The sequence below is a fragment of the Mammaliicoccus sp. P-M58 genome (assembly GCF_022386165.1).
Classification (GTDB): Bacteria; Bacillota; Bacilli; order Staphylococcales; family Staphylococcaceae; genus Mammaliicoccus; species Mammaliicoccus sciuri.
Genome location: NZ_JAJNJI010000002.1, coordinates 57,672 through 173,014, shown reverse-complemented (window position 1 = coordinate 173,014; position 115,343 = coordinate 57,672). Strand labels below are relative to the sequence as shown.

Sequence of the window (115,343 nt, the reverse complement as noted above, 5' to 3'; positions counted from 1 at the left end):
GGTGTATTACATGTATACATCAAAAACATTATAGGAGGTCATAACCATGACACTAGAAAAACAACTCAAAGAGTATATAACTAACTTATTCAATCTGCCAAAGGACGAAAAATGGGAATGTGAATCTATCGAGGAAGTGGCAGATAATATCCTTCCTGATCAATATATCAGACTTGGTCCGCTTACCAACAAAATCCTTCATACGTATACTTACTACTCTGACACACTTCATGAAAGGCATATATACCCCTTTATCCTCTACTATCAAAAACAACTTATTGCGATTGGTTATATTGATGAAACAAACGATATGGACTTCTTATATCTTCATAACACAGTTATGCCACTACTAGATCAAAGACACTTACTTGAAAAGGAGAATTATAATAATGAATAAATGGATACACATAGCTCAGATAAGCGTCACAGTCATTACAGAAGTTATTACAATAATGAAAGATATAGAAAAGGAGAAATGAGCATGAAACGTTATATTACACGTAGTATTGCCAATTACTTGCCAGCAATGTTGCAGCAACAGTTATGGAAACTTGTAGCGCAACGCGAAAACGAACAATTCAAGGAACTAGAAGAGATTGATTACTTTCATATATTCCAGTTCAATATGCATAATAGTCAATTATATATCAAACATAAGCAAGAACGTCCAGAGTACGTAAAAATTCATAAGGCAAATTATTCAAAAGCTATCAATATTAATAAGGTCTACATTATCCGAGAAGATGATGTAGACCTTTCTTATTACGTCATGTTGTTACCTGAAGAATATTAAATAAAGGAGTTAGATAAAATGAAATCAATCAAAAGTGTATTAGAAACTGAAGCGATATTTAGTCAGGATAAAATGCATCGTTATCTTCTCAAGAAAACTTGGGATATTGATAAAGAAGTACTTACAATTATAACGATGTATCCTCATTATGATGGTGTTATCAACGTTGACCTTACAACACAACTTATTGTCAATAAAGTAGCTGAAAAAGATGAATATGGTGGCGTTAATTTTATAAATCTTTTTTCAAATATTGATACCCCCATTAATTTAAAACATATCGAAAACAGCCATGACAAGCACACGGATATTCACATTATGAAAGCTGTCAAAGAAGCCGATAGTGTTTTATTGGCTTGGGGTTCCTACGGAAAAAAACCTCTTGTGGAAAATCGAGTGAATGAAGTATTAGACATGTTAAAACCTCACAGTAAGAAAATCAGTATATTAACAAATCCTCAAACAAATGAAATCATGCATCCATTAAATCCATACGCTAGAAAGGCATGGACAATTAAACCATTAAAGGAGACTAAATAGAATGAATCAAACATGGAAAGAAGTATACCAATATTTAATGCATCAACCACACATCGATGTTATTAAAGGCATTATCGCCTTTTCATCAAACAAAAAAAATAATTCAGAATTAGATGAGCTATATTCCATTTATATGAATGATGATTCTATCACATCCATTGTTCACCCTGACTTAATAGAAAGTATAGAGCTTATCCATAATGAGTAGAAAAAGAATAGATGTTGTCAAAGTCCAAATGGTTAAAGAAGATACACTTTGGTATTTAAAAAGACGTATTGAAGAACCAAAAGACGCTGCTGATATTATGCGTGACTTCATAGGAAATGCTGACCGAGAACACTTCATTTTAATTTGCTTGAATAGCAAAAATGAACCTACACATATTGAAACCGTCTCTATAGGAACCATTAATTTTGCGGTTATACATCCTCGAGAAATATTTAAAACAGCCATATTAAGTAACGCAACGGGTATGATTATTGGCCATAACCACCCAAGTGGAGACATATTAACCATAGTATAATAAATAATAGTAGTTAAAGTAGTTCAGGAGGAGATGTTAAAGGGAGATTTTACTTTAAATAAAAATTAACAAGGTTTATAATTTGTAGTACTTAAAGTGTTTAAAGAGGGGGGCGCGTGTGAGGGTTCAAAGGATAGAAGTGGAGAATAAGCCGTATCCATTGTATTTATTACTAGATAAAGAATACCAGCTAAATGAATGCTTCTAGTAAAAGGAAAATTATCAGTCAGAGTGAGATCAGCAAAAAAATAGCTGTAATGAATGAAGAAATGCAAGGGTTTTGGGCTAATAATAGTTGGGATATAAGAAAATGTCCACATCCTTCTGCCATAGAATTAAGTAAGAATCCTGCTTTAAGAAATCGTTGGGTTCGTTTTGAACGTGTTAAAAATCTGTGGTTAAGAACAGAATTGAAATATTTTTATTTTTACCATTTAAACAATGGAATATGGAATGCAAAAACTGTCTGGATTAGAAAAGGAACAGTAATTAATAAAATGTTGGATTTTTTAGATTTAAAGTATCCCAGCATTACTTCAATTACTGAAGTTCCTATTGATAAAGCAATGACGGAGTATAGAACATATTTGACAAAACAGGGTGTTAGAATTACCACCACTAATTATAAGATTACTGCTAATCAAGAAAAAACACCTGTAAAAGCTAATTCTTACTATGTTACTAATCTTAAACAATTTATTGAGTTTTATGAGGATTTTTATTTTGATGGAGAGGAGTGGGATAAAGACGTTTGGGATAGACGAAACTTACCTTTGCCAGATGATAAGGTTAACCCAACACAATATGAATATACAATTAACTTTAAAGGGTTTCGGAATACATATTTTAAACAGCTTGTAAAAAGATATTGTAAGTTAAGATTGAACATGGATAGCTTTTCCTATGTAAGTGATATTGCCCAAAAACTTAAAGAGTTCTTTAATTTTCTGGACATAAAGTTTAAACACGTTCAGAGAGTACACCAATTAACGAGAGTGGAAATTGAAGCATATTTAAGTGAACTAAACATGATGGGGATAAAACCTAGTACAATAACTGGGAGGATCTCTATATTGGAAGGACTATTTAGTACCCTTCATAGGCTAGAATGGGATGATGTTCCTTCCAAATTATTAATTTATCCCGAGGACTATCCGAAAATACCAAGAGCAAAACCTCGCTTTATAGACGAATTCGTTCTAGAGCAATTGAACAGTCATCTTGATAAATTACCCGAATATATAGCTACGATGACTATGATTGTTCAAGAATGTGGAATGAGGATAAGTGAATTGTGCACCTTGAAAAAAGGCTGTTTATTAGAGGACAAAGATGGAGATTACTTTTTAAAGTATTATCAATGGAAAATGAAAAAGGAGCATATAGTTCCAATATCTAAAGAGGTAGTTTTACTTATTAAAGTTCGGGAAGATAAAGTTTCAGAGGAATTTCCAGATAGTGAATACCTCTTTCCAAGAAAAGATGGATCGCCATTAAAACAAGAAACATTTAGAGGCGAATTAAATAAATTAGCTTATGAGCAAAATATAGTGGATAAATTAGGCGAGATTTATAGATTCCATGCCCATGCCTTTCGCCATTCAGTAGGAACAAGAATGATTAACAACGGGGTGCCCCAGCATATTGTTCAGAAATTTTTGGGACATGAAAGCCCAGAAATGACAAGCAGATACGCTCATATCTTTGATGAAACTCTAAAAAATGAATTTACTAAATTTCAAGAAAAACTGGTTACCAATAATGGAGATGTGCTCAATCTAGATGATGATAGTGAAGTCGATGATGTAGAGCTTCAATGGTTCAAGAAAAATATAAATGCACAAGTGCTTCCAAATGGTTATTGTAGATTGCCAGTAATAGCAGGTGGTTGTCCACATGCGAATGCATGCTTAGATTGCACTCACTTCTGTACCAGTAAGCAATTCTTACCACAGCACGAAGAACAGTTAGAGCGTACAGAAGAGTTATTAACCATAGCAAAGGATAAACAATGGCAAAGACAAATAGAGACTAATAGCCGTATTAAAGAGCGTTTAGAACAAATCATTGGAAGTTTAACGGGGTAATTATCAATGAATAAACAAGTTAGAAATACAACAGAAATTGTACGTTTGGCGAAGCAGAAATCACAAAAGACAAGAGAAAAAGTAGACAAAGCGATTTCTAAATTTTCGATTGAAGGTAAAGCTATTAATTTTAATTCAATAGCAAAGGAAGCTAATGTTTCTAAATCATGGCTTTATAAGGAACACGATATTAGGCAAAGAATCGAATCCCTTCGTGAGCGTCAAATAACATCAAATGTAGTCTCAAAACCCAAGAAAAGTTCTCGTTCGGAGGAAATCCTTATAAAAACCTTAAAAAGAAGAGTTATGGAATTAGAAAAAGAAAATAAAAAATTACAGAACCAAATTCAAAAATTATATGGAGATCTGTATAATAAAGAGTAGTTTTTATTATTAATCTGTAGACAGATTGTGAAAGGATGCACTTAAACTAACGGGGCAGTTATGTTTAAGATACTTTAAAATTTGGTTAAAATCTCCGAAAGGATTGGTTTCTAACATTAGAAACCAATCCTTTTTAATATTAATTATATATCATTCAAACAATCATTTGACTATTTGTTTATAGTGGGATATATTATAATCATCAAACAAACAGTCATTTGAATAAGGAGGGTAATTATGACAAAAGATATGTGTGAAGTTACCTATATTCATGAAGATAAGGTAAACAGGGCTAAAAAAGACCTTGCTAAACAGAATCCTATGGATGTAGCGAAAGTTTTTAAGGCTCTATCAGATGATACAAGAGTTAAAATTGCTTATGTTTTGTCTTTAGAGGGAGAGTTATGTGTTTGTGATGTAGCTAATATCATTGAATCTTCAACGGCTACGGCATCCCATCATTTAAGATTATTGAAAAATTTAGGTATAGCAAAATACCGTAAAGAAGGAAAATTAGTCTATTATTCACTAGATGATGAGCATGTTAAACAGCTTGTAGAAAAAGCTTTCTTGCATCAAAGGGAGGTTGCTAGTATTGGATAGTTCAACAAAAACATTAACAGAAGATAAACAGGTTTACCGTGTGGAGGGTTTCTCGTGTGCGAATTGTGCTGGGAAGTTTGAAAAAAATGTAAAAGAACTATCAGGGGTGCATGATGCTAAAGTCAATTTCGGAGCTTCCAAAATTGATGTCTTTGGCAGTGCAACCGTTGAAGATCTGGAAAAGGCTGGTGCTTTCGAGAATCTTAAAGTGGCACCAGAGAAGGCTAGAAGAAGGGTCGAACCAGTGGTAACAGAAGATAAAAATGTTTACCGTGTGGAGGGATTTTCTTGCGCAAACTGTGCTGGGAAGTTTGAAAAAAATGTAAAACAACTAGCTGGAGTTCAGGATGCAAAAGTGAACTTTGGCGCTTCTAAAATTGATGTATATGGAAACGCATCGGTTGAAGAGCTTGAAAAAGCAGGTGCTTTCGAGAATCTTAAGGTAATTCCTGAAAAACTGGCGAATCCATCGATACAAGCGGTCAAAGAAGACACTAAGGCTCCTAAAGAAGAGAAAATACCGTTTTATAAAAAACACAGCACATTGCTGTTTGCCACATTACTGATTGCTTTTGGTTACCTTTCTCACTTTGTAAATGGAGAAGATAACCTTGTAACGTCCATGTTATTTGTAAGTTCGATTGTAATTGGCGGATATTCACTATTTAAAGTTGGTTTTCAAAATTTGATACGCTTTGATTTCGACATGAAAACCCTGATGACCGTTGCAGTTATTGGAGCTGCCATCATTGGTGAATGGGCAGAGGCATCCATTGTTGTCATTCTCTTTGCAATCAGTGAAGCACTTGAACGTTTTTCTATGGATAGAGCAAGACAGTCCATTCGTTCATTGATGGATATTGCCCCAAAAGAAGCACTTGTTAGGCGGAATGGTCAGGAAATAATGATCCATGTGGACGATATTGCCGTGGGTGATATTATGATCGTCAAACCAGGGGAGAAAATTGCCATGGATGGGATCATTATAAATGGTGTGTCGGCTGTCAACCAGGCTGCTATAACAGGAGAATCTGTCCCTGTTGCCAAAACGGTAGATGATGAAGTATTTGCAGGCACGCTTAACGAAGAGGGACTACTTGAAGTAAAAATCACCAAATACGTAGAGGATACAACTATCTCCAAGATTATTCATCTGGTTGAGGAAGCACAAGGGGAGCGCGCTCCAGCGCAAGCATTCGTAGATAAATTTGCGAAATATTATACGCCGATCATTATGGTTATTGCGGCGCTCGTTGCAGTCGTTCCACCTTTATTCTTTGGTGGAAGTTGGGATACTTGGGTTTATCAAGGATTAGCGGTACTTGTAGTTGGATGTCCGTGTGCATTAGTTATTACTACTCCAATCTCGATTGTCTCGGCAATTGGAAATGCAGCTAAAAAAGGTGTGTTGATTAAAGGCGGTGTCTATCTAGAGGAATTAGGAGCCATTAAGGCAATCGCATTTGATAAAACAGGAACACTGACAAAAGGTGTACCAGTGGTAACAGATTTTAAAGTGTTAAATGATCAAGTGGAAGAAAAAGAGCTGTTTTCCATTATTACAGCTTTAGAATATCGATCACAACATCCACTTGCTTCAGCAATAATGAAGAAAGCAGAGCAAGATAATATTACTTATTCCGATGTTAGAGTGAAGGACTTCACTTCTATTACAGGTCGGGGCATTCAAGGGAATATAGATGGAACAACCTATTACATTGGCAGTCCAAGGCTTTTTAAAGAATTAAATGTTTCCGATTTTAGCCTTGAGTTTGAAAATAAAGTGAAAGTTTTACAAAACCAAGGGAAAACGGCCATGATTATTGGAACGGACCAAACAATCCTCGGCGTGATTGCTGTAGCAGATGAGGTCCGCGAAACAAGTAAAAATGTGATTCTAAAACTTCATCAGTTAGGAATCAAGCAAACAATTATGCTGACAGGTGATAATCAAGGTACCGCAGAAGCAATCGGTGCTCATGTAGGCGTTTCTGATATTCAGTCCGAATTGTTGCCACAGGATAAGTTGGACTATATTAAAAAAATGAAAGCCGAGCATGGTAATGTAGCTATGATTGGCGATGGCGTCAATGATGCTCCTGCACTTGCTGCATCCACTGTTGGCATTGCAATGGGCGGTGCTGGAACAGATACTGCCATCGAGACAGCTGATATTGCATTAATGGGAGATGATTTAAGTAAGCTTCCATTTGCAGTAAGACTTAGCAGGAAAACGCTAAATATCATCAAAGCGAACATCACGTTTGCCATCGGAATTAAGATAATTGCCTTACTATTGGTTATTCCAGGCTGGCTAACCCTTTGGATTGCGATTCTTTCCGATATGGGAGCCACTATTTTGGTAGCATTAAATAGTTTGCGACTGATGAGAGTGAAGGATAAATAGGTACTATATGTGTGCAATTTACGGAAGGACTTTTCATTTTGAAGAAAAGTCCTATCCCTAAAATATTTGGAGATGATAAAATGATCGCGACGATACTGACGGCTACTGCGGTATATGTAGCAACAGGAATTGATTATCTCGTCATATTAATTCTTTTGTTTTCGCAAGTAAAAAAAGGTCAGGTAAAACATATTTGGATAGGACAATATATAGGGACTGCAATTGTGATAGGAGCAAGTCTTTTAGTTGCACAGGGGGTTGTAAATTTAATTCCTCAGCAATGGGTTATCGGACTACTTGGACTTTTACCACTTTACCTAGGCGTGAAAATATGGATTAAAGGAGAAGAGGATGAAGATGAAAGTAGCATTTTATCTTTATTCTCCTCTGGAAAATTTAATCAGTTATTTTTGACGATGATTTTCATCGTATTGGCTTCCAGTGCGGATGACTTTTCCATTTATATACCGTACTTCACGACCTTAAGTATGTCTGAAATCTTTATTGTCACTATTGTCTTTCTAATTATGGTTGGAGTTTTGTGCTATGTCAGTTACCGTCTAGCTTCCTTCGATTTTATATCGGAAACAATTGAGAAATATGAACGTTGGATTGTACCAATTGTATTCATTGGGCTAGGTATTTATATATTGTTTGAAAATGGAACATTCAATGCTCTGATTTCATTTCTTCTTTGAAGTGGCGAATCCAAACCATAAAGTAAAGTATAAAGAGGTTATCCTATTGATTGGGATAACCTTTTTATATTTAACTAATTATCATTTACGTTAAACACATGTACTTAAAGTAAGAACATTGATTTAAACCATTTTTTTCATAATTTACTCTTGATAAGATCCGACACCTTCTCCAGGAGATATCAAAATAACTCAGAGAATAAAAGAGATTAGTGAAATGATGGGCATTATATTATATGACCACATAATATTTTCAGAAAATGATCATCATTCAATTATCAAAAAAATTGCACTTTCTACTGGTATATATCCTTGCATTAATTTTATAAAAAATGCCCCTACTGAAGATATAAAAGCAATTGCTATGCTATTGTTCACTACCGTATTCATTGGTAATTTAAATAATGCTAATAATACAGGAATGATGATAAATGCTCCACCTGCACCCACAATTCCCGAAATTACACCAATTCCAAATCCAACTATAATAAATAGCAAAGGTTTAGATTTCGTCTCTTGTGTAGTAGGTTTAACTTTAATAAACATCAATATTAAAGCAAGTATGGCGATTATTACATATACCGTATTTACAAAAGTAGCATTAAACAAACTAGCTAAAATTGCCCCTAACATGCTTCCAATCAACATACCCCCTCCCATATATATAACAAGTTTAGGAGAGAAAGCTGGTTGTTTTCTTGCATTTAATGATCCACTAAGTGTACTGAAAAATACTTGACTAGAGGTAAGTCCCGAAGCAATATATGCACTATACGCAGGTATACCTATTAATGGTGGCAATATAAGAATAGCTGGGTAAATAATAATTGCGCCCCCAATACCTATTAATCCAGATATAAATCCACCCAGTACGCCAATTAGCAACATAATAGTCATATTTGCTATATCCATTATTTACTTTTAACTAATAAATTAACTGCTTCATTAATTAATTCTTGAGAACTTTCATTATTTTCTTCTGCTGTTTTAACGCATTCTATTAAATTTTCACTAATTATAATCCCCATTAAACGTTGTATAGAACCTTTAGATGCACTAAGTTGCGTAATTATATCTTTGCAATCTTTTTCTTCTTCCATCATTTTTACGACACCATTTAATTGACCTTGTATTCTATTTATACGATTAATCATTTTTTTATCATAAGTCATATTCATTTCCTCCACATAAATTGATTAAGTTAATAATAATAAATTAAAACAAAATTGTCAAATACCCCTATAGGTATTTGGCAAATGATTCTATCCGTTTTATTATACCCTCATAGGTATTTATAGGAGGTAAGTATGGAACAATACAAAGAAGTACACATTAATTCATTAAACAAAGAAGAATTAGAAAAATTGGCAAAAATGGGTCAATTGATTGATGTTAGAACAAAAGAAGAATATGAATTAGGACACATTAACGGTTCAACTTTACACCCAGTAGAAGAGATTAAATCATTCAATAAGAATAGCAACAAAACGTATTATATACATTGTAAAAGCGGTAACCGAAGCACTAAAGCTTGCGATTATTTAGCCAAACAAGGTTATGATGTCGTGAATTTAAAGGGTGGATATAAAGATTATGAAGCAAAGAACTTCAATAGTGCTCCTTTAATAGAAAAAGATATTGAAATCAAAGAGAATCGTAAACAATTTGATTTTAGAGGTCTTCAGTGCCCTGGACCTATTGTTAATATCAGTAAAGAAATTAACAATATTTCAACGGGTGAGCAAATCGAGGTAACAGTTACAGATCCTGGTTTCAATAGTGATATTAAAAGTTGGGCGAAACAAACAGGGAATACCCTTGTAAATCTTACTGAAGAAGCAAATGTAATTAATGCAATTATTCAAAAAGAAAAGCCAAAAGAATTTGAAATCAATGACACTGCTACAGGTACAACAATTGTTTTATTTAGCGGTGAGTTAGATAAGGCAGTAGCAGCAATGATCATCGCAAATGGCGCTAAAGCAGCAGGTAAAGATGTAACTATTTTCTTTACTTTTTGGGGCCTCAACGCATTAAAAAAAGCGCAATCAACTCGCGTTAAAAAGAAAGGTATTTCCAAAATGTTTGACCTTATGTTACCTAAGGATCCAATACATATGCCATTATCAAAAATGAATATGTTTGGACTAGGTAATATTATGATGCGTTATGTAATGAACAAGAAAAATGTTGATTCTTTATACTCACTTATCGATCAAGCAATCGATCAAGATATAAAGTTAATTGCTTGTACCATGAGTATGGATGTTATGGGAATTTCAAAAGAAGAATTAAGAGATGAAGTCGATTATGGTGGCGTAGGTACTTATATTGGACATACTGAGCAAGCAAATCATAACTTATTTATCTAATCAATAAAATCTATTTTAAAAAGGAGTTTTTTTTTGTTTTTCAAACAATTTTATGAAGACAATTTTTCACAAGCATCTTATTTAATTGGATGTCAACGTACAGGAGAAGCAATGATTATTGACCCTATACGAGATTTAACAAAATATTTAAAAGTTGCAGATAAAGAAGGATTCACAATTACTAAAGCTGCAGAAACACATATTCATGCTGATTTTGCTTCAGGTATTAGAGATGTGGCAAATAAATTGAATGCAAGTATATACGTATCTGATGAAGGTAAAGATGAATTTAATTATAAAAATATGCCTAAACAAACACATTTCGTTAAGCATCAAGATATTATCTATTTAGGAAAGATTAAATTAGAAGTCTTACACACTCCAGGCCATACCCCTGAGAGTATTAGTTTTTTACTTACTGACGAAGGTGGGGGTTCCAGTATACCAATGGGATTATTTAGCGGTGACTTCATCTTTGTTGGTGATGTAGGTAGACCAGATCTATTAGAAAAAGCTGTAAATGTTGAAGGTTCTACAAAAATCGGAGCAAAACAAATGTATCAGTCCATACAATTTGCTGCAACATTACCAGACTATATTCAAATTTGGCCAGGTCATGGTGCAGGGAGTCCTTGTGGTAAAGCGCTAGGTTCATTACCTACAACTACTTTGGGTTATGAGAAAATAAACAACTGGGCTTTTAATGTTAAAGATGAAACTTCATTTATCGAAACTTTAACACTCAATCAGCCAGCTCCACCACACCATTTTTCACAAATGAAAAAAATAAATCAATTTGGTATGCAAATGTACCAACCATATAATGTTTACCCTAGTTCAAGCAATACACAAACTGCTTTTGATCTTCGAAGTAAAGAAGCATTCCATGGTGGTCATATGCATGGAACTATCAATATTCCTTTTAATAAAACTTTTATAAATCAAATTGGTTGGTATTTAGATTATGACTAAGATATTGAATTAATTGGCGATAAATCTACCGTTCAACAAGCTATTCATGCTTTACAATTAATTGGTTTTGAAAATGTAAAAAGTTACCGTTTGCCACAAACAAATATCGTCACATCATCTATTCATAGTTCTGAAATGACTGGTGAAGAACATAATGTATTAGATGTTCGTAATGATGATGAATGGCGTAAAGGTCATTTAAAACAAGCAATTCATATTCCTCACGGTAAACTTTTAAATGAAGATATACCTTTCGATAAAAATGACCTAATTTATGTACATTGTCAATCAGGTGTTAGAAGTTCAATAGCGGTAGGAATATTAGAATATAAAGGATTTACGAATATTGTTAACGTTAGAGGTGGCTATCAACATTTACCAGCATTTTTAAAATAGTTTTCTTCTGCAATAGAACTATAAAAATCCCTCAATCCGAAAATTCAATTCGGATTGAGGGATTTTTTTATAAAGACAATTACGAACTTTGATTATTCATTTGAATTAGTTTTTTATGCTTTTATATCTAAGTAAATATCATTAATCTGTAGTACTTTTTGGATAATTGCTAATGTACCACCTAGCAAAGTTGCAAATTTGACATTAGATGTTAACTTTATTTGAATTTCGTTACGTGAATATTGTTTGAACTGGTTCTTAATTGCTTCTAATATTTCAGGCATTTCATTGAACAATGGACAGTTAATGTAAATTGCATTCGGATTAAACTGGGTGTTTAAATTATGTATTAAAACAGCAATTTTATTTATAAATTGTTCCATTTCTTCAACTACGACTGGATTTTTTTCATTATAAAATTGAATTAATTTGCTAAGCGTCATCTTCTCATTTAGTTGATTACTTAAATTATGCAGTAAAGCTTCTTGTGAAAAAATATCTTCAATCTTATGAAAGATCTCCACATTATCGCTAACTTTTGAGACAAGTGTTTTTCCAATTTCACCCGCTTCCCCATTTGCACCACGATACAATTGATTATTAATAATAAGCCCAGCACCAATACCTTTATGTATACTTAAAGCAATAAGATTATTGTAGGATAAATTATGATTAAAATTACGTTCATATAACGCTGAAAGATTCGCTTCATTTTCAACTACGACTGGAACATTAGTAATTTCTTTTATTTTCTTAGCAATTGAAATTCCTTCAGTTTCATGGAATGGTAAATATGTCACATGCTGCTCATTATCCACAACTCCATGTATAGAAACAGACACACCTAATAGTCCGTTATAAGTATCAAGTTTCTCCTGAATATCAATATGTTTTTTTATTATGCTTAATATACTACTAACCTTTTCATCAGGTAAATCATAAGATTCATGCTTAATGACATTACCATCAAAATAATTGTACATCACTTCAACAGAACTATAAGTTAAATCCAAAGAAATAAAATAACCATAAAGATGATTAACCTTCAGAAGAATAGGTTTTCTACCACCACTCTTCGTGCTATCACCCTCACCAACCTCATTAACAAGAGATTTATACTTTAACTTATTCAAAATACTAGAAATCGTTGCCTTATTAATCTCAAGATTTTTAGATATTTGAGTACGCGAAATATTATGATGGTTATAAATTTCCCTTAGCACTCTTTTTTCATTATCATTTATATTTAAAATATTTTCCATAATTGCCTACCCCATAAGTTATTTTGAATTTAGTTTATAGTTTATCATGTATTTTTATACCAACTATTTTAACATAAATTAAATTAAACCTTAGAACAACTTAAAACCTCACTTAGGTTATCATCTTCGTTCTTTTATTTTTTTTATTATTTCAATAAATTACGTATTTCCAATATGACGATTTTTTATGCAAAGTCGTTGTATGTTTTTCAAATTTTTGACATTTATGCAATCTAAATAGCCAATTAGGGAATTTTTAACATTTTTTATTTGTTTGATATTATACTTAATGTATCTTAAATAGAAAGAGGGTATGCATATGGATTTCACTGGTGTTATTACAAGCATTATTGATTTAATCAAGACTTGCATTCAGGCTTTCGGTTAATTTTTTCAACTAAAAAACAGAGGAAATATTCAACGACTTGATTGTTTCCTCTGTTTTCTATGTATTGTTGTAAACACAACAATTTTATTTTTTATTCAATATATTTCTCAATTCTTCTATTTCATCTTGTGATAGATCTTCTTTTTCTACAAAGTTTAAGACAAGTGAATTGAAACCGCCTTTGTATACTTTATTGATAAAGTTTTTAGATGTTTTATATTTTATATCACTTTCTTCTACAAGAGAGTAATATTGAAAAATTTTATTGTCTTTTTTACGATCTATAAATCCCTTTTTATACAATCTCGTTATAAGTGTACGAATGGTTTTTGGACTCCAGTCCTTTTGCATTTGTATTTCTTCTATTATATTATTCGCACTTGCATATTTTTTCATCCAAATGATATTCATAACTTCCCATTCTGCAGATGATATTTCATACGTTTTATTATCCATTATATTAACTCCATTTCTTTTAAAATACGCTCAGAAATTTGTTGTGCTTTTTCGCCATTCGCATTGTCTTCGCCTTTTAAATGTGTAGCAAAATAATACGTATTATCTTTCGTTTCAACATAACCTACGAACCATCCATTTGCTTCTTTGTGATTCACGATTCCTGTTCCAGTTTTACCTACATATTTATAAGTATCTTTTTGTTTCAAAGTCATACTATTTTCAACTTTTTCAATAGCCTTATTATCAAAATGCATGTTATGTTGTTTCATATTTTTCAACAAATTAACCTGTTCTATTGCAGAAATTTTTAATGAAGATTCATTCCAATAATTTTCATTCCCTGATATTTCTTCATTACCATATTCAATTAGATCTAAATAAGATTTAACCTCATCTTGTCTTAAATGTTTGTTTAAATTTTCGTAATACCAATTTACTGAATATTTCATTGAAGAATTTAAATTTTGATCTTGGTTCCATTCTTTAAATGGATATTGATGTTTATCCCATTGTTGTTCAGTATGATTTAATGAGAGTAAATTTTGGTCGAATGCCATTAACGCTAAATAAATTTTGTAAGTAGAATTAGGTGAATATCGTTGTTTACTTTCTGGTTCATTATAAATAGAATAAGCTTGCTCCCGTTCATTATAAAGCACAAAACTTCCATCAAATCCTTTGAAATACGGAGCTAGTTGATTTAATTTTTTATATGATACATTTGTTTCATATTTGTCTTGTTGAACATGTGCAGATAGTAACGGTGCTTGTATTAAAAGCGATATACTACATACAATATACGCAACAATACGCTTGTTTCGATTAGGTTTAGGCATTGAATCATAAAGTGCAATATACTTAACACGTTCTTTAATATTTGAATTAAAACCTAGTAAATATTGTGCTGCCACATTATTTATGTGCTGAGATTTTAAAATAGAGCATTTTAATATCGATTCACCATAACGTATATGTTCATGGCGATTCAAAATTTTTAAAACGTTTCTATCACATACTTTTTCACAGTCATTGTCCATCATTGTTTTACTTATATATAGTGCAGGATTAAACCAGAATATCATTTTAAAAACAACATAAAGCTGGTTGAATATTAAGTCATGACTTTTCACATGTGATAGTTCATGTAGAATAATATATTCAATTTCTTTGTCATTCATGGTTTCGACTACGACAGTTGGTAGTACAATTTGGGATTTCACTAAACCAAATACCATCGGATTATCAATGTTTGAACTATAACTAATTGTTATATGCTTTTTGTAGAACTGCATCTTACTTTGACATACTTTAAGTCGTTCATTAAGATATGACGATTCCAATGACGAACTTTTAATAACATCAATTTGTCGGAATGCCTTAATCATATAAAATAAGCACAACAAACTACCAAATACCCATATCAAAAGAATCATATACGTTATATTTGAGGTCTCAAACTGATTAACATTAATTGCTAAGTCTTTCGTAACAGATGATTGTTGACCATCTAACATATGACTAACCGAAGAAGTCGTGTCAGATACATTTCGATTCATCATATCTTTTGAAAATGTAAAATTCGATATTTTGTAAAATGGTATTAATGGAATTAACGTGGAGACGAGCACTAATAACCAAATCTTATGTGACATAATATTTTGAGTATATTTTATATAGAGCATTCTCACTAAAAAAATTACACATATCGTGAGCAATGAACTGATTATACTTAACATTAAAAAAGATGATAACACCTTCTACACCTCCATATCACAAAAATTATAACATTATTTTGACATAAATACTACATTTGTAATATACTACAAATGTAGTCTTATATAAGGAGGATATTGATGAAAAAGATAAAAATTGTTCCACTTATTTTAATAGTTGTAGTTGTCGGGTTTGGTATATATTTTTATGCTTCAAAAGATAAAGAAATTAATAATACTATTGATGCAATTGAAGATAAAAATTTCAAACAAGTTTATAAAGATAGCAGTTATATTTCTAAAAGCGATAATGGTGAAGTAGAAATGACTGAACGTCCGATAAAAATATATAATAGTTTAGGCGTTAAAGATATAAACATTCAGGATCGTAAAATAAAAAAAGTATCTAAAAATAAAAAACGAGTAGATGCTCAATATAAAATTAAAACAAACTACGGTAACATTGATCGCAACGTTCAATTTAATTTTGTTAAAGAAGATGGTATGTGGAAGTTAGATTGGGATCATAGCGTCATTATTCCAGGAATGCAGAAAGACCAAAGCATACATATTGAAAATTTAAAATCAGAACGTGGTAAAATTTTAGACCGAAACAATGTGGAATTGGCCAATACAGGAACAGCATATGAGATAGGCATCGTTCCAAAGAATGTATCTAAAAAAGATTATAAAGCAATCGCTAAAGAACTAAGTATTTCTGAAGACTATATCAAACAACAAATGGATCAAAATTGGGTACAAGATGATACCTTCGTTCCACTTAAAACCGTTAAAAAAATGGATGAATATTTAAGTGATTTCGCAAAAAAATTTCATCTTACAACTAATGAAACAGAAAGTCGTAACTATCCTCTAGAAAAAGCGACTTCACATCTATTAGGTTATGTTGGTCCCATTAACTCTGAAGAATTAAAACAAAAAGAATATAAAGGCTATAAAGATGATGCAGTTATTGGTAAAAAGGGACTCGAAAAACTTTACGATAAAAAGCTCCAACATGAAGATGGCTATCGTGTCACAATCGTTGACGATAATAGCAATACAATCGCACATACATTAATAGAGAAAAAGAAAAAAGATGGCAAAGATATTCAACTAACTATTGATGCTAAAGTTCAAAAGAGTATTTATAACAACATGAAAAATGATTATGGCTCAGGTACTGCTATCCACCCTCAAACAGGTGAATTATTAGCACTTGTAAGCACACCTTCATATGACGTCTATCCATTTATGTATGGCATGAGTAACGAAGAATATAATAAATTAACCGAAGATAAAAAAGAACCTCTGCTCAACAAGTTCCAGATTACAACTTCACCAGGTTCAACTCAAAAAATATTAACAGCAATGATTGGGTTAAATAACAAAACATTAGACGATAAAACAAGTTATAAAATCGATGGTAAAGGTTGGCAAAAAGATAAATCTTGGGGTGGTTACAACGTTACAAGATATGAAGTGGTAAATGGTAATATCGACTTAAAACAAGCAATAGAATCATCAGATAACATTTTCTTTGCTAGAGTAGCACTCGAATTAGGCAGTAAGAAATTTGAAAAAGGCATGAAAAAACTAGGTGTTGGTGAAGATATACCAAGTGATTATCCATTTTATAATGCTCAAATTTCAAACAAAAATTTAGATAATGAAATATTATTAGCTGATTCAGGTTACGGACAAGGTGAAATACTGATTAACCCAGTACAGATCCTTTCAATCTATAGCGCATTAGAAAATAATGGCAATATTAACGCACCTCACTTATTAAAAGACACGAAAAACAAAGTTTGGAAGAAAAATATTATTTCCAAAGAAAATATCAATCTATTAACTGATGGTATGCAACAAGTCGTAAATAAAACACATAAAGAAGATATTTATAGATCTTATGCAAACTTAATTGGCAAATCCGGTACTGCAGAACTCAAAATGAAACAAGGAGAAACAGGCAGACAAATTGGGTGGTTTATATCATATGATAAAGATAATCCAAACATGATGATGGCTATTAATGTTAAAGATGTACAAGATAAAGGAATGGCTAGCTACAATGCCAAAATCTCAGGTAAAGTGTATGATGAGCTATATGAGAACGGTAATAAAAAATACGATATAGATGAATAACAAAACAGTGAAGCAATCCGTAACGATGGTTGCTTCACTGTTTTATTATGAATTATTAATAAGTGCTGTTACTTCTCCCTTAAATACAATTTCTTCATTTTCATTGTATGTTGAAAGTGACACTGTAACGAGTCCATTTTCTTTTTTTATGGATTTCTTATTTGTAATTTCAGCGATAACGTACAATGTATTACCTGGGTATACAGGTTTAATAAATTTAACGTTATTCATTTGTGTTCCTGCTACAACTTCTTCTCCGTATTTACCTTCTTCTACCCATAATTTAAATGATATTGAAAGTGTATGCATGCCAGATGCAATGATACCTTTAAATCTACTTTGTTCTGCTTTTTCTTTATCTATATGCATATATTGAGGATCAAAAGTTGTTGCAAATTGGATAATTTCTTCTTCTGTAATATGAAGGCTTTTTGTTTTGAATGTTTCTCCTACTATAAAATCATCGTATTTCATATATGTCTCTCTTTCTTATTCAAATTAATTTTTTAGTATGTAACATGTTAAAGGTAAGTCTACCGTCACTGAAACGTAAGACTCACCTCTAACTTTCTATTGAGACAAATGCACCATTTTATCTGCATTGTCTGTAAAGATACCATCAACTCCCCAATTAGCAAGTTGGTTTGCACGTGCTGGTTTGTTTACAGTCCATACGTTCAATTCATAACCCGCTTCTTTTACCATTTTTACTTTTGCTTTAGTAAGTTTGGCATCTTCAGTGTTTACTATTTTAGCATTACAGTAATCTAAAAGTGTTCTCCAGTCTTCACGAAACGAAGTTGTATGGAATATAACTGCTCTGTTATATTGTGGCATGATTTCTTCTGCAAGTTTAACAAGCACAACATTAAAGCTTGAAATGAGCACTTCTTGATTCTGATTTAAGTTTGTTAATTGTTCTTCCACTTGCTTAACCATACTTTTAGAAAGTGCTAGTCCATTCGGTCCAGTAATACCTTTTAATTCTACATTTAAATTCATATTATATTCATTTGCTATTTTTACTACATCATCGAAAGTTGGCAAATGTTCATCTTTGAATTTTTCACCAAACCAAGATCCTGCAGAAGCATCTTTAATTTCATCATAATTCAATTCAGTTATTTCCCCGGACATATTTGTAGTCCGTTCTAAATAATCATCATGAATGATAATCAGTTGTTCATCTTTTGTAATTGCAACATCTAACTCCAACCAGTTTATACCTTCTACTTCTGAAGCAGCTTTAAATGATGCAATTGTATTTTCCGGAGCTTTACTAGGTAATCCTCTATGTCCATATACAGTTAGCATATTACCTCTCCTTGCATTTTTATTTTTTTAATTAACGTAACTGTATTATCACATTAATCGCACTTTTATTTCCATTAAAAAGAGATGAATATCATAAATAAAGAAGTCGATAGATTCGTATTGATTATGGAGTTAATCTACGTCTCATCTCATTTTTAAAAAATCATTTATGTCCCAAGCTCCATTTTGTAATCAAGTCTAGTTTTTCTGTACCCCTTATCTGCAATTTTACTTAGGATTGCTTTTAACTTACCTCTTATCTGCAATTTTACTTAGGATTGCTTTTAACTTACCCCTTATCAGCAATTTTACTGAGAACTGCTTTTAACGCACCTCTTATCTGCAATTTTGCCTAGAACTGCTTTTAACGTACCTCTTATCTGCAATTTTACTGAGAACTGCTTTTAACTTACCCCTTATCAGCAATTTTGCATGGAATTGCTTTTAACGTACCTCTTATCTGCAATTTTACTTAGAACTGCTTTTAACAAACCTCTTATCTGCAATTTTACTTAGAACTGCTTTTAACGTACCTCTTATCTGTAATTTTACTGAGAACTGCTTTTAACAAACCTCTTATCTGCAATTTTACTTAGAACTGCTTTTAACAAACCTCTTATCTGCAATTTTACTTAGAATTGCTTTTACTATTCCTCTTATTAGTATAATCTCAGTAAGAATGCGTATAAAAATGAAAATTACAACCGATTTTGTAAGTGCTGACGCCTGAGGGAATAGTATGTGCGAGAGACTAATGGCTCGAGCCATACCCCTAGGCAAGCATGCACGTACAAAATCGTAAGATAAAAAAATAAGCATATCACTGTAAACTTTAAAAAATCAGTTTAGTGATATGCTTATTTATTTCGAGTTAGGATTTATGTCCCAAGCTCATCAAGCACAATCGGCCACTAGTTTATTTCTCTATCTTATATGTTCTGATATGGTCTTCTATACTGTATAAGTATACTTTTGAATATGGATCTTGTGTCAATTCACGTTCGAAATCAAATTCTTGATTATCAAATCTGTTAAAGAATGTTTCGTATTCTTCGACTGATAATTGCTCTCTAGATTCTAGCATATTTAAGTGTTTCTCTTTATCTAATGCTTTGTCATATCCTTTAACGATTGAACCACTAAAGATTTCTCCTACTGCTCCTGAACCATAACTAAATAGACATACTTTCTCTTCTGGTTGGAATGTGTGGTTCTGTAATAACGAAATTAAACTTAAGTATAATGATCCTGTATAAATGTTACCAACATCTCTATTCCATAATACGGTTCTGTTGCAAAGTTGAATTTATAGTATAATTTTAACAAAAAGGAGTCTTCTGTATGAACTATTTCAGATATAAACAATTTAACAAGGATGTTATCACTGTAGCCGTTGGCTACTATCTAAGATATACATTGAGTTATCGTGATATATCTGAAATATTAAGGGAACGTGGTGTAAACGTTCATCATTCAACGGTCTACCGTTGGGTTCAAGAATATGCCCCAATTTTGTATCAAATTTGGAAGAAAAAGCATAAAAAAGCTTATTACAAATGGCGTATTGATGAGACGTACATCAAAATAAAAGGAAAATGGAGCTATTTATATCGTGCCATTGATGCAGAGGGACATACATTAGATATTTGGTTGCGTAAGCAACGAGATAATCATTCAGCATATGCGTTTATCAAACGTCTCATTAAACAATTTGGTAAACCTCAAAAGGTAATTACAGATCAGGCACCTTCAACGAAGGTAGCAATGGCTAAAGTAATTAAAGCTTTTAAACTTAAACCTGACTGTCATTGTACATCGAAATATCTGAATAACCTCATTGAGCAAGATCACCGTCATATTAAAGTAAGAAAGACAAGGTATCAAAGTATCAATACAGCAAAGAATACTTTAAAAGGTATTGAATGTATTTACGCTCTATATAAAAAGAACCGCAGGTCTCTTCAGATCTACGGATTTTCGCCATGCCACGAAATTAGCATCATGCTAGCAAGTTAAGCGAACACTGACATGATAAATTAGTGGTTAGCTATATTTTTTTACTTTGCAACAGAACCGAAAATAATCTCTTCAATTTATTTTTATATGAATCCTGTGACTCAATGATTGTAATATCTAAAGATTTCAGTTCATCATAGACAATGTTCTTTTCAACATTTTTTATAGCAAATTGATTAAATAAATTCTCTAATTTCTCCCGTTTGATTTCACTACCATAGATTATATTATCATTGATATAGTCAATGAATAATGACAAATTATCACTCATAACAGTCCCAACCCCTTTATTTTGATAGACTAATTATCTTCATCATTGTAAAACAAATTACACCCTTTAAATTTAACTCAACTTAAATATCGACAAATTAAAAAACAATAAAATTACTTGAATATTATTCATAATATATTAACAACTTTATTATACTGCTCTTTATATATAAAATCATTAATAATTAAACAAGCCTTAAAATATTTAACTTTTTTGTGATTATTACACATTATCTTATCTGCTCTTTATCACCATAAAAATAGAAAAAACAAGATTCCTAAAGAATATAGGAATCTTGTTTCAGACTGTGGACAAACTGATTTTTTATCAGTTAGCTTATTTAGAAAGTTTTATTTAAATTACAGTTTCTATTTTTATTAGATCACAATTTTATTTTAGCTCTTGTTCAAGTAATCATTTTTCGCCAAAAACTTTATACTGAATAGCTTCTACATTAAATACTTTGTCAATGAGATCATCTACATCTTTAAATTCAGAATAATTTGCATATGGATCTATAAAATAAAATTGTGGTTCTTTACCAGAAACATTAAATATTCTTAATATTAAATATTTCTGCTTATATTCTTTCATAGCAAACATTTCATTTAGCGACATAAAAAATGGTTCCTCAATACTAGAAGATGTAGATGTTTTAATTTCAATAAATTTTTCTACAGCTTTATCTGTATTTGTTGGATCAAAAGCTACTAAATCATAGCCATGACCGTGTTGAGAGCCTGGATTATCATTTAAAATATTCCTAAACTGTTCTTTCTTATCTTCGTCTATTTTATTATCAATTAGCTCATTAAAGTAATTTAGCGCTAATTTTTCTCCAACTTTACCGGTTAATTTATTCTCTTTATTTGATTTTTCAATTTCTGAATCATTTTTAGTAGTCTTTGATACACCTTTTTTATATTTTGGAATTATTCCTTTAGGTGCTTCCACTTCCTTGAGTGTCTTATCTTTTTGTGCTGTTCTAATTTCTTCAATTTCGCTGTCTTCCTGTATTTCGTCTATGCTATTGACCAAGCTATCATAGGATGTTTTTGTAACTTTTGAAGCTAATTCATTAAATAGTTCTAAAAATTTCTTTAAATCCTCTAGCATATCTTCTTCTGTGAATCCTTCATTCAAATCATAATATTTGAATCTTATTGATCCATGAGAATATCCTGATGGATAATCATTTTTTAAATCATAAGATGAATCTTTATTTTCTGCGTAATAAAATCTTCCAGTATTAAATTCATTTGATGTAATATATTTATTGAGTTCGGAAGATAAAGTTAATGCTCTTTGTTTTGCAGCATTTTTATCCCGCGGAAACATATCACTTATCTTTGACCATCCTTGATTCAAAGATAAGTATATGCCTTCTCCTTCCGGATGAAAAAGATATACCAAATAATATCCATCCTTTGTTTCTTTTGTTATATTCTCATCATATATTGAAATCCAAGGAACTTTACTATAGTTCCCAGTAGCAACCTTCCCTACAACTGAATATTTATCTTCTTTTATATGCACTTTTAACTGCTTGGGTAACTTATCATGGACTAAAGTTTTATATAGATCACCTTTATCCCAATCAGATTTTTTAACTACATTATTGGTACGTTTCTCTTTAATTAATTTAAGGACCTGCATAAAGTTGTCTATCATTTGAAATTCCCTCCTATTATAAAATATATTATGTCTCATTTTCTTCAATATGTACTTATTTATATTTTACCGTAATTTACTATATTTAGTTGCAGAAAGAATTTTCTCAAAGCTAGAACTTTGCTTCACTATAAGTATTCAGTATAAAGAATATTTCGCTATTATTTACTTGAAATGAAAGACTGCGGAGGCTAACTATGTCAAAAATCATGAACCTCATTACTTATGATAAGCTTCCCCACGCATGATCTTAAACGCGCGATACACTTGTTCCATCAGGATGACTTTCATCATTTGGTGTGGGAAGGTCATTTTGCTGAATGATAGGGCGTAGTTGCTGCGTTGTAATACTTTTTGATGCAGTCCGTTTGATCCGCCGATGATAAATGTGATGTGTGAATTGCCTCTTGTCATGAGGTTATCGATTTCTTTACTGAGTCCTTCGCTTGTTAACATTTTTCCTTGTATTTCCAGGGTAATAACGTAACTGTCTTGTTTGATTTTAGACATGATTCTATCCGCTTCTTTTTCTTTCACAATCTCTATATCTTTATCGCTCATATTATCGGGTGCTTTTTCATCTGCTACTTCGATGAGTTCTGTCTTTGTATATGCACCTAAGCGCTTATTATATTCATCTACGGCTTGTTTCCAGTATTTCTCTTTTAGTTTACCTACCGTTATGATTGTTATCTTCATTTTTATCCACCTTTATTCATCTTGTTAAAAGTTATCCACATGTTATTAACTTATGCACAGTTTTCTTTATTATTATATCAACAATTTTACTTTTTTGTACGTTTTCTAAATATTAAGTCGTTTATTTTTATACATTTTATTATGATTTATCCACGGATTTATATACATTGTGGATAAATCCGTGGATAACTACCTATATTATTCACAGTTTGTGGACATTTGTGTGTAACTGTGGGTATATATGTGCACAAACTAAAAAGATATCCCCAACTCAATAATTGGGGATATCTTTTTTAAATGTAGTATATTGGTGTTGCTTTTTCTTTATCTGTATCACATAAAATGACTTCTTTATTTGTATCAATATCATGTTCGTTTAATACTTGTCCAACGCTCATTCTTGCTAAATCTTTCATGTTGTTGTCTTGGCTTAAGTGTGACAGATAGATACGCTTCGTACTTCCTGTTATAACATCACACATTGCATGTGCTGCATCTTCGTTAGATACGTGACCCATGTCGCTTAATATACGTTGTTTCGTCTTCCATGGATATTTGCCCATTCTTAACATATCCACATCATGATTACTTTCGAATACAAAGGCATCACTTCCGTGTATCATACCTTTCATGCGGTCTGACACGTAGCCTGTATCTGTAATCATCGTTAACTTTTTATAGTCGTGATTAAAGATATAGAACTGTGGGTCTATTGCGTCATGTGACACGCTAAATGATTCGATATCCATACCTGCTAAAGTCTTAGTTTCATATGGTTCAAAATGGAACTTTTGATCTAGTGGTATGTTTTTATCTTTAGCTTCTATCATTTGCCATGTCTTTTTGTTCGCATAGATAGGAAGTTTATACTTTCTTGCGAGTACACCTAACCCTTTTATGTGATCGATATGTTCGTGGGTTACTAAGATACCTTCTAAGTCGCTGATGTTACGGTCAATTTGTTGAAAGAGACCTTCAATTTTCTTTCCTGTTAAGCCAGCATCGACAAGTAGGCTTCCTTTATCTGATTCTATATAAGTGGCATTTCCTGTACTGCCACTTGCGAGTACGCTCATTGCGATCACAAGTGTTCATCTCCTTTAATTACTGCTTCTCTTACGATTCTTCTAAGACGGTAGATTCTGGTTTAATGGCATCGATATACAATGTCTTCGTATCTGTTTTACCGTCTTTTTCGGATTTAATTTTAACTTCCCATGACGGTACAAGTACTTGTCCGCCTATTTCTTTAACGACACTGTAGTAGCCTAACCTTACAGACTCTACTTTATCGCCTTTTTTAAGGTACGTGTTGTAATACAATGTCTCTAAAGCTGTCTTCGCATCTGCTATTTTACGTTTATTGTTGTTGTCGCCATTACCCGGTTTAAGTTTGTCTAAATACGTTTGTGTAAATGACTTAGCTCTACCATTATCCATATCTATGACGATTTGTCCTTTGTTGTTGTTAAGTATTGGTAAATCTTCATAGTTTTGTTCATAGACGACTTTGTTTTTATCTGTGTTGTTCTTTTTATATTCGTAATCTTTACCTTTAAAGGCATCTTTATTAATAAAGCTCTTAAATGACGACTGTTTACTATCTTTATCTAAATCTGCATTGACGTCTTTATTGATTTTCGTGTCTTTTTCACTTAATGAATAAACACCTTCAAGTTCATCTGAATCGAACGATTTACTACTACCTGTTATGGCTTGCATCTTCTTATCTCGATATTCTGGTAACTGCGGGATGTCTATGCCTTCTTTAGCAAAATTGACATCTGATTGTGCATTTGATTCTTGAACGATAGAATTATTTACTTTATTAAAGTATACAACGACCAATCCTATATTAATGAGAATAAACACAATGATGAAGAGTGACTTAGCATGTTTCCAATCCATTAAGAAAGCCCTCCATTCTCGTACCGTTTCCATTCACCGTCATATTTGACATACCATTTCGGTGTAAATTCAATCGTGTCTTGTAAGTTATTAATTTCGTCTTTTGGCAATGATAAATCATAGCCAATTGCTAAATTCGTAACTTTATTAAAATCAATCGAACCATTTGAAGCTAGGTTAAATCTAACTTCTTCAGATGAAGGTAATTCATCCGCTTCTTTTTTAGACGGTACGGCTACACCTGTTGTAATAAGACCACGATTGTATTCATTAATCGTATCTCTACCCCACACCGCTTCAATAGATGATAACTTATCATCATTAAACACTGGGTAATTATTTAAGAACATTTGATAGTCTATTTTACCAGACTTTCGATCTGTGCCAAATAGACGGAATTCATCTGTATAACCTGCATGTTCATTAATAAATTTAAATGAATTTGTAATCGATTTTGACATATCTTTTTGACGATTTTCATCTTCTGATAAATTCGTATAACGATATGTTTGTTTCGCTTCATTCACGGTAGAAATCCCCGTATTGTTGTTATATGTCGAAACGTTATGTTCATTACTACGCGCAATCACTGAATCACCAAGAATAACATCATTTAATTCAGATACGGATATTTTGTTAGAAACGTAACGGTAAATATTCATATTATCTGCATTCTCTGGTGCATAAATTTGATAGATTTCATTCGTAGTCGTCTCATTTGTAATCATGCCTGTATAAGGTTTCAAATCTGGTGCTGCTTCTTTATTCACCTTATCAAATTGCGTGCTTTTAATATTTGTCTGTAGTTTAACAGCCTTTTGCTTATTCTCACTTAAAAGATACACAACAGCTTCTTTCGTTGATTTCGTATCTACAAGTATTCGGTCAAAATTAATATTAGGATAATAGTCCATATTCATGCCTAATACTTGGTTTAAGTACATTTCACTCGGGATGCTATCAGGGAAGTCTAAAATCGTATATCTTTCAGATAAATCTTCAAGTTGAACAACTGACTCACTGCTTAGAATATCGACTTTCTTCACTTCTTTACTTAACAATTGGTCAGTAATCTTCTTGATATCTTTCACGTTAGAAGTCCCTTTTACGTCCGTGCCATTTCGATTAATCATTCTAAACGGCATAATCACACTATCAATAGGCTTACTAATTTTAGGTCCAATAGAAGGTGTTTCTGTATTCACATCTGTTTCTAAATCTGTCAGTTCAGGTGTAAATGTCCATACACGGTATGTCATAAACACACTGATAAGCACAAGGATTATGAGGATAGCAGATTTAATCAGTTCTCTATTACGCATCCCAATCACCAAACTCATCTTCCATGACTTCACATGGCAATGTTATATAAATGGATGTACCTTGACCTTCTTTACTGCTCGCCCATATTCTACCTTTATGTGCTTCTACGATTTCTTTAGTGATAGCTAAACCTAAACCTGTACCACCCATTTTACGTGCTCTCGCTTTATCTACTCTGTAGAAACGATCAAATATTTTATCTACTTTATTCACCGGGATACCAATACCATTATCTTTAATTTGTATTGTCATTCGGTTATATAAAGTATTTTGTTTCACATGAAACTCTACACGTTTATGAGATTCTTGTGAGTATTTAATCGCATTTGTAATAACGTTATCAAACACTTGTGTCATCTTATCTGGATCAATTTCAACGAATAAACCTTTAACAGGTATGTCTCTAATAAATGTCACGTTCTTACCTTGTGTCATTTCATGTCTGTTAATGATTTTGTTAATAAACATGTTAAAATCAATCAATTCAGAGTTCATTTGATCACTTGAACTGTCCATTTTAGAAAGTTGTAATAAGTCATTAACAAGACGAATCATACGGTCTGTTTCTTCACGTGTAACATTTAAGAATGTCGGTGCAACTTCAGGATCACGCCAAGCACCTTCTTCTAATGCTTCTATATAACTTCTCATAGATGTTAATGGCGTACGCAATTCATGTGAAACATTCGCAACGAATTCGCGACGTTCATTTTCTAAAATGTGCTGCTCTGTAACGTCATGTAATACGGCAATATAACCATTGATAAAGCCAGTATCTTGGATAATTGTACTGAAGTTAACACGTGCGATAATGCCTTCTTCACTATTAATATCAATAATGAAACTATCATTATTCTCCTGTAAGTCATCTAATGAATAATCATCATCAATATTTAGAATATCTAGTATATGTTTCGCTTCTACATCGGCACGTTCTAGACCTAACATTTTAAGCGCCATTTCATTAATAATACGTACGCGACCGCGTCTATCAGTGGCAAGGACACCATCGCTCATATGCGTGATAACCGAGTCTAGACGACGCTTTTCACTTTCAGTATTCGCTTGTGCTTCTTGTACACGTTTAGATAAGTTGTTAAATGACAGCGCAAGTTCACCGATTTCGTCATTTCCGTATATCTTAACGCGCTGCGTATAGTTACCTTTAGACATTTCTAACGTTTGGTTACGCATGTCTGATATAGGTTTCGTAATGGTTCTCGCAATAAAGAAACCGAGCACGATTGTGATCAATAATGAGATTGCTGTACCGATGATGAAGATTTGGTTAATGTTGTTTAACTGTTCGTAAACAGAATCAATATCTGACTCAACATATATATCTCCGACAACTTCACCTTCGTATTCGACAGGTTTATTTTTGATCCATACTCTATTACTATCCGATGAATCATTTTTTAATACGATTTTATCATTAGCTTTTCCTAATGATAACGCCTTTTGAACAGAGCTATCGTTTACTTTTTGATTGACGGTATTTTGATTAGTAGCTTTAGATGTCGCCACAATAATTTGATCTTGATCAATAAACTTAATCTCATCAATTTCAGTTCTATTGGCATAATCATCTAATATACTTTGTATTTCTTTTTGGAAGTTCCGATTTGGATCTTCTGAGTTGTACGTTTTCTTTATGTTGTAATTAATCTGTTTCACGTGCTGTTCAATATTTGTCTTGAAGTTACGTGTCAGTTCTTTCTCAAGACTATTTGTAAAATATAATCCAATAATTTGCATACCAATAATGATTAATAAAACATAAATAACGACAAGTTTAATGTGTAAGGACTGAAACTTCTTTAGCCAATTCATAATATCAGCCTACTCTTGTGTTTGTAGGAAATAACCCACACCTCTACGCGTCACAATATATTCTGGGTGTGATGCATCGTCTTCGATTTTTTCACGTAGACGACGTATCGTAACATCAACTGTACGTACATCTCCAAAATAATCATAACCCCATACAGTTTGGAGTAAGTGTTCACGCGTCATAACTTGTCCAATATGTTTTGCTAAATAATGAAACAATTCAAATTCACGGTGTGTCAATTCGATATCTACACCACGTTTTTTAATTGAATATGCATCAGGGTATACCGTAATATCTTTAATGACGATTTCATTTGTTTCTTCGTCTTCTGTTTGTGTTGGTTGAGAATAATGTCTACGTAAGTTTGCTTTCACACGCGCGATTAATTCACGTGTTGAAAAAGGCTTCGTCACATAATCATCTGCACCTAACTCTAACCCTAGAACTTTATCAATTTCTGAGTCTTTAGCTGTTAACATAATGATTGGCATTTCAAATTTCTTACGAACCTCTCTACATACTTCCATACCATCTCTACCAGGTAGCATAATATCTAATAATACGATGTCTGGTTCTTCTGCATATATCAAATCTACTGCGTCATTACCGTCATATGCGCAATAAACATCATAACCTTCTTTTTTTAAATTAAATTCAAGTATATCTGCAATTGGTTTTTCATCATCAACGACTACTATTTTTCTAGCCATACATTTACCTCATTTCTTTTTGAAAATAAGTATCTCTAAGCACACAATTGTGCATGATATCCTATACTATAATTTAACACTATTTGTCTATTAATTCTATTGTTTGACGTTAATCTATGATTGAACAACAAAAAAATGCTTATCGTTATTACGATAAGCATTAAAAGCGGTCCCGACGGGAATCGAACCCGCGATCTCCTGCGTGACAGGCAGGCATGTTAACCGCTACACCACGGGACCTTATGTATAAAATTGAGATGGTGACCCCTACGGGATTCGAACCCGTGTTACCGCCGTGAAAGGGCGGTGTCTTAACCGCTTGACCAAGGGGCCTCTGTTTAACACAAGATTGATTATAGCATGAATAATATACAGAAGACAAGATTTTATTTTAAATTTTTTATATAATAAATATAGAAGTACTAAAAAGGGATGATAATATGGAACAAGCACAAGTTATTAGAAAAGGACATCGTAAATTACGTAAAGGAGAAATCCTCAAACGATTCATATTTATCACCATCGGCAGTATATTAATGGGGGTAGGGTTAGAATTATTTTTAGTTCCTAACAATTTACTAGATGGTGGCATTGTCGGTATCGCAATTATTTTGAGTCATCTCACCAATTTAAAGCTTGGATTATTTATCTTTCTACTAAATATTCCGTTTTTCTTTTTAGGATACAAGCAGATTGGTAAGACATTCACGATTTCTACAATTTACGCAATTACAATATTATCTATTACAACAGCCTACTTACATCATTTTGATCCTTTTATTAAAGAAGCGTTTTTAGTAACGATCTTTGGAGGCGCAATTATTGGTTTAGGCGTAGGTCTCGTAATACGATATGGAGGATCTTTAGACGGATCTGAAATCAGTGCTATCTTAATCAGCAGTAAAGCACCATTTTCAGTAGGCGAAATCGTCATGTTGATTAACTTCTTCATATTTACAGCTGCAGGATTTGTATTCAATTGGGAATCAGCGATGTTTTCCGTTATTGCATATTTTATAGCTGCTAAGATGATTGACGTAACCGTTCAAGGATTTGATGAATCAAAAGCCGTATGGATCATCAGCGATACATATAGAGATATCGGAGAAGCCATCAATGACCGACTCGGTAGAGGTGTGACATATCTGAATGGAGAAGGCGCATATACAGGCGAAGATAAAAAAGTCGTATTCTGCGTCATCACACGATTAGAAGAATCCAAACTAAAAGATATCGTAACAGAAATAGACAATACCGCATTCCTATCAATCGGTGACGTGAGCGAAGTAAAAGGCGGACGCTTTAAGAAAAGAGAAATACATTAATAAATCACTGTAATATGCATAAGAATTTATGATTTCAAAGTATAGATAGACGTCTATGATTGCGGACAGTCTTAATTAGGGAGCCTGATTAAGTTAGTGACTAGAGCGCAGTTGGTAGACAACCTTGAAATGATAAGTTTTTATGCTTTTTTTGTTTGGGTGGATGTAGGTGGTTGAGGATGTATGGGGAGAGTCAGGTTGGGTTCGCGGATAATCTCTTGGCTTTATTCAGTACTTAAGCCATGACTTGGACGATCTCTTTGCTTTATTCATCAGTTAAGATAAGACTTTCCCAATCTCGTGAGTTTATTACACCTTTAACTCACATCTTCACCCTATCTCGTCCACTTTTCCAAATCCACTCACACCTTACAACACCTTTTCCCAATATGAAAAAACCAGCAGATACGCTACATATCTGCTGGTTTCTCTTTATTTATTAATCCCATAAGTTTTCTAATAGGTTTGTTTGGTTTCTATCTGGTCCTACTGAGAAGATAGAAATTTTAACGTTACATAATTCAGAGATGCGTTCTAAATAACGGCGTGCGTTATCTGGTAATTCTTCTAGTGAACGGCATCCTGTGATGTCTTCTTCCCAACCTGGTAGTTCTTCAAAGATTGGTTTACAACGTTCTAATTCGTTTAAGTTTGCTGGATATTCAGTGATTTCAACACCATCAATTTCGTATGCTGTACAGATTTTAACTGTTTTTAATCCTGTTAATACGTCAATTGAGTTGATTGATAAATCTGTAATACCACTTACACGGCGTGAGTGACGTAGAACTACTGAGTCAAACCAACCTACACGACGTGGTCTTCCAGTTGTTGTACCGTATTCACGACCTACTTCACGGATATGGTGACCATCTTCATCAAATAATTCTGTTGGGAATGGACCGTCTCCTACACGAGATGTATAAGCTTTACATACACCAATTACTTTAGATACGTATGTTGGACCAACACCGCCACCTACTGTAACGTTACCTGCAATTGGATTACTTGAAGTAACGAATGGATATGTACCGTGGTCGATATCTAACATCACGCCTTGAGCACCTTCGAATAATACTTTTTCATTGTTTACGAAAGCATCATCTAATAATTTAGCTGTGTCTGTTACATAATCTTTCAAACGTTGTCCTGCTGCATAGTAAGTTTCAAAAATTTCTTCAAAAGTGAAACCTTCAGCGTTAAACATTTTTTCGAATAATTCATTTTTATATTCAAGATTTTCTTTTAAGCGCTTTTCAAAAGTTTCTTTATCTAATAAATCAGCCATACGGATACCGATACGTTGTGCTTTATCTACATAAGCTGGACCAATACCTTTTTTAGTTGTTCCAATTTTGTTGTCACCGCGTTTTTCTTCTTCTAATTCATCTTGTTTAAGATGGTATGGTAAGATGACTTGCGCACGGTTTGAAATTCTTAAATTGTCTGTTGCAACTCCGCGCTCATTTAAAGCATCTAATTCTTTCAATAAAGCTACTGGATCAACAACTACACCGTTACCGATAACACTCGATTTCTCTTGATAGAAAATACCTGATGGTACTAAATGCAATTTGTAAGTTTCTCCATCAAATTTAATTGTGTGACCTGCATTGTTACCACCTGAAAAACGTGCAATAACGTTTGCATCCTCTGCTAAGAAATCTGTAATTTTACCTTTACCTTCGTCTCCCCATTGCGTCCCAACGACTACGATTGATGACATGTGAGCACCTCCGCTTTTTCTCATTAACCATTAAGTATTCTATCAGTACTATCCTTAAATTGCAAACTAAAAACGAACATTGATTACGAGTGTTAAATTACAATTCTTATTCATGTTGGAATTGCTAAAAAACACCTTAACCACAGTATTTAAAAGGATTATAATCGTTTTATTCATTTTCAAAAACACAAACTTAAGCACATAAGTGTTACTTTACACAAAACAAAAGACGTACATTTTTTCATATTTTACAATAAATGTACGTCTTTTAACTTAAAAACTTTTTTTATCCAAATTCCATTCCAGCATGTTGATAGTCAATATCGGTGAATTTGTTATATTGTTTCATGAAGTGTAGTTTAACGGTTCCTGTTGGGCCGTTACGTTGTTTAGCGATAATGATTTCAATTTCACCATTCTCGTCTTGTGCACCCGCATCAACCGCTTCTCCGTCTTCATCTTCGCCACCTCTTGAATAATAATCATCTCTATATAAGAAAGCAACAATATCAGCATCTTGCTCAATCGAACCAGATTCACGAATATCACTCATCATTGGTCTCTTATCTTGTCGTTGTTCAACACCACGAGATAACTGACTTAACGCAATAACAGGACATTCTAATTCTCTTGCGATTGCTTTAAGCATACGAGAAATTTCTGATACTTCTTGTTGTCTATTATCTGAGCTACGAGAACCACTACCTTGAATTAATTGTAAGTAGTCAATCATGATCATATCTAATCCATGTTCTTGTTTGAGCCTACGACATTTAGCACGAATATCCGTAATTCGGATGCCTGGTGTATCATCGATAAATATTTTCGTTCTTGATAGTTTACCTACTGCAACTGTAAACCTGCTCCAGTCTTCCTCGGTCATTGAACCTGTACGCAATCTATTTGAATCGACATTTCCCGTACTACATATCATACGTGTAGCAAGTTGATCGGCACCCATCTCTAAAGAGAAAATACCGACTGAATACAAGTCTTGGTGCGTTGCAACTTGTTGTGCGATATTTAATGCGAAGGCAGTCTTACCTACTGATGGACGTGCCGCAATAATGATTAAATCATTTCGGTTAAATCCTGCTGTCATTTGGTCTAAATCTCGATAACCAGTTGGTATACCTGGTGTTTGTCCATTATTTTGATCGAGCTGTTCAGCATTATCAAACACAATACTTAATACATCTTTAATATCTTTGAAGCCTTCCGTACCTCTTGAAGCAGAAATCTCTAAAATTCTCTTTTCTGCATCTCCTAACAATGATTCTAAATCAAGCTCAGGATTATACCCATCTTCAGCAATACTATCCGCCACACGAATGAGTTGGCGTTTCACTGCATGTTTAAACACAATATCTATGTAGAAATGTATGTTTCTTGTTGTTGGGACATTATTTGCTAATTCTGCTAAATAAGCTGGACCGCCCGCTTCTTCTAATAAAGATTCTGCTGCTAACTGGTCCATCAATGTAACAGAGTCAATTTCTTTATTCTGTTCATTTAGCATTAACATTGCTCTAAATATGTGTTGATGATTTGCACGATAGAAAGCTTCAGGTATTAATGTTTCACCTGTTGAGTTAATCAGTTCAGGATCAATCAAGATTGCACCGATAACAGATTGTTCAGCCTCTATACTATGGGGCATTTGTTTTGGATTCATCATATTATCCATACCATCCATACTGATTACTCCTTTCCATTTTTTAATAATTTTTATTATAACGCATTAAAATAGGTCGGTAAATCAAATACCGACCATTTTATTGATGCCTTTATTCTTCAACAACATGTACTTTTAATGTGCCAGAAACTTTGTTGTGTAGTTTAATTGGTACATTTGTATAACCTAAACTGTGAATACCATTTGGTAAGTCCATTTTACGTTTATCAACTTTGATTTGGTGTTGTTTATCTAATGCTTGCGTAATTTGTTTCGTACTTACTGATCCAAATAATTTACCGCCTTCACCTGTTTTAGCCGGAATTTTAACTTCTAATTCTTTAAGTTTTTCCGCAAGTGCTTTAGCATCTTCTATTTCTTGTTGTTTGATTTCTTCTTGACGTTTGTTTTGTTGTTCTAATTGTTTTAGGTTTCCAGGTGTCGCTTCTACAGCATAATTATTTTTAATTAAATAGTTTTGGCCATATCCTACTGGTACGTCTTTCACTTCACCTTTTTTACCTTTACCTTTAACATCTTGTGTGAAAATAACTTTCATTATTCTTCCACTCCTTTTTCATCTGATTCAACAACCTGAATTAATGACTCGATTGCTTTTTCTACTGTTGTATTTTTAATTTGTGTTGCAGCATTGGATAAGTGCCCGCCTCCACCAAGCGCTTCCATCGTTAATTGTACGTTAACTTCTCCTAACGAACGGGCAGAAATACCAATTGTATCTTCTGACCTTCTTGCTACTACATAAGATGCTTCTACACCTTCTAAGCCAAGCAACTCATCTGCTGCTTGTGCAACTGTAACGGGGTGATACGTTTCATGATCTTCACCATGCGCAATTGCGACACCACCGTGGAATAATTTAACCGTCTTAATTAAGTCTGAACGTTTAATATACGTATCGATATCGTCTTTTAAGAAGTGCTGGCAAAGAATGGTATCTGCACCATGACTTCTTAAAAAGCTCGCAGCATCAAATGTTCTTGATCCTGTTCTTAATGTGAAGTTACGTGTATCCACAATAATACCGGCTAACATAATCGTTGATTCGATTCTCGTTAAACGATGTTCCGTTGGTTGATATTCTAACAACTCTGTAACAAGCTCAGCTGTCGAACTTGCATAAGGTTCCATATACACAAGTAATGGACTTGAGATAATACTTTCGCCTCGACGATGATGGTCAATGACGACTTTTCTGTTTGCTTTATTAAGCAAGTTCTCATCGATTACAAGTTCAGGTTTATGTGTATCTACGACAACGAGTGTTGTACGTGGTGTCATTTCATGCCATGCTTCTTCTGATGTAATAAATCTTTCTTTCAAATCAGGCTTCTCGTCTATTTCAGCCATCACACGTTCTAATGTACTATCAATATCCGAATCGTTTAATACAATATATGATTCGAGATTGTTCATTTTCGCAATACGAGATACACCGATTGCTGCGCCGATTGCATCCATATCTGGTGATTTATGGCCCATAATGATTACTTTGTCGCCTTCAATTAAAATATCTCGTAACGCATGGGATATCACACGTGCACGTACTCTCGTTCTTTTTTCCATCGGGTCAGTCTTACCACCGTAGAATCTCACGTTACCATTACTATTTTTAATGGCTACTTGGTCACCACCACGGCCGAGTGCTAAGTCTAAACTTGATTGTGATAGTTCACCTAACTCAATTAAGTTCTCACTACCTTCACCAATACCGATACTCAGTGTTAATTGATGACCGATGTCTCTAGTCTTATCTCTTAAATCATCTAATAAGTTGAACTTCAACGTTTCGATATCTTCTAATATACTCTTGTTTAATAACGCTATAAATTGATCAGCACTATAACGTTTAATAAACAATTGATAACGTGATGACCAGTCATCTATAACACTTGTAATCAGACTATTAATTTCTGAACGTTGAGAGTCATTCATGTTCTGTGTAATTTCATCAAAGTTATCTAAGAAAATAGTTGCTATGATTGGTTTTTCATTTTCATATAATTCATATACACGGGAAGATTCAGTAATATCAAACAAATAGATAGACTGTTCATCTTCAGTATAAGTGACTTTATATTTGTATGATCCTTCTTCAATCTCTACTTCTGAAGTATTTTCTAATCTTTTTAAGATATTCGGAAATACTTCGTTAATTGGTTCGTCTAAAACGTCTCGTTCTAATCGTTTATTAACAAAATTATTAATCCATTCGATATGATTATTTTTGTCTAATAATATGACGCCTATTGGTAAGTCACTGACTGCACTTGTTTTACTTTTCGTAATTCTACCGGCTAAACTCCCAATATATAAATCTAATTTCAAAAAGCTCTGTCTAACAAAAAATATGCTTACTGCAATTAGAATTATCGTAGCAACCGTCGAAATAATCGCCCAAAATATTGAATTAAAAAAACTGAATACGACTAGCACCAAAGCTAATATCATCATAATAATGTACGGAAATATTAGGGCTTTTTTAACAGATTGACGGTTCATAAACTCACCTCAATTTACTTTTTTATACGTTGTTTCAAGTTAAACCAAATGTCCATTAATCCGAATAAGTACGCAAACGGTTTAAATATAAATGCCAATACAAAGATGATGACACCTACTATAATTGGTAATTTTTTAACTTTTACAAATAAATGGAACAACGATAATGCTTGTATAAATATAACCCATTCTAACACAAATTGTAAGTTAGTGACTATGCCATACGCCACTACATTATCTTTCGTGACAAACAAACTCACAAGTACTGTAATCACAAAAACGAATGCAACGCTTCTGTTGATTTGCCACATAAATAATGGTCTGAACACAGGTGTTGCGACTTTGAATTTTCTTAAAATCGGAAACGTCACAACTAAATTCACAAGCACTAATAAGAATACCCATAATACTATATACCCAGGAATGCTCGCTTGTAATATTTCTAATGAAACTTGTAAAGATTCTTCAATTTCAGTTGTTATATTACCACCCATTTGAAAATACGACACTAATACATCATGGTACTGATTAAAGAACTTGCTCGTTAAAGGTAAGTTTCCCGTAATTTGTAAAATTAACACACTACCTATCGTTAAAATACTCATAAATGTTGTCACTAAGTACAACATACGTTCTTTAGATGTACGCTCAATAAGTAACTGCCCAATAAATACACTCATAAAAATAACAAGTGTCATGGCAGTTAATAAGAATACATGATTAAATAACACAGTTGCACATAACGTTATGACAACCGTCACAAAAAAGGACGGTTTAGAGCGATACCAAAGAATCGTTCCTGGTATCGTAATAAATGGTATGATCAATATTGCTAATAATGGTACAAAGTTTATAATAGCTGCACTTAGAACTAGTATAAGTGTTGCTATGATTGTCGCTTTTATATCGACTTTAAAAGACAAATTTTTCACTTCCCAATCTAAATTAAACATCTTTCTCTATTTTACAGATTTTTATCCTTTAAAACAATGTAGGTGACTTTTAAGTTGATATCAGCGTGCTTTAAATTTATATAATTTTAAGAAATGATAAACGTTAGGTGCCCAATCTCCAAAATTCAATAAAAACCCATCATGGCCCACGTTGTCTGGCACATAGAAATGTCTATGATACTTAAAGAATCGACCTAAAGCTCTCACTTGGTCATCTGGATATAATAAATCATCCGCAAATCCTAATGTTAATACTTTCGTTTCTAGTTGAAGTAGACGTTCCTCAACATCATCTCGTCCTCTAAATATGTCGTGACTGTCTAAAACATCTAACAATGTTAAATAGCAGTCTTTGTTAAATACTTCTTTAAATTTATTGCCTTGATATTTTTGGTAGCTTACAACATCATCTGCAGAAAATCTTGATTCGTAATCTTTACTTGAACGATACGTTAAAAAGCCAAGTTGTCTTGCGATGCTTAAACCATCTTGTCCGTTCATATGAATGACTTGTCTTGCAATCTCATTAAACGCTCTACTATATGATGAAGTCTTCTCTGTAGCAGCTAATATGACTGCTTTTTTCACTTCAATCGAACCGTCATAAAGCATTTCTAACGTTTGCATACCACCTAAGGATCCACCAATTAATACATCAATTTTTTCATAGCCAAATTGTTTCAATCCTAATATGTTTGCTTTCGCAACATCTCTCATCGTCAAATGTTCCGGGAAATTTGGAGTATTCAATCTTGAACTTGATCCATAAGGACTGCCAATTACATTAAATGTTATAAATTGATAATCATTAATTGAAAGGTAACCGCCATCTATAATTTCACGCCACCAACCTGCATGCTCATCATCACCATATGTTAAATGGTTGCCTGTTAGCGCATGACAAACTACAACGAGTGGCTGGCCTTTATAACCCACATACTCATATTGAAGTTTCAAGTTATCAATCACTTCACCAGATTCTGTTTCAAAATGTCCAAGATCTACTACGCCTGTTTCTCGAGAAATAATCACATTAAAACCCCCTCTTATTTAAATTGAAAGACTTCTTACTCGTCAAAGAAGTAAGAAGTCCTCATCATCCTTATTATGCGAGTATACTCGTTGGTAGTAGCACCGTATCTGTTATGACCGGTTGCTGAAGTGTCGTCGGGCCAATTCCCTCAACTTCTCTGAATAAGCTTTGCTATATAATTTATATTAAGAATACTAGAAATGAGCATTTCTTTCAATAAGTTAACGAATGAAATTAAAAGACTAATCTCACAATCGCCATAATAAACATACCGGCTATAACTGTAATCGTTAAACTTCTAAATATGAGTGCTATTAGAATCGTTGGTATCGCGACTATAATACTCTCAAAATTTAAAGTAAACCCCGCATTGCCTTCTTGATTTAACATGCCTTCTAGTATTAATGCCGTAAAGAGACATACTGGCACATATTGTAACCACTTGATCACACTTTCAGGTAAGTCTGCTTTTGATAACAATACAAATGGAGAAACACGGATAATCCAAGTTAAAACAAAACAACTTAAAGTAATTAAAATTAAATACATCGATATACTCATTTATCAAACACCACCCCTACGACAGAAGCAATAATTGTCGACACAATAATGGATAAATAAGTTGGCATAAATAATGTCAGAATAAGCATGCATACAATCGTTAATAATATTAAATAAAGATATACTAAGACTTTGCTTTTATGTATCGTTTCAAACTGAGCAATTAATAAAAATATAAACATCGCTGTTAAAGCATAATCGAGGCCAAACATTTCAGGTTTAGGTATTAAGTTACCGACTAAACCGCCAATAATAGATGTGACAATCCATAATAAATAAGCTGAAATATTTAAACCATGCATCCAAGTCGCATTGAGCGATTTCTCTTTCGCATATTTCGTAATCGCAACACCGAATGACTCATCCGTTACAAGTGTGCCTATTCCTATATTCGACCAAAAACCATTTCCTTTAAATGCTGGGACTAAAGCCAAACTTTGAAGAAACATTCTTGAGTTAACAAAAAATACCGTCAATAGAATTGCTGAAATAGGGGAGTGGATGGCGACCAACGCACATATAATAAATTGAGCAGCACCCGCATAGACAAAAATAGACAACAATGCAATTTCCAAAATAGATAAACCAGATGAAATACCGACGATACCAAAAGCTAATGCAACACTAAAGTATCCAAGCATAGTTGGTATACAATCTTTAACACCTTGAAGAAACAAACCTTTATTCGTAATACTCGTACTTGTCACAACGATGCCTCCAATCTACAGTTAAAGGTAAGTCTAACGTTTGTCTAACCTCAATCTTACTTACCTCTAAAGAATTTTAATATGTATTAGTTTTATCATACCTATATTACTTTATCAATAACACTTGATTAAATATTCGGAAAATAATTAATCAATTTGATACTGGATTAATCATTTAGGCTTAGATGGCCATAGATGATTAAGTCTTCGTGCGTTATGCCCTTATTTTGTATCTTAGCGCACGATATCTCCCAGTCTTCGTGCGTTATACCCTGATTTTGTACCTTAGCGCACGATATCACTCAGTCTTCGTGCGTTATACCCTGATTTTATACCTTAGCGCACGATATCTCCCAGTCTTCGTGCGTTATACCCTGATTTTGTACCTTAGCGCACGATATCTCCCAGTCTTCGTGCACTTATACCCTTATCTCAAACCATATAAAAAACAGCAGAAATTCAATTAAATGAATTTCTACTGTTTGATTATCTATATAAATTATTCACTTAAACCGAATTCTGCACTTGCTTCGAATTTAACATCTCTACCGATCATCACGCCACCAGTTTCTAATGCTTGGTTAAATGATACGCCGTATTTTTCACGGTCGATTTTACCAGTTACTGCGAAACCTGTTACTGTTTCACCATTTAATGGGTTTTTACTTACGCCGTTGAAATCAACGTCAAATGTTTCTTCGTGTGTTACGCCAGCGATTGTTAAATCACCTGTAATTGAATCTTCACTGATTGATTTTGATTCAAATGTAATATTTGGATTTTCATCTGCACTAAAGAAGTCAGCTGATTTTAAGTGAGCGTCACGGTCAGCGTTTTTAGTGTTGATTGAATCTGCTTTTATTGTAACTGTTGCTTTTAATGTAGAAAGGTCATTAATATCTCCTGATACTTCTACGTTATAATCATCAAAAGTACCTTTAACGCGAGATACCATTAAATGTTTTACTGTAAATTCTAAACTACTGTGTGCTTTGTCGAAATTAAAATTAGTCATCTGTCAAAACTCCCTTTATTTATTTATTTATTTTGTATACTTAGTATATCAAATATAAAAAGTATATTCAAGCATTAAATCAAAAAAAGAGTAACCAATATATGATTACCCTTTTTGTGAGATTTAACTCACTTATAATTCAATTGTTTTTAAGCCGCCCATAAATGGTACTAATACTTCAGGTACAGTGATTGTACCGTCTTCATTTTGGTAGTTTTCAACGATTGCAGCAAATGTACGACCTACTGCTAATCCACTTCCGTTTAGTGTGTGTACGTATTCTGGTTTCGCATCTTTGCTTCGTTTAAATCTTATATTTGCTCTTCGTGCTTGGAAATCTGTCATATTTGAACATGAACTGATTTCTTTATAATCGTTGTAACTTGGTAGCCATACTTCTATATCATATGTTTTAGAACTTCCAAATCCAATATCCCCTGTACATAAGTTCACAGTTCTGTATGGTAATTCTAAAGCTTGTAAAATATTTTCAGCGTGTTGAGTTAATTCTTCTAGTGCTTTAAATGAATCTTCAGGTCTTTCATATCTCACCATTTCAACTTTATTAAATTGGTGTAATCTAATTAAACCTCTTGTATCTCTACCTGCTGATCCAGCTTCACTTCTGAAACATGCAGATTGCCCTGTAAATTTAATTGGGAATTGTTCATCTTGTAACACTTCATCACGGTAGAAGTTTGTTAAAGGTACTTCAGCAGTTGGAATTGTATATAATCCTTCTTTTTCTACTTTAAATAAATCTTCTTCAAATTTAGGCAATTGGCTAGTACCAAACATAGAATCTGCGTTTACAAGTTGAGGCACCATCATTTCAGTATAACCATGTTGCGTTGTATGCATTGTTACCATGAAGTTCATAAGTGCTCTTTCAAGTTGTGCACCTTGACCTGTTAAGAATACGAAGCGTGCACCTGATACTTTAGCAGCTCTTTCAAAGTCTGCCATCTTAAGATTTTCAACTAAATCCCAGTGCGCTTTAGATTCAAAATCAAATTGACGTGGTGTACCCCATTTACGTACTTCTACATTATCATCTTCATCTTTACCGACTGGTGTTTCATCACTAATTAAATTAGGAATTCTTACTAATCTGTACGTAACATCTTCATTTAATTGATTTAAATTTTGGTCGATTTCTTTAATTTGATCGCCAACTTGACGCATTTCTAAAATAACATCGTCTGCATTTTCTTTATTGCGTTTCTTCTGCGCAATTTCACCGCTTACTTTATTACGACGTGATTTAAGTTCTTCTGTTTGAGCAATGAGTTCACGGCGTTTTTTGTCTAATTCTAAAATTTCATCGATGACCTTTGGATCGTCACCTCTTTTGGCTACTTTATCTTTAACAAATTCCGGTTCAGACCTAATTAATCTTATGTCTAACATAATATTTCCTCCCTCTTATACTATAATTGTTTAAGAAAAAAGCACCACGTTCCTCGTTGTTACACAAGGGACGTGGTGCTTACGCGTTGCCACCCTATTTAACAGTTATTAAAAACTGCACTCTAAGTCATATAACGGTTTCTACCGATTGTTCTTCTTAAAAGGATAGATTCGTTTAAGTTTCATGACTTGTTTACACCAACCACAAGCTCTCTATACATGTACGCTTAAATTACTTATTCCTAAACAATATAGTTATTAAATTAACATAAATATATCAAATTGATATCATATTTTCAAGCTATACTTATGATTCAGTCAAGAGACCTGTGTTTTCATAGACTTTTTTGCCGTTAATGATGACTGTTTCGGCATGATTTACACCGTAATGATATGGTAAATATTCATGGTTTGGAATATCCCATACAACTACATCAGCTTGATCACCAACTTCAAGAGTACCTGCTTCTGCATCAATTGCTTTAGCTGCATTAACTGTAACAGCATTCCAAATTTCATTAGGCGTAAGCTTAAGCTTTAATGCCGCAATGCTCATTACAAGTTGAAGATTGTCCGTAACACAGCTACCTGGATTGAAGTCTGTCGCAATTGCAACAGCACCATTATGATTAATCATACCTCTTGCATCTGCATATTGATCTTTACCTAAATAGAACGTTGTGCCTGGCAATAATACAGCTACAGTGTCACTGTCTTTTAACGCTGCCTTATCTTCTTCACTAGAAGCTACGAGATGGTCTGCAGATATTGCACCTTCATCTATCGCTAACCCTAGTCCACCAAGTGGATCGATTTCATCAGCATGAATTTTAACTTTTAAACCTTTATCTTTTGCTGCTTGCATATAACGTCTTGATTCATCAATTGTGAACACACCTGTTTCACAGAAGATATCCGCGAAGTCAGCTTTATCTTTCACATCATCTAATAAATCAATCATTTCTTGTAAGAATGTTGCATTGTCTTTCGCATCTTTAGGCACTGCGTGTGGTCCTAAAAATGTATGTTTCATTCGAATCGGTAAGTCTTGCGCTAATTGATGTGCCACATTTAATTGTTTTAATTCAGTTGCTTTATCTAAACCGTAACCACTTTTAGCTTCTACAGTTGTCGTACCGAATTGAATCATTCTAATAATTTCTTTTTTAGATTTTTCGTATAGTGTTTCTTCACTTGATTCACGAGTCGCTTCAACCGTACTTAAAATACCGCCACCTTGTTTCAAGATATCAAGATAACTTACCCCTTGTTGTTTAAGTGCCATTTCATGTTCTCTAGATCCACCAAACACTAAGTGTGTATGTGCGTCTACTAAGCCTGGTGATACGACTTTATGAGTGGCATCAATGACTTCTTTAGCTTCAAATTCTTCAGTATGATCACCTGCATAAACGACTTTACCTTCATTTATAACAACTGTGCCATTCTTGATAATATTTAATTCATTTAAAGCTTTCCCTTTAAGAGGTCCGTCAGTCTTCTTCGGTAAAATTAATTCGCCTATATTTTGGATTATGATATCATTCATGGTTATCTTTCTCCTTTAACATTGGAATATCTACGTTTCTTTCTTTTGCAGTATCAATTGCAATGTCATACCCTGCATCAGCATGTCTTGCTACTCCCATACCTGGGTCAGTTGTTAATACTCTGCCTAGTCTTCTATCAGCACGTTCACTACCGTCTGCTACAACGACCATACCAGCGTGTAATGAGTATCCCATACCTACACCGCCACCATGGTGAACTGAAATCCAAGAACCACCAGCAGCTGTGTTTACAAGTGCATTTAAGATTGCCCAGTCACCTACAGCATCTGATCCGTCTTTCATTGATTCTGTTTCTCTATTTGGTGATGCTACTGAACCTGAATCTAAGTGGTCACGTCCAATAACGATTGGTGCTGATATTTCACCTTTTCTAACAAGTTCATTTAATGCTAATCCCATTTTTGCACGTTCGCCATAACCAAGCCATGCAATTCTTGAAGGTAAGCCTTGGAAAGCAATTTTTTCACTTGCCATATCTAACCAACGCATTAATTTTTCATCTTCAGGGAAAAGTTCGCGCATTAATTCGTCTGCTCTTTCAATATCTTTAGGGTCACCACTTAAAGCAGCAAATCTAAACGGTCCTTTACCTTCACAGAATAATGGACGGATATATGCAGGTACAAATCCTGGGAAATCAAATGCGTTTTCTAAACCTTCATCAAAAGCTACTTGTCTAATATTATTACCATAGTCAAATGCTACAGCACCATTTTTTTGGAATAATAACATTGCTTCTACATGTTTTTTCATAGATGCTGAAGATAATTCAACATATTTTTTAGGGTCACTTTCACGTAGTTTGTCCGCTTCTTCAAGTGAATATCCTTCAGGAACATAACCATTTAATGGATCATGTGCAGAAGTTTGGTCAGTTACAATATCAATTTTAAATCCTCTATTTAAAATTTCATGATGAACTTCAGCAGCATTACCGACTAAACCAATTGATAAAGGTTTACCGGCTTTTTTAGCTTCTTCTGCTTTTTCTAAAGCTTCATCTAATGAATCTGTCATAACATCGCAATATCTTGTTTCGATACGTTTTTCAATTCTAGACGGATCGACGTCTACACAGATAGCGACCCCACCATTCATCGTTACAGCTAATGGTTGCGCACCACCCATACCGCCTAATCCAGCTGTTAACGTAATCGTACCTTTTAATGATCCTCCAAAATGCTGGTTCGCACATTCAGCAAACGTCTCGTAAGTACCTTGAACAATACCTTGAGAACCGATATAAATCCAGCTACCAGCAGTCATTTGACCGTACATCATAAGCCCTTTTTTATCTAATTCATGGAAATGTTCCCAGTTAGCCCATTTAGGTACTAATACAGAGTTTGATAATAATACACGAGGTGCTTCTTCATGCGTTTTGAAAACAGCAACTGGCTTACCAGATTGAACAAGCATCGTTTCATCATTCTCTAATCTTCTTAACGTATCAACAATCGCGTCGAAACTTTCCCAGTTACGCGCAGCTTTACCAATACCACCATATACAACTAACTTCTCAGGATGTTCCGCAACCTCAGGATCAAGGTTGTTGTATAACATTCTTAGAACCGCTTCTTGTTCCCAACCTTTACACTCAATTTCTAAACCTTTTTTCGCTTTAATTGCTCTAGACATATCTCATTTCCCCTTTTCTAAAATATTAATAAACTAAATGGTATTGCAATTAATAAAGTAAGTGCAACACGGATAAACCAAATCACTACTAACTTCCATATTGGAATTTTGATATCTGTTGCTAAAATACAAGGTACCAAAGCAGAGAAGAATATAATTGCTGAGATACTTGTAATTGCTGTAACAAACTTCACTTCAATTGATGCTTTAACAACTAGAAGAGAAGGTAAAAACATTTCTATAATTGAAATCGTTGAAGCTTTTGCTAATAACGGTTTATCATCTATTGGAAAAATATAAATAAATGGATAAAATATATAACTTAGCCAATCAATAATAGGTGTGAAATTAGCTAATACTAAACCTAGAAATCCGATTGATAGGATAGAGGGTAGTATAGCCATTGTCATCTCTATACCATCTTTTAAATTGGTCATGATATTTTTAAATAATGTTAATGATTGGTGTGATTGTCTTTTTGCTTCTGCATAAGCTGTTTTAATATAACTACCTTGGACTTTTACTTCTTTTTGACCTTCTTGGTTATTGTAATATGCTTCCGATTCTCTTGAAATCGGTGGTAGATGTGCAGAAATTGCAGTCACAGCAAATGTAATAACTAATGTCGACCAAAAGAATAAATTCCACATATCCATTATATTTAGTGTCCTTGCGACAATTACCATAAATGTTGCTGACACTGTAGAAAATCCAGTCGCAATGATAACTGCTTCTTTCTTGTTATACATGCCATCTTTATACACTCTATTTGTAATCAATAAGCCTAATGAGTAACTTCCAACGAATGAAGCTACTGCATCAACAGCAGACTTTCCAGGTGTCTTAAATATTGGTCTCATAATAGGTTGCATAAAGACCCCAATAAATTCTAAGAGTCCATAACCTACTAAAAATGATAATGCAATGGCACCTACAGGAATCAATATACTTAGTGGTAACATTAACTTTTCAAATAAGAATGGCCCATAGTTAGGCTGAAATAATAGTTTCGGTCCTATATTAAAGACGTACATATACCCTATTATTGCACCGATGATTTTCACGACAACTAAAATAAAATCTGTCACTGACTTTTTAAAATCCATTCTTATGATAGGTAATATTGCGCCAATTAATATAATGATTAAAGCATAATAAGCAGTATATCCTCCTAATAATGAACGCAATGATAAATGTATATGGTCTACTAGTATCGTATTATTCTTACCAATCGTTATAGGAACAAAAAATAATATAATTCCTAATAAACTAAATACATAAAACCTCCACATATCCTTACCTTTGTTGTTTAGTTGTTTATTATTCATCACAACACCCCTTTGTTTGTTAAATGATTATCTTAAATATTCACAAACTTTCTCTATATCATGATGGAATACTCTATCTTGTGTTATTGAAGGAACAATCGCTCTTAATTCATCGTATTTCTCTTTTGTCTTAGGCGACAGTTTCTCTACCCCTTTAATTTCTACAGCTTGTAAAGCGATGATACACTCTATTGAAATGACTCTTCTTACATTTTGGATTATCTGATAAGCATGTCTAGCACCAATCGTTCCCATTGATACATGGTCTTCTTGGTTTGCAGATGATGGTATTGAATCAACGCTTGCTGGATGTGCTAATGTCTTATTCTCTGAAACGAGTGATGCTGCTGCATATTGCATAATCATAGCACCACTTTGTAATCCTGGCTCTGGACTTAAGAATGCTGGTAAGCCTCCATTGAGTTGTGGATTAACTAATCTTTCAAGTCTTCTTTCTGATACATTCGCTAACTCAGCGACACCTATTTTTAAGAAATCAACGGCAAATGCAATGGGTTGCCCGTGGAAGTTACCGCCTGAGATTACGAGTGTTTCATCATCTTTATCAAATATTAATGGATTATCATTTGCTGCGTTCATTTCTAATTCTAATTTTTCTTTTACATAATTTAATACTTGGAAGCTTGCGCCGTGTATTTGCGGTATACATCTCAATGTATATGCATCTTGTACGCGCACTTCACCTTGTCTAGTTGTTAATTTAGAACCTTCTAACCAATTTCTCATACGCTCTGCTACTTCAACTTGTTCATTAAAGTTTCTGACGATATGCACATGTTCATCATATGCGTCTACGATACCGTTTAATGCTTGATGTGTTAATGCAGCAATCCATTCTGCATGATATGCAATATTTTCAGCTTCAATATATGCAATTACACCTTGAGATGTCATCGCTTGTGTACCGTTTATAAGGGCTAATCCTTCTTTCGCTTGTAACGAATGTGGTTCCAATCCTACTTCGTGTAAGACTTCTTTCGCATTTCTAGTTTCACCTTTATAACGGACATCTCCTTCACCAATTAACGCTAAAGCTAAGTGAGATAATGGTGCTAAATCTCCTGAAGCACCTAATGATCCTTGCTCAGGTATGACAGGAATAATTCTTCGATTGATAAATTCTACTAGTAACGAAACAAGTTTTTCTGTTACACCTGAATGGCCTTTTAACATCGTATTTAACCTTAAGACCATCATGATTAATGACACATTATCTGGAAAAGGTTTACCCGTACCACATGAATGAGAACGGATTAAATTGACTTGTAAATCGTTGTATTTTTCTTTTTCTATTAATACATCACTAAATAATCCAAAACCTGTCGTAATACCATAAATCGTTTCTTTATTTTTAATGATTTTCTCTACTGTTTCACGACTTTTTCTGACATTAACTAACGCTTCTTCCGAAATGGATATTTGACCATCTTCTTCCAAGAATTGTTTAATGTCTTGAATTGTTAAATCTTTACCATTCAATACTAAGTTCACTGAAAACACTCCTTTTTAGGACACAAAAAAATACAACAAATCAAAATTTGTTGCACCTTTCTTATATCTAATATCTAGTAGGTGTTTCTATGTCTTATATATGATTGATACCTAACCCAATTGTTTCATGTTCTTTACCTTTTATAGGCGCTCCGATTGTACCGTACAAACTCACAGCTATCCATTCACCTTCTGCTTTATCTTGGTAAGGATAACCTCTAACTATTGAAAACTTTAAGCCAACCGTTCGCATAATTTCACCAATAGATAATTCACCTCTTGTAATACCATTCACCGCCTCTAAAATCGCATGGTATAACGCGTGTGTTTCTCTATACTGACTTTCCGAAATAATCCCTTGTCTTCTAGCCGCTGTTTCAACAGATGCAATGATTTTATTTAATGACATTGTGCCAATTTTGCCTACAATAAATTGCATATCATGACATTGAGGCATTAATTGCTTTGCCGTTTGCTCATCTGTGATCGTTAATAACGTAGCGTACTTTCCAATTGATATTTGTTCAGCCATGTGAAAGCTCCTATCTCATCTAATAACTAATGTCTATATTCATATTAAGTATACGCTTTCAAAAATTTTCTGACAATACTTTTTAGAACATCCATAACTCAGTGATTGATTAATATATTAGTCTGTTAAAGTAATTTCTTTGTGATCTTTTAGAAAATACACTGTTCAATTTCAACTTTAAGTGGCATAATAAATCGTACAATTATTTGAAGGTGGGTTAATATGAAGACTATTTCATCTGTCACAATTCCAAAAAGAGAACAAGAATCTCACAAAGGGGATTATGGTAGGATATTATTAATCGGAGGTAATGCTAATTTAGGTGGGGCTATTATTTTAGCAGCTAGGGCATGTGTTTTTAGTGGTAGTGGGCTTATAACCGTTTCTACACATTCATCAAATTTTGCTGCATTACATTCAAGATGTCCTGAAGCAATGGTTTCAGATATCACTGATTTAAAAAAGCTTTCCAAATTAATTGAGCAATCGGATTGTATATTAATTGGTCCAGGTCTCGGTTTAGATTTTAAAGGGAATAACACATTAACATTTCTATTTCAGAATATTCAGCCACACCAAACATTAATTATTGATGGAGATGCTATTACAATTTTAAGTAAGTTAAAGCATACTTTACCTGAATGTGAAATTATCTTTACACCACATCAAAAAGAATGGGAAAGACTGAGTAATATCCCGATTGAAGAACAAACATATGAAAACAATAAAGAAGCGGTTGATGCTTTAAATGCAACAGTCGTATTGAAAAAACATGGTACTGAATTATTCTTTAAAGATCATGAATATAAATTATCTATTGGTACACCTGCTATGGCAACAGGTGGAATGGGAGATACGTTAGCAGGTATGATCACAAGTTTCGTTGGACAATTTGATTTAGAAGAAGCGGTTATTAACGCAACATATATTCACAGTTATATTGGTGAAAAGCTTTCTAAAGATATGTATATCGTACCGCCATCCAAACTTATAGATGAAATTCCCTATGCTATGAAATCATTCGAAGCATAAATATTCAAAATAAAAAAGCATATCACGCTACTGATGCTCGTCAGTAAGCTTGTGATATGCTTCTTTTTATATATTATTCTTCGTCGTTATCTTGTTCTTCGATGTCTTCATTCACACGTTCCATGAAGTCTTCTCTTAAATCTTCTTTACCATCTTGTGTTTCAGTTTCAACAACTTCAGTCTCTGTTGTTTCTTCTAACACACCTTCAACTGGTGATTCTGCAATTTCATTTTCGTCTGGTTCAACTTTAGCTACTGTTGCCACATGTTGATTATCACCTAAACGAATTAATCTTACACCTTGAGCACTTCTACCATTTTGAGAGATATCCGCTACGTGTAGTCTAATAATAACACCTGAATTTGTAACAATCATCAAGTCTTCGTCACCGTTGACAGTTGTGATACAAACTAGGTTACCATTCTTCTCAGTTAGCGTGGCAGTCTTAATACCTTTACCACCTCTATTAGAAATACGATATTGATCAGCTGAAGTACGTTTACCATAACCTTTTTCAGTTACGATGAGTATTTCATCTTGTTGATCTTCATCTGTTACATCTAATCCAATAACTTCATCATCTTCTCTTAATGTAATACCCTTCACACCCGCTGCTGTTCTTCCTAATGGGCGTAATTTAGATTCATCAAAGCGTATCAATGATGCATGTTTCGTACCAATAATGATTTCTTTCGTACCATCAGTCAGTCTAACCGCAATAAGCTCGTCGCCTTCTTTAAAGTTGATTGCAATTTTACCATTTTTGTTAATTCGTGAGAAATTAGATAATTTAGAACGTTTAACTGTACCATGTTTAGTAGCAAAGACTAAGTAATCTTCTTCACTTGATAAGTCTTTAACAGCTATCATTGTACTAATCATTTCATCTTTATCAATTTCTAAAGCATTAACGATTGGTAAGCCTTTAGATTGTCTAGACATTTCAGGAATTTCATAACCTTTAAGTTTGTATACACGACCTTTATTCGTAAAGAATAAGACATTATCATGTGTACTTAATGTTACGAGTTGGCTAACAAAGTCATCTTCTATCGTATTCATACCTTGTACACCACGTCCACCTCTATTTTGTGAACGATATGTAGATACCGGTAATCGTTTAATATAGTTGTTATGACTTAATGAAATAACGATTTGTTCTTCTGGGATTAAGTCTTCATCTTCAATTTGATCAAGACCCGCTGCCGTAATTTCTGTACGACGCTCATCACCATATTTATCTCTTATTTCAGTAATTTCTTCTCGGATGATTTCTAGTAATTTTTCTTCATCACTTAAAATCTCTTTTAATTCTTCAATAAGTTTAAGTAAATCTTGATATTCTTTTTCGATTTTGTCGCGTTCTAAACCAGTTAAACGACGTAAACGCATATCTAAAATCGCTTGCGCTTGTCTTTCAGATAGGTTGAAACGATTTTGTAAACCTTCCATCGCTTCTGAGTCACTTTGTGATTCACGAATTAATGTAATGATTTCATCGATATGATCTAACGCAATTCTTAATCCTTCTAGAATATGCGCTCTATCTTGAGCTTTTTTCAAGTTATATTTCGTACGTCTTGTTACGACATCTTTTTGGTGTTCTAAATAATGATATAGAACGGCACGTAAGCCTAATAATTTAGGTTTACCATCAACTAGTGCAATCATATTCACACCAAATGATGTTTGTAATGGTGTTTGTTTATATAGATTGTTCAGAATAACATTAGCATTTGCATCTTTTCTAACTTCTATAACAATACGTACACCGACTTTTAAGCTTGTTTCATCTCTTAAGTCTGTAATACCTTCAATTTTCTTATCACGCGCTAATTCAGCAATTTTCTCAATTAATCTTGCTTTATTAACTTGGTAAGGTATTTCAGATACGACGATACGTTCCTTACCATTTTTCATAACTTCAATTTCAGAACGAGCTCTCATTAAGATTGATCCACGACCAGTTTCGTATGCACGTCTAATGCCGCTTCTACCCATAATTAAACCAGCTGTTGGGAAGTCAGGACCTTGAACGATATCCATTAACTCATTTGTTGTAATTTCTGGGTTATGACTAAGCGCTAATACGCCGTCTATAACTTCATTTAAGTTATGAGGTGGAATATTTGTTGCCATACCAACTGCGATACCTGATGTACCATTCACCAATAAATTAGGGAATCTTGCAGGTAAGACTACCGGCTCTCTTTCATTTCCATCGTAGTTGTCTTGGAAATCAATCGTATCTTTATTGATATCTCTTAATAATTCACTTGTGATTTTAGCCATACGTGCTTCTGTATAACGCATTGCAGCAGCACCATCACCATCCATAGAACCAAAGTTCCCTTGGCCATCTACTAATGGATATCTATAACTAAAGTCTTGTGCCATACGTACCATTGCTTCATAAATAGATGAGTCACCGTGTGGGTGATATTTACCCATTACGTCACCAACAATACGTGCAGACTTCTTGTAAGGTTTGTCTGAAGTCATACCTTGATCATTCATACCATATAAAATACGTCTATGAACTGGTTTTAAACCGTCTCTAACATCGGGTAATGCACGAGATACAATTACACTCATTGCATAGTCTAAGAATGATTCTTTCATTTCTTTACTGATGTTACGTTCACTAACTCTTGATTGTGGTATTTCAGCCATTAATCATATCCTCCTTAAATCGTAAATGATGCTTTATATATCTAACGTTGCGTATTCGGCATTTTCTTCAATAAATTGACGACGAAACTCAACAACATCTCCCATAAGCATTTCAAAAGTTTCGTCAGCTTCTATCGCATCTGTTAGTGTTACTTGAAGCATTGAACGATGTTCAGGATTCATTGTTGTTTCCCACAATTGATCAGCATTCATCTCTCCAAGACCTTTATAACGTGCTATAGACAATTTCGGTGTTGAGCTAAGTTCTTCTTTTAATTTATCTAATTCTCTATCGTTAAATACATAATATTTTTTCTTACCTTGTTCAACTTTGTATAAAGGTGGTTGTGCAATGTATACATAACCCGCTTCAATAAGTGGTCTCATAAATCTATAGAAGAATGTTAATAATAACGTTCTAATATGGGCACCATCGACATCGGCATCTGTCATGATAACTAATTTATGATATCTCGCTTTACTAATATCAAACTCTCCACCAATACCTGTTCCTAGTCCTGTAATCATGGCACGAATTTCGTTATTACCTAAAATTCTATCTAAACGTGCTTTTTCAACGTTTAAAATCTTACCACGTAACGGTAGAATCGCTTGTGTCTTAGAGTCACGACCTAATTTAGCAGAGCCCCCGGCAGAGTCACCCTCAACGATATATAATTCACATTCTTCAGGTTTCTTACTTGAACAGTCTGCAAGTTTACCAGGTAAGCTTGAAACTTCTAATGCAGATTTACGTCTTGTAACTTCTCTCGCTTTTTTAGCGGCAAGACGTGCTCTAGAAGCCATGACACCTTTATCAACAATAATTCTTGCCACGTTTGGATTCTCTAATAAGAAACGTTCAAAGAGTTCAGAGAATAATTTATCAACGATTTGGCGTACTTCTGAGTTACCTAATTTAGTCTTTGTTTGACCTTCGAATTGAGGATCACCGTGTTTAACAGATACAACAGCTGTCATACCTTCACGTACGTCTTCACCAGATAGCTTTTCTTCGCCTTCTTTAAGAAGCTTATTCTTAATACCATAGCTGTTGATAACACGCGTTAATGCACGTTTAAATCCATCCTCATGCGTACCACCTTCATAAGTATGAATGTTGTTCGCATAAGTTAATAAATTCGTCGCAAAACCATTGTTATATTGAATGGCAATCTCAACTTCTACGTCATCTTTAGTATCGTGAATATAAATTGGCTCATCATATAGTACTTCTTTAGATTTATTTAACATTTCAACATAAGATTTAATACCGCCTTCATAGTGGTATGAATCTTCTTGAATGTTTTCGTCATCTCTTTCATCTCTCAATGAAATTTGGATACCTTTATTTAAGAATGCTAATTCACGAATACGTTTTTGTAATGTTTCATAGTCATATTCAGTTGTTTCAGTAAAGATTTCACCGTCAGCTTTAAAGCGTATTGTTGTACCTGTATGATCTGTGTCACCAATGACTTTCAAATCAAATGCTGGTACACCTCTTTCATACGCTTGATGATAAATTTTATTGTTAAGGTGAACGTAAACTTCTAAATTAGAAGATAACGCATTTACGACAGATGAACCTACACCGTGTAAACCACCAGATACTTTGTATCCGCCACCGCCAAATTTACCACCGGCATGAAGTACTGTTAAGATAACTTCTACAGCAGGACGTCCCATTTTCTCTTGAATATCAACAGGTATACCTCTACCGTTATCTGTTACTTTAATCCAATTGTCCTTTTCTATTACAAGTTCAACATGATCTGCATATCCAGCTAATGCTTCATCGATACTGTTATCTACAATTTCCCAAACGAGATGATGTAATCCTCTTGCAGATGTAGAACCTATATACATACCAGGGCGTTTACGGACTGCCTCTAAACCTTCTAATACTTGTATCTGATCTGCACCATAACTTGAAGCGTTATTTTGTTCTGACACGTATTTCCACCTTCACTTTCATCTACTCAATAATATTGCCTTTAGATACATTAAATACCTTGGCATCTTTCATAATCTCATGCTCTATTCCATCAACAGATGTTGTTGTTACAAACGTTTGTACCTTCTCTTGAATTGTACTTAATAAATGGGTTTGTCGATTATCATCAAGTTCACTTAGTACATCGTCTAACAGTAGAATTGGATATTCACCAACAACTTGATTAATCAACTCAATCTCAGCAAGCTTTATAGATAATGCTGTCGTACGTTGTTGTCCTTGAGAACCATAAGTTTGTACATTCATATCATTAACATGAAAACTAATGTCGTCTCTATGCGGTCCAAAGCGTGCACTTCCACGTTCAATCTCTTTATCCATTGAATCATTAAGCAACGAACAAAAAGCCTCTTTAAGTTCAGTTACATCTTGATATGTTTCTGACAGTTTAATATTTGGCTCGTATTGAACCTTTAAACTTTCTTTTTCGCTCGTAATGCCTTGATGAATCACTTCGGCAATCTTTTCTAATTCATGAATAAAGTGCGCACGTTTCAAAGTCACATTGGCTGCCGCTTCTGAAAATTGTTCATTGAATACTTCTAACATCGTTCGATCTTTCATTTTCCCAATTTGTAATTGTTTGAGGTAATGATTTTTTTGTTTAAGTAATCTTTGATAATTAGATAAATGATTTAAATAGACCGCAGACATCTGACCGAGTTCCATATCAATAAAACGTCGTCTGATTTGCGGGCTACCTTTTACAATATTTAAATCTTCTGGTGCAAACAACACCACATTTAAGTGACCAATATACTGCGTTAATCGGCTCTGTTCTAGATGATTAACTCTCGCCTTTTTGCCTTTTTTCGTAATGATTAAAGAAATAGGCATTGAGCCATGGCGATAACTTAGTTCACCTTCTATTTTACCATACTCTTCACCAAACTGTATGAGTTCTTTATCATTCGAAGTCCTATGACTTTTAGCCAATGCTAAAGTATAGATAGATTCTAATAAATTCGTCTTACCTTGCGCATTCTCACCAATTAATATATTAACATTGGAATTAAATTCAAGTGTACATTTATCATAATTTCTATAATGAGTTAAAGTAAGTTTCTGTAATATCATAATCTATTCACTGAGATGGTTAATACGAAATTGACCTTCAGAAGGAATTTCGACTAAATCACCATCATGTAATTTTTTGCCACGACGAGTTTCACGTTCACCATTTATTAATACTTCTTCATCTTGGAGGAACCATTTAGCCTGACCACCCGTTCCAATGACGCCTTCATTTTTTAGGAATTGACCTAAAGTAATATCGTCTTTTACTGAGATATCTTGTACCACTATCTTCACTCCAATCTTAATTAGTCATCTCTATATTATACCTTTTTTTCACCAAAAAATCATGCTTTTACGCACAATTCATTTTAAGATAAATTAATCTTCAAAATATTTATATTCTAATTGAAAAATTAAGTCCGGAACTTAAACATTATTTTCATAATAAAATCAAAAAAATATAGCTAACGAGCATAGTGAGATACTATTGTGCTCACTTGTTACTATGGATGCCCTTAATTACACTTCACCCGACTTTTGTTACTATGGCTCCCGTTAGTTACACTTCCCACGACTTTTGTTACTATGCCGCCCCTTAGTTACACTTCCCACGACTTTTGTTACTATAGACACCCTATCCTTAAACTTTCACACGAAAAAGCTGAGACAATGATCTTTGTCTCAGCTTTCTAAATATTTATATTGCTTTATCTTTCTTTGTAAAAATTAAAATCAAACTGATTAACAGGAATGCTGTTCCTGCTAAAAAAGGAATTGTGATGAAGCCAAATACATTAATATACTCTGATGAACATGGAACACCTTGTGTACATGGTTTGATTTCTGCAAATCCTGGTACTTTTTGCTCTAAGTAATGCCATGTGGATATCAATAGTCCAATGATTGATAACGGTAGGGCTATTTTTTTAACATTAAAATCATTTTGGAATGAGCCTATTCCGAGTATTAACACGAGTGGATACATACAGATTCTTTGATACCAGCACATTGTACATGGGACAAATTGTCGTATCTCACTAAAGTATAAACTACCTAACATAGCTACTAAAGCTATTACCCAGGAAATAAATAGTGCATATTGTTGCTTCAAATATATCACCTATTTTTATTTATTTTTCTTTTCTATCGCTTGATCGATTGCTTTAGAAACTTTGTCGTAATCCATTGGATCTGATAATACTTTACCATCTACCACAATTGTAGGTGTAACGTCTACATCGTATTTATTTGTTAAATCTGAATCATTTTTCATTTGTTTATAAGACTCTGAATTTCTATCTTTCACTAATTTCATGATTTGATCTTTTTTAGATTTATCAATATCTAATCCGTCTACTGCTTTTTGGACTACTTTAAGATCTAACCATTCGTCGTCTGTTTCTGCATTATGGTCATCTGGTTGTGCTTCAAATAATGCTCTGTGGAAATCCCAATATGCATCAGGTGCGATTTTATAAACAGCATGTGCTGATGCACCACCAATTTCAGATCCTTCACCGTGGAATGGTGCGTTCACAAATCTATATTCCACTTTGTCTTTATCGATATAATCTTTTTCTATTTGATCCATGTAATTCGTTTCAAATGCTTTACATGCTGGACATTTAAAATCTCCAAATTCAACTATTTGAACTTTAGCTTTGTCTTTTTTATGTGTTGGATTATCTTTTGTATCTTTTGATAAGTCTGTGGCTTTAACAGTTCTATCAAATAGACTATTTTCTTTGTTGTCACTTCCGCTTCCACCAAACACAACAAGCAATACGATACCTACGACAACAACAAGTATTGCTATCATTAAAAACATAATATTACTGTTACTATTTTTATTCGCCATATTAATCCCTCAATCTCTTTTGTTGATAATATAAATTTTATACTATCACTTAAAGAAATTCTATATCATTCACCAAAAATTCATTAAAGTTTTGTGACAAAATGGTGATTAATATTTTCGTAAAACTTATTTAGTAATATTTAATGCATTTTTTAAATTTTTGATAACGCCTTTTTCATAAGTGAGCACGCTACCACGATACGTTTTCGCTGCAAACACCAGTAGAATGATACATGTAACAATTGAAATGACAATTCCTAAAAGTAAATGCCATTCAGGTGTTGATTCTGATGTAGTTCTTAATAACATGACCATTGGCGATAACATCGGAATGAAGCTTGTCACTTTTACAAGCATCGTATCTGGGTTTGAAATACTAAATATCGCAATATAGAATGCCGCTAATGAAATAAATGTAACTGGCATCATAGATTGAGCAAGATCTTCTATACGGCTCGTTAATGCCCCTAGAATAGCCGCTAATGAAATATAGGATACAACACCCAAAATTAAGTAAACTGCGCCATAAATAATGATTCTCGTCGTCTCAGGGCCATATTCAACGCCAGCTGACTCAAATAATCCTTTCAAATCAAATGCGAATATACTAATTACAATTGCAAGTATGATAAAGAATATTTGTGTAAATGCAACTGCGATGATTGCGAGAATTTTCGCTGACACATGAATCGACGGTTTCACACTTGTAACAATCATTTCAATCACACGTGTTGTTTTTTCAGTCGCAATTTCTGAACCGATCTGGTTAGCGTAATTGATTGTGATAAAGAATGATAAGAAAATGATGATGTAAACAACTGCTGAGTTTAATGCTTGAACTTTCGGATCAATATCACTAGATTGTTTTTCATCATTCGTTTTAATTTCTTCTGTCTTCACATCACTCGGTGTATTTAACGTTTTTAAATCTTTTTCTGATAGATTTAATTTTTGAGCTGTTAATGATGATTGCATTTGGCTAAGCGTTGATTGTAAGGTCATTTTCTCACTTTCACTTACATTGCCTTTTTCATAAATTGTGCCATCTACTTTTCCACCGTTCACGTTTACTTGAATTAAACGTTTATACTTTTCGTCTTTAACACCTTTTTTACCTTTTTCGAGTGAAACTTTTTCTACTTTTTCAATATCGTCGTTTTGTTTATATTGCTTTTCTAATACTTTATAGATCATGTCGTTATCTGTTTGTATCGCGACAACTTTACTATCGTTATCAAAGAAATCAATAATTTTGTCGATATTACTTAATGCAAAGATTAAAATCATAAAAATTGCAGTCATGATGATAAATGATTTACTTTTCACTTTTTGCATATACGTTAAATTAAATGTCGGCCAGAATTTATTCATGCTTGTCACCTACCTTAGCTATAAAGATATCGTTTAGAGATGGTTCAGCAACTTGGAATCGTTTAAGGTAACCTAACTTCGTCACATTTTGATAAATATTTTCTGCATATTTTTCATCAGAAATTGTGATTTTAACGCCTTTTTTAATCGTTTTAAATGCTTCTACACCTTCAAAGTCTTTTAAGAATCCTAAATCATAGTCGCCTTCGATAAATACATCTTTCTTACCAAAGTCGTCTTTAACTTGATCAAGAGAACCAGCAACGACTGCTTTACCTTTATTCATAATGCAAATATAGTCACAAAGTTCTTCTACGTGTTCCATTCTATGCGAGCTAAATATAATCGTTGTGCCTTGTTCTTTTAAATCTTTAACAGCAGCTTTAAGCAATTCAACATTGACTGGATCAAGTCCACTGAATGGTTCATCAAGAATTAATAATTCAGGTTTATGAATGATTGCAGCAATCAGTTGTACTTTTTGTTGATTACCTTTCGATAATGCTTCGATCTTTTTTTCTTTATTTTCAAATGAATCAAATCGTTTCAACCAATAATCTAATGCTTCTGAAATATCTTTTCTTTTCATGCCTTTTAGTTCAGCTAAATATTGCACTTGCTCCCAAACTTTTAATTTTGGATGCAATCCTCTTTCTTCAGGTAAATAACCAATCGTATTGGTCATATTATAGTCAATTGGCTTGTCGTTAAATGTCACAACTCCAGTTGTCTTTGGTAATAAACCTAAAATCATACGAAATGTTGTCGTTTTACCTGCACCATTTCCGCCTAAAAATCCATACATTGTACCTTTAGGAACTTCCAAATTAACATCATGTACAGCCGTAAAGTCATTGAATTTTTTGGAAATATCTTTAATTAGTAATGTCATAATGTTTACTCCTTTTCTTTAGATTCTATTTCTGAAATATCTATATTCTCATCTTCTTCGAAAATAAATAATTCATCTATAGATACTTCGAACACTTGAGAAAGCTTATGTGCTAGTACTAACGTGGGATTGAATTTGTAACGCTCAATAGAATTGATTGTTTGTCTAGACACTTTAACCAATCGAGAGAGTTCACTTTGTGTCATGTTTTTCTGTGTGCGATATTCATAAACTTTGTTTTTCAATTCATCACTTCCTGTCAAGTTAACTTTACAATATATGAATTTTTACACCGTGTCAAGTAAACTTGACACAAAAAAATAGCTGAGACCCAAATTAGGTCCCAGCCATTACATGTTTATTAATATGTTCTGATTGGTAAGATAAGTTGTACGACAGTTTCGTCGTCTTTAGGTTTAAGAATAAACGGTCTCATTGTACCAAAGAATTCTACTTGTACTTCATCGTTGTCGATAGCTTTTAATGCATCCATCATGTATTTAGAGTTAAATGAGATTTTTAATGATTCACCTTCAACATTGTCTGTAGATACATCTTCTTTAACTGTACCGATTTCTGGTGAAGTAGATGATAATTCAACTTTATCAACATCCGTAGATAATTTAATGACGTTGTTACCACCCTCACGTGCTAATAGTGATGCACGATCTATTGCATGATAGAACTCACTATTATCTAAGATGATTTTAGTTTCATAGTTCTCTGGGAATAGTCTTGTTGTATCTGGATAGTTCCCTTCAAGTAATCTTGAAATAAAGTTAATGTGACCAACTTTAAATAATACTTGATTACTTGCAAAGAAGATATTGATGTCTTCTTCAGAATCAGAAACGATTTTGTTTAATTCAGATAAAGCTTTACCTGGGATAATAACATTTTTATCATCGATTTCTTCGTCTTCTAATTTTAATTTTCTTAATGCAAGTCTGTGTGAATCTGTTGCAGTACAGATTAGTTCATTGTTTTGAATAAGCCAGTTAACACCTGTTAATACAGGACGTGTTTCTGACGTGGACACTGCAAAGTTCGTTTGTGCGATAATGTTCTTTAATACTTTAATTGGTAATTTAATTGCATCGTCTTCAGATACTTGCGGTAATAATGGATATTGATCTGGATCTAAGCCACTTACGTTAAATTCAGAATGTCCTGATGTGATCAGTGTTTTAAATTGATCATTCGTTGATAAATTAACGGTTTTACCTGGTAATTTTTTAACGATATCTACAAAGAAACGTCCTGGAAGTACTACAGAACCTTTTTCTTCAATATCTACAATTTTTTCACCATCAATATTTTGATTTATTGTTATTTCTATTGATATTTCAGAGTCTGATCCTGTTAAGATGATGCCTTTATCTGTCGCATCTATTTTGATTCCTGTAAGTATCGGTAATGTTGTTCTTGGTGAAATTGCTTTTAATGTATCATTCAATTGATTAAGAAAGTAATCTCGTTGAATTGTAAATTTCATAACTTATAAAACTCCTTCCAGTCGTTATATATTTAATTATATATCTTTTAAAATCATAGTAATAGTCATAGGGGCTGTGGATTGGTGGATAACCCGCCTTAAATGGTGATATAAAAGTTATTCACATGTTGATAAACTGTGTATGAATGTGCACAACTTATCAACATTATCCACGAATTTGTTTTTCCAGTTGTTCTAAATCATTTTTGAGTTCTGGATTATTTTCTAAATCTTTTTTAATTTTATCATGTGCATGGATGACAGTTGTATGATCTCGTCCACCAAATTCTTCACCAATTTTAGGTAATGAAAAATCAGTAAGTTCTCTTGATAGATACATAGCGATTTGTCTCGGATATGCTATTGATTTTGTACGTTTCTTAGCAGCAAAGTCTTCAATTCTAACGTTATACATTTTACCAACAGCTTGTTGAATGTCTTGAATCGTGATTTTAGTAGATCTTGGTGATGAAATAATATCTTTAAGTGCTTCTGCTACTAAATCTGTATTAATCGGTTTATTTCTAAGTTTGGAGTATGCTAATACTCTCGTTAAAGCACCTTCTAATTCACGTATATTGGATTGAATTGAATTAGCGATATAAGTTAAAGCTTCAACAGGTATATCTAAGTTTTCTTCTTCGATTTTCTTTTGTAAAATAGCCATTCTCGTCTCAAAGTCAGGAGGCGTAATATCTACTATTAATCCCCATTCGAAACGTGTTCTTAAACGATCTTCTAAAGTTGGAATTTCTTTAGGCGGACGGTCACTTGAGATGACGATTTGCTTTTTATTTTGATGTAAATCATTAAAAGTATGGAAGAATTCTTCTTGCGTTTGTTCTTTCTTTTGAATGAATTGAATGTCATCTATTAAGAGCACATCGATGTTTCGATACTTGTCTCTAAAGCTTTCCGTATCGTTCATACGTATAGACTTAATAAATTCATTTGTGAATTTTTCGCTAGATGTATATAGAACGTTAGCATTTGGATTTTGTTCAAGCACATAATGACCAATTGCATGCATTAAATGTGTCTTTCCTAAACCGACGCCTCCATATATGAAAAGCGGATTATAAGCATTGGCTGGTTCTTCGGCTACTGCTAGTGAAGCAGCGTGCGGGAACTGGTTACCAGGTCCAATAACGAATGTATCAAAAGTGTTATTACTGTTCAGCTGACTATTTGTAACTTCTTCATATGCATATGAAGAAGTTTCTTTAGGTTTTTCTGGCTGTTCAGTGAAATCTTCACTTTGTAAATCTTCTTCTGATATAAATTTAACTTGAACTTTGTCTCCAATCACTTCATATATAAAGTTTGTGACGTGCTCATGATATTTATTGGTTAACCACTCAGCGACAAAAGGACTTTGTGCAACAACTATTGCGCGCTTACTATCAATTTGATGTAAGTAAGTCCCTTTGAACCATGTATTATAACCAGCAGAAGCGATTTGATCTTCAGCAATAGATAACACTTGCTCCCAAATTTCTTCTTTTGAATTCATAAAAGTCCTCTTTCTCATTTAAATTTATTGAGTTATACACATAAAATAAGATTGTTGATAAAGAAAATCACAGGCTGTGAATTATTATCCACAACTTACACACAAACGGTGGATAACTACACTTTATAATTCTCTTGTCCACAATCTTTACACGTAAATATTTATGAAATAATCACAGTAATATCAATGCTTTGTATAACTTATCCACACAATTATACTTTTAAACAAATCGAGTTGTCAAATACCTGTGAATATGTGTAGTTTGGTGAGATTATTTTGTGAATAAGAATAAATCTTAATCAATTTATCCACAAAAAGTTGGTTATGCATTGTGAATAAGTGGATAACTTAATAAATGGAAGTTGTAAATTTCTTCTTGATTTTTAAAATCTGATTTGTTATAGTTTAGTAGTTATTGAAATTGTGACAAATCACACGTATGGTATAAATAATTTTGAAACTAATCTTCTGATATATATAAATGAATATCATACAAATGATAATCTAATGTAGAATTAGATGTTAAGAATAATTAATGGAGGTGTTCTTAAATGGTAAAACGTACGTATCAACCAAACAAACGTAAACATAGTAAAGTACACGGTTTCCGTGCACGCATGAGTTCTAAAAACGGCCGTAAAGTATTAGCTCGCCGTCGTCGTAAAGGTAGAAAAGTATTATCAGCTTAAGATCACTGAAGAGCAGTGGTCTTTTTTTTGTTTTAATTGAAGGAATTGTTTTGTATAATAAACAATAATTAAGTGATGTATTGTGGAGTGGATGTTTGTGGAAAAGGCTTATCGAATTAAGAAAAATAATGATTTTCAAAGAATTTATAAAAAAGGTAAGTCAGTCGCTAATAGACAATTTGTTATTTACACAGCTGAAAATGATCTTGATCACTTTAGATTAGGTATAAGTGTTTCAAAGAAAATGGGTAATGCTGTTACAAGAAATAGAATTAAAAGGTCAATTAGAGAATGTTTTAAGAATCATAAAGAAAATATTATTCCTAAAGACATCATTGTTATCGCTCGAAACCAAGCTGTTGATTTAAAAGTCATCGAAACACAGAAGAGTCTAGAGCATGTATTGAAGATTGCTAAAGTTTTTAATAAACGTATTCCCTAAGTATTGATATATTACTAGGAGGTTGCAGCATGCTTAAATCGCGCTATGAAGGACAATCAGTAGAACAAGCACTACAACAAGGTTTAGAAGATTTGAATGTTCAAGAACAACAAGTAAGAATTGATGTTATTAATGAAGGTAAAAAAGGTATTTTTGGATTTATGAAACAAGATGCACAAATTGAACTAACTGTAATCGATCCAGAACTTAAACAGTTTGAATCAATTGAAGCAATAAAAAATCGTCACGAGTCGGTCGAAGAGGACGATAGCCCATTAACAGATGAAGTGACACATCAAGAAGACACAATAATAGAAGAAAAAGATATTCAGTCAGAAACAGGTATACGTGAAGATCGCAATCAGAAAAAAGATTCATTAAATGAAGTGGCACAAAACACTTTAGATTATGTACTTAATATCATAAGAGAAATGGATATTGATGTAGATGGTTCATATGAGATTAAGTCTAATACAATTTATATTAATATGACTTCCAACAATGCTGCTTATATAATAGGTAAGCGTGGTCAAATTTTGAACGCATTACAAATAGTAGGTCAAAATTATATGCATCAATTTGTTAAAGGTTATTATACGCTTATATTAGATATCGAATCATATCGAGAAAAGCGTAAAGAAACGTTAGAGAAGTTGGCAGTTAATATGGCTAAGAAAGCAACTCAGACAAAGAGACCGGTTAAATTAGAACCTATGCCAAACTTTGAACGTAAAATTATGCATCAAGCAGTCAGTAAAATTGAAAATATCGAAACATACTCTGAAGGAAGAGAACCTCATCGATATTTAGTCATTAAGAATAAATAAAAATAGTCGGAGTGAGTCATCTCGCTCCGCATTTTTTCGAACAATATATTCGAAAAATATTACTAAACCATTTACAATCAATAGAATAGTTATTAATGGTGGAGGAGAATATCATGGATTTAGATACAATTACAAGTATCTCAACGCCTATGGGTGAAGGTGCAATAGCAATCGTACGATTAAGTGGTCCGGATGCCTTAAATATTGCTAATCGTATATATAAAGGTAAGAAACAAATTTCTGAAGTGGCATCACATACAATTAATTATGGTCATATTATTGATCCTGAGACTGATGAAGTCGTAGAAGAAGTCATGGTTGCTGTTATGAAAGCACCAAAGACTTTTACGAGAGAAGACATTGTTGAAATAAATTGTCATGGTGGTTTAGTAACGGTTAATCGCGTACTTGAGTTAACGTTATCTAATGGTGCTAGAATGGCAGAACCAGGTGAGTTTACGAAACGAGCATTCTTACACGGACGTATTGACTTGTCTCAAGCAGAAGCGGTTATGGATTTCATACGTTCTAAGACGGAACGCGCATCGAAGGTAGCCTTAGGTCAGATGGAAGGACGTCTAAGTAGTCTTATTAAAGGCTTAAGACAGTCCATATTAGAAATACTTGCTCAAGTAGAAGTGAATATTGATTATCCTGAATATGATGACGTAGAAGAAGCTACGACTAAATTCTTATTAAAAGAATCAAGGCATATTGAAAATGAAATCGATCAATTATTAAAAACAGGCCAGCAAGGTAAAATTATGCGTGAAGGTCTATCAACAGTCATTGTTGGGAAACCGAACGTAGGTAAAAGTTCTATGCTTAACAACTTGATTCAAGATAATAAAGCGATTGTTACTGAAGTAGCCGGTACAACAAGAGATGTATTAGAAGAATACGTCAATGTTCGTGGCGTACCATTAAGGTTAGTAGATACTGCAGGTATTCGTGAAACAGAAGACATCGTAGAAAAAATAGGTGTAGAAAGATCAAGAAAAGCTTTATCAGAAGCAGATTTAATTTTATTTGTTCTTAATTATAATGAAGCATTAACGGAAAATGACTATCAGCTATTTGATGTCATTAAAGATGAAGATGTGATTGTGATTATTAACAAAATGGACTTAGAACAAAAGTTAGATATTGATGAATTAAAAGCAATGATAGGTGACCATCCTTTAGTTCAAACATCAATGGTTGAACAACAAGGTATCGAAGAACTTGAACAGAAGATTTCAGAGTTATTCTTTGGTGGACAAGTACAAGCACAAGATATGACATATGTCTCAAATTCAAGACATATTGCATTATTAAAAGACGCTAAGACATCTATAAATGATGCAATACAATCTGCTGAAGACGGTGTGCCTATAGATATCGTACAAATAGATTTAATCAAAACTTGGGAATTGCTCGGTGAAGTAATTGGTGAAGAAGCAAGTGATTCACTAATTGACCAACTGTTTAGTCAATTCTGTCTCGGAAAATAAAAAGGAGGAAAAATTTTGACACAAAAATATGACGTTATTGTTGTCGGCGCTGGACATGCAGGTGTAGAAGCTGGTTTAGCTTCTGCGAGACGTGGTGCAAAAACTTTAATGCTTACAATTAACCTTGATAGTGTAGCATTTATGCCATGTAATCCATCAGTTGGTGGTCCAGCTAAAGGAATTGTTGTAAGAGAAATCGATGCACTTGGTGGTCAAATGGCTAAGACAATCGATAAGACACACATTCAAATGCGTATGTTAAACACTGGTAAAGGTCCAGCTGTAAGAGCATTACGTGCACAAGCGGATAAAGTATTGTATCAAGAAGAAATGAAACGTGTGATTGAAGATGAACCAAATCTTGATATTATGCAAGGTATGGTTGAACGTTTAATTATAGAAGATAATAAAGTTAAAGGTGTAGAAATGGTTATCGGCTCAACTTATGAAGCGGATGCTGTTGTATTAACAACAGGTACATTTTTACGTGGTGAAATTATTTTAGGTAACTTGAAATATTCAAGTGGACCAAACCACCAAATGCCATCTATTAAATTAGCTGAACACTTGAAAGAATTAGGTTTTGATATCGTGAGATTCAAGACTGGTACACCTCCACGTGTTAATGGTAATACAATTGATTACAGCAAAACTGAAATTCAACCAGGTGACGAAGTAGGACGTGCGTTCAGTTATGAAACGACAGAATACATTTTAGATCAATTACCTTGTTGGTTAACATATACAAATGAACAAACGCATAAAGTTATCGACGACAATTTACATTTATCTGCTATGTACTCAGGTATGATTAAAGGTACAGGTCCAAGATATTGTCCTTCAATTGAAGACAAATTTGTAAGATTCAATGATAAACCAAGACACCAATTGTTCTTAGAGCCAGAAGGACGTAAGACACAAGAAGTATACGTACAAGGTCTATCAACAAGTTTACCTGAACATGTTCAACGTAAAATGTTAGAAACAATTCCAGGACTTGAAAAAGCAGATATGATGCGTGCAGGTTACGCAATTGAATATGATGCAATTGTGCCAACACAATTATGGCCAACACTTGAAACGAAAGTCGTTACAAACTTATTTACTGCGGGTCAAATCAACGGTACTTCAGGATATGAAGAAGCGGCAGGACAAGGTTTAATGGCAGGTATCAACGCTGCTGGTAAAGTATTAGGTAAAGAAGACGTTATATTACGTCGTTCAGATGCTTATATCGGTGTATTAATTGATGATTTAGTTACAAAAGGTACGAACGAACCATACCGTTTGTTAACTTCAAGAGCAGAACATCGTCTATTATTAAGACATGATAATGCAGACTTAAGACTGACAGATATCGGTTATGAAATTGGTATGATTTCTGAAGAACGTTACGCTAAATTTAATCAAAAACGTGAAGCAATTTCAGCTGAACAAGAAAGATTAAGAGGTATTCGTATTAAACCGAATGCACATACACAAAGTGTTATCGAAAGTCGCGGTGGAACAGCGCTTAAAGATGGTATATTAGCTTTAGATTTATTACGTAGACCAGAAATGGATTACGCAGCTATTATGGAAATCTTACAAGAAACTTCACCAGTAGATGAAGACGTGCAAGAACAAGTAGAAATTCAAACGAAATACGAAGGTTATATCCAAAAATCATTAGCACAAGTTGAAAAAATGAAACGTATGGAAGATAAAAAAATTCCTGAAAATATCGATTATGATGCAATCAATAGTTTAGCGACTGAAGCACGTCAAAAACTTAAAGAAGTTAAACCACTTGATATTGCACAAGCTTCTCGTATTTCAGGTGTAAACCCTGCAGATATTTCAATTTTACTTGTGTACATTGAACAAGGTAAAATTCAGAAGGTGAACTAACATGAATGAACAAACTTTTATTGATACGTTAAAAGAATCTGGTATAACATTAACAGATAAACAAATTAAGCAATTTGAAACATACTTTGAGATGTTAGTAGAGTGGAACGAGAAAATTAACTTAACAGCAGTTACTGAAAAAGAAGAAGTGTACTTGAAACACTTCTTTGATTCAGTGACACCAAGCTTTTATATAGATTTTAATGAAATTGAAACGATCTGTGATGTAGGGGCAGGCGCTGGATTTCCGAGTATCCCTTTAAAAATCGTATATCCACACTTGCAAATTACGATAGTAGATTCATTAAATAAAAGAATTAAATTTTTAAATGAATTAGCTGCATCATTAGACTTAGATAAAGTAAACTTTGTACATGATAGAGCAGAAACATTCGGTAAATCACAACAGTACCGAGAAAGCTTTGATCTTGTAACTGCAAGAGCAGTAGCACGATTATCTGTATTAAGTGAATTATGTCTACCTTTAGTGAAAAAGGGCGGTCAATTTGTAGCATTAAAAAGCTCACAAGGAAATGAAGAGTTGGAAGATGCACAATTTGCAATTTCTGTATTAGGTGGAGAAGTAAAAACAGTAAATGAATTTACGCTACCTCTTGAAGAAAGTATGAGACAGATCATTACGATAGATAAATTAAGACAAACACCTAAGAAGTATCCAAGAAAGCCAGGAACACCAAACAAAGAACCTTTAACAAAATAATTCCTGGGAAATATGTATGAACGAAAGTAGGTATATTGAGATGAAAAAGCCTTTTTCTAAATTATTTGGACTTAAAGACAAAGAATTAGAACACATAGAAGAAGCACGAGCTGAAGGTAATGTGGCAGTCGTATCAACAGAAAGAATTGTGCCAAACCGTTATCAACCGAGAAAAGTATTCGATGAATCTAAAATTAAAGAACTCGCACAATCTATAAAAGAACATGGATTATTACAACCTATTGTTGTTCGTCCAATTGAAGAAGGTATGTATGAAATCATAGCAGGTGAGCGAAGATTTCGTGCAATGAAATATAACGATTTACCAGAAACTGAAGTTATTATTAAACCATTAAATGACAAAGAAACAGCTGCCGTTGCACTGATTGAAAATATACAAAGAGAAAATTTATCAGCTATAGAAGAAGCGGAAGCCTATAAGAAATTGCTGGATTTAGAAGACATTACACAACATGATTTAGCAGTTAGTATGGGTAAGAGCCAATCATTTATAGCCAATAAATTAAGACTGCTCAAATTATCAGAGCCTATCATTATTTCATTACAAAAAGGTGAAATAACAGAAAGACATGCAAGAGCATTGTTAGGTTTAGATGATGAAGGGCAGCAAGAAGTCTTAACATCCATACAATCTCAGAACTTAAACGTTAAACAAACAGAAGATCGCGTTAAGAAAATACGCGGTTCTGAAAAAGTAAAAGCAAAACAATTTCAATTCGAACAAGACATCACAGAAGCACTTGATTCACTCGGACAAAGCATTAAAAATGTTGAAAAAGAGGGCATTAAAATCAAGCGAATTGATGAAGAACATAAAGACTTCTATGAAATTACGATTAAAGTTTATAAGAAGAAATAATATATAAGAGTTTGGGACATTATACAATGGCCCAAACTCTTTTTTATGTTTTTCATATAGAATTCCTGTTAATTTCCGAGATATTATTGTTATTTGTAAAAAACTCATTTATACTTTTTGTAAACGTTTTCATTCAAAAGGGGGATTTTAATGATTACATTTTTAGTTTCTATCGTTTTATTAGTTATAGGTTATTTTACATATGGCAAGTATATTGAAAAAATGTTTGGTGTTAAGGATGAACGTCCGACGCCTGCTCATGATCAAAGGGATAATATTGATTTTGTTCCAATGTCGACGAATAAGAACTCATTGATTCAATTGTTAAATATTGCAGGGGTTGGACCGATATTTGGTCCGATTATGGGTGCTTTATATGGACCAGTTGCTTTTATTTGGATTGTATTAGGGTCTATATTTGCTGGTGCTGTTCATGATTATTTAACAGGTATGATTTCTATCCGTAATAAGGGGGCTCATTTACCTGAATTAGCTGGTAAGTTCTTAGGTAATGTGATGAGACATCTCGTGAACGTCTTTACACTATTACTATTGTTATTAACAGGTACTGTATTTGTTACGAGTCCGGCATTATTATTACATTCTTTAATGGATGGTAGAGTGGCTTTAGGTATTATTATTTTTGTTATTTTCTTATATTATTTCTTATCAACAGTGTTACCTATCGATAAAATTATTGGTAAAGTTTATCCAATATTTGGATTTATCTTAATGATTTCTGCAATAGGAATCTTTGTACGATTAATTATGACTGGTGCGGAAATACCAGAATTAACATTGAAAAATATGCATCCTGATTCGGCGCCAATTTTTCCTTTATTATTCTTTACGATTACTTGTGGTGCTTTATCTGGTTTCCATGCGACACAATCACCGATTATTTCTAGAACGACGAATAATGAGAAAAATGGTCGTAAAATATTCTACGGTATGATGATTGCTGAAGGTATTATTGCGATGATTTGGGCTGCGGCTGCTATGAGTTTATTTGGTGGCTATGGTGGTCTACAGGAAGTGTTGGCTAAAGGTGAAGCGGCGCTTGTAGTGAGTGAGGCTTCTACAATGTTATTAGGTTCTGTATTTGGAACATTAGCGATTCTAGGTGTTATTGTATTACCTATAACAAGTGGTGATACTTCATTTAGAAGTGCGAGAATGATTTTAGCTGATTATTTTAATTTCGGTCAGAAAAAAGTAATGAATCGCTTTGCAATTGCGATACCTATGTTTGTTATTAGTTTTATTTTAACGAGAGTAGACTTCACAATACTTTGGAGATACTTCTCTTGGGCAAACCAAACAACAGCTGTTATCGCTCTATGGATAGGCGCTATGTATTTATTACTATCTAAAAAGAATTTCTATGTCGCTTTAATACCTGCTTTATTTATGACATGGAATATATTCACGTATATATTAAGCCAACCAATTGGATTTGGGATGGATTTATCACTTAGTTATTGGTTGTCAGCTGGTTTGACGATTTTATGGTCTATGTATTTCTATTATTTATATCGTAAAAATAGTGAAAATGCGATAGAAATAGATTATCAAATCGGTGGATCACCCGTATCTAAATATTAAACAGTAAAAGCACCTTTCGATCTCCATCGAAAGGTGCTTTTTATATATTTAATATAGGGAAGGTAGTCTGCCATACGATACTCGCTCAAAAATACCATATGGCAGTGCTATTATTTAGGGGTAATAGCAAATGCGCGGACAGGGAATCCGGGTGCATTTTTAGGTTTAGGGCTAATGGCTAATATAACTGAACCACGTGTTGGTAGTTCATCTAATCCGGTTAACAGTTCTATTTGAAAAGTATCTAAACCAAGTACGTATCGTTCACCGACAATGTCATTATTTTTACGGATGTCTACTGAAGCATCAGTATCAAATGTTTCATGTCCGATTGACTTAATCTTTCTTTCTTCAAATAAGTATTTAAGTGCGTCTAATGACCATCCTGGGAGATGTTCATGACCATCTTTGTCTTTGTTTTCAAATTGCTCTTTATCTGGCCATTTCTTTGACCAGTCACTTCTAAATGCGACAAACGTTCCACTTTCAATTGGTCCATTTTCAGATTCCCATTGAAGGATGTGTTCTTTAGTTAGTCTGAAATCTGAATCTTGGGCTACTTCTTTTGAAAAATCTAACACGATTAAAGGTAAAACCGTTTCTTGTAAACCAAGTTCATGTAAATATCGTTTATGTTCTACAAAATGTATAGGTGCATCTATATGCGTGCCATATTGTGTAGGAAATTGCCATGATTGGGCAAAGAAACCGTCGTCTTTAACTTTATACAATGTTTTTGTTTCTGCATTTTCAAAAGCTGAAAAATGTGGAGATTCTGAATCAAATGTATGCGTTAAATCTACCCATTTATATTCTTTCAGTTGATTTAGCGTGTTCCATAATGGATATGACATAACATCACCTCATTTATTAGTTAGGTTGTTTAACTGTATTGTCTTGACGTAATTTTTCTACTGAATTTACTAATACAGTTAAAGCTTGTTTTACTTCTTCTTCTTGTCTTGTCTTCAATCCGCAATCAGGGTTTACCCAGAATAAAGAACGGTCAATTTCTTGAAGTGCTCTATCGATTGCAACTGTAATTTCTTCTTCTGTAGGTATACGAGGGCTATGAATATCATATACACCTAAACCGATACCTAAGTCATATGTGATATCTTCAAAATCTTTGATTAAGTCACCATGACTTCTTGAAGTTTCGATTGAGATAACATCAGCATCTAATGATTTGATCGCATGGATGATTTGACCAAATTGTGAGTAGCACATATGTGTATGAATTTGTGTTGAATCTTGTACTGAAGAAGTTGATAATCTGAATGAATGTACAGCTTTATTTAAATAATCTTCATGGTATTCAGAACGTAAAGGTAAGCCTTCGCGCAATGCAGGTTCGTCTACTTGGATGACTTTAATACCCGCTTCTTCAAGTGCTAGAACTTCTTCATTAATGGCTAATGCGATTTGATCTTGAACTTCGCTACGTGGGATATCCACACGTTCGAATGACCAGTTTAAGATTGTAACTGGACCTGTAAGCATACCTTTAACAGGTTTGTCAGTTAAACTTTGAGCATATAATGTCTCTTTAACTGTTAATGGTGCTGTCCATTTAACATCTCCGTAAATGATTGGTGGCTTAACGGCACGAGAACCATATGATTGAACCCAACCAAACTTAGTTACTAAGAATCCGTTTAGCTTTTCACCGAAGAATTCAACCATGTCATTACGTTCAAATTCACCGTGTACTAATACGTCTAATCCAATTTCTTCTTGAATTTCAATCCAACGTTTAATTTCATTTTGTACGAATTCTTCGTATTTTTCATCTGATATACGATTGTTTTTCCAATCAGCACGGTATTTACGTACTTCTCTTGATTGAGGGAATGAACCAATCGTTGTTGTTGGTAAGTCTGGTAAATTTAATACTTGATCTTGTAAGACTTTTCTTTCTTTAAATGGTGTTGTACGTTCTGATTTAACTGAATCATAGTCATATTCTAGTTGTTTGAATGATTGACTTTCAAAGCGTTCATATTGCTCTTTTAATTCGTTATATAAAGTGTCATCATTTTCGTTAAATAATTGTTTTAAAGCATATAGTTCGTCTAATTTTTCAGTCGCAAAGCTTAAACCTTCACGAACTGAGTCGTCTAATGTTTCTTCTTCTAAAGTAACTGGCACATGTAATAATGAAGAAGATGGTTGAATAACTAATTCATCTGTATAAGATTGTAATGTTTCGATTAAATCTTTCTTCTCTTCAATATTAGTTGACCAAACATTTCTACCATCAACGATACCAGCGAATAAAGCTTTTTCTTTAGGGAATAAGCCATCTTTGATTTGTTGTAAGTTAAAGCCATTGTCATGTACAAAATCTAAACCGAAACCATAGACTGGTAGTTGACCAACAAAGTTTAAATCTACGCGTTCGAAATATGTTTGTAAGACAAGTTTCGCAGCAGGTGCCGCTTCGTTAAAGAATTCATATGCTTCTTTCGTAATATCTTGAAGATCAGCTGCACCGTCTGTTACGAGAATAGGCTCATCTACTTGGATGTATTCAGCACCAGCTTCAGTTAATTGCTCGAATACTTCTTTATATAATGGTAAAAGTGTTCTTACTTTTTCGTCGAAACTTTGGTCTCCACCTTTAGATAATGCTACGTATGTAACAGGTCCAAGAATAACTGGATGAGATGTTACACCAACTTCTTTAGAAAAGTTGAATTTCTCAAGTAACACATTGTTATTTAATTGAGGTGACACGTTGTCCCATTCAGGTACGATGTAGTGATAGTTTGTGTTGAACCATTTGATTAAAGCACTTGCAACATGATCTTTGTTACCACGTGCAATATCGAATAATAAATCGTCATCTACAGGACGTCCTTGGAAACGTTCTGGAATGATGTTAAATAGTAATGATGTATCTAACACGTGATCATATAGTGAGAAATCACCAGTAGGGATATGATCCACGTGATGGTCTTTCTGAATTGTTAAAATTTCTTTGTGTAAATTCTGCAACGTTTGATCTAATTCGGCTTTATCTATTTTTTTAGCCCAGTAACTTTCGATGGCTTTTTTCCATTCTCTTTTCTTACCTAGTCTTGGGAATCCTAAATTTGATGTTTTAATTGTCATAATATTGCCTCCTTGGTTTGTGTTCCAGTTTTTAGTTGTGAATAATTTGCTAATTCAACTGTTAAATCATATTTTAAAAATGGTGTAACTAAGTACAGGCCATTAAAATATTGGTGTACTGCATCAATCAATTGTTTACTCAAATTAATACTGAGTTCTCTTGTTGCATCTCTGTCGTCTTTGACTTTTTCAAAGGCGTTTAGCACAGTATCTGATAGTTTAATACCAGGTACTTCGTTGTGTAAGAAGAGTGCGTTATTGTAATTCGTAATTGGCATAATACCAATGAATATCGGGGCGTCTATATGTTTAGTTGCTTCGTATATTTCTTTAACTCTTTCAGGTTCATAAATCGGTTGTGTAATAAAGTATTCCATTCCAGATTCAATCTTTTTTTCTAATCTTTTGACTGCTGGCTCTAGTCGTCTTACATTTGGATTGAATGCACCTGCAACAGAGAAGTTCGTATTGCTTCTCAATGTATCTCCATCGGCGTTTATACCTTGATTGAACTGTGTAATGATTTCAGCTAATCCGCTAGAATTTACGTCGAATACACTAGTTGCGCCTGGGAAATTACCCACTTTAGAAGGGTCACCCGTAATCGTTAAAATGTCATTAATGCCAAGTAACGAAAGGCCCATTAGGTGAGATTGCAAACCGATTAAGTTTCTATCACGGCAAGCTAAGTGTACGAGTGGTCTAATTTTATACTTTTGTTTAATGACACTTGCTGCGGCAATGTTAGAAATTCTCACGCTCGCTAGTGAATTGTCAGCAAGCGTGACCGCATCTACACCTGCATCTTCAAGGGCTTGTATCCCATCAAAAAATTTATTCGTATCTAAATGTTTAGGTGTGTCTAATTCAACAATAACGGTTGGTCTTTGTTGAACAAGCTCTTTAATACTAGGTTCTTCTTTATTTTGCTTTTTGTACTGTTTTGTTTCGATTGGTATAACATTTTTATGCTTGATAGGCTTTAAATCTTTGACGACATTCTTTATTTTTTTAATATGTTCCGGTGTAGTACCACAACATCCACCTATTAATCTGACGCCTTGGTTAACGAGCTCTTTAGCTGCATCTGAAAAGTAATCTGAGTTATTATTGTATTTCAAGTCGTTGTCTTCTAAATCCAGTAAACTTGCATTTGGATAACATGAAAGGTAAGCATGATCAGGTAAGTCAATATGTTTAAATGTCTTAATCATATGGTATGGACCGTGATGACAATTTAAACCAACGACATCTGCACCGGCTTTCACTAATGTTTCTAATGCATCTGGTATAGGTGTGCCATTTCTCAAATAATTTGTATTACTTGCTGTTAGTTGAGCAATAATCGGAATGTCGTATCTTGCTTTTGTATCTTTTAAGACAGCAAGTAATTCTTCTAAATCGTAGTATGTTTCAAATAAAATACCATCTACACCTTCATTAACAAGTGTTTCAATTTGAATCTCTGTGTGATATTGAATGGCTTCAATTGATAAGTTACTCTTTTTGATATTACGAAAACCGCCTACTGTACCTAGAATAAATGTATGGTCGTTGCTCGCTCTTTTAGCGATTTGAACAGCTTCTCGATGAATTTCTTTTACGCGATGTTCTAAATTAAAATCTTGAAGCTTCTCAAAATTTGCACCGTACGTGTTTGTTTGAATAATATCTGCACCAGCTTCAATATATGAACGGTGAATTTGTTCTATCTTGTTAGGATGTGTCAAATTATAACTTTCTGGGCAAGTATCTAATCCTTCAGAGTAGAGGATGGTTCCAATTGCTCCGTCAGCTAATAAAATTTGGTTCTTTAACGCTTCTTTTAGACTCATATGTAGCCTCCTTTAATGCCCAATCGATATCTGTAATCAATTCTTTGACATCTTCTAAGCCGACTGACAATCTAAATAATCCGTTAGTGATACCACGTTCAGCTCTCACTTCTTCAGGGATGGCTGCGTGACTCATTGTAGCTGGGTGAGAAAGAATCGTTTCAACACCGCCTAAGCTTACAGATACAAGTGGGATATTAAGATGGTCAACAAATGCTTGTGCTTTTGATTCATCTTTAAGTCTGAATCCGAGCACGGCACCGCCATTTTTAGCTTGTCTTAAATGTGTGTCATTTGTGATTGGATAATAGACTGTTTCAATTGCTTCATTATCGATTAAATATCTATAAATTTGTTCTGTGTTATAAACAGATTGTTTAAATCTAATTGGTAATGTCTTTAAATGCTTAGCAAGTGTCCAAGAATCATAAACACTTAATCCTGAACCTGTACCATTTTGAATAAGGTAAATTTCATTTTTAAGTTCTGGGTCATTCACGACTACTGCTCCAGCTATGAGGTCACTGTGACCACCTAAGAATTTTGTAGCTGAATGAACGACGATGTCAGCACCTAGTTTCAATGGTGATTGTCCTAACGGTGTCATAAATGTATTATCGACAGCTAATAGTGCGTCGTGTTTACGTGCAATTTGGCTAACTCCATCAATATCTGTCACTTTAAAGAGTGGGTTAGAAGGTGTTTCAACATAGATCAATTTCGTATTTTCTTGAACAGCTTCTTTGATATTTTGTAAGTCTGTTTGATCGACAGTTGTAAATTCTATTTCAAATTTCTTAAGAATTTGTTCAGTTAGTCTGAACGTTCCGCCGTAAACATCATCTGGAAGAATCACGTGGTCTCCTGGTTTCAATGTTAAGAAGACAGCTGTTATTGCAGCAATTCCTGAACTAAATGCAAATCCGTAATTACCGCCTTCTAAATCTGCTAACTTTTCTTCAAGTAACTTTCTATTAGGGTTACCACTGCGTGCATAGTCAAATTCTTGATTGCCCCCTAAAGTTTCTTGATGGTAAGTCGATGAATAGTATAATGGTTGATTGCTTGATAAGTGCTCGTTACCTCTAGTGGAATCCAATATTAAAGACGTTTCTTTTGAATAGCTCATATTGACACTCCTTCTCTTCTTGAATTTTTTAAGGCTTGTAGTATGTCTTCGTAAATATCTTCGTAATCTTCTATTCCAATAGATAAACGGAGTAAATATTCATCAATACCGCGTTTATCTTTTTCTTCATCTGCCATATCTACATGTGTTTGTGTATATGGGAAAGTGATAAATGTTTCAGTACCGCCAAGACTTTCAGCAAATATACATAATTTAATATTTTGTAAGAAGCTATCAACGCTATATGCATTGTTTAAACGGATACTTAACATTCCGGTTTGACCTGAGTAAAGGACTTCATCAATGCTTTCAACAGATTGTAGTGAATGTGCTAACTTTTGAGCATTTTCAGTAGAACGGTCAAGTCGTAAATGTAATGTCTTTAAGCCTCTCAGTAATAAATAACTATCGAATGGTGAAAGTGTTGCACCGATCATATTATGAAATTGGCCAAGCACTTCACCTAAGTAGTCATCTGATACAGTGACAATGCCAGCTAACACATCATTATGACCACTTATGTACTTTGTAGCAGAATGTAAGACGATGTCAGCACCGTCTTTTAAAGGTGTTGATAAGTATGGTGTTAAGAACGTGTTATCTATAATCGTTAATATATTTCTTGCTTGTGCAATTTCATATAAAGGATTTAAATCTACTGAGAACATTAACGGATTTGAAATGGGTTCAATAAAGAATGCACGTGTATGTTCATTAATAGATGCGTTTACTTCATCAATATTTGAAAAGTCTATGTACTTAAATTTGATGTTGTATTGTTTTTCATAAAATTCAAATAATCTAAATGTGCCACCATATAAGTCGAATGACACTAAGATTTCATCATTTGGTTTAAATAAGTTACAAACTAATTGGATACTAGCCATACCACTTGATGTTGCAAATGAGTATTTACCACCTTCAAGTTTGGCAAATGCATCTTCAAAGTTTGAGCGAGTTGGATTTTTTGTTCTTGTATAATCAAAACCAGTCGAACAACCTAATTTTTCATGTTGATAGGCTGTAGAAAGATAAATTGGGTTTGTAGTAGCCCCAGTATGGTCTTTAGTTAATGAAATTTGAGCGAGTTGAGTAGATTTCATAATAGCCTTCCTCCCTAATGAATTTAAAAATAAAAATAAAAAAAGCTTCCGTCCTTTAAACCCGAAATAAATCGGATGTAAAGGACGAAAGCTTAGCTCGCGGTACCACCTTTGTTCGCAATGACATTACTGACATTACCTCTATAAGTACGAGTCTCTTACAAGAAGATATAATGGCAGTAAAATTGGTGAACAAATTCCAGTACGCCATCATCGCTAAAGAGACTTTAATACTGTATCGCTATAACGGGCGATCCCGTTGACACCTCAATATCGATGCCACCACTCCAAGGCCATTTTCAATCTTTCTTTCAATGTTCCCTTTCAGCAAATGGGAACTCTCTGATGATTGCAGTGTAAGATTTACTTTCCTTTTTATCGTGATTTTATTTGTTTTCGTTGTTGATATATTACACAATACTATGCGTATATTTTTTTGTCAACAACTTTTCTGAATATTTTAATTTATCGCTCAACTTTTCTTTTGTGCATATCCCTTTCAAAATTGTTATAATCTAATTTGGATGTTTTACGTGAAACATACGAGAATAAATAACGTGGTGATGAAATGAAAGAAAGAAATCAAGCATTAACAGATAAGATTTCTTATAACCATAGTCATGATAAAATTGTTGAACTTCCTTTAGAAAAATTAAGAAGGAATCCGTATCAACCGAGAGATTATTTTGATGAAGAAGCTTTGAGAGATTTAACTCAGTCTATTTCACAGCATGGTGTGTTGCAACCTATCGTCGTAAGAGAAACGATAAAAGGTTACGACATCGTAGTAGGTGAAAGAAGATTTAGAGCAAGTCAATTAGCTAACAAAGATTCAGTACCGGCAATCATTAAAAATTTAACCGATGAAGAAATGTTAGAACTTGCTATTATAGAGAATCTTCAACGTGAAAATTTAAAACCTCTAGAAGAAGCAAAAAGTTATGCGACGATGATGGAAGAACTGAACTTAAAACAACAAGACGTAGCAGATAGATTAGGGAAATCAAGATCATACATTGCAAATATCTTAAGGTTGCTCAACTTACCACCAAGTGTAAAAAAATTAATCAACGAAGAAAAAATATCAAGTGCACATGGTAGAACATTACTTGGTTTAGATAAGAAACATCAATTAGATCAAGTGGCTAAAAAAGTTGTAAAAGAACATATGAGTGTTAGAGCATTAGAAGAATATATTAAACAGTTAAATGCTCATGGCCAAGACAAGAAAAAGAAATCCAAACAACCGAAACCTAATTTCTTAGTTAAACATGAATATCAATTAAAAGAAAAGTTTGGAACGAATATTGATATTTCTAAGACTAAAAAAGTAGGTAAAATTTCTCTTGAATTTAATTCTGAAGATGAATATAAGAGAATATTAGAATTATTGTTAGAAGAATAAGAGGTGTAAAAGTGAATAAGATTATGAACATCATCCATAAATTGATAGACCCATTTATGGATCCAGAAAATTGGCAGAAGTGGATAGAACAAATATTAATCGGTATATTCTACATTGTATTAGCTTACATCATTATTAAAGTACTTCACAAAGTTGTAGAGAAATTCTTTACAACGAAATACGGAACTAAGAGGGTAGGGAAGTCTAACAAGCGTGCTAAAACAATGGTTAACTTACTACAAAATGTTATTTCCTATGTCGTATGGTTTATAGTTGCGACAACCATTTTAAGCAATTTAGGCATAAGAGTTGAAAGTATTATTGCTGGTGCCGGTGTTGTAGGGTTAGCAATTGGTTTCGGCGCACAAACATTAGTGAAAGATGTCATTACGGGCTTCTTTATTATTTTCGAAAATCAATTTGATGTTGGTGATTATGTAAAAATTAATACGACAGGTACCACTGTTGCGGAAGGAACTGTACAATCAATAGGAATGAGATCTACAAGAATATTATCATTTGCTGGTGATTTAACGATACTTCCTAATGGTACAATGAATGAGATTGTAAACTTCTCAATTCATAACGGTATGGCTATCGTAGAAATCCCTGTATCTATTAAAGAAGATTTAGATGAAGTTGAAAGTAAGTTAAATGAATTTTTACCAACAGTTAAAGAAAGATATGAAATTTTCATTAAAGATCCTGAAATTTTAGGTGTAGAAACTGTGACAGCAGGGGAAGCAACGATTAAAATAGCAGGTGAAACAGAACCAAATGAACATGCATCAGGTGCAAGAATCTTAAGAAGAGAAGTGAAATCTTTCTTCGATAAAGAAGGTATTCAAGCGCCAATTCCAACAATGGTTTCTTATAATCCAAATAACATTCAATAATCATCTAATCGGGAGGCAAAAATATGATCAAATCATATGAGTTAAATGATATCGTTGAAATGAAAAAACAACACGCATGTGGGTATAATAGATTTAAAATTATAAGACTCGGTGCAGATGTTAGAATAAAGTGTGAAGAATGTTCTCGTAGTATCATGCTACCAAGACAAGAGTTTAATAAAAAAATTAAAAAAATATTAGTAAAAGGACAAGGTGAATAAAATATGGCATTAACAGCTGGCATAGTAGGATTACCAAACGTAGGTAAATCAACATTATTTAACGCAATTACGAAAGCAGGAGCACTTGCAGCGAACTATCCTTTCGCAACAATCGATCCTAACGTAGGGATTGTAGAAGTACCAGACCATCGTTTACAAGAATTAACGAAATTAGTAAAACCTAAGAAAACTGTACCAACAGCATTCGAATTTACAGATATTGCAGGTATCGTTAAAGGTGCATCTAAAGGTGAAGGATTAGGAAATAAATTCTTATCACATATCCGTGAAGTAGATGCGATTTGCCAAGTCGTACGTGCATTTGTTGATGAAAATGTAACACACGTATCAGGAAAAGTAGATCCAATCGATGATATTGAAGTTATTAATATGGAATTAGTATTAGCTGACTTAGAATCAGTAGAAAAACGCTATGAAAGAGTAGCAAAAATGGCAAAACAAAAAGATAAAGATGCAGTGGCTGAAGAAAAAGTATTAGCAAAAATTAAAGAAACATTAGAAAACAATAACCCAGTAAGAAGTTTAGAATTCACACCAGAAGAAAAAGCAATCGTGAAACATTTAAGCTTACTTACTTCTAAACCAATGTTATATGTAGCAAACGTAGCAGAAGATGAAGTAGCAAGTCCAGAAGATAACGAATACGTACAAAAAATCGAAGAATACGCAAGTAACGAAGGTTCACAAGTTATCGTTATTTCAGCAAAAATCGAAGAAGAATTAGCAACATTAGATGACGAAGACCGCGAAATGTTCTTAGAAGATTTAGGCGTAGAAGAAGCAGGATTAGACAAATTAATCCGTGCATCATATAACTTATTAGGATTAGCAACATACTTTACAGCAGGTGAACAAGAAGTAAGAGCATGGACATTTAAAGAAGGCATGACAGCACCACAATGCGCAGGAATCATCCATACAGACTTCGAAAGAGGCTTCATAAGAGCAGAAACCGTAAGTTATGACGATTTATTAGCAAATAACGGTATGAACGGTGCTAAAGAAGCGGGTAAAGTAAGATTAGAAGGTAAAGAATACCTAATGAAAGACGGAGACGTTGTACACTTTAGATTTAATGTGTAAGATAAAGGCCAATAGTGTTTATGCACTATTGGCTTTTTCTGTGATATCATTGAGAAAAAGATTGTAAAAAGTAATACTCTATGCTATAATTCTTGATTGTGAGTAATGAAAATTATTCCTTGCTTAATACTGAGTTATTAGGCCGCATAGACCACAAGGAGGTGTAAATTGATGAGAACATATGAAGTAATGTACGTAGTACGTCCAAATATCGAAGACGAAGCTAGAAAAGCTGTCGTTGAGCGTTTTAAAGGAATCTTATCTTCAAACGGTTCAGAAATCATCGAAGAAAAGGATTGGGGTAAACGTCGTTTAGCTTATGAAATCCAAGACTTCACAGAAGGTTTCTACAACATCGTTAGAGTTAAGTCTGAAAATGACGAAGCTATCAGTGAATTTGATCGTTTAGCAAAAATCTCTGATGATATCATTCGTCACATCGTAGTACGCGAAGAAGAAAAATAATTTAACTTATAAAATGGGGGAGATTAAATGATTAATCGTGTTGTATTAGTCGGTCGATTAACTAAAGATCCGGAATACAGAGTAACACCCTCAGGCGTTCAAGTTGCTACTTTTACTTTAGCTATTAATCGTACTTATACGAACCAGCAAGGTGAAAGAGAAGCTGACTTTATCAACTGTGTTGTATTTAGACGTCCCGCAGAGAATGTAAACAATTACTTATCTAAAGGTAGTCTGGCAGGAGTTGAAGGTCGTCTACAATCTCGTAGCTACGAGAACCAAGAAGGTCGTCGTGTTTATGTAACTGAAGTTGTTTGTGACAGTGTTCAATTCCTTGAACCAAAAGGCGCAAACCAACGTCAATCTGGTAATGATAATCAATCATATAACCAAAATAATAACGAATTCCAAAATTATGGACAAGACTTTGGTGGTAACCAACAACAAGGACAAAAAGCACCTTCAAATCAACAGTCAAATAATCAACAATCAAGTAATCCATTTGCAAACGCTAATGGCCCAATTGATATCAGTGATGATGATTTGCCGTTCTAATAGTTGATTGAAACGAATATAAATTGATAAACATTTAACGAGAAGGGAGGAACACAATCATGGCAGGTGGACCAAGAAGAGGTGGTCGTCGTCGTAAAAAAGTTTGTTACTTCACAGCAAACGGTATTACACATATCGACTACAAAGATACAGATTTACTTAAAAAGTTTATCTCAGAAAGAGGTAAAATCTTACCACGTCGTGTAACAGGTACTTCAGCAAAATACCAACGTATGCTTACTGTAGCTATCAAACGTTCACGTCACATGGCTTTATTACCATACGTTAAAGAGGAACAATAAGAATTAGCGTATAACATAACCCTCTAGCAATCAGGCTAGAGGGTTATTTTTGTGTTTGGAATTATAGAAAAGATGTTATTTATGATGACAACGATATTATTGTGAATAATTTGGAATTATTAAAAGCATAAATAGTATAAACATTGCTAGTGCGCTGAAGTAAATAGACGTCTTATTTCTTATATATACTTTAGATATTGTTTCACAAATTAATAATTGAGTTAAAAAGCTAAATACAAACAAGAATAATAAACTAAAGATTAGATTTAATAAATTAATATTTGTTAAATCAATAGAAATAATCATAAACATAGCCAGAAATAAAATTATTGTATAAATAAAGTATTGGAAAAGAATGTTTATTTTATCTAATAATCTTCTAATAAATTCAAAGTCAAAGATGTATTTTAGTAAAAATATGTTTACTGAAATAGAGAAAATAAATTGTAAAAATAGTAAAGACGTTAAATTATTAAAAAAAGATACCTTTTGATCCAAGAACGTCGTTATTATAGATAATAATAAAATGAGAAATACGATGAATAAATTTGTTTTTCTATACATAAAAAAAGCTCCAATAAATTAATTGATTTTTACTGCGTTTTGAAAGCTATCAGGTGCATCTTTCTTATTGTTTATAATATCAATATAATCAAGTATAACATCTTCCCCAATACCTGTAGTGTATACTAAGTATGATTCATTGTAAGATAAAAAAAGAGGCGACCGTCGCAACAGTCAACCTCAAGTACACTCCGCAGATATGTACCGCAATTTGATTATAATTTTAATCTATATTTAGATAATTATCAATATTATTGATGAACTTTAATTACCATTATTGAAACCAGAATTAAATATTTCCTGAATTCCTTGTTTTAAATCTTCTCCTACAACTATGTCGGACATTTCTTCTAATGTTTTAGACACTTTACTATTAAACTCCCAGTCATTTGCTGTGATAATAAATACTTTTGAAGCGGGATTTTCTTTTATATGATCAACTAATATTTCAATGTTTTTCCTTTTATTGTTTTTGGATTCACTGGATAATATATTGCAAATTCGCCAAAGTTAGGAGTATTTGAGGTATATAAATTTAACTGTAATGATAAATCATTTAATGTGAAGGTTGTGTTTAATGGTATCTCTTTTGTAAGCATGTCTTGTTCTGTCAGATCTTTGAAAACTTCTTTAGAATGAGCATTTAATGTTCCTTTTGAATATTAGGATTGAGTTTCTATTGCAGCTAAAATGGATAATAATTTTATCTCATGAAACATACCTTTCGTTAACACTATTCGGTTATCGCTACTTAAAAATTTAATAAATTGCTTTTTAAACTCTTGAAATATTTCCATATAATCACTCCAAAAATGTAAGGTTAGTAAGTACATTTTATTATACTATGAAATTGAAATAAATATGTCCATTTCATTTGTTGTAAAAATACAATATAATAATGAGTAATAGAATTTATGGGATGTGTGTTTATGAAGGCTATTTATGACCTTATTAAAAGTGATGCGGATATGATTTATATTTTAGAAGTTGTAGAAAGCATGAATTTAAATGATTCTTGGGTTAGCGCGGGTTTTATAAGAAATAAAATTTGGGATACGATTCATGGTTATACAGATAAGACACCATATAATGATGTTGATGTTATATTTTATAATACTGACTGTCTAGATGAATCTATTGAGAAGCGATATGAAGAGCAATTAAGAGATATTGATTCTAGCATACCTTGGTCAGTAAAAAACCAAGCTAGAATGCATTTGAAAAATGATTTTAATCAATATATTGATTCGAAGGATGCTGTAGATCATTATCCAGAAGCGCCAACCGCTATTTGTGCTAGGATAAAAAATGGTGAGTTAGAAGTACATTATAACTACAGTGTTCTAGATTTGTTTAATGGTATTGTTTCACCAACTCAATATTTTAATCATGACTCTGGTAGATATGACGTTTATTTGGATAGAATTAATCAAAAACAATGGCATAAGCAATGGCCGAATTTAAAAAGATATACTTAGAATTAACACAACAAGGAGAATAAAAATGGGGATAAAATTTTATTTAGCAGGTAGTTTTGGAAATAAGAATGTTGTAAATAAACTTATAAAGAGCTTAGAACAACACGGCTTACAAAATATTTATAATTGGACGCTGAATGATAAAGCAATTAATAAAGAGGATTTAAGAAAAATTGGTCAATCTGAAGCGGATGCAGTAAAAAATTCAGATATACTGTTAGCTATATTGCCAGGAGGTAAAGGGACACATACAGAAATAGGTATTGCGATAGGACATAATAAACCTATTCTATTATTAGCACAAAATGAAAAAATATTTGAAGCTGACAATGCAGCTACATTTTATTTCCTAGAAAATGTTTATCGAAAGCAACTTGATAGGATTGATGTATATGAAGAAGTTATAGGTATTATTGAATCTGTGAAATAATATGGTCATGTCTTAAATATAAATAAAGGATGATGTTTCATGAAGTCGGTTAGTGTATATCATTATGATGCATTTAGTTTAGAAGCGAATAAAGGAAATCCTGCTGGTGTGGTATTAGATAGTGAAGGATTAACAGATGAAGATATGCAAGAAGTTGCGAAACAAATTGGATTTAATGAAACAGCGTTCCCTTTAAAATCAAGCCGTGCTGATTTTAGGATACGATATTTTACGCCAGGTCATGAAATGGATTTGTGTGGACATGCTACTGTTGGAACAATCGCAGCAATGAAACAACATGGATTATTAGAAGATAAGAATGAATATACAATAGAGACGAATGCAGGTATTTTACCAATTACATTAAATATTGAAAATGATAATATTTATATAACGATGCAACAAGCTAGTCCTCAATTTGAAGCGTTCAATGGATCGAAAGTAGATTTGGCTCATGCTATCGGAATTGATGAGGCAGATATTGTAGAAGAATGTCCTATTGTTTATGGGAGTACAGGAGCATGGACATTATTAGTACCTGTTAAGAATCTAGAAGTATGTAAAAGAATGACTCCACAAAATAAATTATTTCCAGAAATTTTAAAAGAAAGACCCAAAACTTCAATTCATCCTTTCTGTATGGAAACATACAAAGAAGACTTACCTATGCATGCAAGACATTTTTCCTCACCATTTTCAGGAACGACTGAAGACCCAGTTACAGGAACTGCTTCTGGTGTAATGGGTGCGTACTATGCTCAATATATAAATACATCTGCTAAATATCCACTTGAACTAATCGTTGAACAAGGACAAGAAATAGGAAAAGATGGACAAGTGTATGTGCATGTCAATAATATAAACAATCAAATTAATATCGAGATCACAGGTAGTGCAGTATACGTTAAAGAATTAATAGTAGAATTATAATCATTTAGACTGCTGGAACACTAAAAACCCTCTCTAGTAAAAGACTAGAGAGGGTTTTTAGTGTTTCTGTAGTAGAGTTCTTGATAATTTCCCCATTCATTATCAAGCTCTGATTTAGTTACAATTTTATAAGGATTAAAAATGGTTTGTCCATTTTTATTTACGAATAAATCATCATCAATTTGATATGCTGCATGTACTACAGCTTTATTTTCTAAATAAACAATTACATCACCGTTTTGATTACCTTCTGAAACTAATTCGTAGTTTAAAGATTTAAGGTTAGTTAGAAAAGCATCTTCTTTTATCCACTGGTGTAATATATTTTTATCACTAGTAATAGCATAAAGGACTGTTGAAAGACAGTTTGATCCTTGATGTTTTGGAAAAGTAGAAACAATTGAACTTAAATGATTGGGTAATTGCAATGTTGAATGTTGTGTTACGTGATTATCACAATATCTATCTACTCTATTTTGGAAAAACTGTCTTTGTTTATTTGTTGTTAATTGACTCCACTTTTGTGAAGTAATGAGGTTACCTTCTAAGAATAGTGGATTGTTAACTCTTTCTTGTTCCTGAAGTATATATGTTTTTGAATCTCTGTTAAGATTTTCAAACCATCCTTTAGAAGCTTGGATTACATAATTGTAATCACTTAAATTCCAAAACTCATATAAGTTATTTGTATCAATATTAAATGAACTTGTTGTCTTAAATGCATCTTTAAGAGTGATAACTACATCTTCATTTTCAAAAGGGATATCTTTAACAAAAAATAAATCAAAATTATTATAATAATTTTCAGACCAATATTTAAGTATTTGTTCAGTAGGATATATTTTCATAACTATACCTCAATTCTAATAACTTAAAATTTATTAAATTTCAGTTTTTCTATAACATGGTCGTGATTTTTATATAGTACGAGATCTGCTCTGTTTTTAGTTGGTAAGATGTTTTTGGTTAAATTGACTTCGTTAATATTGTCCCATAGATCTGTTGCTATTTTTAAGGCTTCTTCTTTTGGGATGTCTCGATATTTATAGAAATGTGAGTCTGGCTTCTGGAAAGCTTCTTCTTGAAGTAGTAAGAAGCGATTGAGATACCATTTCTTCATATTTTCTATTGTTGTGTGTAAATATATTTTGTAATCAATATAATCACTTACGAGTTCTTCTTCATGTGGACTTACTTGGAAGATATTCACGCCTTCTATAATAAGAATGTCCGGACAGTCTATGTTGTGATACTGGTCTTTAAGACGGTCGTATGTGATATGTGAATACGTGTATGTTGGAATGTTAGGCTCGTTGTTCTTAATTTGTTTTAAGTGACTGATTAATGTTTTTGTATCATAACTTTCAGGAAATCCTTTTTTAGAAAGTAAGTCTTTATCGATGAGTTCTTGTTTAGGCATGATATAACCATCAGTCGTAATCAGATCAACTTTCCAGTCCGCGTTATATTCTTGTAGTAAGTTTAAAAGCAGCCTTGAGACAGTGCTTTTCCCTACAGAAACCCCTCCTGATATTCCAATAATAAAAGGTGGTGTATTATTTTTGTTATGTAATTTGTTGTTAATGTTAGATGAATAATCTTTATGGAACTTAACTTTGTTTGTCAAAAAATTAATGAGTGGCAAATAGAGTTCATTAATTTCTGAATTTGTTAAGTTATCATTTAAACTGATAATTTCTTCTAAGTTTAAATGACTTGTATCCATATCTAATTTAAAATTTGTGTTTTGCCATTCTTCTTTTGTGAATTTCATAATGAGTTCCTTTACTTAAGAATTTTTCACTTTTTATAGTACTCGTATAGGGTAACATAAATAGTCATGAAAGTGCTTTATTAATTTTGAAAAATTCTTATATACTATGTTATTCATGTACATCATGATTTTCTTTATAGTGTTAAAATGTATAGAAGATATGGGAATTATTAAAAATTGTCTTAATATAATTTTGAATTTGAGGTGACTGGAAGATGAATGGTTCTATACATCATTTAGAGATCTATGTTAGTGATATAAATAAATCTAAAAACTTTTATAGTTGGTTATTAGGACTGCTAGGATATAGTTTATATCAAGAATGGAGAGAAGGTTTTAGCTTTAAATTAAATGAAACGTACATAGTATTTGTACAAGTGGACGATTCATTTAAACAATATGGATATCATCGTAAAAGGATTGGATTAAATCATTTGGCATTTACAGTTGAAGATAGAGTAACAGTGGATGGTATCAATATTATTTTGGAACAAAAAAATATTAATAGACTGTATGATGATTTATATCCATATGCTGGAGGTAATCATCATTATGCTGTTTATTTTGAAGATCCAGATAAAATGAAAATTGAAATAGTATCTAAAGAATAACACCACCTCTAGATTTGATATAAAGGTGGTGTTATTCTTAAAATTCTGCTATGACAAGTTTGTCTTCAAGGACTTGGTTTACAAAGTTTACGGTTGCTTCTCTTGATATAGGGTTATGTCCTAGCTTTTTATTGTTGTATAATATGAACTTTATGTTTGAACTGTTTATTTCGTATTTATCTAAGAAACTACAAAATGAATCGAAATGTCTAGTCATATCAGTCTCACATAATCTGTTTTGGATGTAGTAAATTTTAGGTACATATTTTTGTTTGCGAAATAAGCTCGTGATCGATAGTCTAAGTGCGTATTGTTTTTTGATATAATCGCGTGAACGGTTGGGAAATATTTTAGTGTATAATTTTTCAACGTTCACTTTATCGTAACGATCTACGTAACATTGTGGATTGTTCACTACAGCAGTTGTGCCTTTATGTAATGTTGCTAAATACATAGACATAAAGCCACCTGCTGATGAACCACAATAGACGACATTTTGAGATTCTATTTGGAGTGCTTGCGTGACTTGTTGCGCAATTTCAGAATAGTCTTTTAAGAAATGACGTTCTTCTCTTCCAACACCCCAACCAATACGTAATTGCTTATAATGAACAGTTCTGTCATCTATATAAAGACAATTTGCATTAAAATCTTCATGCCATTTACTTCTCATAAAGACAGGTGGTTTACTTTTAGATGGATCAATCGCACCATTTGAAAATACAACTAATTTATGATTATCTTCTTTAAGATTTAACTTGATATAGATGTCTAATTCATCTTTCATGATTTTCACAACTTGATTATTATGCGCCCATAAAAGGTCATTGTTCAAATCTTCGTAATTTAATGTTTCCATGATGTGAAACACTCCTAATGGTTAATATTCATTACAAATACTTAATATAAAATTCAATATAACAAAGTACTCTAGCAATTAACAATTATATAGTGGAAATTTACAAAAACTTAACAAAAAAGAGGCTAGGCATCATGCCTAACCTCTTCTTAAAGGGATTAAATATTAAATAATCTTTGGAAGAATCCTTTTTTCTTAGGTTCTTCTTCAGTTTCTGATTTGATTTCTTCTTTTACTTCTTCTTTGTTTTCTGAAGGTGTTGAAGTTTCGTCTACTGTCGTTTCTGGTAATTTTTCTTCAGTAGATGCTGCTTTGTCAGTCGTTTCTTCTTTAGATGTAGTTGCATCTTTCTCTTTAGCTTCTACTGCTTTATCAGTAGTCGTTACTGGTTTAACAGCAGTTTCTTTATCTTCTGATTTCACTTCAGCTTGTGTTTCTGATTTAGCTGGCTCTTCAGCTACAGCAATTTTTGTTTCTTCTTTTTCTTCTTGTTTGTTCGTTTCAACTGATTCACTAGAAGTCTTATCTTCTGAAACTGCTTTAGAACTTTGTGGTTGTTCAGCTTGTTTCGTTTCAACTTTAGTATCGTTCTCTTGAGCGGTAGCCTCAGATTGTTGAGGTGCTTGTAATGCTAAAGTTTGTTCTAGTTTCTGTTGTTGAATATGTACTTGTTGCAACATTTCACCAAGCATTTGTCTTTCTCTACGCATATGTTGAACTTCTAATTTTAATTCTTCAATTAAATGTTGTAGTTCAGGTGTTTGATTAGCGGGTTCGTCTTTAACAAGAACTTGTAAAAAGTCTTTCTCTTGTTCAAGTGTTTCGAATGCTTGGTCATAACTATTTGTTTCTTTAACTTTTTCCGCTATTTCTTGGAAAAGTTCGATATCTTCTTCTTGGAAGTCTGTCGCTTCTCTTCCACGATATTCTGTCTTAGAAAGTTGATATCCTCTGTCTTCTAAGTGTTGTACAATTTTTCTAACTTGCTTTTCACTAAGACCTACTTTAGCTGCGAATTCTTTAGTTAACATATTATAAATCATCCTTTATTTGACAGTAATTTAATAGGTAGGGTTGTCTGTCGGCAGACAACCTTCACACTTCCCTTTATACATTACATGTAAATAACAGAAAGTTCAAGTATTTATTGTATTAATTGTGAAAAGTATTATATGCAAAAAAGAAATATGTTATTATTTAGGAAATTAGAACAATAAAAATTAATATTGGAGCTGTTAGATATGTCTAATAATACTGAGAAAAAAGCTTTTAAACCAATTTGGATTATTGTTAGTTTTGTTGTATTAATTGGAATATTGTTATTACCGACTTCAAATGATTTACCTGTTATGGCAAAATGTGCGCTAGCGATTTTAGCTTTTGCAGTTATTATGTGGGTAACAGAAGCCGTAACTTATCCTGTATCAGCGGTCATGATTGTTGGACTGATCGTTGTACTCATTGGATTTAGTCCAGTTCAAAATTTAGGAGATGCTTTAGGCAATCCGTCAGCAAATGGAAAAGCTTTAGAAGGGGATGCATTACTAGGTACAGGCAATGCATTACAAATGGCTTTAAGCGGATTTTCAGGATCTGCAGTGGCACTCGTTGCAGCAGCATTATTCTTAGCTACAGCGATGCAAGTAACCAATTTGCATAAACGTTTAGCATTACAAGTACTTTCTATTGTAGGAAACAAAACAAATAGAATTGTTATCGGTGCAATTGTAGTTTCTATTATTTTAGCATTCTTTGTACCTTCAGCTACTGCAAGAGCTGGTGCTGTTGTACCCATCTTATTAGGAATGATTGCTGCATTTAATACATCTAAGAACAGTAAATTAGCAGCATTATTGATTATTACAGCCGTGCATGCTGTCTCAATATGGAATATAGGTATTAAGACTGCCGCCGCTCAAAATATCGTTGCGATAGGGTTCATTAATAAATCAATGGGACAAGATGTTTCTTGGGGTGAATGGTTCTTGTATGCAGCACCATGGGCGATTATCATGTCAGTCGTCTTATACTTTGTGATGATTACTGTCATTAAACCTGAAGAGAAAGAAATAGAAGGTGGAAATGAATTAGTTAAAGCACAATTAAAAGAATTAGGACCAGTTTCAGCAAGAGAGTGGCGACTCATTACGATTTCTATCTTATTATTATTTTTCTGGTCTACCGAAAAAGTGCTCCATCCGATTGATTCATCTTCAATAACAATCATTGCATTGGCAATTATGTTAACACCTAAAATCGGTGTCTTTACTTGGGAAGATGTTGAGAAGAAAATTCCTTGGGGTACAGTTATCGTATTTGGAATTGGTATCTCACTAGGAACAGTATTGTTGGAAACAACAGCGGCACAATGGTTAAGTGATAAAACATTTGGATTGATGGGACTTAATCATATGCCACTAATCTCAACCATTGCACTCATTTCTATATTTAATATTTTAATACATTTAGGATTTGCGAGTGCAACGAGTTTATCTTCAGCATTAATACCTGTATTTATAGCTTTAACACAAACATTAAATTTAGGTGACCAATCTATCGGGTTTGTACTTATACAACAATTCGTGATTAGCTTTGGTTTCTTATTGCCAGTTAGTTCACCACAAAATATGCTGGCATACGGCACAGAAACATTTACCGTTAAAGACTTTATTAAAACAGGTGTACCACTCACAGTTATTGGATACTTATTAATTATCTTGTTCAGCATGACATATTGGAAGTGGATAGGATTGATATAGAAGTTGAAGATGTGAGTTAAAGGGGCTGCTGAGATGAGAAATCGTTGAAGTCATGGCTTAAGTCTTGAATAAAGCCAAGAGATCATCCAACTCCATCCGAACTACATAAAAAAGCCGCTCAATTCCCAAAAAATTGAACGGCTTCTTCTTTGTGTTATTTAAATTAATTGCCCGATGAATACGGCGATGATGATAATTGGAAGTACAAATTTAACTAAGAAATACCATGTATTTACAAAGAGTCTTCCTTTTTTAGTATCGCTCATATTTAATTCTTTCATAATGATTTCTTTATTGAATATATGACCAACGAAGATGGTTACGCCTAATGCACCTATTGGCATTAAGATATTCGCGACTAAGTAATCCATATTATCAAAGAATGTACCGACACCGAATGTAAAGTCTTGGAGTAACCCGTTTGAAAGTGCTGATGGTATCCCGAATATAAAGACTAATATACCAATGATATATGACCATTTTTTTCTATTATCATTATTGTTTTTAGTAATGTTTGAGATATTCAATTCTAATAACGAAATTGAAGATGTAATGGCTGCGAATAAAAATAATATTAAAAATAGTAAATAGAATAATTGACCGACAAACATTTGATCAAATACTTGTGGAAGGACGATAAATAATAATCCTGGTCCTTGGTTAGGTTCTAATCCAAATGCGAAAATAGCTGGGAAGATGGCTAAACCGGCTGCTATTGATACAGCTATGTTCATCCATACAATGGCATTCGCACTTTTGACGATATTTGTTTTACGATCTAAATATGAAGCGTATGTCATCATACCACATGTTCCTAATGATAATGCGAAGAACGATTGTCCTAGAGCATATAGTATACCTTCAGCACTTAAATCCGATACTTTTGGTTGTAGGAAATATTGAATTCCGTCTAAAGCGCCGTCTAAAGTGATCGATCTAATAATGACAATTACGAACGATATAAATAAAAGTGGCATCATGACTTTTGAAGCTTTCTCGATACCTTTTTCTACACCTTTACTGACAATAACTACAGTGAAAAGTATAAAAGCAAACTGACTCGCTAATGAATAAAATGGATTAGATATATAATCATTAAAGATGTTGCCGTAATTATGTGATTGCGTTAATCCAAAGCTGTCTAAAAGTGTACGTATAATATATAAAATGATCCAACCACCGATAACACTATAGAATGAAAATAGTACAAAGACTGTTAAATTTCCAAGCCATCCTACTAAATTCCAAGATGATTTACCGGACACTTTTTTGAAGATGTTAGTAGAATATGTTCTACCATAGCGACCCAATACAAAGTCACTTAAAAGTAGTGGTAAGCCGACAAGCAATGTGAAAATAATAAATATTAATAAAAATGCGCCACCACCGTATGTTCCAGCCATGTATGGGAATTTCCATACAGCACCAATTCCTATAGCTGACCCGGCGCTTGCTAGAACGAAACCGATACTGGACGACCATTGAGATAAATTTTTCATATATATTCCTTCTTTTAATTTGATATTCACTTTAAAGCGGTAAAGCTTTTAAGTAAAAAAATAAAACTCACAGCAATGAATTTTACACTATATTTTTGGATAATGCAATATTAAAAATATCGGCAACATAAGTTAGTTGCCGATAGGGTATCATAATTAATAGAACGAATAAAGAACTTATTCGCCGATTGAACCGTTACTTTCATCATTCCAAGCGATGATTCTATCTACTGGTAATCTACTAGAATCATGTGGTGGTTTAACACCTTTACCAATAGCGATTAAATGAGCTGGTACATATCTAGAAGTATCAATATTTAATGCTTCTAATACAGCTGTTTTGTCAAATCCGCCGATAGGGTTTGTATCGTAACCATGATCAGTCGCAATAAGCATTAATTGCATAGAGGCTAAGTTTGCATCCATTAAACCTTGTGCATTAAAGTAACTTTCGTCAGCACTGCTAATTAAATTTGAAATTGTTTCAATAAAGTAATCCTTTGAATTTTCATCCATATAACCAAGTTCAACATTCTTCTCGTAAATATCGCTCACATATTCAGCGTGTTTTAAATCTGCAAGTACAAGAATAATTGCACTTGATGAATGTAATTGTCTTTGGTTGAACTGTACAAGATGGTCTAATTTTTGTTTTGTTTCTTCAGAATCGATGATAACAAAGCGCCATGGTTGTAAGTTGATTGATGAAGGTGCTTTAGTAGCAAGTGCTATCATTTCTTTTATTTCTTCTCTTGGAATTTTGAAGTTTGGGTCGAATTCTTTAACTGATTTTCTTTTATTAATAATTTCAGTTAATGAAAGCTTTGAGTGTGTCATTTTATTTCTCCTTTTAGTATGATGTCATTATAATGCACCAATTAACTAAAAAAATAAAATGATTAGCTTACGAAATAAATTTTTTTAGGAGGGATTGTCGTTGGAAGAGAAAATATTAATCTCAGAACTAGATAAACCGATTTTTCTAGCGGGTATGGCTGGAGGTATTACAACACCTGATTTAGTGGCTTCAGTTTGTAATGAAGGCGGCTTTGGACAAATTGGCGCTGGATATATGACGCCTGATGCTTTAGCTAAAGATATAGACCAAATTAGACAAATGACAACTGAACCGTTTGGTATCAATTTATTTGTGCCAGAGTATCCGGCTATTGATCAAGAAAAAGTTGATTTTATGAATAAAATATTACATCCCATAACTGAAAAATTAAACAGTAAACAAATACAGGATGTTTCAATAGATGTTAATTTTGATGATATGTTAAACGTGATTATAGATAAACATGTTGAATATGTAAGCTTTACATTTGGTAAGCCTTCAGAAAGCCTCATTCGCAAATTACATGATCATCATATTAGCGTAATTGGTACTGCAACAAATTTAAATGAAGCTCAAGCTTTGGAATCCATAGGTATTGATGCGATAGTGATTCAAGGTAGTGAAGCGGGTGGTCATAGAGGTTCATTTGAACAATCATTGCCAGAAAATCGCCTTACAACTGAGCAATTGTTTAATCAAACATATCCTTTGATTAACGTTCCATTAATAGTAGCGGGCGGTATCACAACACCTGAATTAGCGAAAAATTATATTCAAAAAGGTGCTCATGCAGTTCAACTGGGTACAGCATTCTTAACGACACATGAAAGTGGTGCACCAGAAGTGCATAAAGAGAGCATATTAAAGGCGCATCCAGATGATATTATATTAACGAATACGTTTAGTGGTCGTTATGCAAATGGTATTATAAATCCATTTATACAGTATATGGAACAGTTTAAAGATGATATTTGTCCGTATCCAATTCAAAATATATTAACACAACCTTTAAGAGGGCAGTCTAAAAAGTTAAATAAACCAGATTATATGAATTTATGGTGTGGTACAAATCCAGAAGGTGCTAAAGATGAAAGTGTCCGTGAATTAATGGAAAGATATCATAAAGCAATAAAAAGCTGACATCGATTGCGATGTCAGCTTTTCAAACTTATAAATCCATAGATTCTAATAATTCGTATACAAATTCTCGATCGTTTTCATTTCCGTGTATGTACTTGTTGATGTAACAAGAACGAATACTCGGTGAGATAACGTCTTTTTGAAGCGGCAAGTATTGCTTAATATATAAATCTATAGGTGTAGGTGCTAATGATTTTTGTGGATTAGGTTGTATATAAGGGATGTCTTGTTGAACTTCATAACCATGTCTATTAAAGAAGTTCTTACGCAGAATCGCTTCTTCTTTACCACTGTTGTTTTCGTATGATTCTTCTCCAAACGATTCCAACATAATCATGTTAGCATCTCTTCCATGAACATCTTGAGCATGTTTATGCAGTTCTGCTTCAATTCTTTCCAACGTTTGTCCACCAACACGCTGATTGCGGTATTCGGGATGCGTCATTAAATAAATAATAAAAGCTGAATTTGTTGTAGGTTCATAATGACCTGTAGACAAACTTACGACCGTGTCATCAATTAAACCAACTAAAAATATATAATGTTTCTTAATGTACTCAGATGTAAGCGAGTGGATGAAGACGTGGCGGTCTTCTCGCACCTCTGCCTTAAAAATATCTTCATACATTTCTAATGCTTTTTTGAATAATGGATCATCGATAGATGTGACAACTTCAAAATTCATAGTTATGAACCCCTCATAATCAATATTTTATAATATTATAACATAAGATTTTAATGGTAGTACTATCGTATTGAGGAAATAAAAAGAGAGACCAGGACATTACACTATGTCCCAGCCTCTTAAGATATTATATTGTCTTATTTAGGATTATCATCTGTAGGGTTATTAATATCTGCTTCTTCATGTTTCACTTTTTCAGAAACATGTTCAGTATCTTGAACTTTATTTTTCTTAATGACGATTTCTTCAGATACGACATTTTCTTTGTCTACTTTTACACGTTCTTCATGTAATGGAATGTGTACGGAATCATCATCATTTGCGTTAAAGTCTTCGTCTACTTTCTCATTAACCGGTTTACGTTCGATGGTTACTTCTTCACGTTCAACAGGTACATCAAATTCTTGTTCTTCTTCAACAACATGTTTATCAACAGAAGCTTCTCCTGTTTCAACATTCTCTTTGTCTACATTTAGACGTTCTTCATGAAGTTGAACAGATTCTTCATCTACATTGTTATCTTGCGTTTCATTGTTATAAGATGTTTCGTCTACATTATTGTCTTGTGTGTCGTTATTGTACGACTGTTCAGATGCGTGAACATTTGTATCTTGCTCATCTTGGCTAGAAGAGAAGTTAGATTCACGTGTTGTTGTTTCGTTTGATGTTGGTGGTTCAACACTTTCATTTGGTTTATTGTAGTTTAAGCTTGAACGCTCTGTTTCTACGTCGTCATCGTGCACTCTAGAGAATGATGATTCATCTTCTCTAGTTAAATCTCGCTGATCTTTAACATTATCTGTTTCACCATATTGAGCAGACGTATTTGTCGTTTCTCTATTATTCAAGTCTTCTAAATCTCTTTCATTATCGCTAGAGTAGACTCTTCTATCATCTTGTACATCATCTTCAGTTTCTTGTTGTTCTCTTTGTTCGTTTGCATAACCAGCAGCACCAAGACCTGAAGCACCAGCTAAATTAGCTGAAGTTGATGTGCCATCATGATTGATGTTTGAATCATCTACATCATCATGGGCTACATCTTCTTCATTAATATTATTACCATATCGATTAGTATTTACATCTCTATCTGTTTCAGCTTCATTATCGAATGATGATGCTTCTGTTTTTTCTGTATTTACTGTATCTACATCTTGAGTTAGATCATTTTCAGATACTTCATCTTGCTGATTAAATTCATCTTCTCTTTCAGCTTTATCAAAATCAGATGCTTCATTTACAGCTTCATCATGATCTTGATCAGAAGATGAATGCGCGGCAGCGGCACCAGCGCCCGCAGCACCTGCACCTAATCCGGCACCAGCAGCTGTACCTTTAGATATGCCACTTTCTTCGCTCTCATCACTAGAAAATGGTTTCGTGTTATCGTAATGCTCATTTCCTGTTTGAGAATCTTTAGGGTGATCTGAATCATAGTTTTCAGTATCGCTTATATTGTCATTATCAACATATAATAATATTTTTCCGTTATTAAGTTCTTGTTTGTATCGATCTAATTCTTCTTCTGGAACATTTAAACTAGATAATACGCGTTCTTCAGCACTTTCACCTGAGAATAGTGCAGTAATCTTGTCGCTAAATGAACCTCTAGAGTTCTTCACTTTAACATCCGTGTAGTCTAAAGAGTTATCATCTAACCTGTCTTCGGAAATAACTTGTAAGTCACTTTCTCCGACACCTTCTTCTTTCAATTGGTCAATACGTTGCAGTAAATCACTTTCGCTACTAAATTTTTCTATTTTACCCATACTAAAACCTCCATAAATTTGTAATGTGTAAAAATCTTATCAACAGTGATTATTCTCTAGGTGTTTACATACTTAATAAATATTGTCTACGTAAATACAATATAATTCACAAATACCCTTGTGGAGGAGAATCAAACAAAATTCTATTAACTTTCTAATTATTTAGATTTTTCAGTCTATTTAAAATCGCTTAAAATAGCGCTAACATAAGGTTTTGCCTATTGTAAAAATACTGAAATTTTGTTATTATCAATGAATAATTTATTACTAAAAACTCATATAATCTGAAGAATATGGCTTTGGAAGTTTCTACCGTGTTGCCTTAAACGACACGACTATGAGTAAATGAATAACACTGGAATCAGACTATCCAAAATGGTGTGGTTTTATATTATTTTTTACTCATCTTACCTATTTTCTAGGATTAAGGTGTGTTTTTTTTAATCTAAATGAGGAGGCGAGTAGTGTGAGGACACTACAAGATAGGGTTAAAGAAGATGGTGTAGTCATCGATGAAAAGATTCTTAAGGTTGATTCATTTTTAAATCACCAAATTGATGCAAAGTTAATGTATGAAGTTGGTCAAGTTATTACGGAACATTTTAAAGACAAGAAAATTACGAAAGTACTTACGATTGAAGCGTCAGGTATCGCGCCTGCTATTATGGCATCTTTACATTTAGATGTGCCATGTTTATTTGCGAAAAAAGCAAAACCATCTACAATGACATCTGAATTTTATCAAACAGATATACACTCATTTACTAAAAATACAACGAGTACAGTGGTTATCGCGAAACAATTTTTAAATGAAGATGATCATGTATTAATTATTGATGACTTTTTAGCGAATGGCGAAGCATCATTAGGGTTACATCGCTTAGTTCAAGCAGCAAATGCAACAACATCTGGAATTGGAATTGTTATAGAAAAAAGTTTCCAACCGGGCAGAGAGAAGTTGGAATCTGAAGGATTAGAAGTCTTATCTCTATGCCAAGTTGCTTCATTATTAGGAAATACAGTCAAACTGGTAGGAGAATAACATGAAAAATTTCATCTTAAGTGTTCAACATTTACTTGCTATGTATGCTGGTGCCATAATGGTACCTATTATCGTCGGATCTGCTTTAAAATTCACACCTGAAGAAGTGGCTTACTTAGTCGCAATTGATATCTTTATGTGTGGTGTAGCAACATTTTTACAAGTATATAAAGGAATAGGAATTGGACTGCCGGTAGTCTTGGGATGTACATTTACTGCAGTTGCACCAATGATTCTAGTTGGTAATACACACGGAATAGGTGTGTTGTACGGTTCTATATTTCTTTCAGGGGTTATTGTAGTCTTAATTTCTCCATTTTTTTCATATTTAGTAAAATTATTTCCACCTGTTGTTACAGGAAGTGTTGTTACAATAATCGGTATTACGTTAATGCCAGTTGCCATGAATTATTTAGCAGGTGGTCAAGGTGAAAAGAACTACGGAGACAGTAAAAATATATTCTTAGGTATATTTACATTAGTGATCATCTTATTAATACAAAGATTATCTAAAGGGTTCATTAAATCTATAGCGATATTACTCGGTTTATTAATAGGCACAACCGTCGCTTCTTTCTATGGATTAGTGGATACATCGAATTTAAAAACTTCGAATTGGTTGGAACTACCTAGACCATTTAGATTTAGCGGGTTTGAATTTGAATTTGGTACAACGATCGTCTTTGTCATTATTGCAATCGTTAGTTTGATTGAATCAACAGGCGTGTATCATGCTTTAAGTGAAATTACGAAACAACCTATTACTAGAAAAGATTTATCAAAAGGTTATAGAGCTGAAGGAATTGCAATTATTATTGGTTCAATTTTTAATGCGTTTCCTTACACAGCTTATTCTCAAAACGTCGGGCTAGTTTCATTGTCTGGAGCTAAAAAGAATCAAATCATGTATATGATGGTTGCGTTATTAATCGTTTGTGGCTCAATACCTAAGCTCGGTGCATTAGCAAGTATGATTCCATTTCCAGTTCTAGGTGGTGCGATGATTGCGATGTTTGGAATGGTTATGGCATACGGTGTGAAAATGCTTGGTGGCATAGATTTTAACAAACAAAACAATTTACTCGTTATTGCCGTATCGGTCGGAATTGGTGCAGGTATTACAGCAGTACCTCAAGCACTTGAAACATTTGGAGAAAATTATGCATGGTTAACACAAAATGGTATCGTATTAGGTACTTTCTCAGCTATTATATTAAATTTATGTTTTAATGGATTAAACAATCAACAAAACAGTGAAAATGTGAAATAATAAATATGAAAATAAATTAATGGAGGTTATATACATGTGGGAAAACAAATTTCAAAAAGAAGGCTTAACGTTCGATGATGTATTATTAGTACCAGCAAAATCAGAGGTATTACCAAGTGATGTCGACTTAAGTGTATCTCTTTCAAAAAATATTAAGTTAAATATTCCAATCATTTCAGCTGGTATGGATACTGTTACTGAAGCTAAAATGGCGATTGCTATGGCAAGACAAGGTGGCTTAGGTGTAATTCATAAGAACATGTCTATAGAACATCAAGCAGATGAAGTACAAAAAGTTAAACGTTCTGAAAATGGCGTTATTACGAACCCATTCTTCTTAACACCTGAAGAGCAAGTGTATGCAGCAGAAGCATTGATGAGTAAATACCGTATTTCTGGTGTTCCAATCGTTAATAACGAAGAAGATATGGAACTTATCGGTATTATTACAAACCGTGACTTAAGATTTATCGAAAACTTCTCAATTAAAATTTCTGATGTTATGACTAAAGAAGATTTAGTAACAGCGCCAGTTGGTACAACGTTAGAACAAGCAGAAGAAATTTTACAAAAATATAAAATCGAAAAACTTCCATTAATTTCTGAAGAGGGTAAACTTAAAGGATTAATTACAATTAAAGATATTGAAAAAGTAATCGAATTCCCATATGCAGCAAAAGACAGTGAAGGACGTCTACTTGTTGCAGCAGCATTAGGTATCGCTAAAGATACACCAATTCGTGCTCAAAAATTAGTAGAAGCGGGAGCAGATGCACTTGTTATTGATACTGCACATGGTCACTCTAAAGGTGTCTTAGAAGTTGTTAAACATATTAGTGAATCATACCCAGAAGTTACAATTATCGCAGGTAACGTTGCTACTGGTGAAGGTACTAAAGCATTGTTTGAAGCGGGAGCAGACGTGGTTAAAGTTGGTATTGGACCAGGTTCAATCTGTACAACACGTGTCGTTGCAGGTGTAGGTGTACCTCAAATTACAGCTATTTATGATTGTGCAACAGAAGCGCGTAACTATGGTAAAGCAATTATTGCTGACGGTGGTATTAAATTCTCAGGTGATATCGCGAAAGCTTTAGCAGCAGGTGGAAATGCAGTTATGTTAGGTAGCTTACTTGCTGGTACAGAAGAAAGCCCTGGACAAACAGAAATCTTCCAAGGTCGTCAATACAAAGTTTATCGTGGTATGGGATCACTTGGTGCAATGGAACAAGGTTCTAAAGACCGTTACTTCCAAGAAGATACTGCAGCTAAGAAATTTGTACCAGAAGGCATTGAAGGTAGAATTGACTTTAAAGGCCCATTACAAGATACAATTTATCAATTAATTGGCGGTATTAAGAGCGGTATGGGTTACACAGGATCAGCTAACCTAGAACAATTAAGAGAAGAAGCTCAGTTTATTAGAATGACTGGCGCAGGCCTTAAAGAATCACATCCACATGATGTTCAAATTACTAAAGAAGCACCAAACTACTCATTTTAATTAAAGGAGAACTACAATTATGGAAATGGCTTTTGAACAAGAGTTAATTCTTGTATTGGATTTTGGTAGTCAATATAATCAATTGATTACACGTCGTATAAGAGAAATGGGCGTATACAGTGAGTTACACGACCATGAAATCTCAATCGAAGAAATTAAAAAAATGAATCCTAAAGGTATTATACTTTCAGGTGGACCAAATTCAGTATACGAAGAAGGGTCATTCACAGTTGATCCTGAAATCTTTGAACTAGGTATTCCTGTTTTAGGTATTTGTTACGGTATGCAATTAATGACTAAATTATTAGGTGGTTCTGTAGAAAGAGCTAACGAACGTGAATACGGTAAAGCAACATTAAACGTTAAATCAGATGACGAGTTATTCTTCAGCTTACCTAATAGTCAAACAGTTTGGATGAGTCATAGTGACAAAGTAATCGATATTCCTGAGAACTTTGAAATCATTGCAGACAGCCCAAGTTGTCAAAATGCAGCAATTGAAGATAAATCAAGAAAATTATACGGTGTACAATTCCATCCAGAAGTAAGACATACTGAATACGGAAATGACTTATTAAGAAACTTCATTCGTCGTGTTTGTGAATGTACTGGAAACTGGACAATGGAGAACTTTGTTGAAATCGAAGTAGAAAAAATTAGAGAACAAGTTGGCGATCGTAAAGTATTATGTGCGATGAGTGGTGGCGTTGATTCATCAGTTGTAGCAGTATTACTTCATAAAGCAATTGGCGATCAATTAACTTGTATCTTCGTAGACCATGGATTGCTTAGAAAAGGTGAAGGCGACATGGTAATGGAGAACTTTGGTGAAGGATTCAATATGAACATCATTAGAGTAGATGCCAAAGATCGTTTCATGAGTAAATTAGCTGGCGTTTCAGATCCTGAGAAAAAACGTAAAATTATCGGTAATGAATTTGTATATGTATTTGATGACGAAGCATCAAAATTAGAAGGTGTAGATTTCCTTGCACAAGGTACGCTATATACAGATATTATTGAGTCAGGTACAAAGACTGCACAAACGATTAAATCACACCATAACGTAGGTGGATTACCAGAAGACATGCAGTTCCAATTAATCGAACCAATTAATACACTATTTAAAGACGAAGTACGAGCATTAGGAATCGAATTAGGCATACCAGAACATTTAGTATGGCGCCAACCATTCCCAGGCCCAGGTTTAGGAATTCGAGTATTAGGTGAAATTACTGAAGAAAAATTAGAAATCGTAAGAGAATCAGACGCAATTTTAAGAGAAGTCGTGCGTGAAGAAGGTCTAGAAAGAGACATTTGGCAATACTTCACAGTATTACCAGATATCCGTTCAGTAGGTGTTATGGGAGACTACCGTACATATGACTACACAGTCGGCGTACGTGCAGTAACATCAATAGACGGCATGACAAGTGACTTCGCAAGAATTGACTGGGAAGTCTTACAGAAAGTATCAAGTCGTATCGTAAACGAAGTAGACCACGTAAACAGAGTTGTCTATGACATTACATCTAAGCCCCCAAGCACAATCGAGTGGGAGTAGTTGTAGGAGAGCTAGAAATCCTCTTATACCAAGGGTTTCTGGCTCTTCTTATCTTTTTACTGCACTTTTATTGCACTTTTTTCATTTCTTTGTTTCGCAAGTAGTCTACAGTAAATTGATTCTTTGGTGAAGTATCATAATTTTGTTTTGCTTCTTTAAAGGAAATGGCTCCATTTAATTTGTTAGCTACCTCGAAATTACTGTTAGGATAAAGATGTCCATACGTTCCTAAAGTCGTCTCAATATCTTCGTGTCCTAGACGATCTTTAATGATAAGTGGATTTTCTCCCATACTGATTAACAAGGAAGCATGAGAATGCCGTAACCCATGGATTCTGATTCGATGGATACCAGCCAGCTTAGCATAGCGTTCAATAGCATATGATAGTGTATGTTTTTGGGTAGGAATACCGTTATAGCTCATTACAAAGTCTGTCTGAATTAGATTTTGTTGTACTTCCTTCCATTCGGATAAATAAGTTAATGTGCATTTATCTAATACAATATGACGAACGCTCGCCTTTGTTTTTGGTTCAACAAATCTATAATTCGATTGATTCTTGTAATAGAGTGTTTTGTTGATGGTTAGTACTCCTGAGTCAAAATCAATATCTTCCCATTGAATGGCAGTAGCTTCACCAATTCGCATTCCAGTCATAAATAAAAACCACAGAGAGATAAATAAAAAGTGTTGATAGTAATCTTCTTTGTAAATTAGAGAGATTACTTTTTCAAATTCTTCTTTTGTCCAAAATTCAATTTTAGACTTTTGCTTTTTCACATTGCCAATAATCTTAGATGGATTTGTGGTGGTTATCCCAAGGACAATTGCTCGATCCATAGCAACTGAAAATAGTCCTTGAACAGCTCTTACATAAGAAGACTTACACTTCTTTGATAATTTTAGTTGCCAATTTTGCACATCAATAGGCTCAATATCGGAAACAGCCATTTTATCAAAATAAGAGAAATGCTTCTTAATAGTTGGTAAGCGATTTTCATATGTTCTGAGCTTTACCTGTGTCTTATACCATGGAAGGAAAATTTCAAAGATATAATGTTTAAACGTCATTTTATCCTTATTCTCACTTAATTCTTCTGGTTTCATCAATAGCAGTTTCGAATATTCTTCTCTTGCTTCTTTTTTAGTAGTGAATCCACTACGATATTTTTGAATTTTTTTCCCTTTAGAATCATAACCTAGATTTGCACGAAAATAATAGGTTCCATTCTTTGCTTTTTTTATTGGGTCTTTAACCATAGTTTTTACTCCTTACTGTGCAAAAACTACTCAGACCTGTTTTCATTTGAAAACCGAATTCCTAGAATTTCTTCAACAGCTTCACGAGGGACTCTATCTAGCTTTCGAGATTGATAGTAGATATGCCCTTTTGTAATCATCAATTCTTTTGCTTTTTTTATGATGTCTGCTGAAAAAGAAGTTCCATATCCTAGCTCAACTAAATCCTTTTTTGTGACCGTTATCATTATTACTCCTTTCCCAATTATAGGCTAGGAAAACTCCAATATTCACCTATAATTATATCAAATAGTTTTATAATAATACACTGACAAGAGAAGAATATCTTAGCAATCGAACAGCTCTAGCAAAGCTCACAGGAATTTCACTTCTGCATGGTTCTCATGTAGCCGTACCCATTGCCTGTGACGCTTCTAACGCTCGGACTATGGCTATACGGGAGTATCATTATCACGATAAGAAAGTCATGGCAGCAATCCTGCTAAAGATTACTTTCGAATTACTAACATGAATCGCTCACTAATTTTGTAGGTCATGGCGTGTTAGTTCATCAGCTCTTTTCTTACCGAAACGTATTCGATTGCCTTTATTTGGTTGTCAAAGAACGTTTGGCTTGTTAGCCTATCAAAACCTACTGAACACACAATATGCTTTGATGGAATAACAAACCTCCCAAATTGGGAAGCGTGGATACGATTCGACACGCTTCCACGAAAAAATGGGACTATTTAATTTCGAACGATAAAATCTTAGAGATGAGTTTCGTTTCCATTCTGCCACGTAGGGTTTCATCAATAACCATATGAGAATTTCCATATTCGTCTGTCATGCGACGTAATGAACGTTTTGAGGTATACCCTCGATAATGTTTAACAATCTGATTAATTGCTTCCACGTCGCCATCTGTCGCCTTTACAATGAGGGGGAAGGGAACCCTTGGATAGGCTGTTTTCATTCTTTACACTCCTTCATGAATTCTTTAATCATGGCTAGTCCACTTATTCGATGACGATAAACAGTCGAACGATTCAAATTTAGTAACTCCGCAATCTCCACATCACTCATATCCATAAAGTAATGAAGTAAAATAATGTTCCGTTTTTTCTCTGAAAGATGACGCAGGGCTTCACTTAATAAATCACTTTCAACATTGATTCTTAATCCAAATAATTTAAATAGTTGGAAATCAGTGACGTACGTATCAACAGTAGAAAAAGAGTTGACAAGGTAGTTATCTATATCAGAAAACGAGACTTCTTTTGCTGATAGTCTGTCTAGATGTTTGAAGTAATCTTTTCGTTCATCTTCAATAACTTGTTTGCAGATATAGTCAAACTGATTTTCTATGGTTTCTTGAAAAGAAGATGGTTTCATGCTTTTCACCCCCTTTCTGTCGTGAAAGGGAGTGGCATGTGCTTCTTTATCTCCCTTCATACTAAGCCCCGACACGAAAGGGGGATTTGTTGCATAAATGAAGAGAAATCCTAAAAGATATTTATTAAGTGACCAAAAAAGCACATAAACAGATTGTTTTCTCTGTTCATATGCTTTGATTTTTCTATCTATGTAATCTGCAAAACCACATTGATGGTCATATCTATCCAGTACAGGTGGATAAGTTTTTTTGATAAGAACTTAATTAAGAGAACTAGATGACAGATTATCTTTCTCATGGCGACTTTTCCCTCCATTAAGTCGCCAATTTTATCTACTTTCTAGGAGTATGACTAAATTTTATAAAGTTGTATAGGTAAATAAAATCAGCGACCTTTCTATTTGAAATTGGATTCATCGCATTAATAAATTCCACAGTGTTCTATAGGAACTCATAAACTATATAACATGTTTTTCTATACCTGTTTATGGTTATATAGGAACAGTAAAATGTATAGAGGTGATTTAGTATGCGTAAAAAAGAAGATAAATACGATTTTAGAGCCGTTGGTTTAGCGATTAAAGAGGCTCGAATGAAACGGGGTCTCACTCGTGAACAAGTGGGAACAATGATTGAAATTGACCCACGTTATTTAACAAATATAGAAAACAAAGGACAACACCCAAGTACACAAGTGCTGTATGATCTTGTATCATTACTCCATGTATCTATTGATGAATTTTTCTTACCTACAGATAATTTGATTAAAAGCACTCGAAGGTTACAGGTAGAAAAATACATGGATAGCTTTACAGACAAAGAACTATCCTTAATGGAAGCACTAGCAAAAGGTATCAATGAAGCAAGAAATATTGAAGGCTAGTCAGTAAAATTCAGATAAACAAAAAGAGCCGATAAGATGAGAGTTTCATTTCTCAAATTATCGGCTCTGCGTCTTGGCGTCTGGCTCTTTGATTGTTATTATATTCATTTTTTGAACATTAATTAAAGTTTCGTTCTTACATTTGGGGCAGTATAAAGGGAAATTTTTAAGTATAGTATCCACTCGTATTCGTAGTCTTGTTTTATTTCCACAAATAGGACACAATATCCACTTGTAGTTTATAATAACAATCTCCTCCTTTCCACTTTAATTCAAATCTATATTAAAGAATATTTCATCTTATTTAATAAGAAACCATATTTATATAACAACATAAAACGCACTAAGTTATTTTATTGAACATATATCTTACTTTATCTATCCGACTATTTAGACGACGGGTCTGGCAAACAGGTTCGCCAGTGGTAACCTGATATCCTTTTAGCTCTGCTAAACAAACACTAAGCCCATTTGTAAAAAAAGTTAAATCATTGCGATAATCTTGAATACATCGAGCAGGAATTTCTCCAATAATAATGACCTCATTATTTTTCAGTTGAGTATTTACGATATTTGCACAATATTTGGGAGCATCGTTATATGCCCGTGAAAGATATTCCTGTGGTGCATAAACTTTAAAACTAAGATATGGCTCTAACAATTCTGTTCCAGCTTTTCTAAAGGCTTGCTCCAGTACAATAGGAGTAAGCATCCGAAAATCTGCTGGAGTACTAACAGGGCTATAGTATAAACCGTACTTAAAACAGATTTTACAATCCGTCACATTCCAACCATATAATCCTTGTTCGCAACCATAGCGTATCCCTTCCATAACTGCATTTTGAAATGATTGATTTAAGTATCCAAGAGAAACCGAGCTCTCATACTGCATTCCACTTCCCAACGGAAGCGGTGATACAGATAAACCAATGGAAGCCCAGAAAGGATTTGGCGGCACTTCGATGTGAATGGTATATTCTGCATTTTTTAACGGTCTCTCCATATAAATGACTGTAGGCTCTTTTAGTTCTATCTCCACATGATACTTTTCTTGCAACAGTGCACTAATCACTTCCATTTGTACTTTCCCTAAGAAAGAAAGTATAATTTCATGTGTCGTAGAATCCACGTAATATCGTAGAAGCGGATCACTATCTGAGATTTCCAAAAGGGCATCAAGCAACATTTCTCTCTGTTCAGGTTTACTCGGTTCAACAGTTGTTTGTAGTAGAGGGTGCGGATTTTCAATCTTTTTTCTCTGTGGCAATAGTTTTGTATCTCCAAGAACACTATTTAACTTCAAAAACTCATTTTGCAAAATAACAATTTCTCCAGAATAAGCTCTATCAATCTTACATAATTCACCATTTATTGAAGTATACATTTCTGTAACTTTTATTTTTTCTTTTTCTGATACTCTAACCGAATCTCGTAAATGTAGTACTCCACTATAAAGGCGTATATATGCAAGACGTTGTCTTTTTTTTGTATATTCAATTTTGAAAACATTTCCGCAAAGTTCAGACGGACCTCGATGTGTTGATGAATAAAATTTATTAGTAATAACTTCTATAAGGTTATCAATCCCTATATTACTTTTTGCACTTCCATGATAAAGAGGGAACAGAGAACAATTCTGAAATCTTATGCTTTCCTCTTGTTCGAGTTCCAATGCTTCTAATGATTTACCGGACATATATTTCTCTAAAAGGTCATCGTTTCCCTCTATTACCGTATCCCATTGTTCAGATTCGGTAAAGTTCGTCACACACATATTAGGATACAGTTCTACCTTCTGTTTGATTACAATTTCGGCAGAAAGTTTCTCTTTAATATCCTGATAAACCGTTGATAAATCAATTCCATTTTGGTCAATCTTATTGATAAAAAAGATTGTGGGAATCCCCATTTTCCTAAGTGCATGAAATAATATACGAGTTTGTGCTTGTACGCCATCTTTTGCAGAAATCAGTAGAATTGCCCCATCTAAAACTGATAATGAACGATATACTTCTGCTAAGAAATCCATATGTCCTGGCGTGTCTATGATGTTCACCTTCGTATTTTCCCACTGAAAAGAGGTTATTCCTGTCTGAATTGTAATTCCTCTCTGACGTTCTAAAAGCGTATTATCCGTCCTCGTTGTACCTTTGTCCACGCTTCCTAATTCTGTAATCGCTCCACTGTTATATAATAAGCTTTCTGTTAAGGTAGTTTTTCCTGCATCAACATGAGCTAAAACTCCAATATTAATAATTTTCATGTGATTTTCCTCCATTCAAAAACCCAAAAGGGCATAAAAATCCCAGTGATAAATACTTTTATCACTGGGATTTTTATGCATAACCATAGGTATACAAAGCATACAGATATTCTCTGGATACTTTAGAATCACATGATAAAGGTATTCTTAAACAGGGTACAAAAAACTAAGCCCTCCTAAAAAAGGACATCTAATTATTTGTTCCCGCTATCAAATTGACAGTTTATTTAAGAATACCTTGCCGCATATTTATTAACTCCTTTTAAATAGTCACTTAAATAATAGCACGTAAGAGCATATTTGTAAAGGAATCTCCAATTTTTTATCAAAAAGAGTACATGATTACAAAGTATCTGTAATCATGTACCAATATTTGTTATTTTACAATCTTCCAATTATCTTGTTTTTCTAATATCAACTCAAATTGCGAGATTTGGGTTGCCTTTGTTTCTTGATCTAAATATTTCACAGCGACATTCACGATTACTTGGTTATCTTTTCTGGTAAAGATAGGATTCACCAATTCCTCGAAAACATATTCCTTGTTAATCATAGGTAACACATGATTACTTACATAGTAAGTCAATTCTTTTTCTGTGGCGGTAGGATAGAGCTGGAAGAACGTTTCTAAAAAGCTAGTGATTTCGTCCATCGTTTCTGTATCTACTGTATGGTCACTTTCTAGCTGTTTGGGTTGGTAGTCCGATTTTTGAGGTTTCTTACTCATTGTCGGATTTTTGATAATAACCATATTATCTGATTCATCTATATGGACAACCACATGAAAGCTAGACGATATAGTTTCCTTGTCTTTGTCTTCGGTAATAACTTGTTCAACAGAAAACAGTACCTCAAAGGTGTTCTCATTCACTTGAGAAACCTGCCACACCTGTATATCGTTCACACTAGAACTAGTAGGAATATCCTTACGAATCATTTCTTCATTTAATACCTGCAATTCTTCCGTCAAATAATGGGTCAATTTTTCATTTCGTTTATCAATGGCTTCTTGGGATTGTTGCCACGAAAAGTAGTCTTTCGCAAAGGATTTCACAAAACTTTCTACTTGGTTGGTATCGACAATCTGCTGTTTAATGATTTCTGTTTCACGGACAGTATGAGTGTCAATGGCAGTAAAATTTTTATAGATTCCAAATCCGACACTACCAATCAATAAAACCCATAAAACAAAGGTTAATTTCTTATGCGTGCCAACTTTAATCATCGGAACTTTTCTTTGCTTGCTCGGTTTTTTAGATTTCTTTGGTTTCTCCTTCTTTTCTTTTCGCTCGATTTTTATAATCATTTGATTCATTCCTTTCTTAGTTATGAATAACACGTCTAGCCCCAATCAGATGGTCTTGCCAATAACGACTGCTTAAGTCGCCATAACCGATTGGGTCGCCTGCATGATAAAAGCGATTTCCCTCTAAATATATCGCCACATGAGTCACATATGTGCCTGCATTATAGGTTGAATGAAAGAAGATAAGGTCGCCTGCTTGGGCTTCTTCCATAGAGATTTCTTGCGTAGCGTCATACTGATCTTGGGCGACACGAGGGAGAGAAATGCCAGCTTTGTCATACACCCATTGTATTAAGCCACTACAATCAAAAGAGGTGGTAGGCGACGCCCCTCCAAAGACATAGGGAAACCCTTCGTATTTCAAGGCTTCGTCCATAATGACTTGCACGGTTTCATCATCAAATTCTGTTGGGGAAGTGTCGGTTAGGTATTGTGAAACCAACTGAACATAAAACTGATTTCCATAGTTATATCGCCAACCACCATTCACAGGTATGGCTATGGGATTGGGATAGTCTGCTTTTTGACCACCCGACTTCTCTTTAGAAAACTGTTCGGCTAATTCATAGGTATATTTTTTCCCATGACTCCTCACATAATTTAAAAAGCCACCGCCATAATTATAAGATTGGATAACAGAATCTATATCCACTCCTTGTTGTTCTGCACTGGTTAATAATTCACTGAAATATTTAACCCCTTGTTTGATGGACTCTTCGGTACTCAAACTGTTGGGCGGTAAACCCAAAGATTCGGAACTTTGCATAACATCTTCTGCTGTACCGCCCGATTCCACTTGCATAATGGCTAAGATATAAGAAACATAGTCTTCAATCCCATATTCCTTACCATATTTTTCAATCAACGGACGGTGTGCCAACACTTCTGGTGAAACGGTCACACCGCCTTGTGAAATAGAAGAATCCTTGTTGTTTTCGCCACTGTCCGTATCATCTGCAAAGAAAATGACTAGGAATAATAAGAGAAAAAAGAAGAGAGAGAAGACCACACTACAAATCACTGTTATTTTTAGCTTCATGTTTGTTGTCCTCGCTTATCCGTTCTTTTATTTAGCTTCCTCTGATTGAATTGCTTCGGTGGTGTCTTTTGTTTTTGCTCTTTTTTCAATGGTCGCTGATGATTTTCACGTTTAGTGTTTTGTGACAAAACAGGCGTGACGGTTTGCTGACGCTTGCGAACATGCTGCTGGTTATTCTGAACAGGAGATGATGGGTTTTCTTTTCGTCTTTTTTCTTTTGCTTTATCCAGCTCCAAACGCTTTTGAGCAATGTTCTTTCGTTTTTGCTCCTGCTGGTTCATACGCTGTTGTTTGCGTTGAGCTTTGGTATCTGCCATAGATTGTTTAAAGTCTGTTACATTATGAGTGACATTCTCTTTTCCTTGATGAAGGGCATATTTGACATGGGTTGGTGTCGCCTGTATCTGTTGTTTAGCCTGCTTTCTTTTATTGACTAGACGATTTTTCGTGTCCAATACATGGGCTGTCTTTTCACCTAATCGTTGCCCGATACCGCCTTGTTGCTTTTTCACATTGGAAAGTGCTGTTTCTTTCTTTGGTGTAGTCCGTTCATTTTGACGAGTATGGTTAGCTTTATTGGTTTGATTCTGCTTTGTTGTCATTGTCTTTTGCTTCGTTGACCCTGCTTTTCCACGAAAGATCTTACTCATACTGCGTTGAAATCTTCTGGTTTGTCGATTCATCATTTGACGAGGTCTGCGAAACACTTGTCTGCCCATGTTTTGAGAGTCGTTGCTTTGTAAAGAGAATAGGCTCATTAAATCGCCCAGTTTAAAATAAATCCCTGCAAAGGTCACAATTTGTAAAAACATAATCATGAAAAAGGGAGAACTTGCTGACAGCGAATAAAGCATAGTGGAAATACTAAAGGCAACGGTAATAATCAAGGTAATACCAGCCCTTGTCATAATCACATTAAATAACTTGGTAATGGCATGCCTGCCCATGCCATCAAAACTCGGCAACATACTTAATAGGAAACTGATTGGCAAAAACATAGCGAAAATAATAAATAGCACTTGCGAAAAAATCATGATTCCTGTTAGAAGGAAAACAAAAATCGAGATACCAATATTGAATACAAACAAAAAGAAGACTGTTCCTAATCTGGAAATCGTCTTCGGTAGGGTTAAATAGGTATTGTCATGATCTTCAATTTCTTCAATCACTACATTTTCTCTATCTTCACCATTGTTTGTATCTGGACTGGTAGACAATAAACTTTCCACACGTTCTTCCCCTAACGCTTCTACATCAGTGGAGCCATATTGAAGCAATAGCCATGGTTGCTTTACTTGAACAGAGAATAAGCTGTCACGTATCATGTCCACACTGTCTTTCCCTTGACTATCCGTGTTAGGAAGAACAATTTTTGTCCCAATATTCAGACTGGCGGTACTGACATCTTTGGAAAAATCATTGATTTTCGCAATATAATCGGGTGCATACGCAATAAAGGAAGCCGATAGAATAAACACCACGACAAAGTTTAAAACAGCTCGTATCACTTTCGTCGTTTCTCGCTTAACCAATCCTGTATAGGCAACATAGATTCCAACAATGAGAATAAAAAGAAGGAGGAAACCGACATAAAACCCTGAACTGGAAAAGCCATTCGGTGTAATGCCTGCAATCGTCTGCATGTTTTCGCCAATTGCTTGGGATGTTTGACTAATGAAATCTAAGGTATAGGCTTCTTTCACCAAATAACCTGTGGCGTTCGATAGATAAAGAGAAATTGTCCAAATAAAATTAGTAATGGCATACAATCCATACATCACCGATTGTCCTATGCCATCACTCCAATTCCATGGAAGCCAGCCCCAGCTATTGTCCACATAATAATCAAGCTGATATTGATTCAAACCATACTTGGAGTATTCATTGCTTGTATCAATGGTTTCATCAACTAAGCCTGTCGCTTGTACTGCATTGCCCAGCGTGCCTAATAAAAGTAAAATAACGCCCACACAAAGGAGCGTTATCCAACTATAGTGAAGAAATTTCTTTTGTTTTTGTGTCATTCTTCCACCTCATTTCGCACAGGCGGTCTGGTATCAAAGGCATGAAGCAACTCTTCAAAAATCGGGTGAAACTGCATAACCCCTACACGACCATAGATGTCTGAAACTAAACATTGTCCATTTTCTAATTCACGTAAGCGTTTCTGATTGTTTTCATCTTCCTTGTCCACACCAAAAAATTCTAAGGTCTTTTTGATTTCCACTAGGTCAGTGGAACGAAAGGCAAATTTCAAGCCAATATTATTCTTCATCTTTTCATCTAGTAAATCGTCCGCGTTTTGAGTAACGAAATAGACCCCTGCATTCATGGCACGTCCTGCTCGAACCAATCGCATAGATAGAGCTTTTCCTTGTGCCACTTGTAAAAAACTCCAAGCCTCATCAAGGTCAACAATTTTAAAAATGGAACGGTCAGAGTGGATAAAGTCTAAAGCAAAGGTACTAATGACAATCAGCATTGCCACACTTAATAATTCCATGGTAGTGTATTCTTCAAAAGAGCTATTGGAATCGGGTAAGACCAAATCTGCCACTTGAATAATATTGAGTTGTTTTTCCAAGCTAATGGATTGGGTGACACTGCCATCACTGAATAACAGATGGGCAAAATCATAATCGACAAAGCTTTCGATATGGTCAGCAATACTATTGCTGATGGGCGTATCTTCTTTTCGCAATTCATCAATCACCAATAACAACCCTCGTTGTTTGCTTTGAGTTACACTCCGAATAGCTTTACGCAGGACAGGAAACTTCTCGCTATCTCGGCTGGAAATACCTGTTAAGAACGTGAGAATATCAATGGCAAGGCTTTCTGAATCTTTCGGGAGTTTTAAAATCACATAAGGGTCAAGTAACCCTTTATTGTCGTTCTCACTCGTGAGATTAACAATATTGATTTCATGGGCAATATCAGGTAAGGTTTCTT

108 protein-coding genes, 2 tRNA genes, 3 pseudogenes, 2 riboswitches and 2 other annotated features (1 of these 117 only partly in view) are annotated in these 115,343 nt (G+C 33.6%); of the genes and pseudogenes, 44 read left to right on the top strand and 69 right to left on the bottom strand.

The features are described 5' to 3' along the window. Window positions 1-46: 46 nt before the first annotated feature. The 11 genes and pseudogenes from LQ694_RS03195 to LQ694_RS03150 all read left to right on the top strand — a co-directional run bounded on the left by LQ694_RS03195 (window position 47) and on the right by LQ694_RS03150 (window position 8,036). Window positions 47-397, top strand: a complete 351-nt coding sequence (locus tag LQ694_RS03195; protein ID WP_000171449.1) for an SAUGI family uracil-DNA glycosylase inhibitor — start codon at window positions 47-49, stop codon at window positions 395-397. 84 nt (window positions 398-481) lie between these two features. Then, a complete protein-coding gene (locus tag LQ694_RS03190; RefSeq protein ID WP_000833212.1) occupies window positions 482-793 on the top strand; it encodes a DUF960 family protein in 312 nt (103 codons plus the stop codon). Between the two features lie 18 nt (window positions 794-811). After that, a complete protein-coding gene (locus tag LQ694_RS03185; RefSeq protein ID WP_000836008.1) occupies window positions 812-1,333 on the top strand; it encodes a DUF1643 domain-containing protein in 522 nt (173 codons plus the stop codon). A 1-nt stretch (window position 1,334) separates the two neighbouring features. Further along, window positions 1,335-1,541, top strand: a complete 207-nt coding sequence (locus LQ694_RS03180; RefSeq protein ID WP_001077283.1) for a hypothetical protein — start codon at window positions 1,335-1,337, stop codon at window positions 1,539-1,541. Next, on the top strand, window positions 1,534-1,857 hold the full coding sequence (locus LQ694_RS03175; RefSeq protein ID WP_000088091.1) for a JAB domain-containing protein: 324 nt from the start codon (window positions 1,534-1,536) through the stop codon (window positions 1,855-1,857). Before LQ694_RS03180 ends, LQ694_RS03175 begins: the two co-directional genes overlap by 8 nt. Window positions 1,858-1,975: 118 nt before the next feature. Further along, a pseudogene (locus LQ694_RS15615) lies at window positions 1,976-2,056 on the top strand (site-specific integrase); the annotation flags it as partial. Continuing rightward, window positions 2,052-3,944, top strand: coding sequence for a site-specific integrase (locus LQ694_RS03170; protein ID WP_075100293.1), 1,893 nt, complete (start codon window positions 2,052-2,054; stop codon window positions 3,942-3,944). The pseudogene LQ694_RS15615 and the gene LQ694_RS03170, both read left to right, overlap by 5 nt. A gap of 6 nt (window positions 3,945-3,950) precedes the next feature. Beyond that, window positions 3,951-4,328, top strand: coding sequence for a DUF6262 family protein (locus LQ694_RS03165; protein WP_001041908.1), 378 nt, complete (start codon window positions 3,951-3,953; stop codon window positions 4,326-4,328). Between the two features lie 237 nt (window positions 4,329-4,565). Further along, window positions 4,566-4,931, top strand: a complete 366-nt coding sequence (locus LQ694_RS03160) for an ArsR/SmtB family transcription factor (RefSeq protein WP_000159127.1) — start codon at window positions 4,566-4,568, stop codon at window positions 4,929-4,931. Continuing rightward, the gene (locus LQ694_RS03155) at window positions 4,924-7,338 is read left to right on the top strand and encodes a cadmium-translocating P-type ATPase CadA (RefSeq protein ID WP_000378485.1); all 2,415 of its coding nucleotides are present in this window, start codon (window positions 4,924-4,926) and stop codon (window positions 7,336-7,338) included. The genes LQ694_RS03160 and LQ694_RS03155 overlap by 8 nt, the downstream gene beginning before the upstream one ends. An 80-nt stretch (window positions 7,339-7,418) precedes the next feature. Next, window positions 7,419-8,036 carry a CadD family cadmium resistance transporter gene (locus tag LQ694_RS03150; RefSeq protein ID WP_000562107.1) on the top strand — a complete coding sequence of 206 codons (618 nt, stop codon included), beginning with the start codon at window positions 7,419-7,421 and terminating at the stop codon, window positions 8,034-8,036. Between the two features lie 273 nt (window positions 8,037-8,309). On the opposite strand, the pseudogene LQ694_RS03140 reads toward LQ694_RS03150, so the two are convergent. Both LQ694_RS03140 and cstR read right to left on the bottom strand, forming a co-directional pair. Further along, window positions 8,310-8,948: pseudogene (locus LQ694_RS03140) on the bottom strand (sulfite exporter TauE/SafE family protein); the annotation flags it as partial. After that, window positions 8,948-9,208: a persulfide-sensing transcriptional repressor CstR gene (cstR, locus tag LQ694_RS03135; RefSeq protein ID WP_000220507.1), complete on the bottom strand. Its 261-nt coding sequence runs from the start codon at window positions 9,206-9,208 to the stop codon at window positions 8,948-8,950. The gene cstR and the pseudogene LQ694_RS03140, both read right to left, overlap by 1 nt. Window positions 9,209-9,343: 135 nt before the next feature. Here cstR and LQ694_RS03130 point away from each other — a divergent pair, with 135 nt between their 5' ends. Together LQ694_RS03130 and cstB are read left to right on the top strand one after the other, a co-directional pair. Continuing rightward, window positions 9,344-10,408, top strand: coding sequence for a DsrE/DsrF/DrsH-like family protein (locus tag LQ694_RS03130; protein ID WP_000438836.1), 1,065 nt, complete (start codon window positions 9,344-9,346; stop codon window positions 10,406-10,408). Between the two features lie 33 nt (window positions 10,409-10,441). Further along, a pseudogene (gene cstB / locus LQ694_RS03125) lies at window positions 10,442-11,776 on the top strand (persulfide dioxygenase-sulfurtransferase CstB). Between the two features lie 113 nt (window positions 11,777-11,889). Here cstB and LQ694_RS03120 read toward each other — a convergent pair. After that, complete coding sequence (locus tag LQ694_RS03120; protein WP_000427807.1) at window positions 11,890-13,038, bottom strand: ROK family transcriptional regulator; 1,149 nt, start codon at window positions 13,036-13,038, stop codon at window positions 11,890-11,892. Window positions 13,039-13,357: 319 nt separating this feature from the next. Between LQ694_RS03120 and psm-mec the strand changes: the two genes are divergently transcribed. After that, window positions 13,358-13,426, top strand: a complete 69-nt coding sequence (gene psm-mec, locus LQ694_RS03115) for a phenol-soluble modulin PSM-mec (protein WP_014532405.1) — start codon at window positions 13,358-13,360, stop codon at window positions 13,424-13,426. 84 nt (window positions 13,427-13,510) lie between these two features. Here the strand turns inward: psm-mec and mecI are convergent, their stop codons facing one another. Then, on the bottom strand, window positions 13,511-13,882 hold the full coding sequence (gene mecI, locus LQ694_RS03110; protein ID WP_000369214.1) for a mecA-type methicillin resistance repressor MecI: 372 nt from the start codon (window positions 13,880-13,882) through the stop codon (window positions 13,511-13,513). After that, window positions 13,882-15,639 (bottom strand): beta-lactam sensor/signal transducer MecR1, encoded by a 1,758-nt coding sequence (gene mecR1, locus LQ694_RS03105; protein WP_000952923.1) that lies wholly within the window; start codon window positions 15,637-15,639, stop codon window positions 13,882-13,884. Before mecR1 ends, mecI begins: the two co-directional genes overlap by 1 nt. 96 nt (window positions 15,640-15,735) lie before the next feature. Here mecR1 and mecA point away from each other — a divergent pair, with 96 nt between their 5' ends. Next, complete coding sequence (mecA, locus tag LQ694_RS03100; RefSeq protein ID WP_063852655.1) at window positions 15,736-17,745, top strand: PBP2a family beta-lactam-resistant peptidoglycan transpeptidase MecA; 2,010 nt, start codon at window positions 15,736-15,738, stop codon at window positions 17,743-17,745. 45 nt (window positions 17,746-17,790) lie between these two features. Here mecA and LQ694_RS03095 read toward each other — a convergent pair whose 3' ends face one another. From LQ694_RS03095 to LQ694_RS03085, 3 genes are all read right to left on the bottom strand, one after another. Continuing rightward, window positions 17,791-18,219: a MaoC family dehydratase gene (locus LQ694_RS03095; protein WP_000872606.1), complete on the bottom strand. Its 429-nt coding sequence runs from the start codon at window positions 18,217-18,219 to the stop codon at window positions 17,791-17,793. A gap of 96 nt (window positions 18,220-18,315) precedes the next feature. Next, on the bottom strand, window positions 18,316-19,059 hold the full coding sequence (locus tag LQ694_RS03090) for a glycerophosphoryl diester phosphodiesterase (protein WP_000958858.1): 744 nt from the start codon (window positions 19,057-19,059) through the stop codon (window positions 18,316-18,318). A 916-nt stretch (window positions 19,060-19,975) separates the two neighbouring features. Further along, on the bottom strand, window positions 19,976-20,365 hold the full coding sequence (locus LQ694_RS03085) for a hydroxymethylglutaryl-CoA synthase (RefSeq protein WP_020444595.1): 390 nt from the start codon (window positions 20,363-20,365) through the stop codon (window positions 19,976-19,978). A gap of 35 nt (window positions 20,366-20,400) precedes the next feature. On the opposite strand from LQ694_RS03085, the gene LQ694_RS03080 reads away from it, so the two are divergent. Beyond that, window positions 20,401-21,075, top strand: coding sequence for an IS6-like element IS257 family transposase (locus LQ694_RS03080; protein ID WP_001106057.1), 675 nt, complete (start codon window positions 20,401-20,403; stop codon window positions 21,073-21,075). A gap of 31 nt (window positions 21,076-21,106) precedes the next feature. Here the strand turns inward: LQ694_RS03080 and LQ694_RS03075 are convergent, their stop codons facing one another. The 10 genes from LQ694_RS03075 to LQ694_RS03030 form a co-directional block, all read right to left on the bottom strand. After that, complete coding sequence (locus LQ694_RS03075; protein WP_001282728.1) at window positions 21,107-21,346, bottom strand: hypothetical protein; 240 nt, start codon at window positions 21,344-21,346, stop codon at window positions 21,107-21,109. Between the two features lie 414 nt (window positions 21,347-21,760). Beyond that, window positions 21,761-23,017, bottom strand: coding sequence for an MrcB family domain-containing protein (locus LQ694_RS03070; RefSeq protein WP_000566670.1), 1,257 nt, complete (start codon window positions 23,015-23,017; stop codon window positions 21,761-21,763). 219 nt (window positions 23,018-23,236) lie between these two features. Next, a complete protein-coding gene (gene rlmH, locus LQ694_RS03065; protein ID WP_025906271.1) occupies window positions 23,237-23,716 on the bottom strand; it encodes a 23S rRNA (pseudouridine(1915)-N(3))-methyltransferase RlmH in 480 nt (159 codons plus the stop codon). 293 nt (window positions 23,717-24,009) lie between these two features. Then, window positions 24,010-24,792: an MBL fold metallo-hydrolase gene (locus LQ694_RS03060; RefSeq protein WP_078104517.1), complete on the bottom strand. Its 783-nt coding sequence runs from the start codon at window positions 24,790-24,792 to the stop codon at window positions 24,010-24,012. Window positions 24,793-24,832: 40 nt separating this feature from the next. Beyond that, a complete protein-coding gene (locus LQ694_RS03055; protein WP_103360472.1) occupies window positions 24,833-25,624 on the bottom strand; it encodes a two-component system regulatory protein YycI in 792 nt (263 codons plus the stop codon). Beyond that, complete coding sequence (locus tag LQ694_RS03050) at window positions 25,624-26,964, bottom strand: YycH family regulatory protein (RefSeq protein WP_231401493.1); 1,341 nt, start codon at window positions 26,962-26,964, stop codon at window positions 25,624-25,626. Before LQ694_RS03050 ends, LQ694_RS03055 begins: the two co-directional genes overlap by 1 nt. Further along, entirely contained in the window at window positions 26,939-28,780 is a 1,842-nt protein-coding gene (gene walK, locus LQ694_RS03045; RefSeq protein ID WP_048542839.1) for a cell wall metabolism sensor histidine kinase WalK, read from the bottom strand. The genes LQ694_RS03050 and walK overlap by 26 nt, the downstream gene beginning before the upstream one ends. Window positions 28,781-28,789: 9 nt before the next feature. Beyond that, a complete protein-coding gene (yycF, locus tag LQ694_RS03040) occupies window positions 28,790-29,491 on the bottom strand; it encodes a response regulator YycF (protein ID WP_025906262.1) in 702 nt (233 codons plus the stop codon). 167 nt (window positions 29,492-29,658) lie between these two features. After that, window positions 29,659-29,731: transfer RNA gene (locus tag LQ694_RS03035), tRNA-Asp, on the bottom strand. Between the two features lie 18 nt (window positions 29,732-29,749). Next, window positions 29,750-29,824: transfer RNA gene (locus tag LQ694_RS03030), tRNA-Glu, on the bottom strand. Window positions 29,825-29,931: 107 nt separating this feature from the next. Here LQ694_RS03030 and LQ694_RS03025 point away from each other — a divergent pair. Then, window positions 29,932-30,816: a YitT family protein gene (locus LQ694_RS03025; protein WP_025906261.1), complete on the top strand. Its 885-nt coding sequence runs from the start codon at window positions 29,932-29,934 to the stop codon at window positions 30,814-30,816. Between the two features lie 439 nt (window positions 30,817-31,255). Here LQ694_RS03025 and LQ694_RS03020 read toward each other — a convergent pair whose 3' ends face one another. The 15 genes from LQ694_RS03020 to hutP form a co-directional block, all read right to left on the bottom strand. Then, window positions 31,256-32,542 (bottom strand): adenylosuccinate synthase, encoded by a 1,287-nt coding sequence (locus tag LQ694_RS03020; RefSeq protein WP_048542847.1) that lies wholly within the window; start codon window positions 32,540-32,542, stop codon window positions 31,256-31,258. A gap of 286 nt (window positions 32,543-32,828) precedes the next feature. Further along, window positions 32,829-34,229, bottom strand: coding sequence for a replicative DNA helicase (gene dnaB, locus LQ694_RS03015; RefSeq protein WP_025906258.1), 1,401 nt, complete (start codon window positions 34,227-34,229; stop codon window positions 32,829-32,831). A gap of 100 nt (window positions 34,230-34,329) precedes the next feature. Continuing rightward, complete coding sequence (gene rplI / locus LQ694_RS03010) at window positions 34,330-34,776, bottom strand: 50S ribosomal protein L9 (protein ID WP_048542849.1); 447 nt, start codon at window positions 34,774-34,776, stop codon at window positions 34,330-34,332. Further along, a complete protein-coding gene (locus LQ694_RS03005) occupies window positions 34,776-36,740 on the bottom strand; it encodes a DHH family phosphoesterase (protein WP_058611726.1) in 1,965 nt (654 codons plus the stop codon). Before LQ694_RS03005 ends, rplI begins: the two co-directional genes overlap by 1 nt. Window positions 36,741-36,754: 14 nt before the next feature. Continuing rightward, window positions 36,755-37,672 (bottom strand): DUF2232 domain-containing protein, encoded by a 918-nt coding sequence (locus LQ694_RS03000; RefSeq protein WP_227532185.1) that lies wholly within the window; start codon window positions 37,670-37,672, stop codon window positions 36,755-36,757. Between the two features lie 81 nt (window positions 37,673-37,753). After that, the gene (gene metX, locus LQ694_RS02995) at window positions 37,754-38,722 is read right to left on the bottom strand and encodes a homoserine O-acetyltransferase MetX (RefSeq protein WP_167739966.1); all 969 of its coding nucleotides are present in this window, start codon (window positions 38,720-38,722) and stop codon (window positions 37,754-37,756) included. A 70-nt stretch (window positions 38,723-38,792) separates the two neighbouring features. Continuing rightward, window positions 38,793-38,894: riboswitch (SAM riboswitch) on the bottom strand. Between the two features lie 66 nt (window positions 38,895-38,960). After that, entirely contained in the window at window positions 38,961-39,287 is a 327-nt protein-coding gene (locus LQ694_RS02990) for an AzlD domain-containing protein (RefSeq protein WP_037589489.1), read from the bottom strand. Beyond that, window positions 39,284-39,928, bottom strand: a complete 645-nt coding sequence (locus LQ694_RS02985; RefSeq protein ID WP_049320762.1) for an AzlC family ABC transporter permease — start codon at window positions 39,926-39,928, stop codon at window positions 39,284-39,286. Before LQ694_RS02985 ends, LQ694_RS02990 begins: the two co-directional genes overlap by 4 nt. Before the next feature lie 565 nt (window positions 39,929-40,493). Then, window positions 40,494-41,009, bottom strand: coding sequence for a YceI family protein (locus tag LQ694_RS02980; RefSeq protein ID WP_196968590.1), 516 nt, complete (start codon window positions 41,007-41,009; stop codon window positions 40,494-40,496). 132 nt (window positions 41,010-41,141) lie between these two features. After that, a complete protein-coding gene (gene serS / locus LQ694_RS02975) occupies window positions 41,142-42,419 on the bottom strand; it encodes a serine--tRNA ligase (RefSeq protein WP_048542858.1) in 1,278 nt (425 codons plus the stop codon). Between the two features lie 63 nt (window positions 42,420-42,482). After that, window positions 42,483-42,678: a binding site (T-box leader), on the bottom strand. Window positions 42,679-42,726: 48 nt separating this feature from the next. Then, window positions 42,727-43,968: an imidazolonepropionase gene (gene hutI / locus LQ694_RS02970; RefSeq protein ID WP_196968589.1), complete on the bottom strand. Its 1,242-nt coding sequence runs from the start codon at window positions 43,966-43,968 to the stop codon at window positions 42,727-42,729. After that, the gene (gene hutU, locus LQ694_RS02965; protein WP_196968588.1) at window positions 43,961-45,628 is read right to left on the bottom strand and encodes a urocanate hydratase; all 1,668 of its coding nucleotides are present in this window, start codon (window positions 45,626-45,628) and stop codon (window positions 43,961-43,963) included. The genes hutI and hutU overlap by 8 nt, the downstream gene beginning before the upstream one ends. Window positions 45,629-45,645: 17 nt before the next feature. Then, window positions 45,646-46,956, bottom strand: coding sequence for a YjiH family protein (locus LQ694_RS02960; protein WP_196968587.1), 1,311 nt, complete (start codon window positions 46,954-46,956; stop codon window positions 45,646-45,648). Between the two features lie 27 nt (window positions 46,957-46,983). Further along, complete coding sequence (gene hutH / locus LQ694_RS02955) at window positions 46,984-48,468, bottom strand: histidine ammonia-lyase (RefSeq protein ID WP_196968586.1); 1,485 nt, start codon at window positions 48,466-48,468, stop codon at window positions 46,984-46,986. A gap of 94 nt (window positions 48,469-48,562) precedes the next feature. Next, the gene (hutP, locus tag LQ694_RS02950) at window positions 48,563-49,000 is read right to left on the bottom strand and encodes a hut operon transcriptional regulator HutP (protein WP_049320723.1); all 438 of its coding nucleotides are present in this window, start codon (window positions 48,998-49,000) and stop codon (window positions 48,563-48,565) included. 222 nt (window positions 49,001-49,222) lie between these two features. Between hutP and LQ694_RS02945 the strand changes: the two genes are divergently transcribed. Then, window positions 49,223-50,032 (top strand): NAD(P)H-hydrate dehydratase, encoded by an 810-nt coding sequence (locus LQ694_RS02945; protein ID WP_025906240.1) that lies wholly within the window; start codon window positions 49,223-49,225, stop codon window positions 50,030-50,032. Between the two features lie 73 nt (window positions 50,033-50,105). Here LQ694_RS02945 and gyrA read toward each other — a convergent pair whose 3' ends face one another. From gyrA to dnaA, 11 genes are all read right to left on the bottom strand, one after another. Then, window positions 50,106-52,706, bottom strand: coding sequence for a DNA gyrase subunit A (gene gyrA, locus LQ694_RS02940; RefSeq protein ID WP_065381404.1), 2,601 nt, complete (start codon window positions 52,704-52,706; stop codon window positions 50,106-50,108). Window positions 52,707-52,739: 33 nt separating this feature from the next. Further along, on the bottom strand, window positions 52,740-54,662 hold the full coding sequence (gyrB, locus tag LQ694_RS02935) for a DNA topoisomerase (ATP-hydrolyzing) subunit B (protein ID WP_025906237.1): 1,923 nt from the start codon (window positions 54,660-54,662) through the stop codon (window positions 52,740-52,742). A gap of 22 nt (window positions 54,663-54,684) precedes the next feature. Then, window positions 54,685-55,800, bottom strand: coding sequence for a DNA replication/repair protein RecF (gene recF / locus LQ694_RS02930; protein ID WP_058611038.1), 1,116 nt, complete (start codon window positions 55,798-55,800; stop codon window positions 54,685-54,687). Between the two features lie 3 nt (window positions 55,801-55,803). Next, complete coding sequence (gene yaaA / locus LQ694_RS02925; RefSeq protein ID WP_269750679.1) at window positions 55,804-56,034, bottom strand: S4 domain-containing protein YaaA; 231 nt, start codon at window positions 56,032-56,034, stop codon at window positions 55,804-55,806. 403 nt (window positions 56,035-56,437) lie between these two features. Then, the gene (locus tag LQ694_RS02920) at window positions 56,438-56,851 is read right to left on the bottom strand and encodes a disulfide oxidoreductase (protein WP_025906234.1); all 414 of its coding nucleotides are present in this window, start codon (window positions 56,849-56,851) and stop codon (window positions 56,438-56,440) included. 15 nt (window positions 56,852-56,866) lie between these two features. Beyond that, window positions 56,867-57,598, bottom strand: a complete 732-nt coding sequence (locus tag LQ694_RS02915) for a DsbA family protein (protein ID WP_218696995.1) — start codon at window positions 57,596-57,598, stop codon at window positions 56,867-56,869. 126 nt (window positions 57,599-57,724) lie between these two features. After that, complete coding sequence (locus tag LQ694_RS02910) at window positions 57,725-58,969, bottom strand: ABC transporter permease (protein ID WP_058611036.1); 1,245 nt, start codon at window positions 58,967-58,969, stop codon at window positions 57,725-57,727. Continuing rightward, a complete protein-coding gene (locus LQ694_RS02905) occupies window positions 58,962-59,861 on the bottom strand; it encodes an ABC transporter ATP-binding protein (RefSeq protein WP_218696994.1) in 900 nt (299 codons plus the stop codon). The genes LQ694_RS02910 and LQ694_RS02905 overlap by 8 nt, the downstream gene beginning before the upstream one ends. Window positions 59,862-59,866: 5 nt before the next feature. After that, the gene (locus tag LQ694_RS02900; RefSeq protein ID WP_048542884.1) at window positions 59,867-60,106 is read right to left on the bottom strand and encodes a helix-turn-helix transcriptional regulator; all 240 of its coding nucleotides are present in this window, start codon (window positions 60,104-60,106) and stop codon (window positions 59,867-59,869) included. A 116-nt stretch (window positions 60,107-60,222) separates the two neighbouring features. Beyond that, the gene (gene dnaN / locus LQ694_RS02895) at window positions 60,223-61,356 is read right to left on the bottom strand and encodes a DNA polymerase III subunit beta (RefSeq protein ID WP_037589476.1); all 1,134 of its coding nucleotides are present in this window, start codon (window positions 61,354-61,356) and stop codon (window positions 60,223-60,225) included. A gap of 166 nt (window positions 61,357-61,522) precedes the next feature. Beyond that, a complete protein-coding gene (dnaA, locus tag LQ694_RS02890) occupies window positions 61,523-62,869 on the bottom strand; it encodes a chromosomal replication initiator protein DnaA (RefSeq protein ID WP_218696993.1) in 1,347 nt (448 codons plus the stop codon). 551 nt (window positions 62,870-63,420) lie between these two features. Between dnaA and rpmH the strand changes: the two genes are divergently transcribed. The 8 genes from rpmH to LQ694_RS02850 all read left to right on the top strand — a co-directional run bounded on the left by rpmH (window position 63,421) and on the right by LQ694_RS02850 (window position 71,416). Continuing rightward, entirely contained in the window at window positions 63,421-63,558 is a 138-nt protein-coding gene (gene rpmH, locus LQ694_RS02885) for a 50S ribosomal protein L34 (RefSeq protein ID WP_016999186.1), read from the top strand. 97 nt (window positions 63,559-63,655) lie between these two features. Further along, entirely contained in the window at window positions 63,656-64,000 is a 345-nt protein-coding gene (rnpA, locus tag LQ694_RS02880) for a ribonuclease P protein component (protein ID WP_025906220.1), read from the top strand. Between the two features lie 29 nt (window positions 64,001-64,029). Then, a complete protein-coding gene (jag, locus tag LQ694_RS02875; RefSeq protein ID WP_218696992.1) occupies window positions 64,030-64,827 on the top strand; it encodes an RNA-binding cell elongation regulator Jag/EloR in 798 nt (265 codons plus the stop codon). A 113-nt stretch (window positions 64,828-64,940) separates the two neighbouring features. Next, window positions 64,941-66,320, top strand: coding sequence for a tRNA uridine-5-carboxymethylaminomethyl(34) synthesis GTPase MnmE (gene mnmE, locus LQ694_RS02870; RefSeq protein WP_049320711.1), 1,380 nt, complete (start codon window positions 64,941-64,943; stop codon window positions 66,318-66,320). A 15-nt stretch (window positions 66,321-66,335) separates the two neighbouring features. Next, window positions 66,336-68,210 (top strand): tRNA uridine-5-carboxymethylaminomethyl(34) synthesis enzyme MnmG, encoded by a 1,875-nt coding sequence (gene mnmG, locus LQ694_RS02865; RefSeq protein WP_048542892.1) that lies wholly within the window; start codon window positions 66,336-66,338, stop codon window positions 68,208-68,210. A gap of 1 nt (window position 68,211) precedes the next feature. After that, window positions 68,212-68,931, top strand: a complete 720-nt coding sequence (gene rsmG / locus LQ694_RS02860) for a 16S rRNA (guanine(527)-N(7))-methyltransferase RsmG (RefSeq protein WP_239771812.1) — start codon at window positions 68,212-68,214, stop codon at window positions 68,929-68,931. 40 nt (window positions 68,932-68,971) lie between these two features. Next, a complete protein-coding gene (gene noc, locus LQ694_RS02855; protein WP_058611031.1) occupies window positions 68,972-69,811 on the top strand; it encodes a nucleoid occlusion protein in 840 nt (279 codons plus the stop codon). Window positions 69,812-69,961: 150 nt separating this feature from the next. Beyond that, window positions 69,962-71,416, top strand: coding sequence for a carbon starvation CstA family protein (locus LQ694_RS02850; RefSeq protein ID WP_037589460.1), 1,455 nt, complete (start codon window positions 69,962-69,964; stop codon window positions 71,414-71,416). Between the two features lie 110 nt (window positions 71,417-71,526). On the opposite strand, the gene LQ694_RS02845 is transcribed toward LQ694_RS02850, so the two are convergent. From LQ694_RS02845 to LQ694_RS02825, 5 genes are read right to left on the bottom strand one after another with little or no spacing between them, the layout of a single operon-like run. Next, window positions 71,527-72,270 (bottom strand): cyclase family protein, encoded by a 744-nt coding sequence (locus tag LQ694_RS02845; protein ID WP_025906211.1) that lies wholly within the window; start codon window positions 72,268-72,270, stop codon window positions 71,527-71,529. 16 nt (window positions 72,271-72,286) lie between these two features. After that, window positions 72,287-74,536 carry a 5-methyltetrahydropteroyltriglutamate--homocysteine S-methyltransferase gene (gene metE, locus LQ694_RS02840; protein WP_201101761.1) on the bottom strand — a complete coding sequence of 750 codons (2,250 nt, stop codon included), beginning with the start codon at window positions 74,534-74,536 and terminating at the stop codon, window positions 72,287-72,289. Beyond that, a complete protein-coding gene (locus LQ694_RS02835) occupies window positions 74,530-76,368 on the bottom strand; it encodes a bifunctional homocysteine S-methyltransferase/methylenetetrahydrofolate reductase (protein ID WP_065381399.1) in 1,839 nt (612 codons plus the stop codon). The genes metE and LQ694_RS02835 overlap by 7 nt, the downstream gene beginning before the upstream one ends. Continuing rightward, window positions 76,325-77,497: a cystathionine beta-lyase MetC gene (metC, locus tag LQ694_RS02830; protein WP_058611026.1), complete on the bottom strand. Its 1,173-nt coding sequence runs from the start codon at window positions 77,495-77,497 to the stop codon at window positions 76,325-76,327. Before metC ends, LQ694_RS02835 begins: the two co-directional genes overlap by 44 nt. Continuing rightward, on the bottom strand, window positions 77,494-78,600 hold the full coding sequence (locus LQ694_RS02825; protein ID WP_049320697.1) for a PLP-dependent transferase: 1,107 nt from the start codon (window positions 78,598-78,600) through the stop codon (window positions 77,494-77,496). Before LQ694_RS02825 ends, metC begins: the two co-directional genes overlap by 4 nt. A gap of 77 nt (window positions 78,601-78,677) precedes the next feature. Further along, window positions 78,678-78,988, bottom strand: a binding site (T-box leader). Window positions 78,989-79,168: 180 nt separating this feature from the next. Here LQ694_RS02825 and LQ694_RS02820 point away from each other — a divergent pair. The 7 genes from LQ694_RS02820 to rpsR all read left to right on the top strand — a co-directional run bounded on the left by LQ694_RS02820 (window position 79,169) and on the right by rpsR (window position 83,548). Next, a complete protein-coding gene (locus LQ694_RS02820; RefSeq protein WP_058611024.1) occupies window positions 79,169-80,005 on the top strand; it encodes a ParB/RepB/Spo0J family partition protein in 837 nt (278 codons plus the stop codon). Between the two features lie 11 nt (window positions 80,006-80,016). After that, entirely contained in the window at window positions 80,017-80,901 is an 885-nt protein-coding gene (locus LQ694_RS02815; RefSeq protein ID WP_049320694.1) for a mechanosensitive ion channel family protein, read from the top strand. Window positions 80,902-80,924: 23 nt separating this feature from the next. Further along, window positions 80,925-81,122 carry a DUF951 domain-containing protein gene (locus LQ694_RS02810; protein WP_025906204.1) on the top strand — a complete coding sequence of 66 codons (198 nt, stop codon included), beginning with the start codon at window positions 80,925-80,927 and terminating at the stop codon, window positions 81,120-81,122. Window positions 81,123-81,125: 3 nt separating this feature from the next. Next, window positions 81,126-82,226 carry a redox-regulated ATPase YchF gene (gene ychF / locus LQ694_RS02805; protein WP_048542912.1) on the top strand — a complete coding sequence of 367 codons (1,101 nt, stop codon included), beginning with the start codon at window positions 81,126-81,128 and terminating at the stop codon, window positions 82,224-82,226. A gap of 171 nt (window positions 82,227-82,397) precedes the next feature. Next, entirely contained in the window at window positions 82,398-82,691 is a 294-nt protein-coding gene (gene rpsF, locus LQ694_RS02800; RefSeq protein WP_025906202.1) for a 30S ribosomal protein S6, read from the top strand. A 27-nt stretch (window positions 82,692-82,718) separates the two neighbouring features. Further along, on the top strand, window positions 82,719-83,246 hold the full coding sequence (gene ssb / locus LQ694_RS02795; protein WP_025906200.1) for a single-stranded DNA-binding protein: 528 nt from the start codon (window positions 82,719-82,721) through the stop codon (window positions 83,244-83,246). Window positions 83,247-83,305: 59 nt separating this feature from the next. Next, the gene (rpsR, locus tag LQ694_RS02790; RefSeq protein WP_025906198.1) at window positions 83,306-83,548 is read left to right on the top strand and encodes a 30S ribosomal protein S18; all 243 of its coding nucleotides are present in this window, start codon (window positions 83,306-83,308) and stop codon (window positions 83,546-83,548) included. A 1,226-nt stretch (window positions 83,549-84,774) separates the two neighbouring features. On the opposite strand, the gene LQ694_RS15515 is transcribed toward rpsR, so the two are convergent. Continuing rightward, on the bottom strand, window positions 84,775-84,909 hold the full coding sequence (locus tag LQ694_RS15515) for a hypothetical protein (RefSeq protein ID WP_257099540.1): 135 nt from the start codon (window positions 84,907-84,909) through the stop codon (window positions 84,775-84,777). A 132-nt stretch (window positions 84,910-85,041) separates the two neighbouring features. Between LQ694_RS15515 and LQ694_RS02785 the strand changes: the two genes are divergently transcribed. From LQ694_RS02785 to LQ694_RS02775, 3 genes are read left to right on the top strand one after another with little or no spacing between them, the layout of a single operon-like run. Continuing rightward, window positions 85,042-85,590: a nucleotidyltransferase family protein gene (locus LQ694_RS02785; protein WP_204207567.1), complete on the top strand. Its 549-nt coding sequence runs from the start codon at window positions 85,042-85,044 to the stop codon at window positions 85,588-85,590. Between the two features lie 25 nt (window positions 85,591-85,615). After that, window positions 85,616-86,020, top strand: a complete 405-nt coding sequence (locus LQ694_RS02780; protein ID WP_204207568.1) for a nucleoside 2-deoxyribosyltransferase — start codon at window positions 85,616-85,618, stop codon at window positions 86,018-86,020. A 39-nt stretch (window positions 86,021-86,059) separates the two neighbouring features. After that, on the top strand, window positions 86,060-86,950 hold the full coding sequence (locus tag LQ694_RS02775) for a PhzF family phenazine biosynthesis protein (protein ID WP_218696990.1): 891 nt from the start codon (window positions 86,060-86,062) through the stop codon (window positions 86,948-86,950). A 44-nt stretch (window positions 86,951-86,994) separates the two neighbouring features. Here LQ694_RS02775 and LQ694_RS02770 read toward each other — a convergent pair whose 3' ends face one another. Both LQ694_RS02770 and coaA read right to left on the bottom strand, forming a co-directional pair. Continuing rightward, window positions 86,995-87,798, bottom strand: a complete 804-nt coding sequence (locus LQ694_RS02770) for a hypothetical protein (RefSeq protein WP_196968560.1) — start codon at window positions 87,796-87,798, stop codon at window positions 86,995-86,997. Window positions 87,799-87,821: 23 nt separating this feature from the next. After that, window positions 87,822-88,724: a type I pantothenate kinase gene (gene coaA / locus LQ694_RS02765; RefSeq protein ID WP_096791477.1), complete on the bottom strand. Its 903-nt coding sequence runs from the start codon at window positions 88,722-88,724 to the stop codon at window positions 87,822-87,824. Window positions 88,725-88,939: 215 nt separating this feature from the next. On the opposite strand from coaA, the gene LQ694_RS02760 reads away from it, so the two are divergent. Next, window positions 88,940-89,335, top strand: coding sequence for a VOC family protein (locus LQ694_RS02760; protein WP_048542923.1), 396 nt, complete (start codon window positions 88,940-88,942; stop codon window positions 89,333-89,335). Between the two features lie 37 nt (window positions 89,336-89,372). On the opposite strand, the gene LQ694_RS02755 is transcribed toward LQ694_RS02760, so the two are convergent. Together LQ694_RS02755 and LQ694_RS02750 are read right to left on the bottom strand one after the other, a co-directional pair. After that, complete coding sequence (locus LQ694_RS02755; RefSeq protein ID WP_196968559.1) at window positions 89,373-90,194, bottom strand: YqiA/YcfP family alpha/beta fold hydrolase; 822 nt, start codon at window positions 90,192-90,194, stop codon at window positions 89,373-89,375. Window positions 90,195-90,352: 158 nt separating this feature from the next. After that, complete coding sequence (locus LQ694_RS02750; RefSeq protein WP_196968558.1) at window positions 90,353-91,225, bottom strand: prolipoprotein diacylglyceryl transferase; 873 nt, start codon at window positions 91,223-91,225, stop codon at window positions 90,353-90,355. A gap of 210 nt (window positions 91,226-91,435) precedes the next feature. Between LQ694_RS02750 and LQ694_RS02745 the strand changes: the two genes are divergently transcribed. Then, on the top strand, window positions 91,436-92,953 hold the full coding sequence (locus tag LQ694_RS02745; RefSeq protein WP_049320826.1) for a DASS family sodium-coupled anion symporter: 1,518 nt from the start codon (window positions 91,436-91,438) through the stop codon (window positions 92,951-92,953). Between the two features lie 158 nt (window positions 92,954-93,111). On the opposite strand, the gene LQ694_RS02740 is transcribed toward LQ694_RS02745, so the two are convergent. Both LQ694_RS02740 and LQ694_RS02735 read right to left on the bottom strand, forming a co-directional pair. Further along, window positions 93,112-94,452, bottom strand: coding sequence for a sodium-dependent transporter (locus LQ694_RS02740; RefSeq protein ID WP_058590751.1), 1,341 nt, complete (start codon window positions 94,450-94,452; stop codon window positions 93,112-93,114). Window positions 94,453-94,629: 177 nt separating this feature from the next. Continuing rightward, window positions 94,630-95,289 (bottom strand): nitroreductase family protein, encoded by a 660-nt coding sequence (locus LQ694_RS02735; protein ID WP_048540236.1) that lies wholly within the window; start codon window positions 95,287-95,289, stop codon window positions 94,630-94,632. 100 nt (window positions 95,290-95,389) lie between these two features. Between LQ694_RS02735 and LQ694_RS02730 the strand changes: the two genes are divergently transcribed. Next, window positions 95,390-96,430 (top strand): NAD(P)H-dependent flavin oxidoreductase, encoded by a 1,041-nt coding sequence (locus tag LQ694_RS02730; RefSeq protein WP_196968557.1) that lies wholly within the window; start codon window positions 95,390-95,392, stop codon window positions 96,428-96,430. A gap of 28 nt (window positions 96,431-96,458) precedes the next feature. Here LQ694_RS02730 and LQ694_RS02725 read toward each other — a convergent pair whose 3' ends face one another. Continuing rightward, window positions 96,459-97,115, bottom strand: a complete 657-nt coding sequence (locus LQ694_RS02725; protein ID WP_037589426.1) for a GNAT family N-acetyltransferase — start codon at window positions 97,113-97,115, stop codon at window positions 96,459-96,461. A gap of 137 nt (window positions 97,116-97,252) precedes the next feature. Beyond that, the gene (locus LQ694_RS02720; RefSeq protein ID WP_070373461.1) at window positions 97,253-98,884 is read right to left on the bottom strand and encodes a DUF2382 domain-containing protein; all 1,632 of its coding nucleotides are present in this window, start codon (window positions 98,882-98,884) and stop codon (window positions 97,253-97,255) included. Window positions 98,885-99,139: 255 nt separating this feature from the next. Further along, window positions 99,140-99,242: riboswitch (purine riboswitch) on the top strand. 108 nt (window positions 99,243-99,350) lie between these two features. Here LQ694_RS02720 and xpt point away from each other — a divergent pair. The 4 genes from xpt to guaA are packed head-to-tail and all read left to right on the top strand — an operon-like array spanning window position 99,351 to window position 104,264. Then, window positions 99,351-99,926: a xanthine phosphoribosyltransferase gene (gene xpt, locus LQ694_RS02715; RefSeq protein WP_037589423.1), complete on the top strand. Its 576-nt coding sequence runs from the start codon at window positions 99,351-99,353 to the stop codon at window positions 99,924-99,926. Between the two features lies 1 nt (window position 99,927). Beyond that, complete coding sequence (locus tag LQ694_RS02710; protein WP_096791473.1) at window positions 99,928-101,196, top strand: nucleobase:cation symporter-2 family protein; 1,269 nt, start codon at window positions 99,928-99,930, stop codon at window positions 101,194-101,196. Between the two features lie 34 nt (window positions 101,197-101,230). Further along, complete coding sequence (gene guaB, locus LQ694_RS02705; RefSeq protein WP_049320817.1) at window positions 101,231-102,700, top strand: IMP dehydrogenase; 1,470 nt, start codon at window positions 101,231-101,233, stop codon at window positions 102,698-102,700. Window positions 102,701-102,719: 19 nt separating this feature from the next. Continuing rightward, complete coding sequence (guaA, locus tag LQ694_RS02700; RefSeq protein WP_037589419.1) at window positions 102,720-104,264, top strand: glutamine-hydrolyzing GMP synthase; 1,545 nt, start codon at window positions 102,720-102,722, stop codon at window positions 104,262-104,264. A 67-nt stretch (window positions 104,265-104,331) separates the two neighbouring features. Here the strand turns inward: guaA and LQ694_RS02695 are convergent, their stop codons facing one another. From LQ694_RS02695 to LQ694_RS02680, 4 genes are all read right to left on the bottom strand, one after another. Continuing rightward, window positions 104,332-105,525 (bottom strand): site-specific integrase, encoded by a 1,194-nt coding sequence (locus LQ694_RS02695; protein ID WP_000237797.1) that lies wholly within the window; start codon window positions 105,523-105,525, stop codon window positions 104,332-104,334. A 26-nt stretch (window positions 105,526-105,551) separates the two neighbouring features. Further along, window positions 105,552-105,752, bottom strand: a complete 201-nt coding sequence (locus tag LQ694_RS02690; RefSeq protein WP_000633907.1) for a DUF3173 family protein — start codon at window positions 105,750-105,752, stop codon at window positions 105,552-105,554. Window positions 105,753-106,249: 497 nt separating this feature from the next. Continuing rightward, window positions 106,250-106,480 (bottom strand): helix-turn-helix domain-containing protein, encoded by a 231-nt coding sequence (locus tag LQ694_RS02685; RefSeq protein ID WP_000845143.1) that lies wholly within the window; start codon window positions 106,478-106,480, stop codon window positions 106,250-106,252. After that, a complete protein-coding gene (locus LQ694_RS02680) occupies window positions 106,477-106,899 on the bottom strand; it encodes an RNA polymerase sigma factor (RefSeq protein ID WP_000804879.1) in 423 nt (140 codons plus the stop codon). Before LQ694_RS02680 ends, LQ694_RS02685 begins: the two co-directional genes overlap by 4 nt. Window positions 106,900-107,429: 530 nt before the next feature. Here LQ694_RS02680 and LQ694_RS02675 point away from each other — a divergent pair. Then, window positions 107,430-107,783 carry a helix-turn-helix domain-containing protein gene (locus LQ694_RS02675; RefSeq protein WP_001227350.1) on the top strand — a complete coding sequence of 118 codons (354 nt, stop codon included), beginning with the start codon at window positions 107,430-107,432 and terminating at the stop codon, window positions 107,781-107,783. Window positions 107,784-107,840: 57 nt separating this feature from the next. Here the strand turns inward: LQ694_RS02675 and LQ694_RS02670 are convergent, their stop codons facing one another. The 7 genes from LQ694_RS02670 to tcpF all read right to left on the bottom strand — a co-directional run. Continuing rightward, window positions 107,841-108,008 carry a cysteine-rich KTR domain-containing protein gene (locus LQ694_RS02670; protein WP_001803271.1) on the bottom strand — a complete coding sequence of 56 codons (168 nt, stop codon included), beginning with the start codon at window positions 108,006-108,008 and terminating at the stop codon, window positions 107,841-107,843. Window positions 108,009-108,126: 118 nt separating this feature from the next. Beyond that, on the bottom strand, window positions 108,127-110,046 hold the full coding sequence (tet(M), locus tag LQ694_RS02665; RefSeq protein ID WP_000691737.1) for a tetracycline resistance ribosomal protection protein Tet(M): 1,920 nt from the start codon (window positions 110,044-110,046) through the stop codon (window positions 108,127-108,129). 15 nt (window positions 110,047-110,061) lie between these two features. Then, complete coding sequence (locus LQ694_RS02660; protein WP_011058339.1) at window positions 110,062-110,148, bottom strand: tetracycline resistance determinant leader peptide; 87 nt, start codon at window positions 110,146-110,148, stop codon at window positions 110,062-110,064. Between the two features lie 274 nt (window positions 110,149-110,422). After that, window positions 110,423-111,352 (bottom strand): conjugal transfer protein, encoded by a 930-nt coding sequence (locus LQ694_RS02655; protein WP_000584387.1) that lies wholly within the window; start codon window positions 111,350-111,352, stop codon window positions 110,423-110,425. A gap of 16 nt (window positions 111,353-111,368) precedes the next feature. Continuing rightward, window positions 111,369-112,391, bottom strand: a complete 1,023-nt coding sequence (locus LQ694_RS02650; protein WP_000768374.1) for a bifunctional lytic transglycosylase/C40 family peptidase — start codon at window positions 112,389-112,391, stop codon at window positions 111,369-111,371. Then, window positions 112,388-114,415: a CD3337/EF1877 family mobilome membrane protein gene (locus tag LQ694_RS02645; protein WP_002317539.1), complete on the bottom strand. Its 2,028-nt coding sequence runs from the start codon at window positions 114,413-114,415 to the stop codon at window positions 112,388-112,390. Before LQ694_RS02645 ends, LQ694_RS02650 begins: the two co-directional genes overlap by 4 nt. Next, window positions 114,412-115,343 carry the 3' portion of a conjugal transfer ATPase TcpF gene (gene tcpF, locus LQ694_RS02640; RefSeq protein WP_000331165.1) on the bottom strand. The gene runs 1,522 nt beyond the window's last position, so the window shows 932 of its 2,454 coding nt (coding positions 1,523-2,454); its start codon lies off the right edge, out of view — the gene reads right to left on this strand; its stop codon occupies window positions 114,412-114,414. Before tcpF ends, LQ694_RS02645 begins: the two co-directional genes overlap by 4 nt.

Coding starts and splice junctions, on each gene's coding strand:
- LQ694_RS02905 (WP_218696994.1), bottom strand. CDS start 59,861: ATGACATTACTAATTAAAGATATTTCCAAAAAATTCAATGACTTTACG.
- LQ694_RS02675 (WP_001227350.1), top strand. CDS start 107,430: ATGCGTAAAAAAGAAGATAAATACGATTTTAGAGCCGTTGGTTTAGCG.
- LQ694_RS03080 (WP_001106057.1), top strand. CDS start 20,401: ATGAACTATTTCAGATATAAACAATTTAACAAGGATGTTATCACTGTA.
- hutP (WP_049320723.1), bottom strand. CDS start 49,000: ATGGCTGAACAAATATCAATTGGAAAGTACGCTACGTTATTAACGATC.
- LQ694_RS02835 (WP_065381399.1), bottom strand. CDS start 76,368: ATGAGTCTAAAAGAAGCGTTAAAGAACCAAATTTTATTAGCTGACGGA.
- LQ694_RS03185 (WP_000836008.1), top strand. CDS start 812: ATGAAATCAATCAAAAGTGTATTAGAAACTGAAGCGATATTTAGTCAG.
- LQ694_RS03195 (WP_000171449.1), top strand. CDS start 47: ATGACACTAGAAAAACAACTCAAAGAGTATATAACTAACTTATTCAAT.
- metC (WP_058611026.1), bottom strand. CDS start 77,497: ATGAGCTATTCAAAAGAAACGTCTTTAATATTGGATTCCACTAGAGGT.
- LQ694_RS03165 (WP_001041908.1), top strand. CDS start 3,951: ATGAATAAACAAGTTAGAAATACAACAGAAATTGTACGTTTGGCGAAG.
- LQ694_RS03060 (WP_078104517.1), bottom strand. CDS start 24,792: ATGAGCGTACTCGCAAGTGGCAGTACAGGAAATGCCACTTATATAGAA.
- LQ694_RS03020 (WP_048542847.1), bottom strand. CDS start 32,542: ATGTCATCAATCGTAGTCGTTGGGACGCAATGGGGAGACGAAGGTAAA.
- LQ694_RS02740 (WP_058590751.1), bottom strand. CDS start 94,452: ATGAAAAATTTATCTCAATGGTCGTCCAGTATCGGTTTCGTTCTAGCA.
- recF (WP_058611038.1), bottom strand. CDS start 55,800: ATGATATTACAGAAACTTACTTTAACTCATTATAGAAATTATGATAAA.
- LQ694_RS02825 (WP_049320697.1), bottom strand. CDS start 78,600: ATGAAATCTACTCAACTCGCTCAAATTTCATTAACTAAAGACCATACT.
- LQ694_RS02710 (WP_096791473.1), top strand. CDS start 99,928: ATGAAAAATTTCATCTTAAGTGTTCAACATTTACTTGCTATGTATGCT.
- LQ694_RS02650 (WP_000768374.1), bottom strand. CDS start 112,391: ATGAAGCTAAAAATAACAGTGATTTGTAGTGTGGTCTTCTCTCTCTTC.
- rlmH (WP_025906271.1), bottom strand. CDS start 23,716: ATGAAGATAACAATCATAACGGTAGGTAAACTAAAAGAGAAATACTGG.
- cstR (WP_000220507.1), bottom strand. CDS start 9,208: ATGACTTATGATAAAAAAATGATTAATCGTATAAATAGAATACAAGGT.
- LQ694_RS03160 (WP_000159127.1), top strand. CDS start 4,566: ATGACAAAAGATATGTGTGAAGTTACCTATATTCATGAAGATAAGGTA.
- dnaA (WP_218696993.1), bottom strand. CDS start 62,869: ATGAATTCAAAAGAAGAAATTTGGGAGCAAGTGTTATCTATTGCTGAA.
- LQ694_RS03150 (WP_000562107.1), top strand. CDS start 7,419: ATGATCGCGACGATACTGACGGCTACTGCGGTATATGTAGCAACAGGA.
- LQ694_RS03095 (WP_000872606.1), bottom strand. CDS start 18,219: ATGAAATACGATGATTTTATAGTAGGAGAAACATTCAAAACAAAAAGC.
- rpsR (WP_025906198.1), top strand. CDS start 83,306: ATGGCAGGTGGACCAAGAAGAGGTGGTCGTCGTCGTAAAAAAGTTTGT.
- LQ694_RS02750 (WP_196968558.1), bottom strand. CDS start 91,225: ATGTTAACTAAAGAATTCGCAGCTAAAGTAGGTCTTAGTGAAAAGCAA.
- LQ694_RS15515 (WP_257099540.1), bottom strand. CDS start 84,909: ATGGAAATATTTCAAGAGTTTAAAAAGCAATTTATTAAATTTTTAAGT.
- LQ694_RS02985 (WP_049320762.1), bottom strand. CDS start 39,928: ATGCTTGGATACTTTAGTGTTGCATTAGCTTTTGGTATCGTCGGTATT.
- noc (WP_058611031.1), top strand. CDS start 68,972: ATGAAAAAGCCTTTTTCTAAATTATTTGGACTTAAAGACAAAGAATTA.
- LQ694_RS03130 (WP_000438836.1), top strand. CDS start 9,344: ATGGAACAATACAAAGAAGTACACATTAATTCATTAAACAAAGAAGAA.
- LQ694_RS02810 (WP_025906204.1), top strand. CDS start 80,925: ATGATCAAATCATATGAGTTAAATGATATCGTTGAAATGAAAAAACAA.
- LQ694_RS02775 (WP_218696990.1), top strand. CDS start 86,060: ATGAAGTCGGTTAGTGTATATCATTATGATGCATTTAGTTTAGAAGCG.
- LQ694_RS02725 (WP_037589426.1), bottom strand. CDS start 97,115: ATGAATTTTGAAGTTGTCACATCTATCGATGATCCATTATTCAAAAAA.
- LQ694_RS02845 (WP_025906211.1), bottom strand. CDS start 72,270: ATGTCATATCCATTATGGAACACGCTAAATCAACTGAAAGAATATAAA.
- LQ694_RS02685 (WP_000845143.1), bottom strand. CDS start 106,480: ATGAAAACAGCCTATCCAAGGGTTCCCTTCCCCCTCATTGTAAAGGCG.
- mnmE (WP_049320711.1), top strand. CDS start 64,941: ATGGATTTAGATACAATTACAAGTATCTCAACGCCTATGGGTGAAGGT.
- LQ694_RS02735 (WP_048540236.1), bottom strand. CDS start 95,289: ATGACACACTCAAAGCTTTCATTAACTGAAATTATTAATAAAAGAAAA.
- mecI (WP_000369214.1), bottom strand. CDS start 13,882: ATGGATAATAAAACGTATGAAATATCATCTGCAGAATGGGAAGTTATG.
- LQ694_RS02780 (WP_204207568.1), top strand. CDS start 85,616: ATGGGGATAAAATTTTATTTAGCAGGTAGTTTTGGAAATAAGAATGTT.
- rpmH (WP_016999186.1), top strand. CDS start 63,421: ATGGTAAAACGTACGTATCAACCAAACAAACGTAAACATAGTAAAGTA.
- LQ694_RS03170 (WP_075100293.1), top strand. CDS start 2,052: ATGAATGCTTCTAGTAAAAGGAAAATTATCAGTCAGAGTGAGATCAGC.
- LQ694_RS02910 (WP_058611036.1), bottom strand. CDS start 58,969: ATGAATAAATTCTGGCCGACATTTAATTTAACGTATATGCAAAAAGTG.
- LQ694_RS02680 (WP_000804879.1), bottom strand. CDS start 106,899: ATGAAACCATCTTCTTTTCAAGAAACCATAGAAAATCAGTTTGACTAT.
- LQ694_RS02980 (WP_196968590.1), bottom strand. CDS start 41,009: ATGACTAATTTTAATTTCGACAAAGCACACAGTAGTTTAGAATTTACA.
- LQ694_RS02945 (WP_025906240.1), top strand. CDS start 49,223: ATGAAGACTATTTCATCTGTCACAATTCCAAAAAGAGAACAAGAATCT.
- hutI (WP_196968589.1), bottom strand. CDS start 43,968: ATGAATGATATCATAATCCAAAATATAGGCGAATTAATTTTACCGAAG.
- LQ694_RS02760 (WP_048542923.1), top strand. CDS start 88,940: ATGAATGGTTCTATACATCATTTAGAGATCTATGTTAGTGATATAAAT.
- jag (WP_218696992.1), top strand. CDS start 64,030: ATGCTTAAATCGCGCTATGAAGGACAATCAGTAGAACAAGCACTACAA.
- yycF (WP_025906262.1), bottom strand. CDS start 29,491: ATGGCTAGAAAAATAGTAGTCGTTGATGATGAAAAACCAATTGCAGAT.
- coaA (WP_096791477.1), bottom strand. CDS start 88,724: ATGAAATTCACAAAAGAAGAATGGCAAAACACAAATTTTAAATTAGAT.
- guaA (WP_037589419.1), top strand. CDS start 102,720: ATGGAAATGGCTTTTGAACAAGAGTTAATTCTTGTATTGGATTTTGGT.
- LQ694_RS03075 (WP_001282728.1), bottom strand. CDS start 21,346: ATGAGTGATAATTTGTCATTATTCATTGACTATATCAATGATAATATA.
- LQ694_RS03180 (WP_001077283.1), top strand. CDS start 1,335: ATGAATCAAACATGGAAAGAAGTATACCAATATTTAATGCATCAACCA.
- LQ694_RS03025 (WP_025906261.1), top strand. CDS start 29,932: ATGGAACAAGCACAAGTTATTAGAAAAGGACATCGTAAATTACGTAAA.
- gyrA (WP_065381404.1), bottom strand. CDS start 52,706: ATGGCTGAAATACCACAATCAAGAGTTAGTGAACGTAACATCAGTAAA.
- hutU (WP_196968588.1), bottom strand. CDS start 45,628: ATGTCTAGAGCAATTAAAGCGAAAAAAGGTTTAGAAATTGAGTGTAAA.
- dnaN (WP_037589476.1), bottom strand. CDS start 61,356: ATGAAATTTACAATTCAACGAGATTACTTTCTTAATCAATTGAATGAT.
- LQ694_RS03055 (WP_103360472.1), bottom strand. CDS start 25,624: ATGGATTGGAAACATGCTAAGTCACTCTTCATCATTGTGTTTATTCTC.
- LQ694_RS02785 (WP_204207567.1), top strand. CDS start 85,042: ATGAAGGCTATTTATGACCTTATTAAAAGTGATGCGGATATGATTTAT.
- LQ694_RS02695 (WP_000237797.1), bottom strand. CDS start 105,525: ATGGTTAAAGACCCAATAAAAAAAGCAAAGAATGGAACCTATTATTTT.
- LQ694_RS03190 (WP_000833212.1), top strand. CDS start 482: ATGAAACGTTATATTACACGTAGTATTGCCAATTACTTGCCAGCAATG.
- LQ694_RS02820 (WP_058611024.1), top strand. CDS start 79,169: ATGAAAGAAAGAAATCAAGCATTAACAGATAAGATTTCTTATAACCAT.
- LQ694_RS02990 (WP_037589489.1), bottom strand. CDS start 39,287: ATGAGTATATCGATGTATTTAATTTTAATTACTTTAAGTTGTTTTGTT.
- LQ694_RS02745 (WP_049320826.1), top strand. CDS start 91,436: ATGTCTAATAATACTGAGAAAAAAGCTTTTAAACCAATTTGGATTATT.
- serS (WP_048542858.1), bottom strand. CDS start 42,419: ATGTTAGACATAAGATTAATTAGGTCTGAACCGGAATTTGTTAAAGAT.
- LQ694_RS02915 (WP_218696995.1), bottom strand. CDS start 57,598: ATGGCGAATAAAAATAGTAACAGTAATATTATGTTTTTAATGATAGCA.
- LQ694_RS02960 (WP_196968587.1), bottom strand. CDS start 46,956: ATGAATAATAAACAACTAAACAACAAAGGTAAGGATATGTGGAGGTTT.
- LQ694_RS02850 (WP_037589460.1), top strand. CDS start 69,962: ATGATTACATTTTTAGTTTCTATCGTTTTATTAGTTATAGGTTATTTT.
- ssb (WP_025906200.1), top strand. CDS start 82,719: ATGATTAATCGTGTTGTATTAGTCGGTCGATTAACTAAAGATCCGGAA.
- LQ694_RS02645 (WP_002317539.1), bottom strand. CDS start 114,415: ATGACACAAAAACAAAAGAAATTTCTTCACTATAGTTGGATAACGCTC.
- LQ694_RS02660 (WP_011058339.1), bottom strand. CDS start 110,148: ATGCTTTGTATACCTATGGTTATGCATAAAAATCCCAGTGATAAAAGT.
- LQ694_RS02720 (WP_070373461.1), bottom strand. CDS start 98,884: ATGGGTAAAATAGAAAAATTTAGTAGCGAAAGTGATTTACTGCAACGT.
- LQ694_RS02655 (WP_000584387.1), bottom strand. CDS start 111,352: ATGATTATAAAAATCGAGCGAAAAGAAAAGAAGGAGAAACCAAAGAAA.
- rpsF (WP_025906202.1), top strand. CDS start 82,398: ATGAGAACATATGAAGTAATGTACGTAGTACGTCCAAATATCGAAGAC.
- rsmG (WP_239771812.1), top strand. CDS start 68,212: ATGAATGAACAAACTTTTATTGATACGTTAAAAGAATCTGGTATAACA.
- LQ694_RS03050 (WP_231401493.1), bottom strand. CDS start 26,964: ATGAGTTTGGTGATTGGGATGCGTAATAGAGAACTGATTAAATCTGCT.
- dnaB (WP_025906258.1), bottom strand. CDS start 34,229: ATGGATAATATGATGAATCCAAAACAAATGCCCCATAGTATAGAGGCT.
- rplI (WP_048542849.1), bottom strand. CDS start 34,776: ATGAAAGTTATTTTCACACAAGATGTTAAAGGTAAAGGTAAAAAAGGT.
- LQ694_RS03090 (WP_000958858.1), bottom strand. CDS start 19,059: ATGCTAACTGTATATGGACATAGAGGATTACCTAGTAAAGCTCCGGAA.
- guaB (WP_049320817.1), top strand. CDS start 101,231: ATGTGGGAAAACAAATTTCAAAAAGAAGGCTTAACGTTCGATGATGTA.
- ychF (WP_048542912.1), top strand. CDS start 81,126: ATGGCATTAACAGCTGGCATAGTAGGATTACCAAACGTAGGTAAATCA.
- LQ694_RS03120 (WP_000427807.1), bottom strand. CDS start 13,038: ATGGAAAATATTTTAAATATAAATGATAATGAAAAAAGAGTGCTAAGG.
- LQ694_RS02770 (WP_196968560.1), bottom strand. CDS start 87,798: ATGAAAATATATCCTACTGAACAAATACTTAAATATTGGTCTGAAAAT.
- LQ694_RS02690 (WP_000633907.1), bottom strand. CDS start 105,752: ATGATAACGGTCACAAAAAAGGATTTAGTTGAGCTAGGATATGGAACT.
- LQ694_RS02755 (WP_196968559.1), bottom strand. CDS start 90,194: ATGGAAACATTAAATTACGAAGATTTGAACAATGACCTTTTATGGGCG.
- LQ694_RS03175 (WP_000088091.1), top strand. CDS start 1,534: ATGAGTAGAAAAAGAATAGATGTTGTCAAAGTCCAAATGGTTAAAGAA.
- walK (WP_048542839.1), bottom strand. CDS start 28,780: ATGAATTGGCTAAAGAAGTTTCAGTCCTTACACATTAAACTTGTCGTT.
- LQ694_RS03005 (WP_058611726.1), bottom strand. CDS start 36,740: ATGAACCGTCAATCTGTTAAAAAAGCCCTAATATTTCCGTACATTATT.
- LQ694_RS03070 (WP_000566670.1), bottom strand. CDS start 23,017: ATGATAGACAACTTTATGCAGGTCCTTAAATTAATTAAAGAGAAACGT.